The sequence below is a fragment of the Duganella margarita genome (assembly GCF_009857535.1).
GTDB lineage: Bacteria > Pseudomonadota > Gammaproteobacteria > Burkholderiales > Burkholderiaceae_D > Rugamonas > Rugamonas margarita.
The window spans coordinates 57,194-150,643 of sequence record NZ_WWCS01000014.1 but is presented as its reverse complement, the minus strand read 5'-3'; the positions used below and the strand labels follow the sequence as shown (position 1 = coordinate 150,643).

72 protein-coding genes and 2 pseudogenes (1 of these 74 running past the window's edge) are annotated in these 93,450 nt (G+C 65.5%); 39 read left to right on the top strand and 35 right to left on the bottom strand.

All coding sequences use genetic code 11. From position 1 onward, the window contains the following. Positions 1–569: pseudogene (locus GTP55_RS20535) on the bottom strand (efflux RND transporter periplasmic adaptor subunit); the annotation flags it as partial. 266 nt (positions 570–835) lie between these two features. On the opposite strand from GTP55_RS20535, the gene GTP55_RS20530 reads away from it, so the two are divergent. Both GTP55_RS20530 and GTP55_RS20525 read left to right on the top strand, forming a co-directional pair. Next, the gene (locus GTP55_RS20530) at positions 836–1,519 is read left to right on the top strand and encodes a response regulator transcription factor (RefSeq protein WP_161046709.1); all 684 of its coding nucleotides are present in this window, start codon (positions 836–838) and stop codon (positions 1,517–1,519) included. Continuing rightward, a complete protein-coding gene (locus GTP55_RS20525) occupies positions 1,512–2,945 on the top strand; it encodes a sensor histidine kinase (RefSeq protein WP_161046708.1) in 1,434 nt (477 codons plus the stop codon). The genes GTP55_RS20530 and GTP55_RS20525 overlap by 8 nt, the downstream gene beginning before the upstream one ends. Before the next feature lie 42 nt (positions 2,946–2,987). Here GTP55_RS20525 and GTP55_RS20520 read toward each other — a convergent pair whose 3' ends face one another. The 6 genes and pseudogenes from GTP55_RS20520 to GTP55_RS20495 all read right to left on the bottom strand — a co-directional run bounded on the left by GTP55_RS20520 (position 2,988) and on the right by GTP55_RS20495 (position 9,171). After that, entirely contained in the window at positions 2,988–4,388 is a 1,401-nt protein-coding gene (locus GTP55_RS20520) for a hypothetical protein (RefSeq protein ID WP_161046707.1), read from the bottom strand. Further along, entirely contained in the window at positions 4,385–4,813 is a 429-nt protein-coding gene (locus GTP55_RS20515; RefSeq protein ID WP_161046706.1) for an ExbD/TolR family protein, read from the bottom strand. The genes GTP55_RS20520 and GTP55_RS20515 overlap by 4 nt, the downstream gene beginning before the upstream one ends. Further along, complete coding sequence (locus GTP55_RS20510; RefSeq protein ID WP_202423803.1) at positions 4,803–5,528, bottom strand: MotA/TolQ/ExbB proton channel family protein; 726 nt, start codon at positions 5,526–5,528, stop codon at positions 4,803–4,805. The genes GTP55_RS20515 and GTP55_RS20510 overlap by 11 nt, the downstream gene beginning before the upstream one ends. 47 nt (positions 5,529–5,575) lie before the next feature. Next, positions 5,576–6,634 carry a S41 family peptidase gene (locus GTP55_RS20505; protein ID WP_161046705.1) on the bottom strand — a complete coding sequence of 353 codons (1,059 nt, stop codon included), beginning with the start codon at positions 6,632–6,634 and terminating at the stop codon, positions 5,576–5,578. Positions 6,635–6,850: 216 nt separating this feature from the next. Further along, entirely contained in the window at positions 6,851–8,161 is a 1,311-nt protein-coding gene (locus tag GTP55_RS20500) for a sugar MFS transporter (protein ID WP_161046704.1), read from the bottom strand. Positions 8,162–8,262: 101 nt separating this feature from the next. Beyond that, a pseudogene (locus GTP55_RS20495) lies at positions 8,263–9,171 on the bottom strand (substrate binding domain-containing protein). A 108-nt stretch (positions 9,172–9,279) separates the two neighbouring features. On the opposite strand from GTP55_RS20495, the gene GTP55_RS20490 reads away from it, so the two are divergent. The 4 genes from GTP55_RS20490 to GTP55_RS20475 all read left to right on the top strand — a co-directional run bounded on the left by GTP55_RS20490 (position 9,280) and on the right by GTP55_RS20475 (position 12,489). After that, the gene (locus tag GTP55_RS20490; RefSeq protein WP_161046703.1) at positions 9,280–10,014 is read left to right on the top strand and encodes an SDR family NAD(P)-dependent oxidoreductase; all 735 of its coding nucleotides are present in this window, start codon (positions 9,280–9,282) and stop codon (positions 10,012–10,014) included. A 19-nt stretch (positions 10,015–10,033) separates the two neighbouring features. Then, positions 10,034–10,246: a 2-hydroxymuconate tautomerase family protein gene (locus tag GTP55_RS20485; RefSeq protein WP_161046702.1), complete on the top strand. Its 213-nt coding sequence runs from the start codon at positions 10,034–10,036 to the stop codon at positions 10,244–10,246. Then, positions 10,243–10,866: a DsbA family protein gene (locus tag GTP55_RS20480; protein WP_161046701.1), complete on the top strand. Its 624-nt coding sequence runs from the start codon at positions 10,243–10,245 to the stop codon at positions 10,864–10,866. Before GTP55_RS20485 ends, GTP55_RS20480 begins: the two co-directional genes overlap by 4 nt. A 219-nt stretch (positions 10,867–11,085) precedes the next feature. Then, positions 11,086–12,489: a serine hydrolase gene (locus tag GTP55_RS20475; protein ID WP_161046700.1), complete on the top strand. Its 1,404-nt coding sequence runs from the start codon at positions 11,086–11,088 to the stop codon at positions 12,487–12,489. 88 nt (positions 12,490–12,577) lie between these two features. Here GTP55_RS20475 and GTP55_RS20470 read toward each other — a convergent pair whose 3' ends face one another. Beyond that, positions 12,578–12,799, bottom strand: a complete 222-nt coding sequence (locus tag GTP55_RS20470) for a 2-hydroxymuconate tautomerase family protein (RefSeq protein WP_110848282.1) — start codon at positions 12,797–12,799, stop codon at positions 12,578–12,580. Continuing rightward, the gene (locus GTP55_RS20465) at positions 12,787–14,172 is read right to left on the bottom strand and encodes an MFS transporter (RefSeq protein ID WP_161046699.1); all 1,386 of its coding nucleotides are present in this window, start codon (positions 14,170–14,172) and stop codon (positions 12,787–12,789) included. Before GTP55_RS20465 ends, GTP55_RS20470 begins: the two co-directional genes overlap by 13 nt. A gap of 97 nt (positions 14,173–14,269) precedes the next feature. On the opposite strand from GTP55_RS20465, the gene GTP55_RS20460 reads away from it, so the two are divergent. Further along, positions 14,270–15,145, top strand: coding sequence for a LysR family transcriptional regulator (locus GTP55_RS20460; RefSeq protein ID WP_161046698.1), 876 nt, complete (start codon positions 14,270–14,272; stop codon positions 15,143–15,145). A 69-nt stretch (positions 15,146–15,214) separates the two neighbouring features. Here the strand turns inward: GTP55_RS20460 and GTP55_RS29615 are convergent, their stop codons facing one another. Further along, complete coding sequence (locus GTP55_RS29615; RefSeq protein WP_202423802.1) at positions 15,215–15,484, bottom strand: hypothetical protein; 270 nt, start codon at positions 15,482–15,484, stop codon at positions 15,215–15,217. 203 nt (positions 15,485–15,687) lie between these two features. Between GTP55_RS29615 and GTP55_RS20455 the strand changes: the two genes are divergently transcribed. The 4 genes from GTP55_RS20455 (at position 15,688) to GTP55_RS20440 (ending at position 23,226) form a co-directional block, all read left to right on the top strand. Beyond that, positions 15,688–16,071 carry a response regulator transcription factor gene (locus GTP55_RS20455; protein ID WP_161046697.1) on the top strand — a complete coding sequence of 128 codons (384 nt, stop codon included), beginning with the start codon at positions 15,688–15,690 and terminating at the stop codon, positions 16,069–16,071. After that, positions 16,068–21,548 carry a trifunctional serine/threonine-protein kinase/ATP-binding protein/sensor histidine kinase gene (locus GTP55_RS20450; RefSeq protein WP_161046696.1) on the top strand — a complete coding sequence of 1,827 codons (5,481 nt, stop codon included), beginning with the start codon at positions 16,068–16,070 and terminating at the stop codon, positions 21,546–21,548. Before GTP55_RS20455 ends, GTP55_RS20450 begins: the two co-directional genes overlap by 4 nt. Beyond that, positions 21,548–22,180: a response regulator transcription factor gene (locus GTP55_RS20445; protein WP_229258078.1), complete on the top strand. Its 633-nt coding sequence runs from the start codon at positions 21,548–21,550 to the stop codon at positions 22,178–22,180. Before GTP55_RS20450 ends, GTP55_RS20445 begins: the two co-directional genes overlap by 1 nt. A 68-nt stretch (positions 22,181–22,248) precedes the next feature. Then, positions 22,249–23,226: a ribonuclease T2 family protein gene (locus GTP55_RS20440; RefSeq protein WP_161046695.1), complete on the top strand. Its 978-nt coding sequence runs from the start codon at positions 22,249–22,251 to the stop codon at positions 23,224–23,226. 2 nt (positions 23,227–23,228) lie between these two features. On the opposite strand, the gene GTP55_RS20435 is transcribed toward GTP55_RS20440, so the two are convergent. Further along, positions 23,229–23,978, bottom strand: coding sequence for an SDR family oxidoreductase (locus tag GTP55_RS20435; protein ID WP_161046694.1), 750 nt, complete (start codon positions 23,976–23,978; stop codon positions 23,229–23,231). Between the two features lie 119 nt (positions 23,979–24,097). Between GTP55_RS20435 and GTP55_RS20430 the strand changes: the two genes are divergently transcribed. From GTP55_RS20430 to GTP55_RS20415, 4 genes are all read left to right on the top strand, one after another. Then, positions 24,098–25,027 carry a LysR family transcriptional regulator gene (locus tag GTP55_RS20430; RefSeq protein WP_161046693.1) on the top strand — a complete coding sequence of 310 codons (930 nt, stop codon included), beginning with the start codon at positions 24,098–24,100 and terminating at the stop codon, positions 25,025–25,027. 13 nt (positions 25,028–25,040) lie between these two features. Next, entirely contained in the window at positions 25,041–26,111 is a 1,071-nt protein-coding gene (locus GTP55_RS20425) for an SGNH/GDSL hydrolase family protein (RefSeq protein WP_161046692.1), read from the top strand. A 1-nt stretch (position 26,112) separates the two neighbouring features. Then, positions 26,113–27,363, top strand: coding sequence for a right-handed parallel beta-helix repeat-containing protein (locus GTP55_RS20420; protein WP_161046691.1), 1,251 nt, complete (start codon positions 26,113–26,115; stop codon positions 27,361–27,363). Between the two features lie 66 nt (positions 27,364–27,429). Continuing rightward, positions 27,430–27,696 carry a UBP-type zinc finger domain-containing protein gene (locus GTP55_RS20415; protein WP_161046690.1) on the top strand — a complete coding sequence of 89 codons (267 nt, stop codon included), beginning with the start codon at positions 27,430–27,432 and terminating at the stop codon, positions 27,694–27,696. 1 nt (position 27,697) lies between these two features. On the opposite strand, the gene GTP55_RS20410 is transcribed toward GTP55_RS20415, so the two are convergent. Next, positions 27,698–29,179: an MFS transporter gene (locus GTP55_RS20410; RefSeq protein ID WP_202423801.1), complete on the bottom strand. Its 1,482-nt coding sequence runs from the start codon at positions 29,177–29,179 to the stop codon at positions 27,698–27,700. 71 nt (positions 29,180–29,250) lie between these two features. Here GTP55_RS20410 and GTP55_RS20405 point away from each other — a divergent pair, with 71 nt between their 5' ends. Further along, a complete protein-coding gene (locus GTP55_RS20405) occupies positions 29,251–31,641 on the top strand; it encodes a glycoside hydrolase family 127 protein (RefSeq protein WP_229258077.1) in 2,391 nt (796 codons plus the stop codon). On the opposite strand, the gene GTP55_RS20400 is transcribed toward GTP55_RS20405, so the two are convergent. The 4 genes from GTP55_RS20400 to GTP55_RS20385 form a co-directional block, all read right to left on the bottom strand. After that, positions 31,628–33,643: an AsmA family protein gene (locus tag GTP55_RS20400; RefSeq protein ID WP_161046689.1), complete on the bottom strand. Its 2,016-nt coding sequence runs from the start codon at positions 33,641–33,643 to the stop codon at positions 31,628–31,630. The two genes, GTP55_RS20405 and GTP55_RS20400, sit on opposite strands and share 14 nt — an antisense overlap. 56 nt (positions 33,644–33,699) lie before the next feature. After that, a complete protein-coding gene (locus tag GTP55_RS20395) occupies positions 33,700–38,217 on the bottom strand; it encodes a DEAD/DEAH box helicase (protein WP_161046688.1) in 4,518 nt (1,505 codons plus the stop codon). Between the two features lie 106 nt (positions 38,218–38,323). Continuing rightward, on the bottom strand, positions 38,324–39,289 hold the full coding sequence (locus GTP55_RS20390; RefSeq protein ID WP_161046687.1) for a GlxA family transcriptional regulator: 966 nt from the start codon (positions 39,287–39,289) through the stop codon (positions 38,324–38,326). Next, positions 39,286–40,272: an SLAC1 family transporter gene (locus GTP55_RS20385; protein WP_161046686.1), complete on the bottom strand. Its 987-nt coding sequence runs from the start codon at positions 40,270–40,272 to the stop codon at positions 39,286–39,288. The genes GTP55_RS20390 and GTP55_RS20385 overlap by 4 nt, the downstream gene beginning before the upstream one ends. A 216-nt stretch (positions 40,273–40,488) precedes the next feature. On the opposite strand from GTP55_RS20385, the gene GTP55_RS20380 reads away from it, so the two are divergent. After that, complete coding sequence (locus GTP55_RS20380) at positions 40,489–41,583, top strand: alkene reductase (protein WP_161046685.1); 1,095 nt, start codon at positions 40,489–40,491, stop codon at positions 41,581–41,583. A gap of 2 nt (positions 41,584–41,585) precedes the next feature. Continuing rightward, positions 41,586–42,470, top strand: coding sequence for a LysR family transcriptional regulator (locus tag GTP55_RS20375; RefSeq protein WP_161046684.1), 885 nt, complete (start codon positions 41,586–41,588; stop codon positions 42,468–42,470). On the opposite strand, the gene GTP55_RS20370 is transcribed toward GTP55_RS20375, so the two are convergent. From GTP55_RS20370 to GTP55_RS20360, 3 genes are read right to left on the bottom strand one after another with little or no spacing between them, the layout of a single operon-like run. Further along, positions 42,459–44,687: a xanthine dehydrogenase family protein molybdopterin-binding subunit gene (locus GTP55_RS20370; protein WP_161046683.1), complete on the bottom strand. Its 2,229-nt coding sequence runs from the start codon at positions 44,685–44,687 to the stop codon at positions 42,459–42,461. The genes GTP55_RS20375 and GTP55_RS20370 overlap by 12 nt on opposite strands. Further along, positions 44,684–45,145: a (2Fe-2S)-binding protein gene (locus tag GTP55_RS20365; RefSeq protein WP_161046682.1), complete on the bottom strand. Its 462-nt coding sequence runs from the start codon at positions 45,143–45,145 to the stop codon at positions 44,684–44,686. The genes GTP55_RS20370 and GTP55_RS20365 overlap by 4 nt, the downstream gene beginning before the upstream one ends. Continuing rightward, positions 45,142–46,410, bottom strand: a complete 1,269-nt coding sequence (locus tag GTP55_RS20360) for a c-type cytochrome (RefSeq protein WP_161046681.1) — start codon at positions 46,408–46,410, stop codon at positions 45,142–45,144. The genes GTP55_RS20365 and GTP55_RS20360 overlap by 4 nt, the downstream gene beginning before the upstream one ends. Positions 46,411–46,574: 164 nt before the next feature. Between GTP55_RS20360 and GTP55_RS20355 the strand changes: the two genes are divergently transcribed. The 4 genes from GTP55_RS20355 (at position 46,575) to GTP55_RS20340 (ending at position 54,311) form a co-directional block, all read left to right on the top strand. Further along, positions 46,575–48,167: a methyl-accepting chemotaxis protein gene (locus GTP55_RS20355; RefSeq protein ID WP_161046680.1), complete on the top strand. Its 1,593-nt coding sequence runs from the start codon at positions 46,575–46,577 to the stop codon at positions 48,165–48,167. A gap of 148 nt (positions 48,168–48,315) precedes the next feature. Continuing rightward, entirely contained in the window at positions 48,316–51,066 is a 2,751-nt protein-coding gene (locus tag GTP55_RS20350) for a bifunctional diguanylate cyclase/phosphodiesterase (RefSeq protein ID WP_229258076.1), read from the top strand. A gap of 12 nt (positions 51,067–51,078) precedes the next feature. Continuing rightward, entirely contained in the window at positions 51,079–53,394 is a 2,316-nt protein-coding gene (locus GTP55_RS20345) for an FdhF/YdeP family oxidoreductase (RefSeq protein WP_161046679.1), read from the top strand. After that, complete coding sequence (locus GTP55_RS20340) at positions 53,391–54,311, top strand: bestrophin family protein (protein WP_161046678.1); 921 nt, start codon at positions 53,391–53,393, stop codon at positions 54,309–54,311. Before GTP55_RS20345 ends, GTP55_RS20340 begins: the two co-directional genes overlap by 4 nt. A gap of 24 nt (positions 54,312–54,335) precedes the next feature. On the opposite strand, the gene GTP55_RS20335 is transcribed toward GTP55_RS20340, so the two are convergent. From GTP55_RS20335 to GTP55_RS20325, 3 genes are all read right to left on the bottom strand, one after another. Further along, positions 54,336–55,610, bottom strand: coding sequence for an EAL domain-containing response regulator (locus tag GTP55_RS20335; RefSeq protein WP_161046677.1), 1,275 nt, complete (start codon positions 55,608–55,610; stop codon positions 54,336–54,338). Continuing rightward, on the bottom strand, positions 55,607–57,244 hold the full coding sequence (locus GTP55_RS20330) for a methyl-accepting chemotaxis protein (RefSeq protein ID WP_161046676.1): 1,638 nt from the start codon (positions 57,242–57,244) through the stop codon (positions 55,607–55,609). Before GTP55_RS20330 ends, GTP55_RS20335 begins: the two co-directional genes overlap by 4 nt. Positions 57,245–57,306: 62 nt before the next feature. Then, entirely contained in the window at positions 57,307–58,764 is a 1,458-nt protein-coding gene (locus GTP55_RS20325) for an aminotransferase-like domain-containing protein (RefSeq protein ID WP_161046675.1), read from the bottom strand. 221 nt (positions 58,765–58,985) lie between these two features. On the opposite strand from GTP55_RS20325, the gene GTP55_RS20320 reads away from it, so the two are divergent. The 6 genes from GTP55_RS20320 to GTP55_RS20295 all read left to right on the top strand — a co-directional run bounded on the left by GTP55_RS20320 (position 58,986) and on the right by GTP55_RS20295 (position 66,162). Then, a complete protein-coding gene (locus GTP55_RS20320; RefSeq protein WP_161046674.1) occupies positions 58,986–60,395 on the top strand; it encodes a sensor histidine kinase in 1,410 nt (469 codons plus the stop codon). Further along, positions 60,382–61,011 (top strand): response regulator transcription factor, encoded by a 630-nt coding sequence (locus GTP55_RS20315; RefSeq protein ID WP_161046673.1) that lies wholly within the window; start codon positions 60,382–60,384, stop codon positions 61,009–61,011. Before GTP55_RS20320 ends, GTP55_RS20315 begins: the two co-directional genes overlap by 14 nt. 102 nt (positions 61,012–61,113) lie before the next feature. Beyond that, positions 61,114–61,515 carry a response regulator transcription factor gene (locus GTP55_RS20310; protein ID WP_161046672.1) on the top strand — a complete coding sequence of 134 codons (402 nt, stop codon included), beginning with the start codon at positions 61,114–61,116 and terminating at the stop codon, positions 61,513–61,515. Between the two features lie 6 nt (positions 61,516–61,521). Continuing rightward, a complete protein-coding gene (locus GTP55_RS20305) occupies positions 61,522–63,450 on the top strand; it encodes a putative bifunctional diguanylate cyclase/phosphodiesterase (protein ID WP_161046671.1) in 1,929 nt (642 codons plus the stop codon). A 19-nt stretch (positions 63,451–63,469) separates the two neighbouring features. Continuing rightward, the gene (locus tag GTP55_RS20300) at positions 63,470–65,143 is read left to right on the top strand and encodes a methyl-accepting chemotaxis protein (protein ID WP_161046670.1); all 1,674 of its coding nucleotides are present in this window, start codon (positions 63,470–63,472) and stop codon (positions 65,141–65,143) included. A 371-nt stretch (positions 65,144–65,514) separates the two neighbouring features. After that, positions 65,515–66,162 (top strand): FecR family protein, encoded by a 648-nt coding sequence (locus GTP55_RS20295; RefSeq protein ID WP_202423799.1) that lies wholly within the window; start codon positions 65,515–65,517, stop codon positions 66,160–66,162. On the opposite strand, the gene GTP55_RS20290 is transcribed toward GTP55_RS20295, so the two are convergent. Beyond that, positions 66,152–67,141: a zinc-dependent alcohol dehydrogenase family protein gene (locus tag GTP55_RS20290; protein ID WP_161046669.1), complete on the bottom strand. Its 990-nt coding sequence runs from the start codon at positions 67,139–67,141 to the stop codon at positions 66,152–66,154. The two genes, GTP55_RS20295 and GTP55_RS20290, sit on opposite strands and share 11 nt — an antisense overlap. A gap of 113 nt (positions 67,142–67,254) precedes the next feature. On the opposite strand from GTP55_RS20290, the gene GTP55_RS20285 reads away from it, so the two are divergent. Continuing rightward, positions 67,255–68,172 (top strand): LysR family transcriptional regulator, encoded by a 918-nt coding sequence (locus GTP55_RS20285; protein WP_161046668.1) that lies wholly within the window; start codon positions 67,255–67,257, stop codon positions 68,170–68,172. Here the strand turns inward: GTP55_RS20285 and fur are convergent. After that, positions 68,135–68,587, bottom strand: a complete 453-nt coding sequence (gene fur, locus GTP55_RS20280) for a ferric iron uptake transcriptional regulator (RefSeq protein WP_161046667.1) — start codon at positions 68,585–68,587, stop codon at positions 68,135–68,137. The two genes, GTP55_RS20285 and fur, sit on opposite strands and share 38 nt — an antisense overlap. Before the next feature lie 143 nt (positions 68,588–68,730). On the opposite strand from fur, the gene GTP55_RS20275 reads away from it, so the two are divergent. The 4 genes from GTP55_RS20275 (at position 68,731) to GTP55_RS20260 (ending at position 76,208) form a co-directional block, all read left to right on the top strand. Next, positions 68,731–71,538 (top strand): PAS domain-containing protein, encoded by a 2,808-nt coding sequence (locus GTP55_RS20275; RefSeq protein WP_371868387.1) that lies wholly within the window; start codon positions 68,731–68,733, stop codon positions 71,536–71,538. A 331-nt stretch (positions 71,539–71,869) separates the two neighbouring features. After that, positions 71,870–73,150: a hypothetical protein gene (locus GTP55_RS20270; protein WP_161046665.1), complete on the top strand. Its 1,281-nt coding sequence runs from the start codon at positions 71,870–71,872 to the stop codon at positions 73,148–73,150. Positions 73,151–73,152: 2 nt separating this feature from the next. After that, on the top strand, positions 73,153–73,587 hold the full coding sequence (locus GTP55_RS20265) for a phosphate ABC transporter substrate-binding protein (protein ID WP_229258075.1): 435 nt from the start codon (positions 73,153–73,155) through the stop codon (positions 73,585–73,587). After that, positions 73,584–76,208 (top strand): bifunctional diguanylate cyclase/phosphodiesterase, encoded by a 2,625-nt coding sequence (locus GTP55_RS20260; protein WP_161046664.1) that lies wholly within the window; start codon positions 73,584–73,586, stop codon positions 76,206–76,208. Before GTP55_RS20265 ends, GTP55_RS20260 begins: the two co-directional genes overlap by 4 nt. Here GTP55_RS20260 and GTP55_RS20255 read toward each other — a convergent pair. Genes GTP55_RS20255 through GTP55_RS20245 form a run of 3 tightly spaced genes read right to left on the bottom strand, consistent with a single transcriptional unit; the run spans position 76,205 to position 80,174 of the window. Then, positions 76,205–78,307, bottom strand: a complete 2,103-nt coding sequence (locus GTP55_RS20255) for a TonB-dependent siderophore receptor (RefSeq protein ID WP_161046663.1) — start codon at positions 78,305–78,307, stop codon at positions 76,205–76,207. The genes GTP55_RS20260 and GTP55_RS20255 overlap by 4 nt on opposite strands. A gap of 41 nt (positions 78,308–78,348) precedes the next feature. Next, on the bottom strand, positions 78,349–78,969 hold the full coding sequence (locus GTP55_RS20250; RefSeq protein ID WP_161046662.1) for a helix-turn-helix transcriptional regulator: 621 nt from the start codon (positions 78,967–78,969) through the stop codon (positions 78,349–78,351). Further along, entirely contained in the window at positions 78,966–80,174 is a 1,209-nt protein-coding gene (locus GTP55_RS20245) for an MFS transporter (RefSeq protein WP_161046661.1), read from the bottom strand. Before GTP55_RS20245 ends, GTP55_RS20250 begins: the two co-directional genes overlap by 4 nt. Positions 80,175–80,378: 204 nt before the next feature. Here GTP55_RS20245 and GTP55_RS20240 point away from each other — a divergent pair, with 204 nt between their 5' ends. After that, positions 80,379–80,909, top strand: a complete 531-nt coding sequence (locus GTP55_RS20240) for a hypothetical protein (RefSeq protein ID WP_161046660.1) — start codon at positions 80,379–80,381, stop codon at positions 80,907–80,909. Here the strand turns inward: GTP55_RS20240 and GTP55_RS20235 are convergent. From GTP55_RS20235 to GTP55_RS20225, 3 genes are all read right to left on the bottom strand, one after another. Continuing rightward, positions 80,851–81,882: a transporter gene (locus GTP55_RS20235; RefSeq protein WP_161046659.1), complete on the bottom strand. Its 1,032-nt coding sequence runs from the start codon at positions 81,880–81,882 to the stop codon at positions 80,851–80,853. The two genes, GTP55_RS20240 and GTP55_RS20235, sit on opposite strands and share 59 nt — an antisense overlap. Positions 81,883–81,948: 66 nt before the next feature. Continuing rightward, positions 81,949–82,788: an HDOD domain-containing protein gene (locus GTP55_RS20230; protein WP_161046658.1), complete on the bottom strand. Its 840-nt coding sequence runs from the start codon at positions 82,786–82,788 to the stop codon at positions 81,949–81,951. 180 nt (positions 82,789–82,968) lie between these two features. Then, complete coding sequence (locus tag GTP55_RS20225; protein WP_161046657.1) at positions 82,969–84,252, bottom strand: D-amino acid dehydrogenase; 1,284 nt, start codon at positions 84,250–84,252, stop codon at positions 82,969–82,971. A gap of 98 nt (positions 84,253–84,350) precedes the next feature. Here GTP55_RS20225 and GTP55_RS20220 point away from each other — a divergent pair, with 98 nt between their 5' ends. From GTP55_RS20220 to GTP55_RS20210, 3 genes are read left to right on the top strand one after another with little or no spacing between them, the layout of a single operon-like run. Beyond that, complete coding sequence (locus GTP55_RS20220; RefSeq protein WP_110848231.1) at positions 84,351–84,836, top strand: Lrp/AsnC ligand binding domain-containing protein; 486 nt, start codon at positions 84,351–84,353, stop codon at positions 84,834–84,836. Between the two features lie 57 nt (positions 84,837–84,893). Next, positions 84,894–85,154, top strand: a complete 261-nt coding sequence (locus GTP55_RS20215; protein ID WP_161046656.1) for a hypothetical protein — start codon at positions 84,894–84,896, stop codon at positions 85,152–85,154. Between the two features lie 51 nt (positions 85,155–85,205). Further along, on the top strand, positions 85,206–86,750 hold the full coding sequence (locus tag GTP55_RS20210; RefSeq protein ID WP_371868386.1) for a hypothetical protein: 1,545 nt from the start codon (positions 85,206–85,208) through the stop codon (positions 86,748–86,750). Positions 86,751–86,841: 91 nt separating this feature from the next. Here GTP55_RS20210 and GTP55_RS20205 read toward each other — a convergent pair whose 3' ends face one another. Genes GTP55_RS20205 through GTP55_RS20190 form a run of 4 tightly spaced genes read right to left on the bottom strand, consistent with a single transcriptional unit; the run spans position 86,842 to position 91,420 of the window. Then, positions 86,842–87,990: an HlyD family secretion protein gene (locus GTP55_RS20205; RefSeq protein WP_161046654.1), complete on the bottom strand. Its 1,149-nt coding sequence runs from the start codon at positions 87,988–87,990 to the stop codon at positions 86,842–86,844. 16 nt (positions 87,991–88,006) lie between these two features. Further along, positions 88,007–89,440: an efflux transporter outer membrane subunit gene (locus GTP55_RS20200; protein WP_161046653.1), complete on the bottom strand. Its 1,434-nt coding sequence runs from the start codon at positions 89,438–89,440 to the stop codon at positions 88,007–88,009. A 10-nt stretch (positions 89,441–89,450) separates the two neighbouring features. Beyond that, positions 89,451–90,989 carry an MDR family MFS transporter gene (locus GTP55_RS20195; protein ID WP_229258074.1) on the bottom strand — a complete coding sequence of 513 codons (1,539 nt, stop codon included), beginning with the start codon at positions 90,987–90,989 and terminating at the stop codon, positions 89,451–89,453. Beyond that, positions 90,986–91,420, bottom strand: coding sequence for a MarR family winged helix-turn-helix transcriptional regulator (locus GTP55_RS20190; protein WP_161046652.1), 435 nt, complete (start codon positions 91,418–91,420; stop codon positions 90,986–90,988). Before GTP55_RS20190 ends, GTP55_RS20195 begins: the two co-directional genes overlap by 4 nt. 143 nt (positions 91,421–91,563) lie before the next feature. On the opposite strand from GTP55_RS20190, the gene GTP55_RS20185 reads away from it, so the two are divergent. Beyond that, positions 91,564–92,046: a hypothetical protein gene (locus GTP55_RS20185; protein WP_161046651.1), complete on the top strand. Its 483-nt coding sequence runs from the start codon at positions 91,564–91,566 to the stop codon at positions 92,044–92,046. A gap of 32 nt (positions 92,047–92,078) precedes the next feature. Then, positions 92,079–93,380, top strand: coding sequence for an NAD(P)/FAD-dependent oxidoreductase (locus GTP55_RS20180; protein ID WP_161046650.1), 1,302 nt, complete (start codon positions 92,079–92,081; stop codon positions 93,378–93,380). On the opposite strand, the gene GTP55_RS20175 is transcribed toward GTP55_RS20180, so the two are convergent. Further along, positions 93,377–93,450 carry the 3' portion of a sensor histidine kinase gene (locus GTP55_RS20175; RefSeq protein ID WP_161046649.1) on the bottom strand. It continues 652 nt past the right edge of the window, so only the last 74 of its 726 coding nucleotides appear in the window; its start codon lies off the right edge, out of view — the gene reads right to left on this strand; its stop codon occupies positions 93,377–93,379. The genes GTP55_RS20180 and GTP55_RS20175 overlap by 4 nt on opposite strands.

Below are 93,450 nucleotides of genomic sequence, written 5' to 3'. Positions count from 1 at the left end.
GGGCCGGCGGCGTGCGCACCCAGTTGGGCGAGGCGGGCGGCGGCGCGAGCGGCTTCGGCGGCGGCGCTGTCGTAGTCGCCCTGCGCCTGCTCGACGTCGCGCCTGGCGGCGATGTCCGACTGCGCCAGTTCGCGCTGGCGCGCCAGGTTGCGCTGCGCCAGCGATAGCGCGGATTGCGCCTTGGCGTTATCGGCGCCGGCCTGTGCCATGTCCGGCGCATCGATGGTGAACAGCACCTCGCCAGCCTTGACCTCGTCGCCCAACTGCTTGTTGAGGCTGACGATGCGGCCGGCCAGCGGCGGTGTCACCTTGACCAGCCGCGCCGGATCGGCTTCCACCAGCGCTGGCAGCGTGAACGGCGCGGCGATGCTCTGCTCGTCGATGGCGGCCACGGTCAGCGATCGCCTCAGCGGCGACTGCTCCGGTATGCGCAGCAAATCGCCCTCATGCACCAGCGACGGCACGTCGGCCGGCGCCGGCGTCTCGCTGGCGTAGGTGGCATACAGGCGCAGCGCGGCCGCGACCAGCACGGCGGACAAGGACAGTTTCAACAGCGTGGCTTTTTTCATGGGGTTTCTCCGGGCAAAGCGCGACCTGCATCGATGCCATTCAGCGCAGCCCGTCGTTCCGGCGCAGGCCGGAACCCATAGAACATATGCGTGCCGCGTATGGATTCCGGCCTGCGCCGGAATGACGGATCAAGCTGCTTGGTCGATGACTAATCTGGGAAGTGTCGCCATGGTAAAGAAATATGCTGCACCGCATCCTGAATTCTTCTTCAGGAAAGGCGGCCGGGGCCGCTGGTATACTCCGGCTGTCGAGTCGAGGGCAACCCATGCACATTTTGTTGGTAGAAGACGATCACAAGGCAGCGCGTCTGCTGGCCCGCGGGCTGGAGGAAGAGGGCTACACGGTCAGCGTGGCGCACGACGCGCACGAGGTCGACGCCGACCTGCTGGCGCGCGCCGACCTGGCCGTCCTCGACTGGATGTTGCCCGGCAAGGACGGCATCACGCTGTGCGGCGAATGGCGCCGGCGCGGCCTGCAACTGCCGGTGCTGATGCTGACCGCGCGCGACGCCCTGGCCGACCGCATCGCCGGCCTCAACACCGGCGCCGACGATTACCTGACCAAGCCGTTTGAATTCGACGAACTTCTGGCGCGTGTACGGGCGCTGCTGCGGCGCTCGGTGCGGGTGGCGCCGGTGCTGCTGCAGGTGGCCGATCTCAGCATCGATCCGCAGACGCATGCGGTGCGTCGCGGCGGCGCCAGCCTGGACCTGACGCCAAAGGAATATGCCATCCTGGATTTCCTGGTGCAGCACGTGGGCGAGGTGGTCAGCCGTTTGCAACTAGCCGAGCAGGTGTGGCACGCCGACCTGATCGCCATCGACAACCTGATTGACGTGCACATGAAGAATCTGCGCCGCAAGGTGGACGCGGCCGGCAGCACGCCGCTGATTGAAACCGTGCGGGGACGCGGCTTCCGTTTGGCGCCGGCGGGAGCGCCGGATGCTTAGCCTGCGCCGGCGGCTGGTGCTGATCCACCTGCTGGCCACCGTAGCGACGGTCGGCGCGACGGCGGTGGGCGGCTGGTGGCAGTTGTCGCGTTCGGTGCGCGGACAGCTCGATTCGGCGCTGCTGGCGCTGGCCGATACCGAGGTCGGCATGCTGGCCGACACCAGCGGCGCGGCGGTGCGCGTGCACGAAGCGGCGGCCGGCAGCGCGCCGCTGTCGCTGACGCGGCTCGACCGGCTGGTGCAGATCATCGACGGCAACGGCCGGGTGCTGGCGCGCAGCGCCAACCTGGGCGGCGACAAGCTGCCGGTGCCGGCGCGCCTGCTGGCTCAACTGGCGGCCGGCGAGACGGCCTTCGACACTTTGCCCGACGCGCGCGAGGAGCCGCTGCGTATGGTGTCGGTGCCGGCGCTGGTCGATGGACAGCGCTACGCGGTGCAGGTGGCCGGCTCGCTGGACGATGCCGATCACATCCTGCAATCGGCGGCGATTTTGTTCGCAGTGATGGCGACGGCGTTGCTGGCGCTGGTCGGCTGGGCCGGCGCGCGACTGTCGCGCCAGACCTTTGTGGCGATGGAAAACATCGTCGATCAGGCGCGCAAGATTGGGGACTCCAGCCTGGACCGGCGGTTGCCGCATCCGGGCAACGATGACGAGATCGGACACCTGGTCGATACGCTGAACGCCATGCTGGGACGGATCGAGCAGGCGTTTGAGGTGCAGCGGCGCTTCACGGCGGATGCGTCGCATGAGCTGCGCTCGCCGTTGTCGCGACTGCGCACGGAGATCGAAATCACGCTGCGGCGGCCGCGCTCGAATGAAGAATACGTCAGCGCCCTGCGCTCCTGCCTGGCCGAAGTCGGCGGGCTGACCATGCTGGTGGAAGAACTGCTGATGCTGGCGCGGCTGGACGCCGGTCAGCAGCTTGGGCAGGTGGAACTGGCCTCGCTGGCGGCGCTGGCGCAGGACACCATCAGCCGCTTGCAAGCGCCGGCCGCCGAGCGGCGCATCGCGATAGTATGCAAAGACGAGTTGTCAGAACGGGTGGAAGTGGACCGCGCGCCGGTCAGCCTGGTGCTGCGCAACCTGCTGGAAAACGCGCTGAAATTTTCGCCGGCCGACGGCCACATCACCGTGAGGCTGCAACGCGGCGCGGCGGGCGTGACCCTGTCAGTCGAAGACCAGGGCCTCGGCATCGCCGAGCACGAACTGCCGTTCCTGTTCGAGCGCTTTTTCCGCGGCACCGGCGCGCGCGCGGGCGAGGTGGACGGCGTCGGCCTCGGCCTGGCGCTGTCGCAATCCATCATGCAAGCCTACGGCGGCCGCATCGAGGCCGCCAACGCCCCCACCGGCGGCGCCCGCTTTACGCTGTTTTTGCCGGGGACGGCGGGCCAGGCGCCACCATCCGGCCAGAGCGGTATTGGGTGAATTGGCGGGAGCGCGGAGATCCGCCTCGGTCTCATGCGCCTGCTATTTCGTCAGCACCAATGAGAAAAACGTCCGTGAGGGCCCGTTCGCCAACTTGAAGAACAGCTTGTTGCGACCTTTCTTGAAATGCACTCTGCGTTTTGCCTCGGACATGTTGAAGTCATGGGCGTAGGTATTCTGCGTGTCATACAGGTCGCGCCAGAACGACGTTTTGTTGATGTTGCCGCCGGCCCAAATCCGTTCGTCATTGAGCCATATCTGGGCGTCATCATCCGCCCCTATCCATACCGTCAGGGTCTGCTCGCGGTCTAGCATGAGTTCGGTATAGCCGTAGTAGACAGCATCCTCGGCGAAGTCCGGCGGCACCAGCGGATAGCTGTCCGCGTTGAAGTAGCGCCACTGCACCACACGGTTGTCCTTGCCGCGATAGGCGGCGTCCAGCACCACACCGTCTTCGGGCGGATAGCGGTAGTTGGAAAAGAGTCTGCTGCCGTGTTTTCCTTCAAATGGTCCAATCAGATACCAGCTGTTGACGTACACGCGATTGGCAAATTCTCCGTCACGGCCCAGCATGCGGCCGACGCCTCTTATTACCTTGGCGGCATCGAGCGGAGGAATGCGACCGACGCCCGGATTGAAGATCCGCTCACCGTCACGCTCGTAGCTCCGGGAGACGTCCTTGGGCAGCGCCAGATCCCGATTGATAAACCTGGCGATCCGCTTGGCCATCTCGTCGTCGTCGCGGCCAGCGCCAGGGCGTGCCCGGCCGGCGTTGGCTGGTTCGCCGTTGGCGCCGATTCGTTGCGCGTTGTCGTGCCAGCCGCCGCTGTTGCCCGATGTGCTTTCGGGCGGACGCACGGGCACACCGCTGATACGCTGTTGGAGCTGCTGCTGCCGCTGTGCCAGCGACGTACGCGCGCGTTGTTCAAGCCGCGCGATCTCTGCCGTTAATTGTTCTGGTGTCCCGGCATCTGCTGGCGTCGCTTGTGGCGGCGCCGGGAGCGGCGTGTCCAATTGCTCCAGCGCCTGGGTCAGTGAAATGCCCTCGATCCGCGCGAGTTCTTCGGCTCTGAGGCGCGTTTCCACCTCGGCGATAGACGTCGACAACTGTCGCGCCTCGGCCAGCAATTCGGCGGCGGGCCTGGGTAGCGAAGTGGCGCTGAAATGCAGCTGGTCCGCAGCAGTATCGGACCAAGCATGCTCGCCGCCGCTTTGTTGCAGCAAGTCCTTGATCTGCTGCATATCCCGCACGCGCTTGTCCATGCCCGACAGCTTCGATAACTCAGCGCCGGCTCGCACCATCTGCTGTTGTCGCGCCAAGTCGATCCGATAGGCGCCAAAGTAGTAGAGCACTGCAATGAGTGCAGCGTGTGCAGTCAGCGACAGCAGGATGAACCTGTGCCGGCCGGTCAGCCCGGCCAGGCGGATGGCGACAAGCCTCATCGCGCGCTACGCGTGTGCATGGAGATATCGGTCAACCGCTCAAACTGGCACAAATCGAGCACGTGAACGATGTCCTGATACCTGGCCAGCTGGTCGCCATCAATACGCACCCGGCGCCTGGGATTGGCTGCCGCTTCCTGCTTGAGGCGTCCGTGCAGGACCTGGGTCGACACGCGCGCGCCGTCGAGAAACAACTGTCCATCCTGGTCCACGCCGATGACCAGCGGCGCGGCCCCGGCTTCATTCGGCTCCAGACTCACCTGCGAAACGGGCAGGGAAACCGGCAACTCGGCCTGTGGTTTCAGTGCGGACGGCTGTTTGAACGAGGTCGCCACCATGAAGAACATCAGCAGGAAGAAAATGCAATCGATCAGCGCGATCAGGCCGATTTCCGGCTGCTCGTCGTCGCCCAGGTCAATTCGCATGGGACACCACCTGTAACGGCTGCGGCGGTGCGTCTGTCCCGAGGAACCATTCGCTGATCAGGCTGTTGATCTTTTTTTCCAGCGTCAGGCCGAAAAACGCCTGGCGATTTTTGAAGAAGTGATGCATGGCCAGCGCCGGCAGCGCAACGCTCAGGCCGCAAGCGGTATTGATCAACGCTTTCGATATGCCTGCCGCCAGCAGAGCCGGATTGCCCATACCCTCGGAAAACGCGATCACGTGGAATGCGTCGATCATGCCAATCACGGTACCCAGCAGGCCGACAATCGGCGCGACGGTCGCCACGATCGCCAGCGCATAGGCTTTTTGCTGATGGTGGCGCAATTCGATCGAGGCGACATCGCCGGCGCCGCTGTTGACGATGGCATAGCCGAGGTGCCGGTGCGTGACCACGTAGGCGATGACGCGGGCCAGGGTGCTGTCCTGGTCCGCCAGCAGTTGCTGCAGCCTGGCGAAGTCCCGCGCTGCCCACAGCGGTTTGACGCGGTCAATCAGCCCGTCTGGCACAACGTAGGCCGTGCGGAAATGGACCAGGCGCTCAATCGTGACGGCGACCAACAGAATTGACAATCCGAGCGTCAACAGGATGGCGACGCCGCCGTCGGCGACCTGCGCCAGCAGGTTGAAGCCGGCGCCGAGGGCGAGGTTAGGTATCGCGAGGCCGGCCAAGAGCGCCATGCTGAAGAGTTTTCGCATACTGTATCCAAGGTGATGGTGGGCACGCAGCATATTGATAGGGGATGTCAGCGATCGGTGGCAACCCGCGGTGCGCCGCCGTTCAGTTGTCGCTGCATCAGATCCTGGGCCACCGCAAGTGCATCGTCGACCTTGGCCGCAACATCCGGGATGACGCCCACGCCTTCCCAGTTGGTATGGGTAATCGGGCTGATCGAGCGCCTGCTGGGTATGAAGGCGACAAAATGCTCGCTGAGACGATAGGGGCGCGCAGCGTTGGCGCCACCCCACGTGCGTTCGCCGATCACGGTGGCGCGCTTCAGCGCCTGCATCTGGTACGCGAATGATTCGGCGGCGGACTTGGTATCGGGGCCGACCAGGATGACGACCGGCTTTTTGCCGCCGTAGCGTTTGCCGTCCAGCTTGTCCTGCGTCCAATACTGCGTGGTAAGCCCGGTCGCGCGTTCCCAGGTGTCGTCGAGGCGGGTGCGCTGGTCAACAAGATAGCTGATCAGGAGCGCCACGGAGTCGCCCCCGCCACCGCCGTTGTGGCGCAGGTCGATGATGAGGCCATCGGTGTTGGCGAGTTTATTCATCATGGCGGCGAACTTGTCGGCGATCAGGAACACCGGCCCAAATCCGGAAATCTGCAGGTAGCCGATATTGGGGGCGAGGTGATCGACCTTTTCCACACCCAGGCTGGATGCCAGGATGCGTTGCAGCGCTTCGGGCGGGACCTGTTTTTCCCACTCCGCCCGGGTCTGGGGTGGCGGCGGCATGGCATCATCCGGCGGCACCGGGCGGGCGCTGGCGTCGACCAGCATGTGCTTGTCGTGAATAACGTCATCAATGTCTTCCATCAGCTGTTTGGCCAACTGCTTGCCGTCATTGATCGCATCGTATTTGCCGTCGCGCTGGTGCTGGCGCAAGACGACTTCGGCTTGCCGGGCTTTGTCTGGAAAGACGTAGTTGGCGTTCAGCTTGGCGATCAGCGTATCGATGACCTCCAGCCGGGTCGCCCGATCAACCGCCACTGGCGTCGGCCCCGGCGCCGGCGGCGTGCCGGCGATCGCCGCTGTCACGGACAACATTAGCAAAGACAAGGTGACCATCCATTTGTTTTTCATTGTTTTCCTTTGATAATTCATCGGGTTGAAATCGCTGCGCCATTCTAGTGGCGCGGATGCCGGTGCTTTCCCGCATGCGACGAACGGCCGAAAACCGGGTAGGAATCGGGCGCTGGCGGGATGAATGCCGCCGGCCTTACGGCTCTTCGCCGCAATGTCTGGATAAAAAAAATGCCCGCACAAGGCGGGCATCGATGTTTGGAGTCAGAAGACTGGTCAGACAGCTTTCTCGTCGGGGAAGGCGTTGGTCGCCTTCGAACCCCACAGCGCGTAGAACAGCACGTACAATTCGCACGCCGCCGTCAGCAGGAAGGACAGTTGCAGGCCAACGGTGTCGGCCAGCCAGCCTTGCACCACCACCAGCGCGCCGCCGGCGATCGCCATGATCAGCAGGCCGGCGCCTTCTTCGGTCATCGGACCCAGGCCTTTGATGCCGAGCGTGAAGATGGTCGGGAACATCACCGAGTGGAACAGGCCGACCGAAATCAGCGCCCACAGCGCCACGCTGCCGGTACCCAGCGCCGCGATCATCATGACGATGAAGGCGCCAATCGCGCAGAACGCCAGCACGCGCTCGGCCGTGGTCTTGTTCATCGCCCAGGCGCCGACGAAGCGGCCGATCAGCATGCCGCCCCACAGCAGGAACAGGTAGTGCGCGCCTTGTTCATGCGACAGGCCGCCGATTTCCGGCTGGCCGGTGAAATTGATGAACAGGTTGGCCACGCCGATTTCGGCGATCAGGTAGATGAAGATGGCCGGAATGCCGAACACCAGGTTGCGGTGCTTCCACAGCGACATTTTTTCGCGCTCGGCGTCCGACACGCGGCTGGTGGCGCCGTGGTGCATTTTCGGCATCGGGAAGCGGGAAATCACCAGCGCCAGGATCACCAGCACGCCGGCCACGATCAGGTAGGGCAGCTGCACGGCCTGGGCGTCGGCCAGCTTTTCAGCCTGGGTCAGCACGTGGCCGGCTTCGGCGGTGCCGGAGGCCGAACGGCCCAGAATCAGGTAGGCGCCGAACAGCGGCGCCAGCGTCGCACCCAGCGAGTTGAACGCCTGCACCAGATTCAGGCGCGAAGACGCCGTCTCCGGCGAGCCCAGCACGGCAACGTAGGGATTGGCAGACACTTGCAGCAAGGTGATGCCGCAGGCGATCACGAACAGCGCGCACAGCGTTACGCCGTACGACGGCAGGCGCGCGGCCGGAATCATCAGCAGGGCGCCGACCGCCATCATGCCCAGGCCGAAGACCATGGATTTCTGGTAGCCGATGCGCTCGATCAGGCGCGCCGACGGAATCGAGGCGAAGAAGTAGGCGATAAACCAGACCGATTCAATCAGCGTGGTCTGGGTGTAGTTCAGGTCGAACACGCTGCGCAGGTGCGGCAGCAGGGTGTTGTTGATGACGGTGATGAAGCCCCAGGTGAAGAACAGGCTGGTCAACAGGGACAGGACGGCGCGCGGGCTGGCGCCCGGACTGGTCTGCGGTGCGGCGGAAACGGCAGCGGTGGTGAGTGGTGCGGGCATGGATGTCTCTAGAAGTTTTCTTAACCTCTTATGCTAGCGCAGGGTGCGTATGTTCTCCAATGCCAAAAAAATCATTAGCAATACCATTTGGGTATAGCAGCTCAGGTTAAGTTGCTCAGAAGGAATTTCACGAAGGTGCGCACCCGCAGCGACAGGTGGCGTGCATGCGGATACAGCAGGATGAACGGCCGCGAGGTGCCGCCGTGCTGCGGCAGCAGTTCGACCAGCGCGCCGCTGGCCAGATCCTGTTCGACGATGAAGCGGTAGGTCTGCACCACGCCGGCGCCGCTGCGCGCCAAGGTGACGATGCCGAGCACGTCTTCCGAGCAGCACAGGCCGCCTTCGGTCACCACGTCGACCTGTTCGCCATCCTGCATGAAGGGCCACGGAATGCGCTTGCCGGTGCTGGGCAGGTCGAATTGCAGGCATTCGTGCCGGCTCAAATCGGCCAGCGAGGCCGGCGTGCCGGCGCGCTTGAGGTAGGCCGGGGCGGCCACCAGCACCAGTTCGGCGTCTTCCAGCTTGCGGGCGATCAGGTTGGAGTCGGCCGGCGCGCGGCCGCGGATCGCCAGGTCGTAGCCTTCGTCGGCGAAGTCGATGTTGCGGTTGCTGACGTGAATGTCGATCGTCACTTCCGGATAGGTGCGGCGGAATTCGCCCAGCAGCGGCAGCAGCCGGTAGTGCGCTTACGGTGTCGGCGCGCTGATGCGCAGCGGGCCGGATGGCTGGACCTGGGCGCCGGTGATCTGCCGTTCCGCCTCGGTCAGCTGCGACAGCGCCTGGCGGCATTGCTCGAAATAGACGCGGCCGCCATCGGTCAGGCGGATCTGGCGGGTAGTGCGGACGAACAGGCGCACGCCGAGGCGTTCCTCCAGCCGCGACACGGAACGGCTGACGGCGGCCGGCGTGACCCCGGCGGCGGTGGCGGCGGCGGTAAAGCTGGACAGCTCGGCGGCCAAGCAGAACAGCTCTATGCTGCCCAGCAGCACATCATCGAATTGGCGTTTCATAGCGGCTTATTAATTACATGGTGTATCTATTGTCTTGTTTTTCCATGTCTTTATCAAGGTTTTACGCAAAAGTATAGTTTGCGTACACCAACCTTGAAAGGAAACATCATGAACCAGACAGTCATCGTTACCGGCGCATCCAGCGGAATCGGCTTTGCCGTCGCCGAGGCATATCTGCAGCGCGGCTACAACGTGGTCGGCAACGCGCGCACCATCGAACGGCTGAAACAGGCATCGGACAAGTTGGGCAATCCAGCCAACTTCCTGCTGGTGCCGGGCGATATCGCCCAGCCGGGCACGGCCAAAGCCCTGTTCGAGCGCGCCGTGGCGGCGTTCGGCAAGGTCGATATCCTGATTAATAACGCCGGCATCTTCATCGCCAAGCCTGTTGCCGACTATACCGAGCACGACCTGGACGACCTGCTCAACACCAACCTGAAGGGCGTGTTTTTCCCGTCCCAGCAGGCGGCTGTGCACATGAGCGCCAATAAATCCGGCCACATCATCAACATCACCGCCGGGATTGCCATGCAGCCCAACGTGAAAGTGCCGGCGCTGCTGCCGGTGCTGATCAAGGGCGGCCTCAACCAGGCGACCCGTGCGCTGGCGATCGAGCTCGCGGCGTCCAACGTCAAGGTCAACGCGGTGGCGCCGGGCATCATCGCCACGCCGATGCACAGCCAGGACGATGCCACCCAGGCGTTTTACCGCACCCTGGCGCCAACCGGCCAGACCGGGGTGACGCAGGACGTGGTTAACGCCGTGCTGTACCTGACGGAATCCAACTTCACCACCGGCACCATTTTGCCGGTCGATGGCGGCGGCAGCGCCGGCACCTGGTAATCAGTCAAGTAGAATCACCATGCCATACGTAAATATCCGCGTCACCAAGGAAGGCGTGTCGGCCGCGCAGAAGCAGGAACTGATCGAAGGCGCGACCGACCTGCTACAACGCGTGCTGAGCAAGGACCCGGCCACCACCTTCGTCATCATCGACGAAGTGGAGACCGACAACTGGGGCGTCAACCGCGAAAACGTCACCACGCGCCGCCAGCGTGAGAAGGCCGCCAAATGAAGCTGCTGTACGTGGGCGATCCCATGTGCTCGTGGTGCTATGGCTTCGGCAAGGAAATGACCGCGCTGATGGCCTTGCATCCCGGGCTGGAACTGGAGATCATCGTCGGCGGCGTGCGCGCCGGCGCCACCGACCTGCTGGACCAGGCCGGCAAGGAATTCCGCCTGGGGCACTGGGAGCGGGTGGAGGCGCAGAGCGGCCTGCCGTTCAACCGCGCCGCGTTGATGGCGCGCGAGAACTTCGTCTACGACACCGAGCCGGTCTGCCGCGCAGTGGTCACGGCGCGCAAGCTGGCGCCGGCGGCCGATCTGCTGGCCGTGTTCCACGCCTTGCAGCAGGCGTTCTACGTGGATGGCCTGGACACCACCGACGGCCGCGTGCTGTCGGCGGTGGTGGCGGCGCAACTGCAATTGGATGTCGGCGCCGTCCTGGCCATGTGGCAGCACGCCGACACCATCGCCCAAACTCGCGCCGACTTTAGCCGCGCTCGTGCGCTGGGCGTGCGCAGCTTCCCGGCGCTCCTACTGGACAAAGGTGGCGGTGAGATGTTCGAAGTCAGCGGTGGCTACGCGAAGGTGGAGTCGCTGCAACATCGGCTGTTCCAGGCGATGAAGGACTGAGCAGACGCGGCCTCTGTTCACTAACGAACATGCCGCACTGTCCAGAAATGAACACCCGTCTCACGCCCGCAGTTGAAATGCCTCTTTTTCGGTCTTGGCATGGAGTTTGCAGTCAGCGTTGCCTGCTGATTAAGAAATCTTCTCAGCAAAAATATGGCTGGGGAAGGGGAGCGCTTTCCCAGCTACTTGCGCGATATCAATTACATTAAAGGAACGCGAATGTTAAAGCTGGCGAATGTGGCGATGGCGGTTTGTATTTTTGCATGCACTGCGGTTGCCCTGGCCGGCGACATCGGGACGGAGAATCCGGCCCAGGTCTCGCTAGCCAATCGTATCGACGCTGCCATCGCGCCACGCTTTCGTCCGGGTGAGCCAGGAGCGGTCGTTCTTGTCATCAAGAATGGACAGGTGCTGTTCCGCAAAACCTATGGCGAGGCCGACGTTCTCACGCATACGCCTTTGAGTCCGGACATGGCGATGCCCATCGGTTCGATGACAAAGCAATTCACAGCGGTGGCGGTCATGTTGCTTGCGGAGGGAGGCAAGCTGTCGGTCAGCGATCCGATTACCCGTCACCTGCCGAACTACCCAACGCAGGGCAAGGCAATTACGATCGAGCACCTTTTGACACAGACATCAGGTATTCCTGACTACGCCACCACGCCCGATTGGCCATCCAGCATGGGCCATGAAGTCTCGCCGAGCGCGCTCATCGACACCTTCAGTCGACGGCCACTCGACTTCGAGCCAGGCGCCAAATACGAGTACAGCAATTCAAATTACATCCTGCTAGGGGCGATCATCGAGCAGGTCAGCGGTGTGCCATACGCGAAGTTCCTTGAACAGCAAATATTCCTCCCGCTGGGGATGAACGAAACGGGATATCCGAACGCACGCCGCGGCGATACAGCGCTGGCGGCGGGACACACGCTCGTTGAAGGCGGTTTCGTGCACGGTCCCCATTACAATCCGAGTCAACTCTATTCTGCCGGCGGGATGTTATCGACCGTGGACGACCTTGGCCGCTGGAACAAGGCCATCGACGCGGGCAGGCTGCTGAGCGCTGCCGGCTGGAAAAGGGTGTTCACGCCGTATCGCCCCAGAGAAGGAACTTCCGAGTACGGTTACGGTTTCCAGATCGGCGACTCTTGGCAGAACACCATGACGATACGCCACGGCGGCCGGGTGCCCGGTTTCGAGTCGTTTGCGATGCGCCTGCCGGAACAGCAGATGTACGTGGCGGTGCTGTCCAATCTCGATGGTGGCAGGACGCCACCGTATGAAGTGGCTCAACGGGCCGCTCTCGCCACCATGGGGAAAGCCCTTCCCGCCGCCCGATTCATCACCTTGGACAACAAGGCATTCGACGCTTACGTTGGCCGCTATCAAATGGAAGGAATGCCGATGATGGTCGACATCAAACGAGACGGGGACAAGTATTTGGCATCGCTTACGGGGCAGGGAACTTTTGAGCTGAAGGCGCTGAGCGAGACGCACTTCTTTGCCGAGTCTGCAGGTGCGGAACTCCAGTTTGAAAAGAATCCCAACGGCGTGATCGATCGGTTCGTGCTGCTGCAAGGGCCACGAAGAATTACTGCCGTACGTGTTGCGCAGCCAGAGTAGTAGCATTGAGCTGAATGCCATATCGGGATGCTTTCGAATAAATCGCGCCCCCCGCGTCTCCGGCCCCTGGCGACGCGGGGCGCGGCACTTACGACTTGGCCGCTGCCTCCCTGGCGCGCTGGCGCAGCGTGGTGACGGCGGTGCCGCCAACGCCCCAGTTGTCGGTCTCCACCTCGTCGATGATGACGAAGGTGGTGGCCGGATTCTTGTTCAGCACCTTTTGCAGCAGGTCGGTCACGCCCTGAATCAGTTCCTGCTTCTGCTCGGCGGTGGCGCCTTCATTGGTGATGCGGATATTTACGAATGGCATAGCTTTTCTCCTTGGTTAAAATTGGTCGATATGGCCAGCAGCGCGCCGCCCAGCAGCAGGGTAGTCGACACGCCCAGCGCGATCTCGATGCCCGACAGGATAGCAGCCGTGGCCGGCGCAGCCACCAGCGCGCCGTAGACCGCCACCCCCATCGCGCCGCCGACCTGGCGCGCCGTGTTCAATACCGCCGACGCTGTGCCAGCCTGATGCTTTTCAACCGAGCCGAGAATGGCGGTCGTCATGGCCGGCACCGCCAGTCCCATGCCGGCCGGGATCAGCGCCAGTCCCGGCAGCATGGCCCAGAAACTGGCCGAGGTTGAAATCCCGAACAGGCCCAGCAGCGCATAGCCGAGGCCGCCGAGCACGCCGCCAATGATCATCGGACGCCGCGAACCGACCCGCGCCTGCAACCAGCCGCTGGCGATGTTGGCGAACAGGAAGGTGCCGGTCAGCGGCAGGAAAATCAGCCCGGCATGCAGCACCGAAAAGCCGCGCACCTGTTGCAGGTAGAAGCTCAGCACGAAGATGATGCCGTAGTAGGCAAAGTTGACGAACACGCCGAACAGCACCGCCGGCGAAAAACCGGTCAGCTTAAACAGCTGCAACGGCAGCATCGGCGCCGCGCTGCGTGCTTCCACCCGGACGAACAGCACGGCCGCCACCAGCGCCACGGCGAACGCGCCCAGCACGGCCGGATGCATCAGACCCAGCGCATGCACTTCGATCACCGCGCCAATGAAGGCGGTCAGCGCGATCACCGCCAGCAGCTGGCCGGGAATGTCGAAGTGGCGCGCCGGACCGTTGTGGCGGATGATCGGCGCCACGCGCAAGGTCAGCCAGAAGCCGATCAGGCAAATCGGGATATTCACCCAGAAGATGCTGCGCCAGCCGAAGGCCGACATCAGGATGCCGCCCAGCACCGGGCCGGCAGCGATGAAAACCCCGCCGGCGGCGGTCCACCAGGCGATGGCCTGGGCCAGCAGCTTGCGCTCATGGGCGTAGACGGCGTTGAGAATAGAAAGCGAACTCGGCACCAGCAGTGCGGCGCCGACGCCTTGCACCGCGCGCGCCAGGTTGAGCGCCAGCGCATCGGGCGCCATGGCGCAGGCCAGCGAGGCGGCGGTGAACAGCCCGAAACCGGTGAGGAACACGCTGCGTGAACCGAAGCGGTCGCCCATGGCGCCGGCCGACAGCAGGAACACCGCAAAGCCCAGCGTGTAGGCGTCCACCACCCACTGCAGCTGGCTGACGCCGGCGTGCAGCTCGCGGCCGATTTCCGGCAGCGCCACGTTGACGATGGTGACGTCCAGCTGGACGATGATGAAGGCAAAGCTGCAGGCAAGCAGGATAGCCAGTGAGGGGGCGGTTTTCATGGTGCGGCTCCAGAGGTCGATGTTGCCAATATAGACGTCCTTGCGCATCATTAAAAATGAATTATACTGAACTGATAATTCTTTTATTGAGAATGATATGGAGCTTTCATCCCTGCGCATCTTTAAAACCGTGGCCGAGGAGGGTGGCGTGACCCAGGCTGCCGCGCGGCTCAACCGCGTGCAGTCCAATGTTTCCGCCCGGCTGACCCAGCTGGAGGAGTCGCTCGGCGTGAGCCTGTTCCACCGCTCCGGACGGCGCATGCTGATCACCGAGGACGGCGCGCGGCTGCTGGCCTACACCGAGCGGCTGCTGCAACTGGCGGACGAGGCGCAGGAGGCCATGCGCGGCGACCGCCAGCCGTCCGGGCAGCTGCGCATCGGCGCGATGGAAACCACCGCCGCCGCCCGTCTGCCGCTGGTGCTGGGGCAGTTTCACCGCCAGTATCCGCAGGTGGATCTGGTGCTGGACACTGGTCCCACTGATTATCTGTTGCATTCAGTGCTGAATCATCGGCTGGACGTGGCGCTGGTGGCAGGGCCGGTGGAACGTCCGGAGCTGGCGCAATTGCCGGTATTCGACGAGGAATTGGTATTGCTGACCGATATTCTGCACGGTCCTGTCAAGGTGCCGGCCGATGTGGCCAAGCGCACGCTGCTGGGTTTTCGCAGCGGTTGTTCCTACCGCCGTCGGCTGGAACGCTGGTTTGCCGAAGGCGGCGTGTCGCCGGCGCGGATTGCGGAATTCGGGACGTTCGAGGCGATCATTGGCTGCGTGGCGGCCGGCATGGGCGTGGCGATGATGCCGAAAGAAGTGCTAAAGCAGCGCGAACTGGCGAAATCCGTGCGCGTGCACGCGCTGCCTGCCGAGATCGCGCAAGTGCAGACCATGCTGGTCTGGCGGCGCGACATTGCCCAGCACGCGGCCCGCGATGCGTTCGCGGCGGCGCTTGCTACCCCGAACGAAAGGGTCTGACCCCGTACGGGGTCAGACCCTGGCCGCATTGGTGTGCGGGTCGCGGCGGTGGCGTTAGCGTCGGAACGCTTAGCGGTTAGCTGGCGGCGGTTCGGTGGTGGCCGGCGGCGTGGTGGCTGGCGGCGGTGCGTTCGGATCTGGCTGGGTAGCCGTGCCGCCTTCCGTGCTCGGCGTATTGCTTACCGGTGGCGTGGCTGGTGCCGGAGTGGCCGCAGGCGCTGGGGTCGCTTCAGGCACCGGTGGTGGCACGTCAGCGTCTTTTTTCTTGCAACCGCCGAGTACGGCAGCGGTAACGAGCAGGGCACAAGCAAACTTACCAGTGAGATGGAACTGTTTCATGGTGGACTCCTGTTAGTGGGTGATTGCCATCTTAGCCATTCGAGCGGCCGCGTCGTATCGGCGTGATTGCACTGCGTTTGTAGGACAATTGCCCGTCTTGCGCTTGTGTTACCTATACGGATGGATACTGCCAGCCACCGAAAGGGCCATGTATGATGGTACTCGAACCATCGAATAGCCCAATACATGAACCGAGAGACACTATGAGCGTGCGGCCTGCACTGATTTGCGTCGTGGACGACGACGACGGCGTGCGCCAGGCGCTGGACAACCTGCTGACCTCCGCCGACTACATTCCGCTGTGCTTCGATTCCGGCGAGGCCTGCCTGTCCTACGCGCGGCTGGGCGACATCGATTTCGCGGTGGTGGACATCAAGCTGGGCGGCATGAGCGGCTTTGAACTGCAAGCCAGCCTGAATGCGCTCGACCTGAACCTGCCGCTGGTGTTCATCAGCGGCCATGCCGACCAGGCGATGGAGCAACTGGCGCTGCGCGCCGGCGCCATCGCGTTGCTGCACAAGCCGATCGACGTCGACCGCCTGCTGGCGCTGATTGAGCAAACGTTGTCCGGGCGCGACGGCGCATGAACCTGGACGATTACACGTTCCAGCCTCTCTATCAGGATGGCGTGCTGGCCACCTTGCGCGGCCATTTACCCTCCGGCCACGGCGCGCTGCTGATTACCACGACAGCCTCCGAACGCGACGCCGCCGAAGCGTCACTGTACCTCAACAACGAATATGCGCTGCGTGAACGCCTGCTGCCGGCGTGGTCGCGCGCGCCGCAAGGGCTGGCGTGGCATAACGGCGTGATGGCGCTGATTTATCCGGACACCGGTGACACGCCGCTGTCGCAGCGCGCCGGCGGGCCGCTGGCGCCGGACGTGTTCCTGCCGCTGGCGTTGAGCATCTGCGGCGCGCTGCGCGGCCTGCACGACGCCGGCCTGCTGCACCAGAATATCAAACCCGCCAACATCCTGACCGACAGCGCCGGCCATTGCCGCCTGACCGGGTTTGGCGTGGCGCGCATCGGTGCCGCCCATGCGCGCGCCGTGCAGGCGGACGTGGTGCGCGGCACGCCGGCGTATATGTCGCCCGAGCAGACCGGCCGCACCCAGTTGGGCATCGACGTCCGCAGCGACGTGTATTCACTGGGCGTAACCTTGTACGAACTGCTGACCGGACGTCTGCCATTCATGGGCAATGCCAGCGCGGCGGCGGGCGAGTGGATGCATGCGCACCTGGCGTCCGAGCCGGCGCCGCCGCACCGCGATCACGCGTCCGTACCGGTGATGCTGTCCAAGGTGGTGCTCAAGCTGATGGCCAAGCAGCCGGGCGAGCGCTACCAGAGTGCGGCGGCGCTGGAGGCTGACCTGCGGCGCTGTCTGGACGCATGGCGCGAACGCGGCCAGATTCCGCAATTCCCGCTGGGGCATGGCGGGGCGCCGGCGCTGCGCTTTCCGGCGCGCCTGTACAGCCGCGACGATGCGATGGCCACCCTGTTGGCCGCCTGGCAGCAGGTGGCGACCGAAGGCAAGGAAGTGCTGGCGCTGGTGCACGGCCCGTCCGGCGTCGGCAAATCGGCGCTGGTGGCGCAGTTTCTGCGCGACCCGCAACTGCGCGCCGCTTCGGTCGCCAGCGCCAAGGTTGACCAGTTTGGCGGCGCCGCGCCGTACGCCGCGCTGTCGACCGCCTTGCGCACGCTGGTGCGTTGCATTCTGGGCCAGAGCGCGCAGGAAGTGGCGTTCTGGCGCCAGCGCGTGCAGCACGCGCTGGCCGACGACGCCGAACTAGCGATCGCACTGGTGCCGGAGCTGGCGCTGCTGGCCGGCGATGCCGCTAACGCTCCCACGCCCGCCGCGCCGGAATCGCCGGCGCGTTTGACGATGACGGTATTCCGGCTGCTGCAATTGTTTGCGGTGCGCGAACGGCCGCTGATCCTGCTGATTGACGATGTGCAGTGGCTCGACGCTGCCAGTCTGCAAGTGCTGGATCAATTGCTGGACCAGGCCAGCGGCCTGCCATTCCTGTTGCTGTTGACCAGCCGCGACGCCGATGGCGCTGCGTTGCCGCCAGCGGCCGCCCATCTGCGGGCCCGCGCCCAGCAGGTGGTGGAGATCGGGCTGCCGGCGCTGGCGCCGGCGGCGCTGCAGGCCATGCTGGCCGAGGCCCTGTCCGCCGACCCGGTGCAGGTCGCCGAACTGGCCGCGCTGGTGTACCAGAAAACCGCCGGCAATCCGTATTTCGTCCAGCAGTTCGTGCAGAGCGCTGTCGATGAAGGCCTGGTGGCGCGTGATGCGGCCAGTGGCGAGTGGCGTTTCCGCTTGTCGGAAGTCGGCGCGCTGCGCTATACCGACAACCTGGCCGACATCGCGCTGGGCCGGCTGGCACGGCTGCCGTCGCCGACCCGGCGCATGCTGGGCGCCCTGGCCTGCATGGGCCGCAGTGGCAGCACCGCGCTGCTGCGCGCCTTGTACGAACTGGAAGAGCGCGAGATCGACAGTCTGCTGGCGGTAGCGGTGGAAGCAGACGTGCTGTCGGCCGACGCCGACGGTTACGTCTTCACCCACGATCGCCTGCAGGAAGCCGCCTACGCCGAGCTGGATGGCGAAGCGCGCCAGCGCCTGCATGCCCGCCTGGCGCGCCTGATGGCCAGCGCCGCGCGGGAGAATGGTCGCGACGACCTGCTGTTCGGCGCCATGGACCACCTGCAAAAATCCGTGCATCTGGTGCCGGCCGAAGAGCGGCACCAGATGGCCGCCATCGGCCTGACGGCAGGCCGCAAAGCGCGCCGCGCCTGTGCCTACCTGCCGGCGCTTTCCTATCTGGGCATGGCGCGTAGCCTGCTGGATGCCGGCAACGACAGCGGGGCTACGGGGCTGGCTTTCGATCTGGCGCTGGAGCAGGCCAGCTGCCATTTCTTCAGCGGTGATCTGGACGCCGCCGCCGCCATGGTGCCAGCCCTGCGCGCCGGGCCGTCGGCGCCGCGCGTGCAAGGCCAGGTGCTGCGGCTGGCGGCCGATATCGCCACCCGGCGCGGCGACTACACGCTGGCGGTCAGCCTGATTCTGGAAGGGCTGCGCGCCTTCGGCATCGACATGGACGCCGATCCGACGGACGCCGAATGCGAACGCGCCTACGCCGCCCTGCGCGCCAGCCTTCAAGGCGACTGGCGCGCCTTGCTGCGCGGCCTGCCGCAACAGGCCGATCCCGATACCGCCGTGGTGATGGCGCTGTTATCCAGCCTGCTGCCGCCGGCCACCTTCACCTCGCAATCGCTGCTGTTCCTGCACCTGTGCGCCACGCTGCAAGTGAGCCTGGAACACGGCATGAGCGGTGAAACGGCGGTGGCGCTGGCGTGGTTCGGCGTGCAGGTCTGCCACCGCTATGGCCACAATGAAGACGGCTTTGAATACGGCATGGCGGCGCGCGCGCTGGTCGAACAGCACGGCTATCGCGCCTACGCCGGCTTCGTGTTGCTGGGCCTTGACCAGTTAAGTGTGTGGACGCAGCCGCTCGGCTTCGCGCTCGATTGCGCGCAGGCCGGCTACGACGCCGCACTGGCGGTCGGCGACCTGACCACGGCAGCATTCGAGACCTGCCACCGCACCTGCATGATGCTGACGCGCGGCGACAAGCTCGATACGTTGTCGGGCGAAATCGCCCGCGCCCGCGCTTTCGTCGGCAAAATCGAATTCCGCGACGTCGAAGGCATCCTGCGTGTGCAGCAGGACTTTGTCGACCACCTGCGCGGCGTCAGCGGCGAAGGCGTGCTGCAACCGCCGGCGGGCGCCGACAGCATGGCCACGCTGCGCTTCTGGCATTGGCTGTATCTGGCCATGGCGGCCTTCCTGGAAAACGACATCGCCAAGGCGCGCGCCAGCCTGGCCGAGGCGGCGCAACTGGCGTGGTCGGCGCCTGGCCACCTGCACCTGATGGAGTATCATCTGTTCAGCGTATTGAGTCTGTGCGCCGAGCCGGCGAACCTGCCAGCGATGGACGATGCCGCGCTGGATGCGCGCATCGCCGCTCACCTGGCGCCGCTGGCCGCGTGGGCCGAATCCAATCCCGCCACCTTTGCCGACAAATACGCGCTGGCGCAAGCCGCCGTCCGCCAGCGGCAAGGCGACGCCTTCGGCGCCCTGGCGCTGTACGACCAGGCCATCCGCCACGCCCACGCGCAAGGCTATGAACACTGCGCCGCCGTCGCCCACGAACTGGCCGCCGCATTGTGCCGCCAGCATGGCCACACCACCGGCGCCCAGGCGCACCGGCAGGCCGCCATCGAGTCCTATCGCCGCTGGGGTGCGTTGCGCAAGGTGGCCGAGCTGCAGGCGCTGGAGCGTCCGCTGCGCGCACCAGGGCAGGGTGCCGGCGTGGCCGCGCAGGACACCATCTCCATCGTTGAAACGGCGGAGATCCGCAACATCGACAGCGTGATCCGCGCCGTGCGCGCGCTGTCGGAAGAAATCCAGACCGCGCCGCTGGTGCGCACGCTGATGACCATCGCCCTGGAACACGCCGGCGCCCAGCGCGGCCTGCTGATCAGGATGGACGGCGAAACGCCGCTGATGGAAGCCAGCGCCGTGCTGGGCGAACATGGCATCCAGATCGACCTGCGCCAGGCCGCGCCGGGCGAACTGGATCTGCCGCTGACCATGCTGCACACCGCGATGCGCACCCTCAAGCCGGTCGGCGTGGCCGGCGCGCCGCGTGCCGCACCGTGGGACGGCGACGCCTATCTGCTGTGCTATCCGCGCTGCAGCGCCATCTGCATCCCGATGTTGAAGCAGGCGCGCCTGGTCGGCATGCTGTACCTGGAAAACCGGCTGGCGTCGGCCGCGTTCACCAGCGAGCAGGCGGCGGTGCTGTCGCTGCTGGCGGCGCAGGCGGCGGTATCGCTGGAGACGGCCGGCCTGTACGCCGAACTGCTGGACGAAAACCAGCAGCGGCGCCAGGCCGAGAAAGCCCTGCGCGAAAGTCGCGCCACGCTGCTGCTGGGAGAACAGATCAACCGCAGCGGCAGCTGGACCTGGGATCTGGACCGCGGCATGCTCAATTGTTCGCCGGAGTTCTGCCGCATCTTCGGTTTCGATGCGGCGCAGCCGCAAGTCAGCCTGGCGGACTTCATCGAGCGCGTGCACCCCGACGACCGTGAACGCGTCACGCGCGCGCTGGACCGCGGCATCGAACACCGCCATGCGCTGCGGGTCGACTACCGTCTGCTCGACGCCGACGGCAAGGTGCGCTACCTGACCGGCGCCGGCGAACCGTTCGGCGTCAACGACAACGCCGTCTACGTCGGCACCACGGTGGACGTAACGGCGCGCCGCGCGGCGGAAGACTCGCTGCGCCAGACGCAGGCCGAGCTGGCCCGCGTGGCGCGCGTGACCACGGTCGGCCAACTGACATCGTCGATCGCGCACGAAATCAACCAGCCGCTGATGTCGATTTCGTCCAATGCCGGCGCCAGCCTGCGCTGGCTGGAGCGCGACCCGCCGCAGCTGGACCGGGTACGCGCCGGTCTGCAGGAAATCGCCGCCCAGAGCCAGCGCGCCGGCGGTATCATTCGTGGCTTGCGCGCGCTGACCCGCAAGGCGCCGCAGGAATCGGCGCCGTTCGACCTGCACGCCACTATCCGCCACATCATCGGCATTTCGCGCGCTGAGCTGGAACGCCAGAACGTGGCGGTGACGCTGGCGCTAAATGCCGCCAGCGGCTGGGTCGATGGCGACACGGTGCAGCTGCAACAGGTACTGCTGAATGTGGTGGTGAACGCGCTGGACGCGATGAGCGAGGTGCAGGACCGGCCGCGCAGCCTGGCCATCACCACCAGTACGCAGGACGGCCAGCTGGCGGTGCGGGTGGACGATAGCGGCAGCGGAATCGATGAAGAAGGCGCGGCGCAAATGTTTGAAGCCTATTTCACCACCAAGCAGGATGGCATGGGCATGGGGCTGGCGATCTGCCGCTCCATCATGGAAGCGCATGGCGGTACCATCTCCGCGCAACCGCGCCAGCCGCATGGATGCAGTGTGTTATTCAGATTACCGGAGCGAGTTTGATGGAAGCAAGCATGAACCAGGTGGTGATCGTGGTCGATGACGACGAAGGCGTGCGCCAGGGCTTTGTCAATCTGCTTGAATCGGAAGGCTACACGGTGCAAGCCTACGGCTCAGCCGCCACTTTCTTTAAACAGCCGTTGCCGGACGCGCCCTGCTGCCTGTTGCTCGACATGCGCATGCCCGAAGTGGACGGCTTCGAGGTGGTGGCGCAGCTGGAACGCAGCGGCGCCGGCGTTCCGATCATCTTCGTCACCGGCTTCGGCTCGATTCCGCTGACGGTGCAGGCGATGAGGGCCGGCGCGCTGGAATTCCTCACCAAGCCGGTGGAGCCGGAAGAACTGCTGCGCGCCGTGCGCAGCGCGCTGGAAGCCGGCGCGGTGACCTATCGTGAACGGCAGGAACTGGCCGAACTGCGCGCCCGTCACGACAGCCTGACCCCGCGTGAACGCGAGACCATGCAGCTGGTGATCGGCGGCCTGCTGAACAAGCAGATCGCCGATGAACTGGGCGTGAGCGAAATCATGGCCAAGACCCACAAGCGCAAGGTGATGGACAAGATGCAGGCGCGTTCGTTGCCGGACCTGGTGCGCGACGCCGAACGGCTGAATATCACGCAAACGCGCAGCCGCTGACGGAATAGGGCGTTCGACCTCCGCCTCCGGTAGAATATTGGCAATTCGATCAAATACCAGGGGATTTCATGCGCATCTATATCGCCGCCGCGCTGCTGGCCTTCACCTCGCTGGCTTGCAGCGCCAGTGAATCTGCCAGCGGCAGTTTTGCCGCCACCCAAAGCTGCGAGGCGTTTTCCTCGTTCGCCAAGCGCACCAATCCGGGCGACATCAAGATCAGCGCCGGCACCAGCTACACGGTCCGGGAAATCAACAAGGTCAATTACGACTGGGTGCGCATCGAGGTGCCCGGCGCGCAGCCATCCCTGCGCTGGGTGCAGCGCGAATGCGGCAAGCCGGCGCTGGAAGACCAGCAGGCCAGTCGTCTGCCGGAAGGCGCCAGCGGTGCGGTATGTTCGGCGGCCAACCAGCAGGACAGCTATGTGCTGGCCATCACCTGGCAGCCCGGCTTTTGCGAGCACACCAAATACAATGGCAAGAAACCGGAATGCGACGCCATGAACGGCGGCACGCTGGAGGCCAAGACCCTCAGCCTGCACGGCCTGTGGCCGAACAAGAAGGAGTGCGGCACGCAGTACGGCAGCTGCAGCGGCCAGCCTTTCGCGCTGAGCAAGGACACCATCGAGAAGATCGCCCCGTGGATGCCCAACTTCTACTATGAGCGCACCTTCGGCGCCTACGAGTGGAACAAGCATGGCAAATGCCAGTCGCTGCCGCCTGATGATTACTTCATCAAGGCGGTATCGGCGGTGCGGGTGGTGAATGAATCGGAAGTGGGCAAGATCGTGCTGGGGAATACCGGCAAGAGCATTCGCGTGAGCGACTTCTTCGACAAGATCAAGGCTCGCTACGGCGACAAGGTGGCCGACACCATCACGCTGGTCTGCACGCAGCACAAATACCTGCAGGAGATTCGCGTCTCGCTGGCGCTGGACTTTGCCACCGACCGCGAACTGCCGCAACTGGTGGCCAACGCCAAGCCGGCCGCCAGCCGCGCTGTTGGCTGCGCCGACGAAATCTACGTCGAAGCAGCCGGTAAAAACTGAGCTTACGCCGCGAAGCCGCCGTCGATCAGCAGGTCGGCGCCGGTGACGAAGCCCGCTTCCGGGCCGGCCAGGTAAGCCACCATGGCTGCCACTTCATCTGCCTTGCCGTGGCGTTTCAGCGCCATCAGGCCATGCAAGCCCAGGGCGAAATCGCTGTCGGCCGGATTCATGTCGGTATCGACCGGGCCTGGCGCCACGTTGTTGACGGTGATGTTGCGGCTACCCAGATCGCGCGCCATGCCTTTGACCAGGCCAACCAGCGCCGATTTGCTCATCGCGTACGCCGCGCCGCCTTCAAACGGCATGCGCTGCGCGTTGGTGCTGCCGATGTTGATGATGCGGCCACCGTCGGTCATGTGTTTGGCAGCGGCTTGCGAGGCGACGAACACGCCACGCACGTTGACGGCCACGGTGCGGTCGAAGTCTTCCAGCGAAAACTGGTCGGTTGGGCCGAGCAGCAGCACGCCGGCGCTGTTGACCAGGATGTCCAGGCGGCCGAAGCGTTCCGCCACGCTGTCGATGGCTTTGGTCAGTGCTGCGGCATCGGCGGCATCGGCCTTGATGGCGACGGCTTCACCGCCGGCGGCTTTGATTTCTTCCACCAGTGCTTCGGCAGCGATGGCCGAGGCGGCGTAGCCGATGGCGACTTTGGCGCCTTCGCTTGCCAGGCGACGGGCAGTGGCAGCGCCGATACCGCGCGAACCGCCGTTGATGAAAGCGACTTTACCGTTGAGTTTAGTGTTCGAGGTCATGATTTGGTTCCTTTCGGTTGGTTGATGAACACAGTATGGCCTTGCTCACTTGATCGCGGTAGTCGTGAAATATCACGTACAGTTTCAACCGCTGGTATCAAATGATATAAGATACGGACATGTTTACTGAATTAAGCAGCTATCTCGACGCCTTCATCGCCGCGGCCGACGAAGGCAGCTTCTCTGCGGCCGCGCGCCGCCTGGGGCTGACGCCGGCCGCCGTCAGCAAAAGCGTCAACCGGCTGGAGCTGCGGCTGGGCGTGCGCCTGTTCCAGCGCAGCACCCGCAGCCTGGCGCTGACCACCGACGGCGAACGCCTGTACGCGCAGGTGCGGCTACCCTGGAGCGAAATAGGCGACGCGCTGACCGATCTGAGTCAGGGCGCGGGCAAGCCGGCCGGCACGCTCAAGGTGTCGCTGGCGCATACCGTGGGACGCCATTACATCGTGCCGCTGCTGGCGGAATTCACGCGCCGCTATCCGGATGTGGTGCCGGACCTGCACTTCGATAACCGGCAGGTGGACCTGATCGCGGAAGGCTTTGACGTCGCCATCGGCGGCGGCATCGAACTGACCGACGCGCTGGTGGCGCGTGAACTGGCGCGGGTAGACATCATCCTGGCGGCGTCGCCAGCCTATCTGAAAGCGTCGCCGGCGCCATCGCAGCCGCAGGAACTGGCGCGCCATCGCGGCCTGCTGCGGCGTTCCCTGGCCACCGGACGGCTGGCCGCATGGACGCTGAAAAACAAGGCCGGCCAGGAAGTGGTGGCCAGCGTGCGGCCGGTGGCGGTGATGGACGACCCGGAAGCCATTGCGCACGCGGCGGCCGGCGGCATGGGCATCGCCATGCTGCCGCTGCCGCACGCCTTGCCGCTGCTTGACAGCGGAGAGCTGGTACGCGTACTGCCGGAGTGGTATGCCGAAATCCGGCCACTATCGATATACTATTCAAGCCGTAAGCTGGTGCCAGCCAAGGTGCGGGTGTTTGTCGATTACATGATCGAGCAATTCCGCGCCAGCGGACATGCGGAGCGGTTCCGCCAACAATAGAGGAGACGTATCGATGAAGTTCAAGACAGGGTTGCTGGCATTGCTGCTGGCAGGGCAGGCTTTCGCTGGCGTGGCCATTCAACCGGACAACGCGCAGTTGCAGTACACCGGCCGCATCGACTTCGCCGACCGCGCGCGTCCCATGCTGTCCTGGCCCGGCACCAGTATAGAAGGGAACTTCACCGGCGCCGCCCTGGCCGTCAAGCTGGACGACCAGTTGGGCAAGAACCTTTTCAATGTGTTCATCGACGGCGATTTGGCCAAGCCGGTGGTGATCGAGGCGGCGCAGGGCAGCAAGACTTATCCGGTAGCCAGCGGCCTGACGCCCGGCGCGCACCGCTTCCTGATCACCAAGCGCACGGAGGGCGAGGAGGGCGGCACCTTCTTCCAGGGGCTGGAGCTGGCCGATGGCGGCAAGCTGCTGCCGCCACCGCCGCGCAAGAAACGGCATATCGAATTCTTCGGTGATTCGATCACCTCCGGCATGGGCAACGAGTCGCCGGACAACGGCCCGGACGACCGCCGTCAGGACAAGAACAACTTCATGTCCTACGCCTCGATCACGGCGCGCGCGCTGGATGCGGAAGCGCATATCACTTCGCAGAGCGGTATCGGCGTCATGATCAGCTGGTTCCCGTTCACCATGCCGGATTTTTACGACCAGTTGAGCGCAGTCGGCAACAACGACACCCACTGGGACTTCAAGGCGTGGACGCCGGAGGTGGTGGTGATTAACCTGTTCCAGAATGACCGCTGGCTGATCGACCGCGAGAAGCGCCTGTCGCCGATGCCGACCGACGACCAGCGCATCGCCGCGTATCGCACGTTTGTGCAGAAGATCCGCGCGCTGTATCCGAACGCGTACATTGTCTGCGCGTTGGGCAGCATGGATGCGGTGCAGGAGGGCTCCAAGTGGCCGGGCTATGTGCGTTCGGCGGTCGATCAGATGCAGGCGTCGGGCGACCAGCGCATCGATACCCTGGTGTTCCCGTGGACCGGTTTCGGGGGGCATCCACGCGTCAAGCAGCACCAGGCCAATGCGGCCCAGCTGACGGCGTTCATTCGCCAGAAAATGGGCTGGTAAGATGAAGCGGCTGCTTCTGACGGTCCTGATGGCCGCCGCCGTCGCCGGCGCGCACGCCGCAGATTTCTACGTCGCCCCGAACGGCAACGACAACGCCACCGGCACGCGGGCCTCGCCATGGCAGTCTATCATGCGCGCGCAGCAAAGCGCACAGGCCGGCGATACCGTCTATTTTCGCGGCGGGCGCTACGTCTATACCGCTGGCGTCAATAGCTGCGCTTCGCGCACGGACACCGTCAATGCCGTGAGTCTGCATAAAAGCGGCAGCGAAGGACAGCCGATCCGCTATTGGGCCTATCCTGGTGAAACCCCGGTGTTCGACTTCTCGTCCATGAGGGACGACTGCCGGGTCAAAGGATTTAACGTCACCGGCAGCTGGCTGCACCTGAAAGGGCTGGAAGTGACCGGCGCGCCGCAGCAGCCGGAGAACCACCTGAATCACGAATCGTGGGGCGTGTGGAATAGCGGCAGCCATAATATTTTTGAACAGCTCAACTTGCACCACAATATGGGGCCGGGCCTTTTCATCAAGGACGGCGCCTACAATCTGGTGCTGAACAGCGACTCGCACCACAACTACGATCCCTACACCTCCAATGGCGCCGGGCAGAGCGCCGACGGTTTCGGCGCCCACATCAAGGCCAACCAGCCGGGCAATGTGTTTCGCGGCTGCCGCGCATGGGCCAATTCGGACGACGGCTTTGACCTGATCAACGCCTTCTCGCCGGTCATCATCGAAAACTCGTGGGCATGGCAGCAGGGCTATCTGCCCGGCACGCGCACGCCGCTGGAAGCCGGCAACGGCAATGGCATCAAGGCCGGCGGCTATGGCGGCAAGTATGTGCCCAACGGTGTTCAACACATCATCCGCAACTCGGTCGCTTTCGATAACAAGGCGGCCGGCTTTTACGCCAACCACCATCCGCTGGCGCTGGACTTCATCAACAACACCGCCTTCTCCAACGGCGCGGACTACAATATGCTCGGCATCGCGGCGGACGGATCTCCGCTCAACCTCGGCAAGCTGCGCAACAACATTGCCTACAGGGGCCGTCTGACCGTCCACACCGAAGGGCTGGACATGGCGCACAACTCCTGGACGCAGCCGGCGCCGGTGACGGATGCCGATTTCGAGGATGTTTCGGCCACCGGCTGGGACGCCCCGCGGCAGCCAGACGGCAGCCTGCCGGTGCTGCGCAGCTTCCACCTGCGGCACGGCAGTCCACTGGCCGGCATGGGCGCGTTCGACTGATCCAAGGGGAGAGTACATCCTCGCCTTAACGCGGTAGACTGGCGGTTTTACAATCCGGAGGCCGCGATGAGCGATCAGTGCCAGCACTTCAACCAGATCCACACCCACCACGCCAACACCAGCGGCTGCGAAGAATGCCTGAAGAGCGGCGACCAGTGGGTGCACCTGCGCGTCTGCCTGACCTGCGGTCACGTGGGCTGCTGCGACCAGTCGAAGAACCGTCACGCAACCAAGCATTTCAACACCACCGGCCACCCGATCATGCGCTCCGGCGAACGTGGCGAGACCTGGGGCTGGTGCTATATCGACCGCGAGATGTTCGATCCGATTTGAGTTATGCGCTGATCCAGCGCCAGGCGCAGCCTGCGCTGGCCAGTGCGGTGACGGCGCAGGCCAATGCCGCTACGTGGAAGGCGTCGAGCAGGGCGGCGCCTTGCGCGCCGAGCACCGCCGCCAGCAGCGCGGTGGTGAACAAGCCGCCGGCACGCGCCACGGCGCTGTTGAAGCCGGAAGCGACGCCGCTGTGTGCGGCGTCCACCGAAGACAGCACGGCGGTGGTCAGCGGCGCCACGGCGACCGCCATACCGATGGCGATCACCAGCATCGCCGGCAGTGTGGTGGTCCAATAGCTGCCGCCACCGATGCGCATGGCCAGCATGAAGCCGGCGGCGACGATGATCGGGCCTGCCGTCAGCGGCAGGCGCGCTCCGAGCTTGCCTGCCAGCCTGCCCATGGTGGAGGAAGCGAGTGCAATCACCACCGGCAGCGGCAACAGCGCGGCGCCGGCTTCGCTGGCCGAATAGTGGTCGTATTCGATCAGGACGAACGGCAGCACCAGCAGCAGCGCACCGAGCGCGCCGTACAACAGGAACGTCATCAGATTGAGGCCGCTGAAGCTGTGCGAACGGAACAGCGATAGCGGCAGCATGGCGCTGTCGCCGGCGCGCTGCTCGACGCGCAGGAACAGCAGCATCAGCACCGCGCCGATGACGATGCCCAGGCCGGGTTGCCAGTGCAGCCCGGCGCCGCTGGTCGCCACCGTCAGACCCCAGGTGAGCGCCGCCAGGCCGATGCTGGCCGTGGCCGCGCCGGCGATGTCCAGGGTCGCGGCGGGCGTTTCACCCGTTGGCGCATCGGCGCGCAGGTAGCGCAAGGCCAGCACGATGGTCGCTGCGGCCAGCGGCAGGTTGATAAAGAAGATTGCGCGCCATCCGGTGACGTCGGCCAGCCAGCCGCCGATCAAAGGGCCGATGGCGCCCGCCGCCGCGCCGACGGCGGCCCAGATGCCGATTGCCCGCCCACGCGCCTCGCCTTCAAAGTGCGTGCCGAGAATCGCCAGGCTGTTGGGCATCAGCAGCGCTGCGCCGGCGCCCTGGACGATGCGTCCGGCCACCAGCAAGCTCGCCGTCGGCGCCAGCGCGCACCAGGCCGACGCCAGCGCGAACAAGGCGACGCCCAACACCAGGATGCGGCGCCTGCCGAAACGGTCGCCGGCCGCGCCGCCCAGCAGCAACAGGGCGCTGAGCGGCAGCAGGTAGCCGTTGATAATCCATGACAGCACACCGCCGTCGGCGTTCAGGCTGCGGCCGATCGCCGGCAGGCCGACATTGACCACCGAGCCGTCGATGAACGCCAGGCTGGAAGCCAGGATGGTAGTCGCCAGCACGATGCGCGGGTGGTCGGCGCCGTCCGATGCGGCGGTTGGGGCAGCGGCGGCAATGGCGCGGTCGCAGCCCTGATGCGGCACGGCGCTCATGGCGCTCCTTGCCCGCTGGTCGTGGCCAATCGGCATTGTGCGGAATTCGTCATTTTTCATGCTCCTGTCACGCAAGACGGGTGAGAAGGGACGCGGTACATTATCGGCATACTAATCTATTCAGGATTTCCATGCGCGCCTTGTCGTCCTTCCATCATCGCCGCCTGGTGCTGCGCGGCGCCGCCGGCCTGGGGCTGGTCCCCGGATTGAGCGCCGCCGGCGCGGCCACCGTTGCTAGCGGATCAGCCGCCGCTGCCTCCAGCGTGCCGGCCACCGCCCAGGCGCTGCCGCTATCGTCGGTGCGTCTGCTGCCTTCCGCGTACGCGGACGCAGTACAGGCCAACCAGGCCTACTTGCTGCGCCTGAGCGCCGACCGCTTCCTGCATAACTATCACCTGTTCGCCAGCTTGCCGGTCAAGGGCGCCATCTACGGCGGCTGGGAGTCCGACACCATCGCCGGCGAAGGACTGGGTCACTATCTGTCCGCACTGTCGCTGATGTATGCGCAAACCGGCACGCCGGCACTGAAGCCCCGCGTCGACTACATCGTCGCCGAACTGGCGCGCGTGCAGCAGGCGCACGGCGACGGCTACGCGGCCGGCTTTATGCGCAAACGCAAAGACGGCACAGTCGTCGACGGCAAGGAGATCTTCCCCGAAATTATGCGCGGCGAGATTCGCTCGGCGGGCTTTGACCTGAACGGCTGCTGGGTGCCGCTGTATAACTGGCACAAAGTTTTTGCCGGCCTGTTCGATGCGCAGACCTATGCCGGCAACGACCAGGCGCTGCAAGTGGCATTGGGCCTGGCCGGTTACATCGACAGGGTATTCGCAGCACTGAATGACGAGCAGGTGCAGCAGGTGCTGGGCTGCGAACATGGCGGCATTAACGAAAGCTTCGCCGAGCTGTATGCGCGCACGCAGGACAAGCGCTGGCTGGCGCTGGCGCAGCGGCTGTATCACACCAAGGTGCTGCTGCCGCTGACGCAAGGCCGCGACGAACTGGCCAACCTGCATTCCAATACGCAGATCCCGAAACTGATCGGCCTCGCGCGCCTGCACGAACTGACCGGCCGCCAGAGCGACGCCAATGCGGTGGACTTCTTCTGGAAGCGCGTGACGCAGCATCACAGCTACGTCATCGGTGGCAATGGCGACCGCGAGTACTTCTCGGCGCCGGACACCATTGCCGCCCACATCACCGAGCAGACCTGCGAAGCCTGCTGCAGCTACAACATGCTGAAGATGACGCGTCATCTGTACAGCTGGGCGCCGGATGCCGCCTATTTCGACTACTACGAACGCACGCACCTCAACCACATCCTGGCGCACCAGAATCCGCGCACCGGCATGTTCACGTATATGACGCCGCTGACGTCCGGCGTGGCGCGCGAATACTCCAGCGAGGAGAACGACTTCTGGTGCTGCGTATTGTCCGGCATGGAGAGCCACGCCAAGCATGGTGATTCGATCTACTGGGAGAATGGCGACACGCTGTTCGTCAACCTCTACATTCCGTCGACGGTGGAGTGGAAGGCTGGCGCTGCGCAACTGGAACTGACCACGCGTTATCCGTATGAAGGCGATATCGATCTGAAGGTGCGCCGGCTGGCGGGAAAGAGCACATTTACTGTCGCGCTGCGCATTCCGGCATGGGCCACGCAGCATACGTTGCTGGTCAACGGCAAGCCGCACAAGGCGCGGCAAGACAAGGGCTATGTGCTGATCCGCCGCGGCTGGCGCGCGGGCGACACGGTGCGTCTGGCGTTGCCGCTGGATCTGCGCCTGGAATCCACCGCCGGCAACGACCATGTGGTGGCGCTGCTCCGAGGCCCCATGGTGCTGGCGGCCGATCTTGGGGCGGCCGACAAACCGTTCGACGGACTGGCGCCGGCGCTGGTCGGCGCCAACATTCTCGGTTCGTTCGCGCCATCGGACAAGAGCAAGGCTTTGTACCGCAGCGTCGCCAGCGGCCGGCCGGGAGACATGAAGTTTGCGCCGTTCTTCTCGCAGTACGAGCGGCGCGCGGCGGTGTACTTCAATGCGTACACGGAGTCGGAATGGGCGGCGTCGGAAGTCGCTTTCCGCAAGGAGGAGGCGCGCCTCAAGGATTTGGCTGCACGATCCGTGGATGTGATGCACCTCGGCGAGATGCAACCGGAGCGCGATCATGACCTGCAATCGGATATCTCATATCCGGTGTCGTACCGCGGCCGCAATGGCAGGGACGCACGTACCGGCGGCTACTTCAGCTTCCGCATGAAGTGCACGACTGGTCCGCTGGTGCTGCAAGCGAGCTACTGGGGCGAGGAACGCAACCGCGATTTCTACATAAGCGTGGACGGCGAACGGATCGCCCGCGTCAAGCTGGATGGCAGCCATCCGGGTGTATTCGTCGATGAGGAGTATCCGGTGCCGGAGCGCCTCACCAGCGACAAGAGCAGCGTGGTGGTGCGCTTCGACCCCGAACCAGGTCACACGGCGGGGCCGGTGTTCGGCGTGCGGCTGTTTACTTCTTCTTGATCGGCTGGGTCTTCGCCTCGTTGCGGGTCTTGTTGGCTTGCGCCAGCAGGGCGCCGCAGTCCACCGAATCGACCTTGCCGGGATTGATCAGCGGGATGACGGCCGCCAGCGGATTGACGATGCTGGCCAGCGCCACGGCGGCGCCGGCCTTGAGCGCCAGCGGACCTTTTTGCGGACCCACGTCCGGATTGGTAAAGGTGCCCCGGGCGTACAGCGGCGTGCGCAGCGAGATGATGCGTACGCCCTTGGTTTGCGGACGCACGTCCAGGTCCAGCGTCTCTTTGGCCAGGTCCACATTGCCGGTGACGTTGATGACGGCTTCCTGCGTATCGACCACGAAGCGGCGCGCATCCGCCTTGCCATGTTCCACCACGAAGTCGCCGGCCAGGCAGTTCAACTGAACCTGGCGGTCGCCGAATAGTTTAACGAACACCAGGTTGGCGACGTTCAGGCCTGCGGCCTCCAGGATGAATTTGCTGACCGAGCCTTCGCTGACGGTGGCGCCCAATTCGCCGCTGGATGTGGCCAGCATGGAGGAAACGGAATTGCCTTTGCCGGCCAACGCGGCGTCGGCGCTGACTTCACCGACGCTGGCCTTCATCGATTCCAGTTTCGGGAACAGCTGGTTGATCTTCAGGTGGCGCGCCGCCATGCGGATATCGGCGTCGATCACTTTCTGGCGGCCATCCAGTTTGATGTTGGAGCTGATGTCGCCGCCGGCCATGCCGAAGTTGAGCGGTGTGAGCGTCAGCACTTTGTTGTTCATCTTGATGTGCGCCTGGATGTCGTTCAGCGGAATGTCGTGCGTGCGTATCAGCTTTTTGCCGTTGAATTTGACGTCGGCATCCAATGCATCCCATTTGGCGGTGTTGAACTGCTCCACCGGCAGCGCTTTGTCGTCAGGCTGGTTTTTCGCTTTACCGCGACTGGCTTTGCTCTGGTTGCTCTCCGCGCCGATGGTCGGGCCCAGGTCTTCCAATCGCAGTTGGCGCGAGGTGATTTCGCCGGTCAGCATCGGGCGTGGTTTGCGCGGGCTGTAGGCCAGCGTGCCTTCCAGATCACTGCCGCCGACGGTGCCGGTGAAGTTCTTGTAGGTCCAGTTCCAGATGGCGCCGGATTTTTTACCGATCAAACGACCGGTGGTGGCGTAGGGCGGCGTTTCCGGCAGCAGCACGCCGGTCAGCGGGTACAGGTCGGCCATGCTGGCGCCGCCCAGCGACAGTTTCAGGTCAAGGCCAGCCGGCGCGCGCGGGTCGGTCAGCATGCCTTCGACGGCGATTTTGTTTTTACCCAGGTTGGCGTTGGCCTGCACGGGGAATTGCGTGTGTTCGTCGGTCAGCGCGAGTACCTTGCCGACTTTGCCGCCGCCGGTCACCGGGGCGTTGCGGTAGCTGCCGCTGAGGTCAAACTTGATGCCGTATTTTTGCGCGTTGGCGCCTTCATTGATGCCGCTGGCCTTGGCGCGCAGATCGAGCTTGATGCCGTCGTCGAGGTAGCGCAGGGCGCCGTCGCCCAGCGTCAGGCGCTGGATATCGACGTCCCACTCGGATGGGCCGTTATCCTTGAAGGTCCAGGTATTGCTGCCGTCGGCGCGACGCTGCGCAGCCAGCGTGATCTTGTCGACTGCCAGGTCGGTGATGACGACTTCCTTGTGCAACAGCGGCAGCGGATGGATGGCCACCACGATGCTGCCGGCGCTGGCCAATTTGGGACCAGTGCTGGTCCAGTCGGGATTGGCGACGTAGACGTCATTGGCGCTGATGCGCGGACGCGGCACGTAGCGCCGCCAGCCATGTTCGGCAGCGTCGCCTTGTTCCCAGTGCACGCGCAGGTCGCCGTTGATGGCGAATTCACGGCCGATGCTGTCCGATACGCGGTGGTTGATCCAGGGCCGCGCGCGGTTCCAGTCGAAGGTCAGCACGAAGATGACGATCGCCACCAGCACCAGCAGGAGCGTGATGAGCAGGCCAGCGAATATTTTAAGTGGACGCGATTTTTTCATGACTACCGATGCTACGCCTCCAACGGCGCCGCTTATGTGCGGTACGCCACAATAGGCTAAATGCTGGCTTGTTTGCCGACCAGCCAGGTGTGCAGCAGTTCGCGGTCGATGGCGTCTGGCGGGTAGTGGAATTTGCCGGCGACCTGGGTGGCGACCGGCACGCCGTCGCGAAACAGCAGGCGGTTGCCGGCCAGCGCCGGGACTTTGTCGCCGGGCAGCAGGGTGCCGCACAGGTTGAGCGGGTCGACGGCGGAAATGCAGACGTAGCTGCCGTCGTGCGGCCGGCGACGCATTTCGCGCAGCAGGGGAATGGCTTCCGGCAGGGCGAATTGTTCACCCGAGAGGCCGGCCACGAAACGGCCGCCGCGGATTTCTCCGCGCGCTTCCAGGCGATGGTAGATGGGCAGCAGCTCGCGCCAGCTGGGCATCCATCCGGCTTCGCGCTCCAGAAGGCGCCAGAACATCACGCCGTAGCGGCGCAGCAGCGTCATGGCGATGTGTTCCAGCGTTTCCGGATCGGTGCGCGGCTTGCGCCCGGGTGGCGCGGGCCGAGCGGCCGGCAGCGCAATTGCCTGCGGGGCCGTGGCCAGCGGCATCTGCGCGCTGGCGGCGGTGGCTGTCGGGGAGTGGATGCTGTCTTCATCGCTGCTGGCGGTGGGGATAGCCGTTTCGATTGCACGCACCGTGATGACGAGGTTGTCGCCACGGCGAACCAGTGCCCAGCGGCCGGCTTCTTCCATCGTCGGTCCGGCGCCCCGGCGGCGACGCTTGTCGTTGCTGGCGCGCTTGTTGGCCGGCACCAGCATGGCACGCAGGCCGGCATAGCTGTCGGCGTTGACCAGGCCTGTGGCCACCAGCTCGCCCAGCGTATTCTCCAGTTCCACCGGCAGCAAGCGGGCGTCGTGCGACAGCTCGTCGAAGAACATCGCGCCGTCGCGTCGCAGCGCTTCCAGCACGCGGGCGGCGCGGGGTGAGACTTCCACCTGGCCGGCTACGGCGGGCAGCGCATGCCACAGCGCCAGTTGGCGGCGCGGCAGCAGCACCAGCGGCGTGCTGCGTACCGGACCACCGACGGCGCTGGAAGGTGCACCGACCCGCGTCCAGACGATTTTGCCGGCGCGGCACAAATCGTCCAGCCACAGCGACGAGTAGTCCTGCACGCGCAGGGCCAGCAGATCGCTTTCCCAGGCGCCGGCGGCGGCTTCGTAGCCTTCCAGTTGCGCCAGCGCTTGCGGCAAGGCGTCCGGGCCTTTGAGTTGCGCGTCTGGCGTCAGGTGCTGCCATTCGAACAGGAAGCGCATGAAGTCCTGGCGCTCCACCGGCTCGATCTCGCGTCGCAGACGCTTGATGGTGTAGCGGTGGATGCGTGCCAGCAGATGGCGTTCGCACCATTCCTCGACCGCAGTACCGGGTGTGAAGCGGCCGCGCATGACGTAGCCTTCGGTTTCCAGTTGCGTCAGCGCGATGGTGACGGTGGAGGCGGTGAGCCCGAGCGGCGCTGCGATCGCGGCCACCGTCTGCGGTCCGGTGCCGCCCAGCCGCGCGCGCAGAATCTCCACCAGCGCCGCGTCGCGCGTCCATTCCTCTGCCGCAGCCAGCGCCCCGAAGCGCAAGGCAAGCGCATCCCCAGCGCTCTGCGCCTCGCCAGCGACCAGCGGCGTGGCGTCGGCTGCCGGATAGGCTGCGCTCAGGCAGGGCAGCCGCTCCCGCGCGACCCACAGATCGGCGCCGCTGGCGTCGTCGCGCAGGCGCGTGGCGCGGCCGGTGGCGGCGAGGCCGTCCAGCCATGCCGGCCAGCCTTCTGCGCGCGCCGCCTCGTCCTGCGTCACACATGCCAGCGACATCAGCGCTTCATGCATTTCATCGCTATTGCGCACGGATGGCCAGGCTTCCTCCGCCACCGCCGCAATCGCCCCGGCGTCCAGCGCGCCCAGATCATCGGTGGACGCCGGATCGGTCCAGCGCCGGTTGATCACCGCCTGCGCGCGCCGTTCCTCCAGCGGCGCATCGTCCAGAAACGCATACGGCCGCGCATTCAGAATCTCCATCGCCAGCGGCGACGGCGCCGGCAGATCGCGTGACAGCAGGCGCACTTCGCCAGCCTCCATGCGCCGCAACAGCGCCAGCCATCCTTCGCTGTCCATCGCCTCATGCAGACAATCGTCCAGCGTCTGATCCACCAGCGGATGACTTGGCAGCTCGCGCTCGCCGACGATATTCTCCAGGCACGCCGCCTGATCGGGGAACACTGCCGCCAGCAAATCGTCGCTTTTCATGCGCATCAGCTGCGGCGCCACCTTGCGGCCGCCGGCAAAGCGCGGCAAGGCCAGCGAGGTGGTCGCGTTCCAGCGCCACCGCACATTGAACAGCGGCGCATCCAGCAATGCCTGAATCAGAATATGCTCGGCCGTAGTGGAACGCAGGTAGCGCCACACCTCATCCAGCGGAAAGCTATGGCTCTCGGACAGCGACAGCACAATCGCGTCCTCGGTGGCCGCCGCCTGTAACTCGAAGTTGAAGGTGCGGCAGAAGCGCTTGCGCAGCGCCAGTCCCCAGGCGCGGTTGACACGACTGCCATACGGCGCATGCACTACCAGCTGCATGCCGCCCGATTCATCGAAGAAGCGCTCCATCACCAGCGTCTCGCGCGTGGGCAGGGCGCCCAGCGTGGCACGCGAACGCGCCATGTAGTCGGCGATCTGGCGCGCGGCATCATCGCGCAGGCCGAGGTGCTCGGCCAGCCAGTCGACCACGCGCTCCAGCGCAGCCTCGCCACCGCTGCGATCGGCGCCATCGCCGGCCAGCAACCGGTCAATCTCGCCGCGCAGGCGCGCAACGCCGATCGACAGCTCGTCGGTACGGCCCGGCGCCTCGCCCAGCCAGAACGGAATATTCGGCGCCGCGCCATGGGCATCCTCCACCCGCACTTTGCCGGCCTCAATCCGCTGGATGCGATACGACGTATTCCCAAGCTGGAAAACATCGCCGGCCAGGCTCTCGACCGCAAAGTCCTCATGCACCGTGCCGATATTCTGGCCCTGTGGCTCCAGCAGCACCGTGTAGTCGGCATTGTCCGGGATGGTCCCGCCGGACATCACCGCCGTCATCTTGCCGCCGCGCCGTCCGCGCAACGTGCCGCTCACCGTGTCGCGGTGCAGGTAGGAGCCGCGCACGCCCTGGCGGCTGGTGTAGCCGTCGGTGAGCATGTGCAGCACATCGTCATAACGCTGCCGTTCCAGCTGCGCATACGGCGACGCTTGCCGCAGCAGCGCGAACAGCTCATCCTCGCGCCATTCGCGACAGGCCACTTCCGCCACGATCTGCTGGGCCATCACGTCCAACGGCGCCGGCGGAATACGCAGCGCGTCCAGCTCATTGCGGCGCACGCAGTCCAGCAGCGCCGTGCATTCAATCAGGTCGTCGCGCGAGGTCGGGAACAGCCGGCCCTTGGGCAGTCCGCCGACGTGGTGGCCGGAACGGCCCACGCGTTGCAGGAACGAGGCGATGCTGCGCGGCGAACCAATCTGGCACACCAGGTCCACATCGCCAATGTCGATGCCCAGCTCCAGCGAGGCGGTGGCGATCAGCACCTGCAACTCGCCGCGCTTGAGGCGCTGCTCCGCATCCAGCCGGTATTCCTTGGCCAGGCTGCCATGGTGCGCCGCCACGTGTTCGGCGCCGAGACGGTCGGCCAGGTGACGCGCCATGCGCTCGGCCATGCGCCGCGTGTTGACGAAGACCAGCGTGGTGCGATGCATGACCGTGAGCTCGGCCAGCCGGTCGTAGACCCGTTCCCAGACGTCGTTGGCCATCACCGCCTCCAGCGGCACCGGCGGCAGTTCCAGGTTGAGGTCACGCGCGCGCACATGGCCCACGTCCACCACTGCGCATGGACGCCCGGCGCCGGCCAGGAAGTGAGCCACCGCCGATATCGGCTTCTGCGTGGCGGACAGGCCGACCCGCACCGGCGGCCGCGCGCACAGCGCGTCGAGTCGCTCCAGGCTCAGTGACAGGTGGCTGCCACGCTTGCTGCCGGCCACCGCGTGGATCTCGTCGACGATCACGGTGCGCACGCCGGCCAGCATGGCGCGGCCGCTGTCGGAGCCGAGCAGCACATACAGCGATTCCGGCGTCGACACCAGGATGTGCGGCGCGCGCCGGCGCATGGCGTTGCGTTCGGCCTGGGTAGTGTCGCCGGTGCGCACGGCGGTGCGGATGCCGTGCGGCGGCAGCTCCATCGCCTCCAGTTCGCGGCCGATGCCTTCCAGTGGCGCCAGCAGGTTGACGCGGATATCGTTCGACAGCGCCTTTAGCGGCGACACGTACAGCACCCGCGTCTCATCCGGCAGCGGCGCGGTGCGGCTCTCGCGCACCAGCGCATCGATGGCGGCCAGGAAGGCGGTCAGCGTCTTGCCGGAACCGGTGGGCGCGGCGATCAGCGTGGTGCGGCCGGCCTGGATGTGCGGCCAGGCCTGCCGCTGCGCCTCGGTGGCGCCGGAAAAAGCCGCACCGAACCACGCAGAGACGGCGGGGTGGAAGTGGTACAAGTCGGCGGCTTGCAGGGCTTCGGTCATATCGGTGATGATGGGGGCGTACCAGCGAAAATCAAGCTCGTGACGGCCCCGGCAGCGTCATGGCGAACGTGGAAACATTGTAAACCATGCGTGGCCGCGCCCCGTTTCAGCCATGGCAGACAAGGAAACTGTCGCGGTACTGGTTGGGCGTTACGCCGAAACGCTGCGCAAAAACCAGCCGCATGCGCGCCGGGCTGCCAAAGCCGCAGCGGTAGGCGATGGTCTTCAAAGCCAGTTCGCTGCCTTCCAGCAGATTGCGCGCCGCATCCACGCGGGCGCGCTGGACGAATTCCGCTGGCGTCACGCCCATCTCCTTGACGAACTGGCGCGCGAAGCTGCGCGTGCTCATGCCGGCGACGGCGGACAACTGCTCCACTGATAACGGCTGCGCCAGATTGTCCATCACATGGCGCTGGATGATGGTGGCCAGTGCGTCCGGCGTCGATGCCTCCGACAGATAAGGACTGAATTGCGACTGGCCACCCTGGCGCTGCGCCAGGACCAGCAGCCGCTTGGCTGCTGCCAGGGCGACCGCCTGGCCGTGATCCTCTGCCACCAGCGCCAGTGCCAGGTCGATGCCGGCGGTGACACCGGCCGACGTCACCAGGCGGCCGTCGCGCACGTGGATGCGGTCATGCTCCACCTGCGCCAGCGGGAACTCCACAGCCAGGCGGGCGGCGTCGCTCCAGTGGGTGGTGGCGCGCTTGCCGTCCAGCAGGCCGGCGCGGCCCAGCAGATAGGCGCCGGTGCAGATCGAACCGTAGCGCGGCGCTGTCTGCGCCACTTCGCGCAGCCAGGCCGAGAGCTGCGGATTATCCGCCTGCTGCGCCAGTTGCGGGCCGCCCGCCACCAGCACAATGTCGTAGTCCGTTCCCGCCGCATCCAATGCCAGGTCGTAGCCCAGCTGCTGGCCGTTGGAGGCGCGGATCGGCGACGGCGTGGTGCCGATGGTGACCAGGCGGTAGTGCTGTTGCGGCGGCAGGAATGCGTTGGCTTCGGCGAAAACGTCCATCGGGCCGGAGACGTCCAGCGACTGCACGCCGGGGAACAGCACGAGCGCCAGGGTTTTCAAGATGCTGGCTCCATCACCACCACCGCCACCGGCAGCGGCGCGGCCGGGAAGTAGCTGCCGCGTGCCAGCAGCCGCACCGAACCCCAGGCCACATACAGCACCAGCAGCAGCGTAGCGGCGAAGACGACGCCGGCGACCGTTTGCAGCAGAATGCTGCCTTGGTGTTCCGCCATCAGCATCAGTCCCTGACCGAGCGTGGCGAGGCCGAAAGTGTAGGCCCAGTATCCGGGCGCGAAATCCTGCTGCGCCAACCATGGCATGGCCAGCGCCAGGCCGGCAAACACGAACAGCGCATAGCCGGCCAGCGCGTAAGTGATGGCGGGATTGACGCTGGCGCCGCTCAGTATCTGGTAAGCGACCAGCGCAACCACCGGCGGCGCGCTGTAGATGCCCATGAAATTGCGTGTCTTGTCGGACAGGCCGCCGGTCATCAGCTGGTGGGTGATGGTGGAGTCGAGTATCAGCCACGAAATGCCGCCGGCGCCGAACAGCATCCAGCCGTAGTCGGTATAGCCGAAGATGCCGGCGGCGAGGGCGTTCACCAGGACGCTGGCGGTGTAGGGCAGGTACAGCGGCGGCACGATCTGCGCGGCGTCGCGCTGGCTGCTCCAGTGCGCGGCCATGCGCCATGCGCCGTAGGCGACGTTGGCGGCGGAGCCGATCCAGAACAGCGGCCTGGCGCTGGACAGGGCGTATGGTTGCAGTGCCAGCGCCACCAGGATCAGCGATTCCGGGATCAGCGCCAGGAAAGACGATTGCACCGGGTCGCGCGTTTCGGCGATGGCGGCGGCGCGGTGTGCCATCCATTTGTGCGCGTACAGGGCGCCAAATACCAGGAAGGACAGCACGGCCAGCGCTTGCAGCACTTCGCCGGCCAGCGGCGGCAAAGCCCACAGGTTGTGGGCGAAGCGCCAGGCGTTGCCGGTTTCGGCCAGCCCTAATGTGAGGGCGAAGAATGATGCGGGTAGCAGTCTGGTTTTCATGATGTGGTGGCAGTAAGTGATCGATGTGTCGATTTTAGGCGCTACTGCCAGCGGCATAAATCAGCCAGATGGATCGAATCCTGCCAATGTAGCACTGAATCCGGTCGGCGCTGACTTTTGCGCTTTGCGCAAAGGTGTTGATGAGCCGCGCTGTCTTATCACCGCGCGGTGCAGGCGGTACAGTGGCTCATCTACTACCCACCCGGAGTCATTATCATGAACCAGCTGCTGCAATCGATCCAGATCGGCGACATCGCCTTCAACAACCGCATCGCCATGGCGCCGATCACCCGCGCCCGCGCCGGCGACGATGGCGTGCCGGTCGCGCTCAATGCCGAATACTATGCGCAGCGCGCCACGGCGGGGCTGATCATCACCGAAGCCACCAACGTGTCGCCCAATTCGGCCGCCTTCGAACTGGCGCCGGCCATCTACAACGACGCGCAGGTGGCCGGCTGGCGCCTCGTCACCGAGCAGGTACATGCGGCCGGCGGCAAGATGTTCATGCAGCTGTGGCATAGCGGCCGCGTAAGCTCGTATTCACTGCTGAAAGGCGCCGAACCGCTGTCGCCATCGGGCTATAACGACGACCTGGGGTTGTTGCAGGTGTACGGTGCGCTGCGCAACGGCTACTACACCCGCATCTACGCTTCGCCATCGCGCGCCATGACCAATGAAGAGGTGTATGCGGCCGTCGAGGAGTTCCGCGTCGGCGCCGAAAACGCCAAACGCGCCGGGCTGGATGGCGTGGAGATCCACGCCGCCAACGGCTACCTGCCGCAGCAGTTCCTGTCGCCGCTGGTCAATCGCCGCACCGACGAATTTGGCGGCAGCGTGGAAAACCGCGCGCGCTTTCTGCGGCTGGTGATCGAGGCGGTGTTGACGGTGTTCCCGAAACAGCGCATCGGCGTGCGCATCTCGCCTTACGCGGCCTACAACAACGCCACCGATCCGGACGTCGCTGCGACCTACGGCTACGTGGCGCGCATGCTGAATGAATACGGCATCGGCTACATCCATGGCGCCGACACCAACGCATGGGGCGGCGTGGCGGACATGCCGAAGATCCTTGACATCATCCGCAGCAACTACAGCGGCGTGTTGATCGCCAACGCCGGCCTGACGCCGGAAGACGCGCAGCAGCTGGTGGAGCAGGGCAAGGCGGATATGGTGGCGTTTGGCCGCCAGTACGTGTCCAATCCTGACCTGGTGGCGCGGATTGCCGCCGGCGGTCCGTACAACCAGCCGGACCCGTTCTCGTTCTACGGCGGCACCGAGCGCGGTTACACCGACTATCCGACGCTGGGCTGATCATGGACCGATGGCAGGCGATGGAAACGCTGGTCCATGTAGTGGAGGCGGGGTCTTTTTCCGGTGCCGCCCGCCGCCTCGATGTGGGCCAGCCCAGTGTCTCCAAGGTGGTGGCGCAGCTGGAGGCCGATCTCGGCGTCCAGCTGCTGCTGCGCTCCAACCGCGGGCTGACCCCGACCGAGTCGGGGCTGGCCTATTATCGCGGCGCGCGGCGCGCACTGGATGCCGCCGCCGAGGCGGACAGCAGCGCGCGTGGCGCCAGCGCTGGCATGGATGGCAAGCTGGTGGTGACGGCGCCGTTAACGTTCGCGCGGCTGCACGTCATGCCGCATCTGCAGCGCTTCCTCGACCAGCATCCGCAGCTGACGCTGGATGTGGTGCTGGACGACCGCAATATCGATTTGCTGGAAGGCGGCATCGATGTGGCGCTGCGTCTCGGCGCCCTGAGCGATTCGGCCATGACGGCGCGCCGCATCAGCCGCAGTCCGCGCGCGGTGCTGGCGACGCCAGCGTATCTGGAGCGGCACGGCGTGCCGCTGCATCCGGCGGATCTGGCGCGGCATCAGGCGGTGGTGTATCACCGCGCCGGCGGCGGGCCGACCTGCATGTTCCAGTGCGGCGAGATGCAGGAACCGGTGACGCTGGACGGCCGGCTGCGCGTGTCGGCTGCGGAGGGCGTGCGCGCAGCGGTGCTGGCGGATATGGGTATCGCCATCACCTCGGAATGGATGTTCGGGCCGGAACTGGCCAGCGGCCAGGTGCAGCGCGTGCTGCCTGGATGGACGCTGCCGGCCATGGACCTGTGGGCGGTGTTCCCGTCCGGCCGCAAGGCCAGCGCCAAGGCGCGGGCGTTTGCGGCCTTCGTCGAGGAGTTGTTAGCTCTTTAAGTGCGGTCCGGCCAGCGGCAGGTCGAACCAGCGCTTGCCCGTGGCGTCGGCCAGCGCGTTGCCCAGCGCACCCGCCATCGGCGCCTGCGCCGCTTCGGCCACGCCGAGCAGGGGGGCACCGGGGCGGTCGATCAGGATCACATCGATTTTGTCCGGCACATTCGAGTAACGCATGATCGGATAGCTGGCCCAGTCCACGCTGGTGATGCCTTCCGGCGTGAAGTGCAGCTGTTCGTACAGCGTCCAGCTGGACGATTGCAGGATGCCGCCTTCGATCTGGTTGCGGATGCCGTCCGGGTTGACCCCCTGGCCGCAATCCACCGCCGCCGTCACGCGTACGATGTGCACCGCGCCGGTGCTGCGCTCGACGCGGATCTCCACCGCCAGCGCCACATACGCCATGATGTTCTTGTACTGGCCGAAGGCAAAGCCGAAGCCATGATCGCGACGGCGCTGGCGCTGGTTCCAGCCGAACTGTTTGGCGGCGCGTTCGATGACGTCGCGCGCGCGCGGGTCGTCCAGGTGGCGCAGGCGGAATTCCACCGGATCGGCATGGGCCGCTGTCGCCAGTTCGTCCATCATGCCTTCAATCGCGAAGATGTTGATATGCGCGCCCAGCGAACGCATGGCGGAGCTGCGCAGCGGCGTCACCGGCAGGAAGTGGTTGATGATCTTCGCCTGCGGCAGCGTGTACAGCGGGATGGCGTTGCGGTCGCCGCCACCTTCGGGCATCGGCATCGGCTGCGACGGACTCGGTATGAAAGCCTTGGCCAGCAGTTGCGCCGGTATCAGTTTGCCGGCATTGCCGGGACGTTCATTGTGCGAGCCGCTCCACAATTCGTACTGCCAGTCGCAGATTTTGCCGCTGGCGTCCAGTGATGCCGCCAGCTGGGTGCTCATCGCCGGCGCATAGGGTTCCCACTGGTTTTCCTGGTCGCGCATCAGTTGCACGCGCACCGGACGGTCGGGCATGACGCGCGCCAGCAGCGCTGCATCGGCCGCGACGTCGTCGGCGCCATTCTGGCCATAGCAGCCGGCGCTTTCGGTGTGGATGCAGCGGACGTCGTCCATTTTCATCGACAGCATCTCGGCCAGCGCACCGCGCAGCGGGTAGACGCCTTGTGTGTGCGTCCACACCGTCATGGCGCCTTGCTCAAGCAACGCCACCGAACACGAAGGGCCGATGGAACCATGCAGCACGTACTGTTTGGTGTAGCGGCGCTTCAGCGTCAGCACCGGTTTGACGCCGGCGCCGTGTCTGTCGTCGATGACGATATCCTGCGACGGCAGCGCGCGCAGCGTGGCGTGGATGTTGTCCGGCGATGGCAGCGCCGGTCCGCGCTGCCATTTGGCGCTGGCCGACAGTGCGCGCATGGCTTGTATCGCCTGCCATTCGCCGCCGGCGATGACGGCCAGGTAGTTGCCATCCACGTGCACCTTCAGCACACCCGGCATGCGCGCCACGGCGGCGGTATCGGCCGACAGCAGCTTCGCGCCGTAGGCCGGCGGACGCACCACGCGTGCGTGCACCATGCCTGGCGGACGCATGTCCTGCACATAGGCGGCGCCGCCGGTCAGCTTGGCGGGAATGTCCACGCGCGGCAGCGAATGACCGATCAGCGTGTAGTCCTTGACGTTCTTCAGCGGCGATTTGACTTGCGCCGAACGGTGCAGGTCGACGCCGCGCACCGCTTCGCCGTAATGCATGCTGCGGCCATCAGGGGCAGTCACCTTGCCGTTGCTGGTCTTGAGCGTTTCCGGAGCGAGCTTGAACTGGGCGGCCGCGCCTTGCACCACCAGCGCGCGCACCTGCGCGGCGGCGTTCAGCAGCGCGGTGCCGCTGTCGGCCATGGTGTGGCTGCCGGCGGTGAAACCTTCGTTCGGCGTCAGGCTGGTGTCGCCGGTGATGAAGTTGACGGCGGCCGGCGCCACATCCAGCTGTTCGGCCGCCACTTGCAGCAGGGCGGTGCGCACGCCGGTGCCCAGTTCCACCTTGCCGGTGAAGACCGTGACTTTGCCGTCCGGCGCGATCTTGATCCAGGCGTCCAGCATCGGCGTGCGTTGCAGGCTGCCCGCCAGGTCCTTGTTGGCGATCGGCGGTACGCCCATGCCGTTGAATTCCGCCAGTGCGCGGCGCGGCAGCATGGTAAAGCCCAGCACCAGCGCGCCGGCGCTGAGGATGGTGCGGCGGCGCAGGTCGATGATGTCGTCGCTCATGCCTTGGCTCCTTGTGCTACGTCCTTGATGGCGGCGATGATGCGCATATGGGTGCCGCAACGGCAAAGGTTGGGCTCCATGTGGGTGCGGATCTGTGCCTCGGTCGGATGTGGATTTTGTTCCAGCAGCGCTTGCGCGCGCATCACCATGCCGGCGATGCAATAACCGCACTGCGCCGCCTGGTGCTTGATGAACGAGGCCTGCAGCTGGCCCGGCTTCTCGGCAGTGCCCAGGCCTTCGATGGTGCGCACCTGGCGGCCTTCGCACGCAGTCACCGGCGTCACACAGCTGAATACCGGCTGCCCATCAAGCATCACGGTGCAGGCGCCGCACTGGCCCATGCCGCAGCCGAATTTGGCGCCGTTCAGTTCCAGCTGGTTGCGCAGCGCGTACAGCAGCGGCGTCGAGGGATCGATGTCCAGCGTATGGCGGACGCCATTCACAATCAGAGTGCTCATTGTTGGTTCTCCTTGCGGATCTTGGTGGTGCGCTGCTCAACGTCGGACCATGCCGGACGCTTGCCGATGTCAGCGCGGACGTAGGCGGCGATGCTGGCGATCTGCGCGTCGGTCAGCACGGCGGCGAACGGTGGCATGAAGGTGCTTGGCTCAGGATGTACCCATGGCACGCCATTGAGCACGATTTGTATCAGGTTGTCCGGCTTGTCGCCGGTGACGGCGCTGCTCAGGGCCAGCGATGGACGGCCGCCGGTCGCCATCATCGGCGCCGCCGTGCCATGACAGCTGGCGCAGGCGCCGGCGAACAGGATAGCGCCTTGCTGGACGCGGGCGACGTCGGTGCTGGCGTTGCCGGCGGCTGGTGCGGCTTTGGTGGCCGGCTTTTGCAGCGACATGATGTAGGTGGCGATGGCGTTGGTGTCGGCCTCCGGCACTTGCGACAGGCTGTGCGCCACTGGGCCCATCGGCCCGGCGGCGGCGCCGTGTTCCGGCGACCAGCCATGGCGCAGATAGTGCGCCAATTGTTCGCGGTTCCATGGCTTGGGCGTTTGCAGCAGCGCGGTCAGCGCCGGCGCATCCCAGCCGTCGATATTGCCGCCGCTGAAGGCGGGGCTGCGTTCGCCGCCGATCGGGTCCAGCGTGCTATGGCACGATGCACAGTGGCCGGCGCCGTCCACCAGGTAGCGGCCACGGTTCCATTCGACGCTTTGCTGTGGATCGTCTGCCTGCGGACCGGGACGCAGGTACAGCAGGTTCCAGCCTGCCAGCATGGGGCGGAAGCGCAACGGCAGCAGCAGGTCGTTGTCCGGCGCGCGGGAGACCACCGGCGTGCGCGTCATCAGATAGGCGTAGGCGTCGCTGATATCGGCGCTGGACATGCGCGTGTAGTGAATGTAAGGGAAGGCAGGGTAGAGCAGGTGGCCGTCGCGCGCCACGCCATGCCGCAGCGCGCGCGTGAACGCGGCCAGCGACCAGTTGCCGATGCCGGTGGCGGGATCGGGCGTGATGTTGGTGGTGTAGATGGTGCCGAACGGGGTACGCAAGGGCAGGCTGCCTGCATAAGGCGCACCGCCGGCGGCGGTGTGGCAGACCATGCAATCCCCTTGGGCGACGACACGGGCGCCGCGCGCGATGCTGTCGCTGGTGAAGTTATTCGGCGCGGGCGGCTGAATGGGCGCGATGGCCGGCTGGAACATCCATGCCGCCGCCGCTGCGGCGCCGACCACCAGCACGCCGCCGATCCAGATCCAGGTTTTTGTCTTCATGAGGGCTCCCTTTTGGTCCATGCTGCCACTTTGCCATCGGCGCCGCGGATTGGTAACTCGCCATATGGCATGGTGACTATTCCGAGACAGCATGGCTGGACCGATTGTAATTAATCGATTGATCAATTATAGTCTATTGACCGATCATCCCGTTGGAGAACTTCATGCTCACCCTGACCTTCAAGCAGAAACTGTGGTTGCCGCTGATCTGCAGCTTGTTATGCCTGACCGCCGTGGCGGTCGTCGACGCGCTGCAATTACGCACTACGCGCTTTGAGGAACGCCAGCAGGCGCTGACGGATATGAACGATGCGGCGCTCAATGTCGTGCGCCGCTATGCGGCGGAAGCCAGTGACGGCAAGGCCGACCTGGCCGGCGCCCAGCGGCGCGCCATGGCGACGCTGGACAGCATGCGCTATGGAACCGACAGCTACGTGTCGCTGATCAGCGCGGGCGGCACGATTTTACAAAACCCCGGCAATCCCGCCTCGAACGGCAAGAACATGCTGGACTTCCGCGATGCCGACGGCGTCTACATCTTCCGCGAATTCGCCCGCATCGCCGGCACCGCCGAGGGCAGCGGCTTTGTGAAATTTCTGTGGCAGCGTCCCGGCCAGAAGGACGCCACGCCCAAGCTGGCGCGCATCAGCAGCTACAAGCCGTGGGGCTGGGTGTTCCTGACCGGCGTGTACACCGACGATATCGAGGCGGACTTCCATCGCTCGCTGATGATGTCCGCGCTTGGTCTGCTGGCTGCGGGCACGGTGCTGTTGCTGGTGTCCGGGGCGGTTAACCGCAGTCTGAGCCGGGCGCTGGGCGGGGCGCCGGAATATGCGGTGGCGGTGGCCAATCGCATCGCCACCAATGACTTGAGCAAGCCGGTGGTGCTGAGCGACGGCGACGACAGCAGTCTGCTGCACGCGATGCACACCATGCAGCACAACCTGGTCGGCACCATCGGCGAGATACGCGGCAGCGCCGAGACCATCGCCACGGCGTCGAGCCAGATCGCGGTCGGCAACTTGGATCTGTCGGCGCGCACCGAGACCCAGGCCAGTTCGCTGGAAGAGACGGCGGCGTCGATGGAACAGCTGACCGCCGCCGTGCGCCAGAATGCGGAGAACGCGCACCAGGCCAATGAACTGGTGCAGACCACGGCGCAGGTGGCGCAGCAGGGCGGACAGGTGATCGGCCGCGTGATCCAGACCATGGGCGATATCAACGACGCTTCCAGCCGCGTGGTCGACATCATCGGCGTCATCGACGGTATCGCCTTCCAGACCAATATCCTGGCGCTGAACGCCGCCGTGGAGGCAGCGCGGGCCGGCGATCAGGGGCGCGGCTTTGCGGTGGTGGCCACCGAAGTGCGCAACCTGGCGCAGCGCAGCGCGGCTGCCGCGCGCGAGGTGAAGCAGCTGATCGACAACTCGGTGGCCAGCATCGCCGCCGGCCAGACCCTGGTGGAGCAAGCCGGCAGCACCATGGCGCAGGTGGTGAGCAGCGTGTCGCGCGTGACGCAGATCATGGCGGCCATCAGCGATGCCTCGCGTGAGCAGAGCACCGGCATCGGCCATGTCAACCAGGCGATGACGGAAATGGATGCGGTGACGCAGCAGAATGCGGCGCTGGTGGAGCAGGCCGCAGCGGCGGCAGGCAGCATGCAGGAACAGGCCAGCTACCTGACCGGTTGCGTCGGCGTGTTCCGCCTGGCGCAGGGCGACGCCGACGTGCGCCGGCCGCTGTTGTCCCTGAACTGACGGGAGGGGAGAGCCTATCCCGCGCGGCCAGATGCTCGGTCACTTGCGCCGCTTGACCTAAACCTTGGTATGAGTACGTATACGAAGGTGCAATTTCAATCAATCCTCCCTGATTTTATATTGAGTCATGCTCAATCAGGGAGGAAGTATGTTCGTCCAACGTTACAAGAAGTTTTCCGGCGTGCGGAGCGGCGCCGTCGAATGGCTGATGCTGGCCTTCGTGCTGGCGCTCAGCGGCTTGTTGATTACCTATTTCGTCTGGAATGAGCGCGGCCTCCTGCTGACCTCCAATATCGAGCGGATGCGCCTGCAGACGCTGATCATCGACGAAAACCTGAGTCACCAGCTGGAAGGCGTGCGCAGCGCGCTCGACAGCGTGCGCGATGCCTTGCGTGGTGGCGGCAACTGCACCGCCGATTGCCGCCGCACGCTGCTGCAATCGCTCAAGCGCGCCATGCCCGGCGTGCGCGCACTGCTGGTGCTGGACCGCAAAGGCGAGATCGTGATGTCCGACGACGACCTGCGCGACCGCCGCCTGGATGACCAGAACTACACCAGCCGCGTCGAGCATATGCGCGATCCGGACACGCTGTATCTGTCGCAGCCTTACGAAAATACGCCCGGCGTCTTCAACATCAAGCTGTCGATGGCGCTGGTAGGGCCGGACGGCAGGAACAACGGCGCTGTCAGCGCCATCCTCAACCCCGAATATTTTGACGCCGTGATGCGCTCGGCGCTGTATGCGCCGGACATGAACAGCGCCATCACCGAAGACAGCGGCCGCCGCATCCTGTTTGTGCCGGCCGATCCCGCCGCCATGCGCAATGCCGGCGCCGCCCCCGATCCGTTCTTTGTGCGTCACCAGAACAGCCATCGCTCGGAAACCGTGTTCGATGGCGTGACCGCCAGCGGCGAGCAGCGATTGGTGGTCCAGCGCACCATGTTGCTGCGCGGCCTTGGACTGGACAAGACGCTGGTGGTGAGCCTGGGCCGCAACCAGGCCCTGGTGGCCGCCGGCTGGCATAGCATGGCCTGGACCTGTGGCGTTGCGTGGCTGGTGTTCGGTGTGACCGCCAGCGGCGGCTTGATCCTGGTGCAGCGCCGCCGGCAGGTGCTGGAAGACCTGGCCGAGGCGCGCGAGGAAGAGCAGGCCGCCGCCGCAGAGAAGATCGAACTGGCGCTCAACGGCGCCAATCTGGGGCTGTGGGAATGGCATATGGTAAACGATCGCCGCACGGTGGACGGGCGCGCCGCCGCCATGCTGGGCTACACCGAGGAAGAGCTGAACGTGGGCGTTGTCGATTGGCGCGGCATGGTCAAGAACGACGACATCCCCGGTATCGAGGCGGCGTTAGCCGCCCACCTGGCCGACGGCTCACGCTCGTTCGAGGCCGAATACCGCATGCGCCACCGGGCCGGCCACTGGATCTGGGTGCAGAGCCGGGGGCGGGTGGTGGAGCGCGCCGCCGACGGCAAGCCGCTGCGCATGCTGGGCACGCGCATGGACATCAGCGCGCGCAAGCTGGCGGAGGCCGAGATTGCCCACCTGGCCTTCTACGACGGCCTGACCAATCTGCCCAACCGCCGCCTGCTGCTGGACCGGCTGCACCATGCCATCGCCAAGGCCACACGCAGCAGCCTGCACGGCGCGGTGCTGTTTGTCGATCTGGATAACTTCAAATCCCTGAACGACACCCTGGGCCACGACATGGGCGACCGCTTGCTGGAGATGGTGGCGTTCCGCCTGGGCGAAGTGACCCGCGAAACCGATACCGTGGCGCGGCTGGGCGGCGACGAATTCGTCATCCTGCTGGAAGACCTGGGCCAGGATCAACAGCAGGCCATGGGCAATGCCGCCGCCGTCGCCGGCAAGGTGCTCGATTCGCTGAGCCGCTGCTATCTGCTGGAGGGCCACGAAGTGCGCAGCACGCCGAGTATCGGCGTGGTGCTGTTCGGCGCCGAGCATCACACCATCAACGACTTGCTGCGCCAGGCCGACATGGCGATGTATGAAGCCAAGGCGGCCGGCCGCGCCACCTTCCGCTTCTTCGATCCGCATATGCAGGTGGCGCTGGACGCTTCCGCCACGCTGGAAGCGGACCTGCGTTACGCCTTGCAGCGCGACGAATTGCGGCTGTATTACCAGCCGGTGGTGGACACCGGCGGCCGCGTCACCGGGGTGGAAGCGCTGCTGCGCTGGCAGCATCCGCAACGCGGCCTGATCGGCCCCGGCGAATTCATTCCGCAAGCCGAGAAGTCCGGCCTGATCGTCGAACTGGGCGACTGGGTGCTGGAAGCGGCCTGCCGCCAGCTGGTGTGCTGGGCGACGGCGGCCGACAGCGCGCACCTGACCATGGCGGTCAACGTCAGCGCGCGCCAGTTCCGCCAGCCGGCGTTTGTCGACCAGGTGCTGGCGGTGCTGGAGCGCACCGGCGCCGATCCGCGTCTGCTCAAACTGGAACTGACCGAAAGCATGCTGCTGGCCGACATGGATGACGTGATCGCAAAGATGACAACCTTGAAAGCCCACGGCGTCGGCTTTGCGCTGGACGATTTCGGCACCGGCTATTCATCGCTGAGCTATCTGAAGCTGCTGCCGATCGATCAGCTGAAAATCGACCGTTCGTTCGTGCACGACATGCTGCATACCCGCCACGCCTCCAGCATTGTGCGCGCCATCATCACGCTGGCGTACAGCATGGACCTGGCGGTGGTGGCGGAAGGCGTGGAGACGCGCGAGCAGTGGTCGGCGCTGGAAGCCTTTGGCTGCAACGCTTTCCAGGGCTACCTGTTCGGACGCGCCGTGCCGCTGGGGGAGCTCGCTGTACTCCCCGAGGCGGGGGTGTTCTGTGCTCCTTCCCGGAAGCTGGCTGACGCTATGCTGGACACGTCAATCTAAGGAGCATTCATCATGGCCGAGCAAGAAGAAAAAACGGGACACATCGCACCCTATCAGCACGCCGCCGCCGGCTGGGGCGCGTTGAAGTATGTGGCGATAAACCTGATCAAGGAGCGCGTGAGCGGCGTCAATTACAAGTCGCTGTTCGCGCAGAACCAGCCGGATGGCTTTGATTGCCCCGGTTGCGCATGGCCGGACCGTGAGCATTCTTCCACCTTTGAATTCTGCGAGAACGGCGTCAAGGCGGTGGCGGCGGAATCGACCAGCAAGCGCGTGACGCCGGATTTCTTTGCCGCGCATACGGTTGCCGAACTGCTGCAGCAATCGGATTATGAGCTGGAACAGCATGGCCGCCTGACGCATCCCATGGTTTACGACCCGGCCAGCGACAAGTACGCGCCGATTGCGTGGGACGATGCCTTCCGCCTGATCGCCGACGAACTGAATGCGCTGGATGACCCCAACCAGGCAGCGTTTTATACCTCCGGCCGCGCCAGTAACGAGGCGGCCTTTCTGTACCAGCTGTTTGTGCGCGCCTTCGGCACCAACAACTTCCCGGACTGCTCCAATATGTGTCACGAGGCCACCAGCCGCGGCTTGCCCGGCACCGTCGGCATTGGCAAGGGGACAGTGACGCTGGACGATTTCGAACACGCCGACACGCTGCTGATCTTCGGCCAGAATCCGGCCACCAATCACCCGCGCATGCTGGGCGAATTGCGCGAATGCGCCAGGCGCGGCGCCACCATCGTCTCCATCAATCCGCTGCGCGAGCGTGGGCTGGAGCGGTTTACCAGTCCGCAGCATCCGCTGGAGATGCTGACCATGTCCAGCACGCCGATCAGCTCGCTGTTCGTGCAGCCCAAGCTGAGCGGTGACCTGGCGCTGATCAAGGCCCTGGCCAAGCGTCTGCTGGAACTGGACGACCGGGCGGTATTGATCGGCACGAAGCGCCTGATTGATCTCGATTTCATCGCCCAGCACACCACCGGCTTCCAGGAATTTGCGCGTGATCTGCGCGCCGAAAAATGGCCGCTGCTGGTGGCGGAATCCGGCGTGTCGCGCGAGCAGATTGACCAGCTGGCGGAGATCTACGCGCGCGGCGAACGCGTGATCGCCACCTGGGGCATGGGCCTGACCCAGCATAAAAATTCGGTGGCGACGATCCAGATGCTGTCCAACCTGATGCTCATGCGCGGCAATATCGGCCGCCAGGGCGCCGGTCTGTGCCCGGTGCGCGGCCACTCCAATGTGCAGGGCGACCGCACCGTGGGCATCGAGGAACAGCCAACCACCGCCTTCCTCGACCGCATGGAACGCGTATTCGGCTTCGTGCCGCCGCGCCAGCATGGGCTGGACGTGGTGGCCACCATCGGCGCCATGGCGGAGGGGAAGGTCAAGGTGTTCGTGGGCCTGGGCGGCAACTTCGCCATGGCCACGCCGGACACGCCGCTGACCTTCAAGGCGCTGCAATCGTGCGCGTTGACGGCGCATGTGGCCACCAAGCTCAATCGCAGCCATTTGATCCACGGCCGCAAGGCGCTGATCCTGCCGACGCTGGGCCGTACCGAGATCGATGCGCAGAATGGCGTGCCGCAAGGCGTGACGGTGGAAGACTCGATGAGCATGGTGCACATTTCGTTTGGCCTGAACAAGCCGGCGGCGCCGGACCTGCTGTCGGAAATCGCCATCGTCTCGCGCATGGCGCAGGCCACGCTGGGCGAGCGCTATCAGCTGAAGTGGAAGGCCTACCGCAACGACTATGCGCTGATCCGCGACGATATCGAAAAAGTGTTCGACGATTTTTACGACTACAACGCGCGCGTGGCCAGGCCGGGCGGCTTCCACCTCAAGGTGGCTTCGCGCGAGCGCGAATGGCATACCACCAGCGGCAAGGCGCAATTCGTGACACACGGGATTGAACTGGACACGCCGATCCACCGCGCGCGCGCCAGGCACGGCGAAAAGTTGATGGTGATGATGACCACCCGCTCGCACGACCAGTACAACACCACCATCTATGCAATGGATGACCGCTATCGGGGTGTGTTCGGCATGCGCCGGGTGATCTTCATCAACCAGGCCGACATCGACATGCTGGGCATGAAGGCCGGCGACTGGGTGGATGTGCAGAGCGTGTGGGACGACGGCATCGAGCGCCGCGCCGCTGGCTTTATGCTGGTGGCCTACGATATCCCGCGCGGCTGCATCGGCGCCTACTACCCGGAGACCAATCCGCTGGTGCCGCTGGCCAGCGTGGCCGATGGGGCCGGCACGCCGACCTCCAAATCGATTCCGGTCTTGTTGACGGCAGCGGCGGCATCATGATCATCCGTCCGCCAGCCAACTGGTTGCGGATGCTGTTCATCTGGGATGGCTCCGTACTCAAATCCATCGTGCCGCAGCTGCTGATCATCCTGGCCATCAGCGGGGTGGCGGTCATCACCCATGGCCACATCATGGGCGGCAAGATGCCGCTCGATACCGTGCCTTTCCCGCTGATCGGCGTTAGCCTGGCGATCTTCCTGGCGTTCCGCAACAATGCCGCCTATGCGCGCTATGTCGAAGCGCGCCAGATCTGGGGCCGCATCCTGATCGCGGCGCGGGCACTTACGTCGCAAGTGGTCAACTACCTGCCGCAGGACGGCGATGGCTTCGAGCGCAAGCTGTTCGTGCAGCGCCTGATCGCCTTCGTCTACGCACTCACGCACCAGCTGCGCAAGACCGATCCCGGGGCAGACCTGGCGCGCTATCTTTCGCCGCAGGAGTGCCAGGAATTGAGTGGCATGCATTATATTCCGGTGGCGCTGCTGGACCGCATCCGCCTGATGCTGTCGCGCGCCGGCCGCAAACGCGGCGAGGGCGAACCGCTGCTGTGGCTACTGGACGCCCAGGTCAGCGAGTTGGCGGCCGCCGTCGGCGGTTGCGAGCGCATCTCGAATACGCCGATTCCGTTCGCCTACGGCGTGCTGGTGCACCGGACCGTGTATCTGTACTGCTTCATGCTGCCGTTTGGGCTGGTGGCGGACCTGGGCATGGCGACGCCGCTGGTATGCGTGTTCGTGGCCTACACGCTGTTTGCGCTGGAAGCGATCGCGCAGGAGATTTCGGAGCCGTTCGGCACCGATCCCAACTGCCTGGCGCTGAACGCCATGACGCGCAATATCGAACGCTCGCTGCTGGAGCAGTGCGGCGAACAAGTGCCGGATCAAATGGAACCGTGCGATCGCTATAACATCTCCTAGTGAACACCGGCCGCGAGCCAGTCCCTACGGTCGCAGCTGGATCACCGCACCCGTCCCTGCAACTTTGCCTGCCGCAGCTGATTTGCCGCGCCACAGCGGCAGCGCAGCGGCCGGCATCGGCCTGGCGATCAGGTAACCCTGCGCCAGGTCGCATCCCAGTTCGCGCAACAGCAGCCGATCCTGTTCCCGTTCGATGCCTTCCGCCACGCTGGTGACGCCGATCGCGCGCGCGGTGGCGATGGCGTGGCGCAGCAACGCGTGCATGTGCGGGCGCCTGCTGGCGTTGTGCACCAGACAGCGGTCCAGTTTCAGCTCGGTGAACGGAAAGCGTGACAGCTGCAACAGTGAGGCGTAACCGGCGCCGTAATCGTCCAGCGCCAGGCCGAAGCCGTGCATGCGCAGCTTGATGAGGATGCGCAGCGCGGTCGCCAGGTCGGCGATTTCTTCGTGCTCGATAATCTCGAAGGTGATGGCGCGCGGCGGCACGCCGGCGTCGTTGACGGCCTTGATCAGTTGTTCCGCAAGGTGCGGGTCGGCCAGCGACAGCGGCGACAGGTTGATCGAAATTGGCAGCGACAGGCCTTCGGCATGCCAGTGGCGCCAGTCGCGCAGCGCCATCCGGACTACTTCCACGGTGAGGATGTCGACCAGGCTGGCCGCTTCCGCCTGTGGCAGGAAGCAGGCCGGCGACAGCAGGCCGTGATGCGGATGGCGCCAACGCAGCAAGGCTTCGACGCCGCGCAGCACGCCGTCATGCAATGCGGTCTTGGGCTGGTAATACAGGTCGAACTGCTGCTGGCGGACGGCGCCAAGCAGTTCGCCGGCGTCGGGCCGGGGCGCGTCGGCGTCGCAGCGCGGCGGCAACACCCGCAGCGCGGCCGCGCGGGCGGCGGCGTTTGCGCAGCCGCGGGTCAGGTCTTGCAGTGCTTGTGCTGCCAGTGGCTTGTTCAGGGCGCCCAGCGCTTCCAGTCCGAGCGCGGCGGCCAAGGTCAGCGCGGCGTCGTGCAGGCGCGCGCTGTGGCGGCTGACCAGCACCACCGGCAGGCCCGGTTCCAGCATCGAGAGCGCCTGCAGCAGGTCGGCGCCGTCCATGTCGGGCAGGTCGAGTTCCGTGATGACCAGGTCGGGCGGAGCCGGCAGGGATTCAATCAGTTCCAGTGCGCCGGCGCCGCAGTCGGACCAGCCGTTGACGATGACGCCAGCGGCGCGGCATTGCGCGACGGTGGCTTCCAGGTCGGCGGGGCAGCCGTCGATGACGACAGCGCGCAGCGCGGACGGCTTGCCGGCGGGGCCGGTCATGATCGCACTGCGGAAGTCGGCACGCGCTGCATGCGCTGCAATGACTGCATAAGCGGCGCGCGCCGCGGCCGGTCATCGCCAGGGGCGATCTTGAAGCGCGAAACGGCGTGCTCCAGCTGCACCGACTGTTCTTGCAGCGCATGCGCGGCCGCCGCGACTTGTTCCACCAGCGCGGCGTTCTGCTGCGTGCCATGGTCCATCTGCATCACCGCCTGGCTGCAGGCCAGGATCCCGGCGTGCTGCTCGCTGCTGGCATGTTTGATCTGCGCCATGATCTGTTCGACGTTGGCGACGCTGTCGACGATGTCCTGCATCGCGCCTGCGGCTTCGCGCACCTGCTGGTCGCCGGCGCCGACCTGCTGCACCGCCGCCTTGATCAAGTTGCCGATGTCGCGCGCCGCTTCGGACGAGCGGTGCGCCAGTTGCCGTACTTCTCCCGCCACCACGGCAAAGCCGCGTCCAGCCTCGCCGGCGCGCGCCGCCTCCACGGCGGCGTTGAGCGCCAGGATGTTGGTCTGGAAGGCGATGCCGTCAATCAGGCCGATGATGTCCGCCATCTGCGCGGCGGAACCGCGTATCGCTTCCATGCGTTGCGTGACGGCGGCCACCGCCTGGCCGCCCTTGCCGGCCACCGAGGAGGCGTGCGACGCCAGCGTGTTGGCGCGCGCCGCATGGTCGGCGTTCTGCTGCACGGTGGTGGTCAGTTCCTCCATGGCGGCGGCGGTCTCCTGGAGACTGGAAGCCTGCTGCTCGGTGCGGGCCGACAGATCGAGGTTGCCGCTGGCGATCTGGCTGGAGGCGGCGGCGATCATCCCGGTGTCGGCGCGCACTTGCGCCACCAGCTGGCTGAGGTTGTCCCGCATATGCTCCATTTCGTACAGTATGCTGCTGCGGTCGCCGTGGCGTAGCGCGATGGCGCGCGTCAGGTCGCCATCGGCGATGCCGGCGGCGGTGCGCGCCGCCTGACCCGGCTCGCCGCCCAGGTCGCGCCGCAGGCGGCCGATGATGGCCGCCGCCACCCCTACTGAAATCAGCATCGCCGCCGCGCCCAGCGCCAGCATCTTGAGGCGTGTGGCGGCATAGGCCTCCGCCGCGCGTTCTCGCGCGGCGCGCATCAATGACACTTCGTTGCCGATCTGCGCCGCCAGCGTGTCGCGGCAGGCCTGCAGCATCGGCTTGACGCGCGTGTTCAGGTAATTGCGCGCCTCGTCGTCGCGACCGGCCTGCACTAGTGCGATCAGCTTTTGCTGGCCCGCGACGTAATCCTGATAGGCGCTGCGCACTTTGTCCAGCGCCGCGCGGCCGGCGGGCGTCACCACGCGCCTGTCCAGTTCGGCGATCTTGCTGTCGGCATCGCGCCGATAGCCCTCGATGCTGTCAACCTGGCGGGTGCGCACGGCGGCATCGGTGGTCAGCATCAGGTTGCGCAGCGAGACCGCGATATCGGTCACGCGCAGGCGCACGTCGGTCGCCAGCTCGATTTTCGGCCAGCGGTCGTCGGCCATGGTGGCGGCGGCGTCATTCAGCTTGGCCTGTTCCACCAGGGCCAATGCAATGACGGCGGCAAGAAACAGGCAAATCAGCCCGAAGCCGGTCATCAGGAGAGTGGCGACTTTGATGCGAGCGGTTTTCATGGCGGCTGGACCCGGTAGTTTGACACGCTGTCAGAATAAGCGCGCCACCGGCAGGGCAACGGCTACAGATTCGCCCTTTTGCGAGGAGCACAGTTGGCCAGGTCGGTGGCCAGAAGGCCGAGCGTGCGCACGGCGGCCTCCACTTCTGCCGTCCACGGATAGCTGTAGTTGAGGCGGATGCAGTGCTGGAAGGCGTCGCCGGTGGCGAAGATGTTGCCGGCGCCGATGCTGATACCGCGCTCCTGCGCCCGGGCATACAGTTCCAGCGCCTGTATGCCGTCCGGCAGGTTCACCCACAGCAGGTATCCGCCCATCGGCGTCGACACGAACGTCCCGCGCGGGAAGAAGCGCCGCACCGCCGCCGCCATGATGCTGGCGTTTTGCGCGTAGGCCTTGCGCAGCTTGCGCAGGTGATAGTCGTAGCCGTCATTCTTCAGGTACTCGGCAATCGCCAGCTGGGGCAGGGCGGGGGTGTTGAGCGTGTTGAGGAATTTGAGCTTCTCCACTGGCGCGCGATAGCGGCCGGGCAGCGTCCAGCCAATGCGGCTGGCGGGACTGAGCGTCTTGGAGAAGGAGTTGCAGTGCAGGACCAGGCCGCGCGTGTCGTAGTTCTTCAGCGAGGTCGGATGGACGTCGCCGTAATACAGCTCGTGATAGACGTCGTTTTCGATCACCGGCACGTCGTGCCGTGTCAGCATCTCCACCATGGCGCGCTTGCGCTCATCGCTCATCTGGTAGCCCTGCGGGTTCTGGAAGTTGGGCATGACCATGCAGGCCGCCACGCCGCGCTCGTCAATCGCGCGCTCCAGCGCTGCGAGGTCGATGCCGGCCACCGGGTCGGTGGGGATCTCCACCACCTGCATGCGCATGCGCTCGATCGCCTGCAGCAGCGCGTAATAGGTGGGCGACTCTACCGCGATCACGCTGCCGGGCGGCGCCACTGCTTGCAGGCACAGGTTGAGCGCCTCGGTGGCGCCGGTGGTGATGATGATTTCGCCGGCGTCCACCGGCAGGCCGTTTTCCAGGTGGCGGCGGGCGATCTGGCGGATCAGCTCCGGATTCCCCGGCGGCAGGTCGGCTGTCATGCCCATCTGGCCGGCACGGCGCGCCAGGCTGTTGGCGTGTTGATTCAGCCGCGCCCATGGAAAGCTGGCCGGATCGGGATAGGGCGACCCCAGTGGCACGCTGCCCTGATTGATCGAACGCAAAGTGGTGAGCACGAATTCGCTGGTGTCCAGCGTTTCGCCGCGCGCCATGTCAGCCGGCCCGGTCGGCGCGGCCGTGTCGCCGGCGGTGCTGGCCTGCACCGCCGGTTTGCGGCGCACAAAGTATCCCGACTGCGGCCGGCTTTCGATCACGCCCTGGCTTTCCAGCAGCAGGAAGGCGCGGATCACGGTCGAGACGCTCAGATTGTGGTGTTGGCTGGTCTGGCGCACGGAGGGGATTTTTTCGCCCTCGCGGATCACCCCCTGCGCGATCTGGCGGGCGATATCGGCGGCCAGGGTTTCATACAACTTCACGGTCTGTCTCCCGCAGATTTAATGTACCAAGAGTAGCGGATTGCGGCGCGGCCGACACTATACCTCGGAATAGGGAGGGCAAACATCACCGTATACGGGAGTATAGGATGCAAGTCGCCGAAACCGCACTATAATCCGGGAGATTGCCAATATAACCAAAAAGGACAGGCATGTTTCGGGTACCGCGTTCTCCATGGATGTCTGCGTTGTTGATTTTGCTGATGCTGCTGATCTTCGCGATTGACACGTTGTCACCGCTGGATATGGCCATCGCCGTGATGTACGTGGTGGTGGTATTGCTGTCGGCCGGCATCTGGGCCCGCCGTGGCGTAATGCTGGCCAGCGCCGCCTGCCTGGTGCTGACGGTGCTGTCGTATGCGGTGACGCACAGCGAAGTATTTTCCGCCGCCGCCTCGGGGCGGTTGCTGGTCGGACTGCTGGCGATCGTGGTCACCGCAGTGCTGGTGCTGCGCGGCCAGGCCGCCACCAATGAGCTGCTGGCGCGCGAGGACGCGCTGCGCCGCAGCGAGGCCTTCCTGGCCGGCACGCAGCGCATCAGCAAGACCGGCAGCTTCAGTTTCAAGGCCCCCAGCGGCGCCATGTTCTGGTCCGACGAGGCGGCCCGCATCTACGGCTATCCGCTCGACGTCGAGCCGACCATGGCGCGGGTGCTGGCCCACACCGCGCCGGAAGACCGCCATATCGTGCAGGCGGCGATCGACCAGTCGCTGCGCTGCGAGGGCGACATCGACATCCGCCACCGGCTGCTGTTGCCGGACGGGGAGCTCAAATATGTGCATGTGCTGTCGCGCCCGCGCTACAACAAGGACGGCGACTGCGAGTACCTCGGCGCGCTGACCGACGTCACGGCGGCGGTGCTGGCCGAACAGGCGCTGCACCGCTCGCAGGTGCAGCTGGCGCACGCCACCCGCGTCACCATGCTGGGCGAACTGGCGGCCTCCATCGCGCACGAGGTCAATCAGCCGCTGGCGGCGATATCGACCAACGGCGAGGCCTGTTTGCGCTGGCTCAATCGCCCCAAGCCGGAGCTGGACGAGGCGCGGGCCACCGTCACCAGCATCCTGGAGTCGAGCGCCCGCGCCACCGGCGTGATCAAGCGCATTCGCGCACTGGCGCGGCGCAGTGACCCGACCTATACTGGACTGGACCTGAATGCGGTGGTGGAGGAGAGCGTGGACATGGTGCGGCGCGAACTGAATAACCACCACGTGGCGCTGATGCTGGGCCTGGCGCCGGGCCTGGCGCCGGTGCACGGCGACCGCGTGCAGCTGCAGCAGGTGTTCATCAACCTGCTGATGAACGCCATCCAGGCCATGGGGACGTGCGCGCCGGGCCAGGCGGTGCTGACGGTGCAGACGCAGCGCAACGCTGACGGCGCCCTGCAGGTCAGCGTCAGCGACTCCGGCCCGGGCATCCCGGCCAGCGCCGTGCCACGCCTGTTCGAGGCTTTCTACAGCACCAAGGAAGACGGCATGGGCATGGGACTGCCGATCTGCCGCTCCATTATTGAAACCCACGGCGGCCGGATCTGGGTCCGCGAGCCTGCGCCGGACAGCCCCGTGACCGGCGCCACCATTCTTTTCACCTTGCCTGTCCATGAACCAGATTGATTATTCCGACGCCCTGGTCTACATCGTCGACGACGAGGCGCAGCTGCGCGACGCCATTTCCAGCCTTTTGCGCTCGGTCGGCATGCAGGTGGCGGCCTTTCCATCGGTGGCCGCCTTCCTGGCCGAGCCAAGGCGCGACCTGACCAGCTGCCTGCTGCTGGACGTGCGTCTGCAAGGCCTGAGCGGCCTCGATTTCCAGGCGGAGCTGAATCGCGACGGCGTCGCGCTGCCCATCATTTTCATGACCGGCCATGGCGATATTCCGATGTCCGTGCGCGCCATGAAGGCCGGCGCGGTGGATTTCCTGGCCAAGCCGTTCCGCGACCAGGACCTGCTGGACGCCATCCACACGGCGCTGGCGGCCGACCAGCAGCGGCGCCTGCGCGACCAGGCCAGCAACGGCCTGACCGCGCGCTATGCGACGCTGACCCCGCGCGAGCGCGAAATCATGGCGCTGGCCGCGCGCGGGCTGATGAACAAGCAGATCGCCGGCGAAGTGGGCACCAGCGAGATCACGGTCAAAATCCATCGCGGCAACGCCATGCGCAAGATGCAGGCCAAGACCTTCGCCGATCTGGTGCGCATGGCCGAGGCGCTGGGCCTGGCCAAGGTTTAGCCCACCTATACCCTTGTATAATTTTCTCAATGCCCGTTGAACGGTATTGTTCTCCCATGCGCTGGACGGCCGCGAGCCGCCGTCCGAACATGGGAGTCACCAGTGTCAGATCCGGATCCACAATTTTGCAATATCGCTATCGTCGATGACGACGAAGCGGTGCGTGTAGGCCTGCGTAGCCTGCTGCGTTCCTACGGCTACGCCGCCAGTGCCTACGATTCCGCGCTGGCCCTGTTGGCCTCCGGCGCCCTGGGTGACTATCACTGCGTGATCACCGACCTGCAGATGCCCGGCATGAGCGGCATCGAGCTGCTCGAGCAGCTGCGCGCTGGCGGCAATCGGCTGCCGCTGATCCTGATGACCGCCTTCCCGGAAGCAACCCTGTGCAAGCGTGCCTTGCAAGGTGGCGCCTCCTGCTTTTTGAGCAAGCCTTTTGAAGCAAACGAATTGCTGCGTTGCCTGAACCAGGCCAGCGGCAGCTTCCCGACCCACGCCGAGGAGTAACCCACCATGAAACACACCATCAGCAGTTCGCGTCGTCTTATTTATATGTTACTGCTGCTGGTGATCGTCGCCAGCGTCACGCTGTCGATCTTCATGGAGCGCACCGCGCACAATATCCGCCACAACGAAACGCCGCTGCTGAACCGCACCATCCCGCAGATGCGTTACCTGGGCGATTTTGAAAGCGCCTTGCTGCGCTACCAGCTGGCGCTGGATAAACGGTTTACGGACTCGATCACGCCGGACCGCTTCCAATTTTTGGAAAGCATGGGCCGCAGCGAACTCGAGGCCACACTGGAGCAACTGCGTCCCAGCCTGGGCGATGGCCCGGAGCTGGGCGCACTGCGCGCAGCCTACCAGCGCATTATCGCGCTGACGCCGGAGTTCGAGCGCGAGGTCGGAGTCAACCCTGCCGCCGCTCGGGCGGTGCTGATCAGGATGAATGAGGAAGTCAAGCAGCTGCGCCTGCGGGTCGACGGCCTGCAGCAGGGCGTGGAAGACGCCATCTACGACAACGGCTCCATGGCCAACCGCGCCATCGGCTGGATCACCGGCCTGGTGCACGTGTTCGACGTGCTGGCGCTGGTGACCTGCCTGTTCATGCTGTACCACGTCCGGGCCCGGGTGCGGGTCGAGGATGAACTGAGCCACCAGGCGCGCCACGACCCGCTGACCGGCCTGGCTCACCGCCGCAGCTTCGAGGCGCGCCTGGCGTCGCTGCCGGCGCTGCCGCATGTGGTGGTGCTGGGGACCATCGACCGCTTCTCGCGCATTATCGGTGGCTTTGGCCACGCTTTCGGCGACCGCGTCATGATCGGCCTGGCGGCGCGCATCCGCGGCGCCGCCGAACGTCACGGCGGCGAAGTGTTCCGCCTGGACGGCGCCAACTTCGCCATCCTGTTCCGCACCGATTGCAGCGATCTGGCGTTTGCCGAGGCGCTGTCGGTGCTGCGTGACGAAGTGCGCAATCCCTACGATTGCGAAGGCCACGAAATCTACACCACCCTGAGCCTGGGCGCGGTCAACTATCCGCAGCACGGCGCCAATCCGGACGTCCTGCTGCGCAACGCCGACGCCGCGCTGCAGGCGGCGCGCAAGGCCGGCGGCGACCGGCTGGAGATCTATTCGCAACAACTCAATGCGGAGGCAGGCGAACGCCTGGACATGGAAGCGCTGCTGCGCCATGCGGTGGAACGCGACGAACTGGAACTGCACTATCAACCGCAGCAATCCCTGGGCGAAGGCAGCTTGATCGGCTTCGAGGCGCTGGTGCGCTGGCGCCGTCACGGCAAGCTGATTTCGCCGGCGGAGTTCATCCCGCTGGCCGAGGAATCCGGCCTGATCGTCTCGATCGGCAACTGGGTGCTGGAGGAAGCCGTGCGCCAGATCAGCGTGTGGCAGGCGGAAACCGGCCAGCCCGTGGCGGTGGCGGTGAATATCTCGCCGCGCCAGTTTGCCGCGCCGGGCTTCCTGGCGCACCTGGAAGACCTGCTGGCCACCACCCACGTCGATCCGGCCTGCCTGGAGCTGGAAATCACCGAGAGCGTGATGATGGAAGGCGCCGAAAGCGCGATCGCCTTGCTGCACCGCCTGCGCGCCCTGGGCCTCAAGCTGGCCATCGACGATTTCGGCACCGGCTATTCCAGCCTGGCCTACCTGTCGCGCTTCCCGATCCACAAGCTGAAAATCGACCAGTCGTTCGTGCGCAATATGCATGCGGTCAGCGAGCAGAGCGCGATTGTGCAGGCCACCATCAGCCTTGGCCATGCGCTGGGCATGACGGTGATCGCCGAAGGCGTCGAGAGCGAAGTGCAGCGCGCCATGCTGAGTGGCTGGCGCTGCGACGAGATGCAAGGCTACTACTACAGCCGTCCGCTGCCGGCGGCATCCGCACTGAACTTCCTTGAAGGCAGCCTGCAACTGCAGGCCGCATAAACCGAATTAGGAGATCGACATGAACTGGTTCCGCAATCTGAAGATCGCAAACAAGCTGAATGTGGTGGTGGCCGCCGTGCTGGCGATGATGATGGCGCTGGGGGTGTTTTCCGTGTTCCAGCTGTATGAGCTGGACCGCGTGACCAATGAAATCGACCACCGCTGGGCGCCGGGCGTGCGCAATGCGCTGGACATCAAATACGGCCTGACGCGCTTCCGCACCTTTGAACTGTTCCATGTGGTGTCGACCGAAGCGGAGATCCTGCGCAAGTACGAGCAGGACATGGAAAGCCAGATGCAGCAGGTGCAGGCGTCGCTGAGCGCCTATGCGGCGCAGCCGCGCAGCCGCGCCGAACTGGACATCGTGGCGCAATTGCAGGTGGCGATGAACGCCTACCGGGGCGCGGTGCGCCAGGTGGTGGCGCCGTCGCGCCATGGCGACGACGTCGGCGCACTGGCGGTGGTGCGCGGCGAATCGCGCAAGTACGACTTCGAAGCGATGGGGCTGATCGACAGGCTGGTCGCCATCAACGAAGCGGGCAGCGCGCAGGCCGCGCTGTCGGCGGATCAGACCTACCGCCATGCGCGGCACCTGATCTTCGCCTTCATGGCCGGTGCGCTGGTGCTTGGCCTGCTGCTGGCCGGACGCGTGGCGCGCATGATTTCCGTGCCGCTGGCGCGGGCAGTGGAGGTGGCGCGCCGGGTGGCCGCGGGCGACCTGCGGGTGGACGCCGACGCCGCCGGCCGCGATGAAACCGCCGAACTGCTGCGCGCCATGAACCAGATGAGCACCAACCTGCAACGCATGGTGACGCAGGTGCGCGGCGGCACCGACACCATCGCCAGCGCGTCGGCGCAGATTTCCGCCGGCACCGGCGATCTGTCGCAGCGCACCGAAGGCCAGGCGGCGACGCTGGAGGAAACTGCCGCCACCGTGGAGGAACTGACCACCACCGTGGCCCACAACGCCGACAGGGCCGAGCAGGCGCACAAGCTGATGGACCAGACGGCGGCGGTGGCGCGTGAAGCCGAAGTGGCGGTATCGGCGGTGACGGCGACCATGGAGCGCATCAGCGCTTCGTCGCGCCGCATCGGCGACATCGTCGGCCTGATGGACGGCATCGCCTTCCAGACCAATCTGCTGGCGCTCAATGCGGCGGTGGAAGCGGCGCGCGCCGGCGAGCAGGGACGCGGCTTTGCCGTGGTGGCGAGCGAAGTGCGGGCGCTGGCCCAGCGCAGCGCGCAGTCGGCCAGGGAGATCAAGGATCTGATCGCGCAGTCGCTGACGGAAGTGAACGGCGGCGGCCAGGCCGTCAAGAACGCCAGCGCCACCATCGACGATGTGGTGCAGGGGGTGCTGCGCGGCGCCACGCTGATGGGCGATATCAGCAGCGGCACGCGGGAGCAAAGCGTTGGCCTGCAACTGGTGAACCGCACGCTGGCGTCGATGGACAGCGTGACCCAGCAGAACGCCACGCTGGTGGAGGAGTCGCTGGCCGCCATCGTCTCGCTGCAGGAGCAGGCGGAGCGCCTGGCGCGCAGCGTCAGCGTGTTCAAGCTGGCCGGCAGCGCCAGGCAAGAGCTGGCGGTGATCGAGATGCCGCAGCCGCAAGCGCAGCGTCCACGCAGCCGGCCGGCGCCGGTCTACAGCACCGGCATGGCATCGTCGGGCTACGTGGCGGGACTGGTCTGAACCTGCGTACTGACGCTTGTGGCGGCAGCATCGACAAGCGGGCGCGCTTGATGCTGGAGCTGGTGGAAGCGCGGGCGTCGTGCGGGGCGCGGACAGGGTTGGCGTGCGCCTGTCGCCGAGCGGGCAGTGGGGATCGGTGACGGATTCCAATCCGCAGGCGAGCTTCAGCCATGCCGCGCGCGAGCTGGATAAATTTGGCCTGGCTTATCGGCACATCATCGAGCCGCGCGTCAAAGGTGTGGAGACGCTGGATGATCGCCCACCCGTGGCTGCCGAGATGCTGCGCAAAGGCGATGCCGACCTGTTGCCGTCGTCCACGCGCCGGCATCCGTGGTATAAAACCGCCTATTCATATTTTGTAAAGGTGTCGTATGAGAATACTGGTGGCGTTGCTGCTGTGGGTCGCAGCTACTTGCGCCATGGCGGCGCAGGTGGCGGGCGTGGTGGTGCAGGTGAGTGGCGCGATGAGCGCGCGTTCAGCGTCTGGCGCGGCCAAGGCCTTGCATGCCAAGTCGGAGGTGGAGAGCGGTGATACGCTGGTCACCGCCGCCGGCGCTTATGCGCTGGTGCGCTTCATCGATAACAGCGAGTTGACGCTGAAGCCGGGGACCACCGTGGTGGTCGATCAGTTTTCGTTCGACAGCGCCAAGCCGGAAAGCGACCGCGCCGCCTTCACGCTGGTGAAGGGCGGTTTGCGTTCGGTGACCGGCTTGCTGGGCAAGCGTAGCAAGGAAAAGTTTGCGGTCAAAACGCCGAGCGCCACCATCGGCATACGCGGCACCACCTTCTTCCTGGAGTACCTGACGGCGGCTGCGTCCGGCCTGGAGCCTGGCCTGCACGTGCATGTCAGCGCCGGCGGCATCTCCATCGTCAACAGCGCGGGCGAGTTCCGTTACGATCCGGGGCAGTTCGGCTATATCAAGGATGACCGCGCCAAGCCGGTCAAGATGTTCGCCAACCCGGGCATGCAGTTCGCGCCGCCGGCTTCCTTCGGCGAGGCGGACACGCTTATACCGTAAGCTCGACCACCACTTTGCCTTTGGCCGTGCCTTCGGCGAGGGCACGGTGGGCGGCGCTGACGCTGTCCGCCGTCAGCGTGTAGCGCCCCGGGTCCAGCAGCACTTTCAGTTTGCCGGCGGCGGCCAGCGCGCTGGCTTGGTGCATGATGTCGCCATGGTGGGCGCGGCCTTCACCGCTGATCAGTGGCAGCAGCGTGAACACGCCGGAGTAGGTGGCGGCGCGGAACGACAGCGGCGCCAGCGCATGCGTGCCCCAACCAAGACAGCTCACCACATGGCCATGATAGCGGCGCGCGGCGCGGAACGAAGCGTCCAGCACGGCGCCGCCGACGGTGTCGTAGACGATGTCGAAGCCTTCTCCGCCGGTGTGCTGCTGCACGTAGTCCTCAACCGGCGTATCGCGGTCGATGAAGACGGCGCCCAGGCTTTCGATGACGGCGCGCTGGCCGGCGCTGCCGGTCGCATACACCTGCGCGCCATGCGCCACCGCCAGTTGCACCGCCATGTGGCCGACGCCACCGGCGCCGCCTTGTACCAGCACCGTTTTGCCGGCGCTGACGCGGGCACGGTCCACCAGTCCTTCCCATGCGGTGATGAAGATCAGCGGCAGCGCGGCGGCGTCGCGCATCGGCAGCTGGTCGGGCATGCGGGCCAGCAGGCGCGCATCCACTGCCGCGTAGTCGGCCAGCGAACCGGCCACGCCGCCGACGCCACCGGTCATGCCGTAGACGCGATCGCCCGGCGCCAAGCCTTGCACGCCGTCGCCGACGCTATCGACCACGCCGGCCAGGTCGATGCCCAGCACCGCCGGCAGCACGGCGCGCGCATGGTCGGCCTTGCCGGCGGCGATTTTGGTGTCGAGCGGATTGACGCCGCTGGCGTGCACCTTCACCAGCACTTGGCCAGGTCCGGCGGCGGGTCGCGTGATTTCCTGTTGGGTGAGCGGGGCGCCGAAGGTATTCAAAACGATGGCTTGCATGATGACTCCTGTCGTTGGATGATGGAGTCATTCTGAGGCAGTCGCGCGCCGGGAAAAACCGGGCAAGCTGGGACGCAGTATCCCGCAATCGCGCATAATCAAGGAGAAGACGGATGGACAGGCTGGATGCGCTGAAGGTGTTCTGCGCCGTGGTCGATGAGGGAGGTTTCAGCCGGGCGGCGGCCAAGCTGGGGATTTCCACCTCATCGGTCACGCATCAAATCGGCTTGCTGGAGACGCATTTCGGCGTCCGGCTGCTGAACCGCACCACCCGCAGCATGTCGCTGACGGACGAAGGCCGCCGCTGCGTCGAACAGGCGCGCCGCCTGCTCGACGAGATGGACGACCTGGAATCTACCCTGAGCGACGCGCTGCACGAACCGCGCGGCAGCCTGCGGGTCGACATGCCAGGCATTCTGGCGCAGGGCTATGTGGCGCCGGCGCTGCCGCGCTTCCTGGCCGCCTATCCGGAACTGAGCGTGCGCCTGACGGCCAGCGACCGTCTGATCGATATGGTGGACGAGGGCGTGGATGTCATGCTGCGCATCGGCGAGCTGGCGGATTCCGCGCTGATCGGCCGCAGTATTTTCAGCAACCGCTATATCTGCGCCGCCGCGCCGTCCTTCATTGCGCAGCACGGCCAGCCGCAGCATCCGGATGACCTGGACCGTCTGCCGTGCCTGAACTTTGTCTATCCGAGGGCGCGCCAGATCAGGCCATGGGCCTTCCAGCAGGACGGCCAGCCGTTCACCGCCACGCCGCGCGGCATAGTGGCGATGGACCATGTGGATTCGCTGATCGCCATGGCGGTGCAGGGCGGCGGCGTGGTCCAGCATCTGACGGTGTCGCTGATTGCGCCGCTGCGCAGCGGCGCGTTGCTGCCGCTACTGGAACCGTGGCAGGCGGCGGGGCCGGACGTGTCGGTGCTGTACCCGCAGCGCCATCAGCGCGCCGCCAAAATCAAGGCGTTTGTCGACTTTGTGGAAGCGCTGTTCAGGAACGCCGCAGCTTCCTGGCGCCCATCGGCTTGAGGCTGGCGGCGCAGTCGCCGCAAAAACCGTACAAGGACAGCGAGTGCTCGTGCAGCACGAAGTTGCGCTCCGCCGCCACGGCTTCCTGGCGCTGCTCGATGTCGGCGTCGAGGAACTCTTCCATCTTGCCGCAGTTGGTGCAGATCAGGTGGTCGTGGTGGCCGCCTTCGTTGAGCTCGAACACCGACGCCACCGACTCGAAATGGCGCCGGATCAGGATGCCGGCGTCGGCAAACTGCATCAGCACGCGGTACACCGTGGCCAGGCCCATGTCGATATGTTCATCGTGCAGCAGGCGATACACATCGTCCGCGCTCAGGTGCTTGCTTTTCGATTCCTGGAACAATTGCAGGATGCGCAAGCGGGGCAGGGTGGCTTTCAAGCCGAGTTTGCGCAATTCTTGGGGGATATCCATGTGTCTCTATATGATAATGATTCCTATTCTCACCATGTTAGCCGAAATTTATTTCCTTAGCAATGCACGATTGCAGCAGTGGGCGTTTTTTCTGTAGTAGACAAAGCTATAATCCAGCAACCTTATTTATTCTGTTTTCCCCTGTGACTCCACCATTCCTGCAAGGCGGCGGCCAACTCGCGCACATCATCGCTGCCTACGACTGGAGCCAGACCGCGCTGGGGCCGATGAGCGGCTGGCCGCAGTCGCTGCAAACCACGGTGGCGCTGATTTTGCGCTCGCCGGTGCCGATCGTCACGCTGTGGGGCGAGGCCGGGGTGATGATTTATAACGACGGCTACGCGCAGTTCGCGGCCAACCGCCATCCGATGTCGCTTGGCGCCAATGTGCGCGAGGCCTGGCCGGAGGTGGCCGATTTCAATGACCACGTCATCAAGGTCGGGCTGGCCGGCGGCACGCTGGCGTACGTCGATCAGGAGTTAACCCTGTACCGCTCCGGCAAGGCCGAGCAGGTGTGGATGAATCTAGACTACTCGCCCATCGTCGACGAGGCGGGCGTGCCGGTGGGCGTGATGGTGTTGGTGATCGAGACCAGCGCCAAGGTCAAGGCCGAGCGCGCGCTGCAGGAGGAGAGCGAACGCCTGCGCGCCAGCGAGAGCAGCTTCCGCACGCTGGCGCAGGCCATGCCCAATCAGGTGTGGACCTCCGGCGCCGATGGCATCGTCGACTGGTTCAACGACCAGGTGTATCGCTATACCGGCACGCCGGCCGGAGCGATGGACCGCGAGCGCTGGCGCCAGATGGTGCATGCGGACGACCGCGACGCCGCCGGCGACTTATGGTTCGCCGCCATCGCCGCCGCACAGACCTACGAAACCGAATTCCGCATCCGCCGCGCCGATGGCGAATGGCGCTGGCACCTGGTGCGCGCGCAGCCCATCGTCGACGAGCAAGGCGTCGTGCAGCGCTGGGTCGGCACCAATACCGACATCCACGACCAGAAGGCGACCGCCGCGATGCTGCAGCGGCAGGTGGCCGAGCGCACCGCGGAGCGCGACCGCATGTGGCAATACTCCACCGACGTGATGCTGGTGACCGACCTGGACGGCTGGGTCAAAGCCATCAACCCGGCGTTTACCAGGCTGCTGGGGTGGGAGGCGTCCGAAGTGGTGGGCACCTCGGTGTACTCGCTGGTGCACCCCGACGACATGGCGTCGTCCAGGGCGGAGATGGCGTCGCTGGCCAGCGGCGCCGTTACCTTCAAATTCGAGAACCGCACGCAGCGCAAGGGCGGCGGCTATGCCATCCTGGCGTGGACGGCGGCGCCGGATGCGCGCTTTGTGCACGCCGTGGGGCGCGACATGACGGCCGAACGGGCCGCGGCGGACGAGATGAAACGCACCGCCGCCGCGCTCCAGCAATCGCAGAAGATGGAAGCGATCGGCAAGCTGACCGGCGGCGTGGCGCACGACTTCAACAATCTGCTGCAGGTCATCTCCGGCAACCTGCAGCTGCTGGCCGGCGACGTGATGGGCAATGCGCGCGCCGAGCGGCGGCTGGACAACGCGCTGGCCGGCGTCACGCGCGGCGCGCGACTGGCCAGCTACCTGCTGGCCTTCGGCCGCCGCCAGGCGCTCGATCCGCGCGTGGTCAAGATCGGCCGCTTCATCGCCGGCATGGAGGATATGCTGCGCCGCAGCCTGGGCGAGGAAATCGAAGTGGAGATGGTGATCTCCGGTGGCTTGTGGCATACGCTGGTCGACACCACGCAGGTGGAGAACGCGGTGCTGAACCTGTGCATCAACGCGCGCGACGCGATGGACGGGGCCGGCAAGCTGACGATTGAAGTCGGCAACGCCCATCTGGACGACGCCTATGCGCTGGCGCATCCAGAACTTAATCCGGGCCAGTACGTGATGATCGCCGTCAGCGACACCGGCAGCGGCATGACGCCGGAAGTGCTGGAGCAGGCCTTCGACCCCTTCTTCTCCACCAAGCCGGAAGGCAAGGGCAGCGGCCTCGGGCTGTCGATGGTGTACGGTTTTGCGCGCCAGTCGGGCGGCCATGTGAAGATCTACAGTGAGCCGGGCAACGGCACCACCGTCAAGCTGTATCTGCCGCGCTCGACGGAGGCCGAGGATGCGCCGCTGGCACCGGAAGCGCGCGCCATCGTCGGCGGCAAGGAGACCATCCTGGTGGCGGAGGACGACGAGGGCGTGCGCGCCACCGTGGTCGAGCTGCTGACCGAGCTGGGTTACCAGGTGCTCAAGGCCAACGACGCCGCCAGTGCGCTCAGCATCATCGACAGCGGCATGCAAATCGACCTGCTGTTCACCGACGTGGTGATGCCCGGTCCGTTGCGCAGTCCCGACCTGGCGCGCAAGGCGCGCGAGCGGCAGCCCGGCATGGCGGTGCTGTTCACCTCCGGTTATACCGAGAACGCCATCGTCCACGGCGGCCGGCTCGACGCCGGCGTCGACTTGCTGGGCAAGCCGTACACGCGGGAAGCGCTGGCGCGCAAGATCCGCCATGTGCTGGGCAATCGCCAGCAGCAGTTGCAGGTGACGGCGGAACTGGCGGCGCCGGCGGCAGAGACGGCGACGGCGGCGCGCGCGGGCGGGAGCCGCATCCTGCTGGTGGAAGACGAGCCGGAACTGCGCGAGACCACCGCCGAGCTGCTGGAACTGCTGGGCCATCAGGTGCATGCGGCGGGCGATGCGGCCAGCGCGCTGGCGCTGCTGGCCGCGCATCCGGTCGATGTCATGCTGACCGATATCTCGCTGCCCGACATGTCAGGCGAGGTACTGGCCGCCAAGGCGCGCGCCGCCCATCCGGAATTGCGCATCATTTACGCCAGCGGCCAGCATCCCAAGGCGCCGCTGGAGCGTGCCCAGCTGCTGCTCAAGCCATATAGTATTGACAAGCTGATGCTCGCATTGGCGCAAGCATAAGATGGCCGATAGGGCAGGCTATCTGTCATCATTTTGCTATCACTGTTATCTAAATGGTATGCCAATGTGTGATTTTTGGAGAGAATTATCGAAATATGTTGCCTTATGGCATCGACAGTTTCGTTAAAGCGGTATAAAGTTCATCCATCCGAATAATTCGTCGGATCGGCACCCCAGCCTTGTGCCTCGCGCGTCCCTAGCGGCTTCCATAGCCGGCCTGACGCCGAACAATCTTCCCACCCAGTCTCAACAACAGACGCCGCCAGCGCCGCCAGCGCTCGCGCGTGCGCGCCATGACGGTGGGGTTGCCGATGCAGATGACAGGAACCGTATGACCGTAAACTTCGCGCCGAAATACCCAGCCTCCGTAACTGCGACGGCTGCCATGCTGATGCTGAGCTGCTGTGCAGCCCTGGCAGGCGAGCCGGCGACCATCGCCAGTGGCGATCAGGATGGTCTGCGCTGGACCTTGGGCGGCTTCGGCACGCTGGGTGTGGCGCGCAGCAACGGCGACCAGGCCGACTTTACCGCCAACTACCTCAGCCCGGGCGCCGTCGGTTATGCCCGGCAGTGGAGTGCGACGGTGGACAGCCGTGCCGGCGTGCAGGCCGGCTTGCGCCTGAACGGCGACTGGTCGGTGGTGGTGCAACTGGTATCTGAACGCACGCTGCGCAACGGCTACGCGCCGGCGGTGGAGTGGGCGTATGTGCAGTACCGCGCCACGCCGGACCTGAGCCTGCGCGCCGGCCGCATCACGCTGCCGCTGTTTTTGGCCGGCGATTATCGCAAGGCCGGCTACGCGCTGCCATGGGTGCGGCCGCCGGTGGAGCTGTACGGCGCGATTCCGTTGTCCAGCAGCGACGGCGCAGACCTGAGCTACCGCTGGCAGTCCGGCGCCGCCAACCACATGACGCAGTTCTTCTATGGCCGCACCGATATTCCGGCGGCGCCGGACGCGCGGGCGCGGGCGCACGGCCTGACCGGTGTGTCGCACACCGCCACGGCTGGCGCGCTGACCTTGCGCGCCAGTGTACTGCGTGCGGATCTGAGCGTGGACATCGCTCGCCCCCTGTTCGACGGCCTGCGCCAGTTCGACCGCCAGGGCGATGCGCTGGCGGACCAGTACGAGCTCGATCCCAAGCAGGCCTATGTCGCCACGCTGGGCTTCAACTACGATCCGGGCCGCTGGTTCGCCATGGGCGAGATCGCGCGCATGAACGCCCACTCCTACATGGGCGACAAAACCGCCGCCTACCTGAGCGCCGGCTATCGCTACCGCGACCTGACGCCGTACCTGATCTATGCGGTATCGCGCCCGAATGTGCCCAACCGCGTGGCGGGACTGGACCTGGCCGGGCAACCGGCGCAGCGCAGGGCGGCCGGCGCGCAACTGAACGGCGGCCTGAATCAGCTGCTGGCGGCGATTGCACGCCAGAACACGGCCAGCGCCGGCGTGCGCTGGGACTTGCATGCCGGCTACGCGCTCAAGCTGCAATACGACCGCATCCTGCCGCAACCGGGGTCGACCGGCACCTTCATCAATGTGCAGCCGGGCTTCCTCGCCGGCCAGCCGGTGTCGCTGTTCAGCGCCGCCGTGGATTTCGTGTTCTGACCATGGCCAAGCTCCTTTCCCGTCTGCGCTGGTGTCTCGCACTGTGCCTGCTCCTTAGCGGCATGGCCGGCGCCGCCGATTTCGTGGTGATCGTCTCGGCCCGCAATCCGCTCAACGCGCTGCGCGCCGACCAGGTGGCGGCGATCTTCCTCGCCCAGAGCGGGCGCTTTCCCGGCGGCGCCGAGGCGGTGGCGCTCGACCTGCCGCTGGGCAGCCCGCTGCGCAACGACTTCTATGCCACGGTAGCGGCGCGGACGCCGGCGCTGATGAAAGCTTACTGGACCAAGATGGTGTTCACCGGACGCGGCCAGCCGCCGCGCGAACTGGCCAGCAGCGCCGCCGCGCGCAAGCTGGTGGCCGACAATCCGGCCATGATCGCCTACATCGACAAGTCGGCACTGGATGCCAGCGTCAAGGCCCTGGAGGTGACGCAATGAACTCCGTCAAGGAAACCCTGCGCGCGCGCTGGCTGCGCCGCGGACTCGATACCCATGTGTCGCTGCCGCTGTTTGCCCTGCTGCTGCTGGTGGCGATCTGGCTGGTGACGTTCCACGAGATCGACGCCGAACGCGAGCATGCGCAGGACGCCGCCGCCGATTCGCTGCACGAAATGCTGGGCACCTACGAAGCCCAGGTGGCGCGCAGCGTCGACGGCATCGACCAGACCCTGCGCATGCTGAAGTATGCGGTCGAGCGCAAGGGACCACTGGGCGCCTTGCCGGAGCTGGGCCGCGAAGGCCTGCTGCCGCCGGGCGTGGTGTTCGTGGTCAGCATCGTCGACCGTCATGGCGTGACGGTGGCCAGCAACCCGCGCGCGCTGTCGATTTCGGTCGCCGACCAGGGCTACTTCAAGTTCCACCAGGAGCGCGACAGCGGCGCCACGTTCGTCAGCCCGGCGCTGCGCGACGCCGCCAACAGCGAATGGCATTTGCACTTCACGCGCCGGCTCGATGATGTGGACGGCAATTTCGCCGGCATCGTTGTCGTCGAAACCGATCCGGCCTATTTCACCAGCAGCTATGAGCGCAGCCGGCTGGGCGAGCGCGGCATGCTCGGCCTGGTGGGATCGGACGGCGTGGTGCGGGCGCTGCGTACCGGCGACAAGATGTCCTTCGGCCAGCGCCTCGGCACTGCCGACGGCGAAATCGAAAACCGGATCGGCGGCAAATACAGCGGCATCAGCGAACTGCATGGCATCGCGCTGAACGTGCTGGTGGGGCTGGACGAGCAGGAACTGATGGCCGGCTTCGAGCGCCAGCGGCGCGAAAAGCTGTGGGAGGCCGCCACGCTCAGCGCCGGCCTGGTGGGGGTGACCGTGCTGGCCTGGCTGTGGTCCTGGCAAGGCGCGCGTGCGCGCGCCCGCATGCGGCGCGCGCAGGAGACCTATGCGGCGGCGTCGGCGGCCAGCATGGATGCGTTCTTCGTCATGCGCGAAGTGCGCAACAGCGAGGGCGTGATCATCGACTTCAAGATCGTCGACGCCAACATCCGCGCCGCGCAGATGACCGGCACCAGCAAGCAGGAGCTGTGCGGCACCACTTTGTGCCAGCTGATCCCGGCGGCGCGCGACAACGGCATGCTGAAGGGGCTGAGCGATGTGATCGCCGCCGGCGGCATGCACGAGCAGGAGTGGCAGAACACCGTGCCGCAGTTGCGCGCGCGCTGGCTGCACCATCAGGTGGTGGCGGTGCAGGGCGGGATCGTGGCGATTGTGCGCGACATTTCGGAACGCAAGCTGGCCGAGGAGCGCATGCTGCACCTGGCCCACCACGACACGCTGACCGGCCTGCCGAACCGCAGCCTGATCGCCGACCGGCTGGCGCACACCATCGCCCAGGCGCGCCGCAACGACGGCGTGGTGCTGGTTGCGTTTATCGACCTGGATGGCTTCAAGCTGGTCAACGATGGCCTGGGCCACAACGCCGGCGACGAGCTGCTCAAGGTAGTGGCCGGGCGCATGTCCGGCTGCCTGCGCGCCAGCGACACCGTGGGCCGCTTCGGCGGCGACGAATTCGTGCTGCTGCTGGACGAGCCGGCATCGGTGGTCGATGCGGCGCCGGTGCTGGAGCGGGTGCGCGAGGCGGTGCTGCAATCGATCAGCGTCAGCGGCCAGGACGTGCAGGTCAGCTGCAGCATCGGCGTGGCCGTGTATCCCAACGATGGCGGCGACGCCGGCACGCTGCTGATGAACGCCGATGCCGCCATGTACCGCGCCAAGGAACTGGGCAAGAACAACATCCAGTTCTACACCCGCGAGATGAACGCCAGCATCGAGGAGAAGCTGGTGCTGCTGGAAGGCTTGCGCTGCGCGCTGGATGACGGCCAGTTCCGGCTGGTGTACCAGCCCAAGGTGGACCTGCGCACCGGCCGCGTGTTCGGCGTCGAAGCGCTGGTGCGCTGGGACCATCCCGAACACGGCGTGATCGGGCCGGACCGCTTTATTCCGCTGGCCGAGGAAAGCGGCATGATCATCGCGCTGGGCGACTGGGTGTTGCGCAGCGCCTGCGCGCAGAACCGTGCCTGGCAGCGCGCCGGCCTGGCGCCGCTGCGCATTTCGGTCAACGTCTCGCCGCGCCAGTTCGAAGATCCGCAACTGGTGGAGCGCGTGCAGCGCGCGCTGGGCGACAGCGGGATGGCGGCCGAATGGCTGGAGCTGGAAGTGACCGAAGGCGTCATCATGCGCGACCTGCAGCAGGCCGTGGACAAGATGGCGGCGGTGAAGGCGATGGGCGTGTCGCTGTCGATCGACGATTTCGGCACCGGCTATTCCAGCCTGTCGGCACTGAAGTCGTTCCCGATTTCGACGCTGAAGATCGACAAGTCGTTCGTGCGTGACCTGGGCCGCAGCAGCGGCGACGAGGCGATCGCCAGTTCCATCATCGGGCTGGCGCACCGTCTCAAGCTGCGGGTGATTGCGGAAGGGGTGGAGACCGAGCAGCAGCGCAGCTTCCTGCGCGAGAACGGCTGCGACGAGATGCAGGGCTATCTGTTCAGCCGTCCGCTGCCGCCGGAACAACTGGCGCTGCTGCTTGCCGCGCCAGCCATGGAACTGGTTTAGTAGGTCCAGCTCAGCGTGGCGCTGCCGTTGCGCGGCGCCGCGTACAGCGACTGCGTCCAATACAGGCTGGTCAGGTACTTCTTGTCGGTGACATTGTTCAGGTTGAGCGACAGCGACAGGTGCTTGTCGATGTCGTAGCGCACCATCAGGCCCAGCGTGGCGTACGACGGCTGCACGGTGCGGATGCCCGGTTCCTGGTCGGTCGAGGTCTCGCTTTGCCACGCCAGCGTGGCGCCCACTTTCAGCTTTGGCTCGGCGGGCAGGCGGTAGGTGGTGTTGGCGCGCAACGTGGTGCGTGGCACGTAGGTCCGCACCGTCACGCCGTTGTCGCCCTTGATCGAAGTCAGGCGGGTCAGGCCGGCGCTGGCTTCCCAGCCTTTGGCCAGCTCGCCCGAGCTGTCGAATTCAAAACCCTTCGATTCCGCATTAACGCCGCGATAGTAAGCTTTGGCGCCGATGTTGCCGGCCTGCTCGGCGGTGTTGTCCTGTTTGGTCTGGAAGACGGCGCCCGACACATTCAGCTTGTTGTCGAACAGCGCGGCTTTCAGGCCGGCTTCGGTGGTCTTGCCTTTGACCGGATCGAGCGGCACGCCGTTGGCGTCGGTCTCGCTTTGCGGATTGAAGATCTGCGTGTGGCTGGCGTAGGCCGACAGCTCGCGGGTGATGTCAACCACCACACCCACATACGGCGTGGTCTTGCTGGCCGATTTGTACTTGCTGGTGCCGTAGGATGCGCCGCTGCTGCGCGCGCGGGTGCTGTTCATGCCGGTCAGTACTTTCCAGTCGTCGGCCAGGTTGAAGCGGGTCGCCAGGTAGACGGTATTGCGGCGGTCTTCGTAGCGGCTGCCGTCGTAGGCGGCGTCGAAGGTCGGCATCGGATAGCTGCCGTCAAACGCGGTCTGGCCCGGCAATTCGGTGCCGATGCCCTGGCCGTAGTTGGAGAAGTCACTCAGTTTGGAGCGCGACCAGCTGTAGCCGAAGGCGAGGTCATGCTGGCGGCCGCCCAGCATGAACTTGCCGTCTACCGCGAGATCGGCCAGTGTCTGTTTCTGGTCGGCGCCGTATTGCGACGGGTAGGCATGCAGTCCGCCGCCCACGCCCTTGACCGGGGTGCCGTAGACGTACTGCAGGTCGGAGTCGGACTTGTCGGTGATGTAGTTCAGCGTGCCCTGCACATGCCAGCCCTGGCCGAGGTTGTGGTTCAGCTCGGCGAAGGTGCTGTGGGTGGTGGTGTCCCAGCGCGACCATTTGGCCGAGGTGCTGGTGCCGACCGGGTAGTTGGTCGGCGTGCCGTCGGTGTAGTACAGCGGCAGCGCGCCCCACATCGGGCCCTTGTCGCGGTTGGTTTCGTAGGTGTGGCCGACGGTCAGCAGGGTGTCCTTGCTCAGGTGGGCGTCGACTACGGCGTAGGCGACGTCTTTCTTCGGCGCATAACGGTCCAGGTAGGAATCGCTTTGCTGGTGCACCAGCACGGCACGGCCGGCGACGCTGCCGCTTTCGTTCAGCGCGGTACTGACGTCGCCTTCGATGCGGCGCTCGTTCCACGAACCCAGGGTGACGCTGGCGCTGGCCTGGGTGCCGGCGGTCGGGCGCTTGCGGATGAAGTTGACGGTGGCGGATGGATTGCCGGTCGAGGCCATCAGGCCGTTGGCGCCGCGCACCACGTCGATGCGCTCGTACAGCGCGGTGTCGAGGTCGCCCTGGATATTGCCGAACACTACAGGCATGCCGACGCCGTCATACTGGAAATTGACGATGTCGAAGCCGCGCGCGGTGTAGTAGGTGCGGCTGGTTTCGACTTTTTCGACGGTGACGCCGGTGGTGGTGGCCAGCACCTGGTTGATATTGCCCAGCTTGAAGTCGTCCATCAGCGCGCGGCTGACCACCGAGATCGATTGCGGCGTTTCGCGCAGCGACAGCTCCAGCTTGCCGGCGGACCTGGTGGCGCGGGCGGTATAGGAGTCCTGCTCCGGGGCGCCGGTCACGGTGACCGTCTGCAACTGCGTTTCAGGGACATCGTCGGTGGCGGCCAGGGCGTGGCTGGCGTCAATCATCGACAGCGCCAGCAACATCGGGCGCAGGGGCAGGTGGCGGGGCATGCACAACTCCTTAATAAGAATCGAAATGAGAACGATTCCTATTATATCTTCTTGATAATATACACGCAACGTCGCGCGCCGGCCAGCATGTGCTCCACCCGGCCGACCGAGCAGTCCGGCCCCAGCACGCGCTGGAACAGGTCCAGCTCCGAGCGGCAGAATTGCTGGCACTGTTTGGCGGCGGCGCAGATCGGGCAGTGGTGTTCCACCAGCAGCAGGCTGCCGTCGGCCTGGGTTTCGATATCGGCCATATAGCCTTCGGCACTGCGCGCCTGCGCCAGCGCTTGCACGCGCTCGGGCAGGTTGCGGGCGGCGGCTAGGTGCTGTCGATAGTCGCGTTCGCTGTTTTGCTCGCGCGAGGTGATCAGCTTTTCCAGGCCGGCGTCGCCAAACATGCTGCGCACCTGGTCGATCAGCTGCACGGTCAGCTCGGCGTGGCGGTCGGGAAAGCGGGCGTGGCCGGCCTCGGTCAGCAGCCAGCGGCGCGACGGCCGGCCCGGCTTGTCGGCCACGTCTTCATAGGTGAGCATGCCTTTTTCCTGCCACGCTTCCAGCTGCTTGCGGGCGCCCATCGAGGTCAGGTCCAGCAGTGTGGCCAACTGCTGGGCGGTTTGGGGGCCGCGCGTCTTGATCAGGAAGAGCGTCTGGTCGGCGGTGTTCATGCCGTCACCTCCGCCTGCATGCTGTGGTGCCAGCTGAGCATGCGCCAGGCAGACCAGGCGGTGAGGGCGGCGCCCAGCAGCAGGATCAGGCGGGTGTCGACCAGCGTCAGCACCGCGCCCACCAGCGCCATGATGATGTTGGCCAGGCAGAAGGTGGTGGAAATCAGTCCCATCACCGCACCCTGGCCGTGGGCGCCGCCGAAGCGTTCGGCGCAGTAGTTGGGGACGATGGCGTTGTAGAAGGAATGCGGAATGCCGAACAGGACGATGCACAGGATGCCGATGGCGGCGTTGCTGGCGGCCAGCGCGGCGACGATGGCGGCCACGGCAAACGCATAGCGGCGCGCGCGCAGCAATGGTTCGCCCTGGAATGGGCGGCCGGCAACGATGGTGGTGGCGGTCATCACGGCGCACATGGCGGCGGTGGTCCAGGCGATGCCCTGGGCGCCGTAACCCGGCACTTCCACCAGCCACAGCGGGTAAAACTCGTAAAAGCCGGTGACGCCGCAGGTGTAGGCCAGCGTGATGATGAACAGGCTGCGCAGGTCCGGTTCGCGCAGCAGGTTGAGCGCGTGGCGGTGACGCGCCACTTGCCACCAGGAGGTGGTGGCGCCGGACGGGGCTTCTTTTGGCAGCGTGATGGCGACCAGCGCGGCCACCAGCAGCAGCGCGGCGACGGCGACCCAGAACGGCGTGGTGATGCCGAATTGCAGCGTGGCGCCGGCCAACAGCGGTCCGGCCAGCCAGCCCATGTAGAAGGCGCCGTTCAGCCACGACAGCGCTTTGCGGCGCAGGTCGCCTTCCAGGCGGTCGGCCAGCAGCGCGCGGGCCACCGAGCCGCTGCCTTCCAGCAGGCCGGTAACGAAGCGGGCAATGATGAACAGCGGGTAGTTTTCAATCAGCAGTGCGGCGGCAGTGACGGCGTGGCCGATGGCGGCGCCGACTGCAGTAATCAGCAGCACCGGCCGGCGGCCGTAGCGGTCGGACATCGGGCCGAGCAAGGCGGAACCGATCAGCAGGCCGATCGGGTTGATGGTCAGCGCCAGGCCGAACAGCAGCTTGGGCGGCAGGCCGAGGAAGGTGTTCAGGCCATTGGTGGCCCCGGCCGCAAACAGCGGCGGCAGGATCGGATAAGGCAGCGCCGCGCCGATCGTGGAAAGCAAGGCCAGCAGGCAGGCGGAGAAGATGAGCAGGGACGTTTTCATGTCCGTCACTTTAATGCTAGCTCAACAATAAGTAAACGAAAAAGTTTATTTATTGGGATTGATCCAAAGCTCCTGGAAACGCGCATCATGAAATGGATGATCACCACGCTGGTGGGCGTGGCGGCGCTGAACTCGACCCTGGTACTCATCGTAGTCAAGCTGTTGCAGGTATGATGCGGGCATTGCTATCGACGTTATCTCAATATGAAAGACTGGTTTGCCGGCGAGCGCGGGGCGTATTTTTTCCTGTTGCTCGGCATCGGCCTGATCGCGCTGTTTGGCGTGCTGGAGTTTCGTTTCCCGACGGCGGCGCAGCTGGAGACGGCGCGCGGCCGCGTGCTGTGGCAGCAGGAGACGCGCGGGGCGATGTATTTCATCCTGTCGGATAAACAGCAGCTTGTGCTGTACACCAAGGGCGACCGCGACGGCCGCCAGCGCCAGTCTCTGCGCGACGCGGAACTGTATCCGGTCAACGTGCAATTCTATCGCCAGCAAAAAGCCGGCATCAGCTTTGCGCCGGGCGAGTTTTATACCGCTTACGTGGTGGCGGTCGGCGGCAAGGAGGTGGTCAGCCTCGATCAGGTGCGCAGCGCCTATCGCCGCGACAACCTGACGGCGCTGGTGCTTGGCATCTTCGCCACTCTGGCAGGCGTCTGGCGGGTGCGGATGCTGAAGTTCAGTCCCCGCCCACGTCGCGCTGGCGGCGGAAGGCCAGCCAGCCGGCGATCACGGTAAAGCTGGCCACGATCACCACCACCACCAAAAAGCCATGCTCGGACTGGGCCAGCGGAATGCCGCCCACGTTCATGCCCATCAGGCCGGCGATGATGTTGATCGGCAGCGCCAACACGGTCACCACGGTCAGCACAAACAGGCTGTGGTTGTTGGCCTCGCTGGCCAGCGCCGCAATCTCCTCCTGGATCAGCTTGATGCGCTCCTGCAGCGACGCCATGTCCGCCAGCACCATCGAGAATTCCTCGGTCGACTGGCGCAGTTCCTGCGCGTCGATCTCGGCCATCCACGCCGGCGGCTTTTGCAGCAGGCGGAACAGCGCGGACGGTTCCGGCGCCAGCAGCCGCTGCAGCCGCACCAGCACCCGCCGCAGGGCGCCCAGGCTGGCGCGCTTGGTGGTCAGCTTGCCGGCCAGCAGATTGTCTTCGATACCGTCGACGGTGCTGATGGCGTCACGGACGATCTTGATCAGCGCATCAGCCTGGTCGCGCAGCAGGTGGATCAGCAGCTCGACCGATGAGCGGATCGGCTCGCCGTTGCGCACCGCATTGCGCAGGCTGTCCACCGCACGCAGCGGCTTGCGGCGGGCGCTGATGACGATTTGCCGGTCGACGCTGAGCCACAGCGTGGAAATGTCGGACGGCTCGAAGGTGAAGTCGTGCACCACGTCATTGACCACCGCCACCAGCGTGTTGTCGGCCAGTTCGATGCGGGTCGAGCGCGGGCCTTCGTGCAGGCTGTCGTAGAACTCTTCGGCCAGTTCAGTGTGCTCGTGCAGCCATTTTTCGCTGGCGGTGTTGGCCAGGTTGTAGTGCAGCCAGATGAATTCCTGCGGCGTCTGTTCGCGTTGCCTGAGCCAGCGGCAGGCGGCGTCGGTGTCCAGCGGCATCGCCTTGCCGTCGCCGTCGCGGCCGAACAGGTAGCCGCAGACCAGACCGGATTGATCGGAGCCGTAGGACAGTGGCGCAGCTTGCATCAGATTCTCCATCAGGGATGAACCCGGAGCCGCCTGCGCCGGACGGCTCCGGGGGACAGCGTTGGTTTAGACCAGCAGGGCCGCGCTCATGTCGGCGGCGTCGCGCCGGGCGTCTTCCAGCATCGACGCCAGCCGCTGCTCGTCGATGAACAGGTCGATGGCGGAATCCGAGTGCGGCGGCAGGTCGCGCTGCGGTTCCTGCAGCGGCGACTTGACCGGCGTCAGGTGGTTGGCCAGCAGCAGCGTGTCGAGCAGCGTGTCGGGCGGGATCGACATGAAACTGTCGCGCAAGCCTTCGATGGCGTCGGCCACCGGCTCGGGAATGCACAGCTTGCGCATCACTTCGCGGGTGATGATCTCTTCGCTGGCCGAGTGCCAGTTTTCCGGATCTTCATCCAGCAGGCCGGGGAACTCGTCGGCGCGCGACAGCAGGTAGAAGCCGCCGACCTCATGCACGATGCCGGCGAACAGCGCGGTATCTTCGTTGACGCCGGTGACATGGCGCGCGATCAGGCGCCCCAGCGCGGCGACGGCGATGGTGTGGTCCCACAGCTTCTCCGCCATGTTGCGCACCTTGGGGTCGGTGATCTTGCTGCCGAACTGGCGCACCACCATGGCGGCCGCCAGCGCAAACAGGTTCTGGTAGCCGATGCGCATGATGGCGCCGCGCACATTGGTCACCACCGGCGCGCCGGCGCGGTTGAACATGGCCGAGTTGGCGATGGCCACGGTTTTCGCCGCCAGCAAGGGTTCGGCCAGCACCAGGCTGATCGCGGTATCGATCGGGCAATCGGGATCGTCCAACGCCAGTTGGACGCGCAGCGCCGCGTTGACGCTGGTCGGGAAAATGAGTTCGCCACGGATGGCAAGGGCCGCAATATGGCCAAATGCTTCAAGTTTATTCATGGTCAAAATTATACGCAGGCTTGGCCCCAATCTCAACGCTGATGCGGGCGTTGTTGCGGGTTCGAGCGCAGATAGGGCGGCAATGCGACAGATGATGACGCGCGGGCGGGCTGAAGAGGGAAAATAAGGCGGACGCGGCGCGCTGATCGGGCGCCGCGTCCGTGGTGACAGGAGCGCTGGTCAGGCGTTGACCAGTTGCGGCTGGCGGGTGGTGCGGCTTGTGTTGTAGCGGCTGACCGACAGGTCGTCGGCGCGAATTGCCGGACGGTGTGCCGAGATCAGGTCCGACAGCAGCTGCGCCGAGCCGCACGACATGGTCCAGCCCAGCGTGCCGTGGCCGGTGTTGAGATACAGGTTGCGCAGGCCGGTGCGGCCGACGATCGGCGTGCCGTCCGGCGTCATCGGCCGCAGGCCGGTCCAGAAGCTGGCGGCGGCGGTGTCGCCGGCGCCGGGGAACAGGTCGTTGACCACCATTTCCAGCGTGGCGCGGCGGCGCGGATTGAGCTCGGTGTTGAAGCCGGCGATCTCGGCCATGCCGCCGACGCGGATGCGGTCGTCAAAGCGGGTGACGGCGATCTTGTAGGTTTCGTCCAGAATGGTCGAGACCGGGGCAGCGCTGGCGTTGACGATCGGCACCGTGATCGAATAGCCCTTCATCGGGTAGACCGGGATTGCCACCAGGTCCTTCAGCAGCGCGGTCGAGTAGGCGCCCATCGCCACCACGTAGGATTCGCCGGTCACCAGTTCGTCGCCGCATTTGACGCCGCGGATGGCGTCGCCTTCGGTCAGCAGGCCGGTGATGTCCATGCCGTAGCGGAACTTGACGCCCAGTTCTTCGGCCATGGCGGTCAGGCGGGTGGTGAACAGCTGGCAGTCGCCGGTTTCGTCGTTGGGCAGGCGCAGGCCGCCGACCAGCTTGTTGCGGGCCAGGCCGGGCTCGGCGCCAACCAGTTGTTCGCGGCTCAGCAGTTCGTACGGCACGCCGGTTTCTTCCAGCACGCTGATGTCCTTGGCGGCGGCGTCCATTTGTTCCTGCGTGCGGAACAGCTGGGTCGTGCCTTGCTGGCGGCCTTCGTATTCGATGCCGGTCGAGGCGCGCAGGGCTTTGAAGCAGTCGCGGCTGTACTCGGCCAGGCGCACCATGCGTTCTTTGTTGATGGCGTAGCGGTCGGCGGTGCAGTTTTGCAGCATCTGCCACATCCATTGCAACTGGAACAGCGTGCCGTCGGGCGTGATCGACAGCGGGGCGTGGCGCTGCAGCATCCACTTCATGGCTTTCAGCGGGATGCCGGGGGCCGCCCATGGCGAGGCGTAGCCGGGCGAGATCTGGCCGGCGTTGGCGAAGCTGGTTTCGAGAGCGGGACCCGGCTGGCGGTCGAGCACGGTGACGTCATGGCCGGCCTTGGCCAGATAGTAGGCGCTGGTGACGCCGATGACGCCGCTACCCAGGATTACGACACGCATAGAGTCCCCCGATTATTTAACTGCCAGATATTCCGCTATGGTATTCTCGTTTGTATAGTGTTTGTTACTGTATATCTTCGTAAAAATAGTGGATTGTTATGCGAATTCAAAAAGAATCGGTCAGAAGTCTCGACAAACTGGACAGAAAGATATTGCAGATCCTGCAGGAGGACGGGCGCATCTCGATGAAGGACCTGGGCGAGCAGGTGGGGCTGTCGACCACGCCGACCATTGAGCGCGTCAAGCGCATGGAGCGCGATGGCGTGATTACCGGCTATCACGCGCGCATCGATCCGCCGTCGCTGGGCGCCAAGCTGCTGGTGTTTGTCGAGATTACGCTGAACCAGAAGTCCGGGCCGGCGTTCGAGCAGTTCCGGCGCGAGGTGTTGCGGATACCGGAAGTGCAGGAGTGCCATCTGGTGTCGGGTGACTTTGATTACCTGATTAAGGCGAGGATTCATGAGATGGCGGAGTATCGCAATCTGCTGGGCGATATGCTGCTCAGTTTGCCTGGGGCGGCGCAGTCGAAAAGCTATGTCGTCATGGAGGAAATCAAGGAGACGCTGACGCTAGCGACCGGCTGATGCAGATCAAAGTGCGCCGCTTGCAATCGGCGGCGAGGGGTGCATACTGATTGCACCATGAACGCAATCGAAACCATCAAATACCGCAAGCGTCTTGAAGAAGGCGGTGTACCACCTGCCCAAGCGCTGGCGCACGCTGACGCGCTGGCCGAAGTTCTGGAGGAGCTTCCGACCAAGGACTGGGTGCGGGCCGAAATCAGCCGGCAACTGCAAGACCTCAAGATTGACCTGTTGAAGTGGATGTTTGCCATGTTCATCGCCCAAACTGGCGTGACCATCGGTACGGTGATCGCCCTCATCCGCTACCTGCCTCATTGAGCCCGCTTCAGTTACAATGCCATTATGGCATCACAACCAAATGGAGCAGGCGTGAATAGTTCGTCGTCGCAGCTCGTCGTCCGTTCGCTGGACGAACACTTATCTTCCGACCAGAGTTTCAGCTCCGCCTACGCACGCGCGGTGGGGGCGATTGCCGGCAACCAGGGCAGCCTCACACTGGCCCAGTTCGCCGCTGTCACTGACATCGCCGGCGACGGCCAATCGTCCGCCGTGTTCACCGCGCTGGTGCTGAACGCCATCGAATCCGGCGTCGAAGTCGACTGGGCGCTAAATGCGCTCAGCCGCAGCTGCGCCGGTATCGACCAGGCCGCGCGCGAACAGGCGCTGCACATGGTGATTCCGCTGCTGGCGCTGCACGGCGCCGACGCCCGTGCGCTGGCGCAGCGCCTGGCCAAATCCCTGTCGGTCAAGGTATCGCCGGATGACCTGAGCCGCCTGCCGCAGTCGGAGGAGCGCGGCATCCTGGCCAACCTCGGCGAACAGGCGCGCCGCCTGGTGCGCGGCCGCTCGGTGGCCGACGCGGTGGCGGACTTCGGCCGTACCGCCGGCCAGCCGGCGCTGGTCGATCATGCGCGCCATTTCCAGTCCGGTGAAATCGACCACGTGCAGTTGCGCGAACTGGTGAGCGGCACCACGGCGGCCATCGCACAGGACATCAACGCCTATCTGGAGCAGGCGCGCCTGCTGGCGGTCGGCGAGGCGGCTGCCGCGTCGCTGGTGACGGCGGCCAATGAGATGAAAAACCAGGTGGCGCAGCGGCTGGTGCTGGTCGAGCAGCGCATCGCCTACGAGCGCCGCTTGCTGGTCGAGGAAATCGACGACGCCGTGCACGACGCCGGCAACGCCATCGAACTGGCGATGACCGACCGCCTGAATACCGACAAGTGGAAAGACGAAGATGTGTGGGCCAGTATCGGCCGCAATCAGTTCGGGCAGGAGATGGAGCGGCGGCTGGACCGCATCGTGCGCCGCAAGGAGCAGGCCTTGCATCTGCTGCAGGAAGATCTGCGGCTGTTCCAGTCGGGGATGAAGCTGGGGCAGGCGTCGGTGTTCCAGCGTCAGCACCATGCGGCGCTGGCGCGCTTGATGCCGCGTTTACGGGTCGGCACGCGCATCGTCAACAAGCTGGATACGGCGGCCAATGTGACGCTGGTCAGCGGCGCGGCGGTGGCGGCCAGCACCGGCACGGCGGCATATCTGATTGGAGCGGCGGTGGTGTTGCCAGTGGTGGCGCCGGTGGCGCCGTTTGTCGGCGGCGCCGTGCTGCTGGCGGGGGCGTTCAAGTGGTTCACCGATGGCGGCAAGCGCAAACGCACCGAGATCCGCGACAAGCGCCTGGCGTTTGAAGAGGAGTTGCGCAAGCAGCTGCTGGCGGCGGAGCAGTCGTTCAACACGCAGCTGGACCAGGTGGCGGAAGGCTTCCGCGATTCGGCCTTGCAGGTGCTGACGCCGATTCTGCTGGAAGCCGAGGCAGCGGGGCGCGTGCCCGGCATGCGCCAGCGGATCGCCGACCGCGTCATCACGCAGGCGCAGGCGGCAATCCGGCAGCTCGACACTGAGCTGCTCAAGGGGTAGCGGCTGGCGTGATGCCGCACCCCGCAAGGCATTCCGCTTTGGGGTCTGACCCGGTCGGGTCAGACCCCGCCTTACCGGGGTAAAGGACGCGTTAAAGGTTGTGCGCGATGATGGCGTCGGCGGCGGTGGCGGCTTGCTGCAAGGGCTGATTTAGCGCCTGCGTGGTGTACACCGGCGTTTGCGGCATCGCCGCCCCCAGCACCGGCCCATCGGTCTTGCTGATGTCCACCGCCACGGTAGTCGACAAACCAATCCGCAGCGGATGCTCCTGCAACTCCTTGGCGTCCAGCGCAATGCGCACCGGCAGGCGCTGCACCACCTTGATCCAGTTACCGCTGGCGTTCTGCGCCGGCAGCAGCGAGAACGCGCTACCCGTGCCGGCCGACAACCCCACCACGCGGCCATGGAACTCCACCTTGCTGCCATACATATCCGCTTCCACCTTGGCCGGCTGGCCGACGCGGATATTCTTCAGTTCCGATTCCTTGAAATTGGCGTCCACCCACAGCTGATCCAGCGGCACGATGGCCATCAGCGATGTTCCGGGCGTGGCGCGCGCGCCGATCTGCACGCTGCGTTTGGCCACATAGCCCGACACGGGCGCCAGGATGGTATTGCGGCGTGACGCCAGCCACGCCTGCACATAATCCGCCTTGGCCGCCTGCACCGCCGGATGCTGCGCCACCGCCACGCCGCTGACGCCGGCCTTGGCTGCTTCTTCCTGCTTGAGCGCGACCGCAATCGCGGCGCGCGCATCGTCCACCGCCTGGCGCGCATGCGCCACTTCCTCGCCGGAGACGGTGTGATCGGCCGCCAGCGGCTTGCGGCGCGCCAGATCGTCTTCGGCATTCTTCAATTGCAGCTTGCGCAGCGTGACGGTGGCGTCGTACTGCGCCACGTCGGCATAACGCTGGCGTTGCTGGCGCACGGCGGCGCCCAGCTTGGCGTCGGCCTGCTGCAAGGCGATGTCGGCATCGGCCGCATCCAGCTGGATCAGCGGCGCGCCGGCTTGCACCATCTGCGTTTCATCGGCGCGGATGGCGATGACGTTGCCGGTGACCTGCGACGACAGGTTGACCAGATTGCCGCCGACGTAGGCGTTGTCGGTCTCCTGGATCTTGGACAGCACGATTTCGTAATACGTCGCATAGGCGACGCCGGCGGCGATGAAGGCCAGCGTGATCGCGGCCAGCACGGCCTTGCGTTTTTTGTCGTTGGGTTGGATGGTGTCAGTGCTCATGATAATGTCCGTTGAATTATTTGGAGGCCGTCGCCAGCGGCGCTTCTTCGTGATAGCCGCCGCCCAGCGCGTTGGTCAGCGCGACTTCGGCCAGCAGTTGGATCTGTTGCAGATACAGGTCGGCATCCTGCTGCTTGAGCAGCGCCAGGCGCGCATTCAGCAAGCTGGCATTGTTGGCCAGGCCGTGATCCATGCGCGCCTGCGCCGACGCCACTTGCGCGCGTGCCGATGCAGTGGCCGCCGTTTGCTGCGTAATCTGCTGTTCGATGCCTTGCAGCTGCGCGCCGCCTTGCGCCACGTCGCGCACCGCTTCGATGATGGTCTGGTTGTATTCGGCGATGCGTTCGTTGCGGGCGGTGCGGGTGCCGTCCAGCTGCGCGTCCAGGCGCTTGCTGTCGAACAGCGGCAGCGACAGCGTCGGTCCCACGTACAGCGTGCGGCTGGCGGCTTGCAGCAGGTTCTCCATCTTGACGGTATCGAGGCCGATGGAGCCGGTCAGGTTCACGTCCGGATAAAACGCGGCCTTGGCGGCATCGATCCGGCTCAGCGAGGCTTCCAGCTTCCAGCGCGCGGCCTGCAAGTCCGGACGGCGCGCCAGCAGTTCGATGCCGAGGCGGGCGGGCAGGGCGTGCGGCGCCGGCGACAGCGTCACCGGTTTCAGGTCGGCCAGCGCGGTGTTGTCGGCGCCGGCGAGTGCACGCAGCGCTTCGCGTTCATGCTCGATGTCGGACTTGAGCTGCATCTGCTGTTTGCGGATCAGGCTCAGTTCCATGTCGGCGGCGCGCTGCTCGTCGGCGGTGGCCAGGCCGCGCGCGACGCGTCTGGCCTGGTCCTGCGCCAGCGCCGTTTGCGTGGCGGCCAGTTGCTCGGCGTTGGCCAGACGCGCCCACGCGCCTTGCAGGCGGAAGTAACTCTGGGCGATGGAGGCCGCCAGCGCCTGTTCGGCTTCCGCATAGGTGGCGCGGCCGGCATTCAGTTCGCCGACGGCGGCCGCCACTTGCGCGCGGTTCTTGCCCCACCAGTCGAAGTTGTAGCGCAAGTCGAGGCGCAGCGTCTCTTCGCTGTAGTAAGCGCCGCCGATCGGCGCCGGGAACAGGCCGGTGCCGGAATAGCGCTGGCGATTGGCGTTGGCGTACAGCGAAGTCTCCAGCCCGAGGTCCGCCAGGCTGCGCGACAGCGTCGAGCGCGCCGTGCCGATGTGGGCCGCCGCCACTTCCAGCGACGGGCCGCCGGCCAGCGCCTGCTTGATGATGGCGTTCAGCTGGTCGTCGTGGTAGGCGGTCCACCACTGCGCTTCCGGCCAGCCTTCGTGCGCCAGCTTGATGCTGGACGACAGTTCGGCGCTGGCGATGTCGCGCCTGGCCAGTGGATGGGTGTCGGGCGCGATCGCGGCGCAGCCGGCCAGGGCCAAGGCCATGACGAGCAGGGTAGGTTGTAACAGTGTTTTCATTGGGTTCTCCTCAATCCATGGCGGCGTGATCGACCGTCACCGGTGCGCTTTTGGCCGGCGGCCGGATCAGCATCAGCAGCGGGATCACGCACAGCGTCAAGATAAACATCAGCCAGAAATCGTCGACATAGGCGATCATCGACGCCTGGCGCGTGATCTCGTTATTCAGCGCAGCCGCCGCTTGCGGCGTGGCCAGGTTGTCCAGCAGCGCGGGGTTGGTGGTGGTGATGTGGTCCGTCAGCGAGGCGTGCACGGTCTGCGTGTTCCGCACCAGCAGCGTTTGCACCAGCGCGATGCCGATCGAGCTGCCGATATTGCGTATCAGGCTGTAGATGGCGGTGCCTTCGGCGCGCATTTCCGGCGACAGCGTGGCAAACGTGGCGGCGCTCAGCGGCACGAACACCAGGCCCAGTCCCAGGCCCTGGATCACGCCCGGCCAGACGATATCGCTCTGCGACAGCACCAGCGTGTAGCGGGTCATCTGCCACAGCGAGAAGGCGGTGATGGCAAAGCCTATCCCCAGCAGCAGGCGCAGATCGACCTTGCCGACCAGCCGGCCCACCATCATCATCGCGATCATGGTGCCGATGCCGCTCGGCGCCGTCACCAGGCCGGCGATCTTGGCCGGATAGCCCATCAGGCTTTGCAGCATGGACGGCGTCAGCGCGCGGGTGGCGAACAGCACCAGGCCGACGATGAAGATGAACAGCAGGCCGCTGACGTAGTTGGCGTTCTTCAGCAGCCGGTAGTCGAAGAACGACTTGCCGGCCGGGCGCGTGGCCGTGTGGGCGACAAACCAGGCAAAGCTCAGCGCCAGGATGATGGCTTCCACCCAGGTTTCGGTGGCGCTGAACCAGTCGTTCTGTTCACCGCGGTCGAGCAGCATCTGCAAGGCGCCGATGGCCAGGCTGAGGGTGGCGAAGCCGAACGCGTCGAACTTCATCTTGCGCGGCGCATCGGTCTGGCGGATGTAGCGCCAGATGCCGTAGAACGCCATGGCGCCGATCGGGATGTTGATGAAGAACACCCAGCGCCAGTCGTAGCTGTCGGTCAGCCAGCCGCCCAGCGTCGGGCCGAGAATCGGGCCGATCATCACGCCCATGCCCCACACGGCCATGGCCGAGCCGTGTTTTTCGCGCGGATTGATGTCCAGTAGCGTGGCCTGCGACAACGGCACCAGCGCGGCGCCGAACACGCCTTGCAGCAGCCGCGCGATGACGATTTCGCTCAGCGTGCCGGACAATCCGCATAGCACCGAGGCGATGGTGAAGCCGGCCACCGAGGTCAGGAAGATGTTCTTCTGGCCGTAGCGGTCGCACAGCCAGCCGGTCAGCGGCGTGGCGATGGCGGCCGCCACGATGAACGAGGTCAGCACCCAGGTGATCTGGTCCTGCGAGGCCGACAGGCTGCCCTGCATGTGCGGCAGCGCGACGTTGGCGATGGTGCCGTCGAGCGCCTGGATGATGGTGGCCAGCATGATCGAGACCGTGATCATGCGGCGGTTCAGGCCATCATCGGCGGGGGCCGCACCGGCGACGGCAGTGCTCATGACAAGGACTCGATGTTGGTCTGGATGGCTTCCAGGAACAGGGTGACGGTTTGCAGTATCTCGGGATCGACCTTGCCCAGCAGTTCGCGGCGCACGGCTTCGGCTTCCTGCCACACGGTTTCATACACCGCCTGTCCTGCCGGCGTCAGGCTGAGCAGCTTGACGCGGCGGTCGGTTGCGGACGGCGTGCGCACCATGAAGCCGGCTTTCACCAAACGGTCGACGGTGGACACCATGGTCGGATCTTCGACGCCGGCGCGCGCGGCCAGCCGGGTTTGCGACGGCGGCTCTTTTTCCTTGGCGGTCAGCGCGATGGCCATCCAGCTGGCCTGGCTCAGGCCCAGATGCTTGAGGCGGCGGTCGATCGCCAGCCGCCAGGCGCGGGCCGAGCCGTGCAGCGCGGCCGAAAAACGTTCTTCTATAGACGACATATTATTTCATGGCTAATCGTTAGGTATCGAACCATTAGTTTAGCACAGGATATTTATGTTCGTCAGCGCACAGACGTTGCGCGGACGGTCTATTATGCTAATTGATGAGCAAGTTCGCTCGTCACAAAGAATTGAGACTCATCATGAAAGCCACGATCCTTGCCGCCAGCCTGCTGGCGCTGTCCGTATCCGCCTTTGCCGCCGATGTCGGTGTTTCCATCAGCGTCGGCCAGCCGGGTTTTTACGGTCGCCTCGACGTCGGCGACTACCCGCCGCCGCAGGTGCTGTACCGCCAGCCGGTGATCGTCGAGCGTCCGGTGCGGTATGTGGAGACGGCGCCGATCTACCTGCGCGTGCCGCCTGGCCACGCCAAGCATTGGTCGAAGCACTGCCGCGCTTACCATGCCTGCAATCAGAGAGTGTATTTCGTGCAGGATGGGTGGTACAACAATCAGTACGTGCCGCGTTACCGCGAGCATCATGGCCATGGCGGTCCGGGCCGGCCAGAGTTTCGCGACGACCGCCGCGATGATCGGCGCGACCATCGCGGCCCAGGTCCGGGCCATGACCGCGGTCACGATCGCGGTGATGACCACGGTCGCGGCCATGACCGGCACGACCGTTAAACCGGCGGCAAGCGCCGTCACAGGAGGAAGTTTTGCAGAGTAAATACGTGATTGTTGGCGGCGGAGCAGGCGGGCTGGAGCTTGCCTGCAAACTGGGGCGAAAGCTGGGACCGCAAGCGGTCATGCTGGTCGACAGCCGCCTGTTCCACATCTGGAAACCGTCGCTGCACGAGGTGGCGGCCGGCACGCTGGACGTGCACCAGGAGGGGCTGTCCTACCAGATGCTGGCCCACGACAACCATTTTACTTTCGTCTATGGCCCGATGCTGGCGCTGGATGCCCAGCAGCGCGTGCTGACGGTCGGCGCCATCGTTGCCGGCGACGATCATCGGGAAGAAATCCTGCCAGAGCGCCAGATCAGCTTTGAAAAGCTGGTGGTCGCGGTCGGCAGCACCTCAAATTACTTCGGCGTGCCCGGCGCGGCCGAGCACACCATTTCGCTGAACGCCACCGAGGATGCGGAACGTTTCCGCCTGTCGCTGCTCAAGCTGCTGACCTTGGCCGAACTGAAAAAGAGCGTCAACGCCGCTGCCGGCGTGGACGTAGTCATCATCGGCGGGGGCGCCACCGGCGTCGAGCTGGCGGCCGAGTTGCGCGAAGCCAGCGGCGTCTATGCCACTTATGGTTTCCGCCAGCTGCAGGCCGAGCGCGATGTGCGCATCACCTTGCTCGAAGGCGCGCCGCGCATCCTGGCGCCGTTGCCGGAAAAAGTCTCCAGCGCCGCGCTGGAATTGCTGCGTCAACGCGCGGTGTCGGTCGTGACCGACACCCGCGTGACCGCCATCGATGGTGCCGGCGTAACGGCCGGCGAGACGCATTATCCGGCGCAGATCGTGGTGTGGGCGGCCGGCATCAAGGCGCCTGATTTCCTCAAGACGCTGGGCCTGCCGACCGTCAAGTCCGGCCAGCTGGACGTGGACGGCACGCTGGCGGTCAAGGGCTTCGATTATATTTTTGCGCTGGGCGACTGTGCCGCCTGCGTCGGACCGGACGGCAAGCTGGTGCCGCCGCGCGCGCAAGCTGCGCACCAGATGGCGGACTATCTGCTGGCGACTTTCATGCGCCAGCAAAAGGGCCAGCCGCCGCAGGGCAAGCCGTATGTGTACCGCGATTATGGTTCGCTGGTGTCGTTCGGCCAGTCCACGTCGGTGGGCAGCCTGATGGGATCGTTGAAGGGGTTGAGCTGGTTTGTCGACGGCTTCGTCGCGCGCATGATGTACGTCAGCCTGCACCTGATGCACCACCAGGCAGTATTGGGCACGGTGCGCACGGCGGTGCTGGCGGTGGCGCGCTTCCTGATCAAGCGCAGCACCCCTTTAGTCAAACTACATTAAGCGGGCTTGGCCGGCTTGGGCAGGATCATCGTCAAGGTGACGCCGCGCTCGGGGCCGGCCGACAAGGTCA

Bases quoted from the DNA above. Each gene is read 5' to 3' on its own strand.
- GTP55_RS20530 (WP_161046709.1), top strand. From the start codon at position 836: ATGCACATTTTGTTGGTAGAAGACGATCACAAGGCAGCGCGTCTGCTG.
- GTP55_RS20525 (WP_161046708.1), top strand. From the start codon at position 1,512: ATGCTTAGCCTGCGCCGGCGGCTGGTGCTGATCCACCTGCTGGCCACC.
- GTP55_RS20520 (WP_161046707.1), bottom strand. From the start codon at position 4,388: ATGAGGCTTGTCGCCATCCGCCTGGCCGGGCTGACCGGCCGGCACAGG.
- GTP55_RS20515 (WP_161046706.1), bottom strand. From the start codon at position 4,813: ATGCGAATTGACCTGGGCGACGACGAGCAGCCGGAAATCGGCCTGATC.
- GTP55_RS20510 (WP_202423803.1), bottom strand. From the start codon at position 5,528: ATGCGAAAACTCTTCAGCATGGCGCTCTTGGCCGGCCTCGCGATACCT.
- GTP55_RS20505 (WP_161046705.1), bottom strand. From the start codon at position 6,634: ATGAAAAACAAATGGATGGTCACCTTGTCTTTGCTAATGTTGTCCGTG.
- GTP55_RS20500 (WP_161046704.1), bottom strand. From the start codon at position 8,161: ATGCCCGCACCACTCACCACCGCTGCCGTTTCCGCCGCACCGCAGACC.
- GTP55_RS20490 (WP_161046703.1), top strand. From the start codon at position 9,280: ATGAACCAGACAGTCATCGTTACCGGCGCATCCAGCGGAATCGGCTTT.
- GTP55_RS20485 (WP_161046702.1), top strand. From the start codon at position 10,034: ATGCCATACGTAAATATCCGCGTCACCAAGGAAGGCGTGTCGGCCGCG.
- GTP55_RS20480 (WP_161046701.1), top strand. From the start codon at position 10,243: ATGAAGCTGCTGTACGTGGGCGATCCCATGTGCTCGTGGTGCTATGGC.
- GTP55_RS20475 (WP_161046700.1), top strand. From the start codon at position 11,086: ATGTTAAAGCTGGCGAATGTGGCGATGGCGGTTTGTATTTTTGCATGC.
- GTP55_RS20470 (WP_110848282.1), bottom strand. From the start codon at position 12,799: ATGCCATTCGTAAATATCCGCATCACCAATGAAGGCGCCACCGCCGAG.
- GTP55_RS20465 (WP_161046699.1), bottom strand. From the start codon at position 14,172: ATGAAAACCGCCCCCTCACTGGCTATCCTGCTTGCCTGCAGCTTTGCC.
- GTP55_RS20460 (WP_161046698.1), top strand. From the start codon at position 14,270: ATGGAGCTTTCATCCCTGCGCATCTTTAAAACCGTGGCCGAGGAGGGT.
- GTP55_RS29615 (WP_202423802.1), bottom strand. From the start codon at position 15,484: ATGAAACAGTTCCATCTCACTGGTAAGTTTGCTTGTGCCCTGCTCGTT.
- GTP55_RS20455 (WP_161046697.1), top strand. From the start codon at position 15,688: ATGAGCGTGCGGCCTGCACTGATTTGCGTCGTGGACGACGACGACGGC.
- GTP55_RS20450 (WP_161046696.1), top strand. From the start codon at position 16,068: ATGAACCTGGACGATTACACGTTCCAGCCTCTCTATCAGGATGGCGTG.
- GTP55_RS20445 (WP_229258078.1), top strand. From the start codon at position 21,548: ATGGAAGCAAGCATGAACCAGGTGGTGATCGTGGTCGATGACGACGAA.
- GTP55_RS20440 (WP_161046695.1), top strand. From the start codon at position 22,249: ATGCGCATCTATATCGCCGCCGCGCTGCTGGCCTTCACCTCGCTGGCT.
- GTP55_RS20435 (WP_161046694.1), bottom strand. From the start codon at position 23,978: ATGACCTCGAACACTAAACTCAACGGTAAAGTCGCTTTCATCAACGGC.
- GTP55_RS20430 (WP_161046693.1), top strand. From the start codon at position 24,098: ATGTTTACTGAATTAAGCAGCTATCTCGACGCCTTCATCGCCGCGGCC.
- GTP55_RS20425 (WP_161046692.1), top strand. From the start codon at position 25,041: ATGAAGTTCAAGACAGGGTTGCTGGCATTGCTGCTGGCAGGGCAGGCT.
- GTP55_RS20420 (WP_161046691.1), top strand. From the start codon at position 26,113: ATGAAGCGGCTGCTTCTGACGGTCCTGATGGCCGCCGCCGTCGCCGGC.
- GTP55_RS20415 (WP_161046690.1), top strand. From the start codon at position 27,430: ATGAGCGATCAGTGCCAGCACTTCAACCAGATCCACACCCACCACGCC.
- GTP55_RS20410 (WP_202423801.1), bottom strand. From the start codon at position 29,179: ATGAAAAATGACGAATTCCGCACAATGCCGATTGGCCACGACCAGCGG.
- GTP55_RS20405 (WP_229258077.1), top strand. From the start codon at position 29,251: ATGCGCGCCTTGTCGTCCTTCCATCATCGCCGCCTGGTGCTGCGCGGC.
- GTP55_RS20400 (WP_161046689.1), bottom strand. From the start codon at position 33,643: ATGAAAAAATCGCGTCCACTTAAAATATTCGCTGGCCTGCTCATCACG.
- GTP55_RS20395 (WP_161046688.1), bottom strand. From the start codon at position 38,217: ATGACCGAAGCCCTGCAAGCCGCCGACTTGTACCACTTCCACCCCGCC.
- GTP55_RS20385 (WP_161046686.1), bottom strand. From the start codon at position 40,272: ATGAAAACCAGACTGCTACCCGCATCATTCTTCGCCCTCACATTAGGG.
- GTP55_RS20380 (WP_161046685.1), top strand. From the start codon at position 40,489: ATGAACCAGCTGCTGCAATCGATCCAGATCGGCGACATCGCCTTCAAC.
- GTP55_RS20375 (WP_161046684.1), top strand. From the start codon at position 41,586: ATGGACCGATGGCAGGCGATGGAAACGCTGGTCCATGTAGTGGAGGCG.
- GTP55_RS20370 (WP_161046683.1), bottom strand. From the start codon at position 44,687: ATGAGCGACGACATCATCGACCTGCGCCGCCGCACCATCCTCAGCGCC.
- GTP55_RS20365 (WP_161046682.1), bottom strand. From the start codon at position 45,145: ATGAGCACTCTGATTGTGAATGGCGTCCGCCATACGCTGGACATCGAT.
- GTP55_RS20360 (WP_161046681.1), bottom strand. From the start codon at position 46,410: ATGAAGACAAAAACCTGGATCTGGATCGGCGGCGTGCTGGTGGTCGGC.
- GTP55_RS20355 (WP_161046680.1), top strand. From the start codon at position 46,575: ATGCTCACCCTGACCTTCAAGCAGAAACTGTGGTTGCCGCTGATCTGC.
- GTP55_RS20350 (WP_229258076.1), top strand. From the start codon at position 48,316: ATGTTCGTCCAACGTTACAAGAAGTTTTCCGGCGTGCGGAGCGGCGCC.
- GTP55_RS20345 (WP_161046679.1), top strand. From the start codon at position 51,079: ATGGCCGAGCAAGAAGAAAAAACGGGACACATCGCACCCTATCAGCAC.
- GTP55_RS20340 (WP_161046678.1), top strand. From the start codon at position 53,391: ATGATCATCCGTCCGCCAGCCAACTGGTTGCGGATGCTGTTCATCTGG.
- GTP55_RS20335 (WP_161046677.1), bottom strand. From the start codon at position 55,610: ATGACCGGCCCCGCCGGCAAGCCGTCCGCGCTGCGCGCTGTCGTCATC.
- GTP55_RS20330 (WP_161046676.1), bottom strand. From the start codon at position 57,244: ATGAAAACCGCTCGCATCAAAGTCGCCACTCTCCTGATGACCGGCTTC.
- GTP55_RS20320 (WP_161046674.1), top strand. From the start codon at position 58,986: ATGCTGCTGATCTTCGCGATTGACACGTTGTCACCGCTGGATATGGCC.
- GTP55_RS20315 (WP_161046673.1), top strand. From the start codon at position 60,382: ATGAACCAGATTGATTATTCCGACGCCCTGGTCTACATCGTCGACGAC.
- GTP55_RS20305 (WP_161046671.1), top strand. From the start codon at position 61,522: ATGAAACACACCATCAGCAGTTCGCGTCGTCTTATTTATATGTTACTG.
- GTP55_RS20300 (WP_161046670.1), top strand. From the start codon at position 63,470: ATGAACTGGTTCCGCAATCTGAAGATCGCAAACAAGCTGAATGTGGTG.
- GTP55_RS20295 (WP_202423799.1), top strand. From the start codon at position 65,515: ATGAGAATACTGGTGGCGTTGCTGCTGTGGGTCGCAGCTACTTGCGCC.
- GTP55_RS20290 (WP_161046669.1), bottom strand. From the start codon at position 67,141: ATGCAAGCCATCGTTTTGAATACCTTCGGCGCCCCGCTCACCCAACAG.
- GTP55_RS20285 (WP_161046668.1), top strand. From the start codon at position 67,255: ATGGACAGGCTGGATGCGCTGAAGGTGTTCTGCGCCGTGGTCGATGAG.
- fur (WP_161046667.1), bottom strand. From the start codon at position 68,587: ATGGATATCCCCCAAGAATTGCGCAAACTCGGCTTGAAAGCCACCCTG.
- GTP55_RS20270 (WP_161046665.1), top strand. From the start codon at position 71,870: ATGACCGTAAACTTCGCGCCGAAATACCCAGCCTCCGTAACTGCGACG.
- GTP55_RS20265 (WP_229258075.1), top strand. From the start codon at position 73,153: ATGGCCAAGCTCCTTTCCCGTCTGCGCTGGTGTCTCGCACTGTGCCTG.
- GTP55_RS20260 (WP_161046664.1), top strand. From the start codon at position 73,584: ATGAACTCCGTCAAGGAAACCCTGCGCGCGCGCTGGCTGCGCCGCGGA.
- GTP55_RS20255 (WP_161046663.1), bottom strand. From the start codon at position 78,307: ATGCCCCGCCACCTGCCCCTGCGCCCGATGTTGCTGGCGCTGTCGATG.
- GTP55_RS20250 (WP_161046662.1), bottom strand. From the start codon at position 78,969: ATGAACACCGCCGACCAGACGCTCTTCCTGATCAAGACGCGCGGCCCC.
- GTP55_RS20245 (WP_161046661.1), bottom strand. From the start codon at position 80,174: ATGAAAACGTCCCTGCTCATCTTCTCCGCCTGCCTGCTGGCCTTGCTT.
- GTP55_RS20240 (WP_161046660.1), top strand. From the start codon at position 80,379: ATGAAAGACTGGTTTGCCGGCGAGCGCGGGGCGTATTTTTTCCTGTTG.
- GTP55_RS20235 (WP_161046659.1), bottom strand. From the start codon at position 81,882: ATGCAAGCTGCGCCACTGTCCTACGGCTCCGATCAATCCGGTCTGGTC.
- GTP55_RS20230 (WP_161046658.1), bottom strand. From the start codon at position 82,788: ATGAATAAACTTGAAGCATTTGGCCATATTGCGGCCCTTGCCATCCGT.
- GTP55_RS20225 (WP_161046657.1), bottom strand. From the start codon at position 84,252: ATGCGTGTCGTAATCCTGGGTAGCGGCGTCATCGGCGTCACCAGCGCC.
- GTP55_RS20220 (WP_110848231.1), top strand. From the start codon at position 84,351: ATGCGAATTCAAAAAGAATCGGTCAGAAGTCTCGACAAACTGGACAGA.
- GTP55_RS20215 (WP_161046656.1), top strand. From the start codon at position 84,894: ATGAACGCAATCGAAACCATCAAATACCGCAAGCGTCTTGAAGAAGGC.
- GTP55_RS20205 (WP_161046654.1), bottom strand. From the start codon at position 87,990: ATGAGCACTGACACCATCCAACCCAACGACAAAAAACGCAAGGCCGTG.
- GTP55_RS20200 (WP_161046653.1), bottom strand. From the start codon at position 89,440: ATGAAAACACTGTTACAACCTACCCTGCTCGTCATGGCCTTGGCCCTG.
- GTP55_RS20195 (WP_229258074.1), bottom strand. From the start codon at position 90,989: ATGAGCACTGCCGTCGCCGGTGCGGCCCCCGCCGATGATGGCCTGAAC.
- GTP55_RS20190 (WP_161046652.1), bottom strand. From the start codon at position 91,420: ATGTCGTCTATAGAAGAACGTTTTTCGGCCGCGCTGCACGGCTCGGCC.
- GTP55_RS20185 (WP_161046651.1), top strand. From the start codon at position 91,564: ATGAAAGCCACGATCCTTGCCGCCAGCCTGCTGGCGCTGTCCGTATCC.